Raw genomic sequence first — 115,343 nt, 5'->3', positions numbered from 1 at the left:
AAATATCAGAGGATCCAGATTGAACAGGTAAATGAATATGTTCTACTAAATTTCCACCTTTTGCAAGGACTTCGATTAAATGATCATCGAAATCTCTTGGATGACTCGTCATAAAGCGAATTCTTGCTACATCTATTTTTCGAAGATCGTCCATTAAATCACCAAAACGATATTCTAAATCATCAAAGTCTTTTCCGTAAGCATTTACGTTTTGCCCTAATAATGTTATTTCTTTATAACCTTGAGCCGCAAGATGTCTAATTTCTTGAATAATATCCTCTGGACGACGACTACGTTCTTTTCCTCGTGTGTAAGGAACGATACAATATGTACAGAATTTATCACAGCCATACATGATATTTACCCAAGCTTTAATAGATCCTTTTCGAACGCGAGGTAAGTTTTCAATAACGTCGCCTTCTTTAGACCAAACTTCAATTACCATTTCTTTTGAAAGGTATGCTTCGTTTAGAATGTTAGGGAGACGGTGAATATTATGTGTTCCAAAAATCATATCTACTTGATCATACGTTTTTAATATTTTCTTTACTACAGATTCTTCTTGGGACATACAGCCACAAACACCGATTAAAACGTCTGGATTATTTCGTTTAAGGTGTTTTAAATGGCCAAGCTCACCAAATACTTTATTTTCTGCATTTTCACGAATAGCACATGTATTTAAAAGAATGACATTTGCATCGTCTACCGTATTTGTCGGTTCATAGCCTAGCTGCATGAATATACCAGCCATAACTTCTGTGTCGTGTTCATTCATCTGACAGCCATAAGTTCGAATATAAAATTTACGATTTTGTCCCATTCCTCTAAATTCTTCCGCGATTGCAAAGTCATTATGATATGCGATTTCTTCTTTACCGCGTTTCTTTGCTTCTTTTAAGGATGGTGGAGTGTAAACTGCTTGAAAATATTTACTATAATCCTTTTCGGATTTTTTATCCGGAGAATTAGGTTCCTTCACTTGAGTACTTTGTAAACGTGATTCCTCGTTCATAAGAACTCTCCTTTCTTTCGTTCGTAACTAATAACTATACCCATCAACCTATTATACTGAATAGCAAGCCATAGCTACAAGGTATAAAGCTTAAAAGTGCTTAATTGGTCATAATATGCAATTATTAACAGTTTTAAGGATTCCTTTTTAGGATATGTTTCCAGATGTGATTTCTTGCGATTTGGAGCTGAGATCTTGTGATTTGCAGGCTCGATCTTGCGATTTGGACAAACTATGTTTCGATTCAATCGGGTTATCTTGCGATTTGGTATTCTGAGGCGGTGTTCTTGCGATTTGCAGGCTCGATCTTGCGATTTAGACATACTATGTTGCGATTCGATCGGGTTATCTTGTGATTTGCTATTCTGAGGCGGTATTCTTGCGATTCGTAGGCTCGATCTTGCGATTTGGACATACTATGTTGCATTTCGATCGGGTTATCTCGCGATTTGCTAAAAAATTGCAAGCACCAGCGTCTGGATATTTAATTGCTCGTAGAAAATTGACTTCATTTCTAAGCAAAAAAAAACTACCCATGTATTTATCGAATACGTGGGTAGTTTTGCTTTCATTACATGAAATCTTGTATCAAAGCATTAAATTCTTTTTCGCTCATTTTTAAGTCATGATCTACAAGTGGTGTTGTAGAGTATCCAGGAACCTGTGCTTGGTAAGATGGAGCATTTTCGTTTTGATATATAATACCAGTTACAAGTCCTTCGTTTTCCATTACCATTTTCATTGCTTCTTCACGATTTGTATGATCGTAGCCTTCCACATTAGAAAGCTTTGTTAGGTTTTCTTTAAACCAATCATACGTATTTACTTTATTGTATGTTACACAAGGGCTAAACACATTTATAAATGAGAACCCTTTATGATTGATTCCCGCTTCAATAATTGCCGTTAGCTCTTTAATATCCGAAGAAAATCCTTGTGCTACAAATGTTGCTCCTGATGTAAGTGCCAATTCAAGCGGTTTTACAGATGGTTCGATTGCTCCACCTGGTGTTGATTTTGTTTTAAAACCTTCCGCTGAACGTGGAGATGTTTGACCTTTTGTTAGTCCGTAGATTTGATTGTCCATGACTACGTATGTTATATCGATATTACGACGAATAGAGTGAATTGTATGACCCATACCGATGGCAAAGCCGTCACCGTCACCACCAGAAGCGATTACGTGAAGGTCTTTATTGGCCATTTTTAAGCCTTGTGCAATCGGTAGTGCTCTACCATGAATACCGTGGAAACCATATGAATGGATATATCCAGATATACGTCCAGAACAACCAATACCAGAAATTACTGCTAAATCATGAGGTTGGATGCCAACATTGGCTGCCGCTCGTTGAATAGCCGCTTGAACAGAAAAGTCACCACATCCTGGACACCAGTTTGGTTTTACATTATTACGAAAATCCTTAAATGTTACCATCTGTTAGCAACTCCTTTACTTGTTTTTCAAGCTGTAATGGTAAGAATGGTGTACCGTCATATTTCGTTGCGTTGATCACTTTATCATGACCGCCAACATTCATTTTTAAAATGCTTGCTAATTGACCAGTCGCATTGTTTTCAACAACAATTACTTTTTTTGCATTTGCAACAAGTGGTTGCATTTCTTCTGCTGGGAATGGGTGAATTAATCGAATATGTGCATGATTCACTTTCATTCCTTGTGAAATTAGTGTTTGCTGTAATTCTTCTAAAACACCTCTTGTAGAATTAAATCCAACAAATAATATATCAGCTTCTTCATAAGGTGCGTTCACGTAAACAGGTTCATTAAAGTTAATATACTTTAGTTTTCCTAGACGCTTGTCCATCTGAGCAATACGATTAGAAGCCGATTCAGATGGCTTCCCTGTTTCATCATGCTCTACCCCAGTAACATGGTGAATTGCATGCTCCGTTCCTGGTAAAACACGTGGTGAAACGCCATCCTCTGTTACTTCAAAACGCTTGAAGTAAGATTTGTCTACTGCTTCTGGAATTTCTTCATTTTGTACTAATTTACCGCGACGAATGTCAATTTTCGAATAGTCAAATGGCTCTACCGTTTGTTTACCTAGTGAAAGTTGTAAGTCAGATAAAATAATAACAGGAAGTTGTAATTCCTCTGCTATATTAAAAGCTTGAATTGTATCATAAAACGCTTCTTCTCCGGTACTTGGTGCAATTACAACTTTTGGAATTTCACCATGTGTCCCGTAAATCATTTGCATAAGATCGGATTGTTCTTGTTTTGTAGGAAGTCCTGTAGATGGGCCACCGCGTTGCGTATCGACAATGACAAGTGGTTGTTCTGTCATACCTGACAAACCAATTGCTTCCATCATTAGAGATAATCCTGGTCCTGCTGAAGCTGTAAATGCACGTACCCCACCATAGTTAGATCCAATCGCCATTGTAGCAGCTGCAATTTCATCTTCTGTTTGAATAACTGCTCCACCAAATAACGGTAGTTTCTTAATCATGTATTCCATAATCTCCGAAGCAGGAGTGATTGGATAAGCTGCCATAAATCGAACACCTGCAGCTAATGCACCCATTGCGATTGCGTCGTTACCTATCATGAACATACGGTGTTTTCCGTCTGCTGGAGCAAGCTCCCACTCACCTAGACGATCACCTAATTGTGCAGCCATTGTATCGTAGCCATGTTGGATTGCTTGCATATTCTTCTCGACAACTTCTACACCTTTTTTGCCGAAAATCTCATCTACTACCCCTTGGAATACCGCCTTATCTAAGTTTAATAAAGCGGAAGTAGCACCGATTGCTACCATGTTTTTCATAAGAGATGTACCCAGTTCTGCCGCAACTTCTGTAAATGGAACTACATACATTGGTGCAACACAGTCTTCTGGTACTTCTGGTGAAAATTTCGCATCTGCCAAGATAACACTTTTCTCAGTTAACTCTTTGTAATTGACATCTATTGTTTCTTGATCAAATGCTACTAAAATATCTAAATCATCTGAAATAGTACGTACTTGCGTTGGACGTACACAGATTTTATTATTTGTGTGGCCACCTTTAATTCGAGAAGAGAAATGACGGTATCCGTATAGGTAAAATCCGAGGCGATTCATAGCCATTGAGAAGATTTCCCCTGTACTTTCAATACCCTCTCCTTGCTGCCCTCCTACTTTCCAAGAAAGCTGTTGCAACATATAAACATCTCCTTACTATCTGGTTAAATGCTTTTTTCCTTCATTAGTTTATCATGAAGTAGCATTATTCACTATGTATTCACTGTATTTTTAAAAAAAATCAGACCTTTGACGGAAAAGCACTGTCACATTTTATTCAGAAAAGGAGTTGACCAAAAGTCACTTTTGGTCAACCCCTTTGCGACGAGCTTGCGCAGGAGAAAAGTTTTCACTACCACGAAACTAGCGAAGCAATACATTCTAAAATGTGGGCTGTCCCTATTTAATGACCAAAAGTGAAGCCGCTACTGTTGTCAGTAGCGACTTCCTATTTATTTCGACTTTTTTTCTACCAATAACTTCAAAGCAGTTCGGTCTTCACCTGCAATAATAATATCCGTAAAAGCAGGGGAGCAAGTTAAGTCTGTGCCACTAGGTGCAACAAATCCTCTTGCAATAGCAATCGCTTTTATCGCTTGATTTAATGCACCAGCACCAACTGCTTGCATTTCTGCATACCCTTGTTCTCTAATTACTGCAACCAATGCACCAGCAACTGAATTGGGGTTAGATCGAGAAGATACTTTTAAAGAATCCACTATAATTTCTCCTTTTATCGCTAGATTATGAACTTGCTTTCGTTCATAAACTAACTTATGCTTGGGAGAATTTTTTTAGACTCTTTTATCCCTTAAATGGGTAATCATCGTTTATATAAATTCGTTCTTGATGAATTGCTTTCCCAGTGAAGTTATCAACTTCAACAAAGAAACCACTTAATACAGAACGTCCACTTTTCGGTACTTCAAAGCGAGTAGGCATATTTGTTTGAAAACGATATAATACGTCTTCTTTTTTCATCCCTAACACTTCATCGTATGGGCCCGTCATTCCAACATCAGTTATATAAGCTGTTCCTCCAGGTAAGATTCGTGAATCCGCCGTTTGAACATGTGTATGAGTGCCTACTACAACGGATGCTTTCCCATCTAAATGCCATCCAAACGCAATTTTTTCACTTGTTGCTTCCGCATGAAAATCAACAAAAATAATAGGCGATAATTTTTGTGCTTCTTCTACTAGTTCTGTAGCTTTTTTAAATGGATCGTCATGAGGCGGTAAAAATGTTCTACCGTGCATATTAATGACCGAAACAGTATGTCCATTTTTTGTAATGGATGTCATACCTTTTCCTGGAGCTTCATCTGAAAAGTTAGCTGGACGAATCAAGTAATCCGTATCATCAATAAAGTCCATAATTTCCTTCTGATCCCATGTGTGGTTACCCATTGTCACAACATCCACTCCCATGTGTAACAGGGATTGAAAAATGCTCTTTGTAATACCACGGCCAGCAGCAGCATTTTCACCATTTGCAATAACAACATCTGGACTGTATTTTCTTTTTAATCTTGGTAAATAGCTTTCTAATGTATCTCTACCAATTGAACCTACGATATCACCTATAAATAAAATCTTCATTTCTTTTAACGTCCTCTCACGAAAAAAAGGCTTCTTTTCGAAGCCTCCTTGTAATACTAAAATCTAACATAATAAAACTCTACTTCGGACTAATTGAAAGTGTTTTTCAAAAGTCTGAAATCATTTTTTATTTAGCGTATTCCACAGCTCTTGTTTCTCTGATTACTGTCACTTTAATATGACCAGGGTAATCAAGTTCTTCTTCGATTCGTTTACGAATATCTCTAGCCAAACGATGAGCAGTTAAATCATCAATTTGATCAGGACGAACCATAATACGAATCTCTCTTCCTGCTTGAATGGCAAAAGATTTTTCTACTCCATCGTATGATTCTGAAATTTCTTCCAGTTTCTCTAAACGACGAATATAGTTTTCTAATGTTTCACTTCTTGCGCCAGGACGTGCAGCAGACAGTGCATCTGCAGCAGCAACTAATACTGCTATAACAGAAGTAGCTTCTGTATCTCCATGATGGGAAGCAATACTGTTAATGACTACTGGATGTTCTTTATATTTCGTTGCAAGCTCCACACCAATCTCTACATGGCTTCCTTCGACTTCATGATCGATTGCTTTCCCAATATCGTGAAGTAAACCAGCACGTCTTGCAAGCGTAACGTCTTCTCCAAGTTCCGCTGCTAAAAGACCAGCTAAGTAAGCTACTTCAGTTGAGTGCTTCAACACATTTTGCCCATAACTTGTACGATAACGTAATCGGCCAAGAATTTTCATTAGATCAGGATGTAAATTGTGAATACCAATATCAAACGTTGTTTGTTCACCAATTTCACGAATTTGTTCATCCACTTCTCTTCTAGACTTCTCTACCATTTCCTCAATACGGGCTGGATGAATTCGTCCATCTTGCACTAGTTTTTCGAGTGCTAAACGGGCAGTTTCTCTTCGTATTGGATCAAATCCAGATAGAATTACAGCTTCTGGTGTGTCATCAATAATTAAATCGATACCTGTTAAAGTTTCTAGCGTACGAATGTTTCGACCTTCCCGACCAATGATTCGACCTTTCATTTCATCGTTTGGTAAATTAACAACCGAAACTGTTGTTTCTGCTACATGATCCGCTGCAAATCGTTGTAGAGCAAGTGAAAGGATCTCACGAGATTTTTTATCCGATTCTTCTTTCGCTCTTGTTTCTGATTCCTTCGTCATCACAGCAATATCTGTAGCAAGTTCATTTTCTACTTCTTGAAGAATAATTGATTTTGCTTCTTCTCTTGTTAAAGTAGAGATTCTTTGTAGCTCGCTTTGTTGCAATGCAACTAGTTCGTCCACTTTACTTTCCTTCTGTTCGATATGCTGTTGTCTTTCGGTTAGAGCATCTTCTTTACGCTCAAGGCCAACTTCTCTCTTGTTTAGAGCATCATCTTTTCGATCAAGATTCTCTTCTCTTTGTAATAACCGATTTTCCTGTTTTTGCAGTTCCATACGGCGTTCACGGATGTCAGATTCTGCTTCAGTTCGTAATTGGTGAGTTTCATCTTTGGCTTCTAATAGTGCTTCTTTCTTCAATGCTTCAGCTTCTCGCTTTGCTTCATCTAAGATGAGTGCTGAAGATTGTTTTGCACCAGTCACTTTAGAATCGTTCACTTTTTTCAGATAATTATAACCAAAAAGAGCACCGACAATCAGGCCAAGCAAAGCGGAGATGATAATTTCATATGGCATTTGAACACCCCCTATTGCTATACTTTTAAGTTTCAGTCGGCACATATATGCTAAAAGCATTACATGTATTGCCTTTTTCATCATTTTATAAAGAAAAGAAATTATACAATTTTAATTGTATAGATGTAGAAATACTCTGTCAAGGAAACGGGATGAATATTATAAAGAAAAGGTAAGGGGGCCCCTCTATTAGTACAAATGCTTGAGGGTCAAGAAGTAGGAACAATTGTAAATGGTTGTAAATGGGTATCCTCAGATTGAGGATTATATACTCTTCTAGAAAGATAAAGCACAAAGCTTTAACTAATATCACACGTGTTGATTAACCAAAAGTACCCAGTAAATTGCTTATTAAAATGGTGATAACACACTAGACACTCTATGTATAGGTGCTTTTGGAGCGCTTGGAACTCGCATTTCTTGTAAAATTTTAATGGTGTAAATTGGATAATCAACAGCCGTGATTTCACATACTGTTTTATCTATCAAAAAAAGCCCCTCCAAAATGGAGAGGCTTTCAGATATATTATTTTTCGTCCAATAATAAGTCGAATTCTTCGTCTTCTTCCTCTTCATGAGCTTCTACTGTAACCGAGCTACCTGTCATCCCGAGTGATTCACGAATTTTAGATGCAATTTCGCTTTTAGTATTTGGATTTTCTTTTAGGAATTGCTTTGCATTTTCTCTACCTTGACCTATGCGTTCTTCATTATACGCATACCAAGAACCACTTTTTTGGATTATATCAAGGTCTGATCCAATATCGACAATTTCTCCTTCTTGAGAAATTCCTTCTCCATACATAATATCAACTTCTGCTGTTTTAAATGGAGGTGCTACTTTATTTTTTACTACTTTGATTTTCGTTTTGTTACCAACGATATCCGTCCCTTGTTTAATAGCCTCTGCACGTCTTACTTCTAAACGTACGGAACTATAAAATTTAAGTGCGCGTCCACCTGGTGTTACTTCAGGGTTACCAAACATTACCCCAACTTTTTCTCGAATTTGATTAATAAAAATAGCAATTGTATTAGATTTGTTAATAACACCTGAAAGCTTACGTAATGCTTGTGACATTAAACGTGCTTGAAGACCAATATGTGAATCTCCCATTTCTCCTTCAATTTCCGCTTTCGGTACTAGAGCTGCAACTGAGTCAATTACTAAAATTTCTACTGCACCACTACGTACTAACGCTTCTGCGATTTCAAGCGCTTGCTCCCCTGTATCTGGTTGTGATAAAAGTAATTCGTCAATATTAACCCCTAGTTTTTGAGCATAAACTGGGTCCAACGCATGCTCTGCATCAATAAAAGCGGCTTGACCGCCAGTTTTTTGGATTTCTGCAATTGCATGAAGTGCTACTGTAGTTTTACCTGAGCTTTCTGGTCCATAAATCTCAATAATACGTCCTCGTGGATATCCACCTATCCCTAGTGCTGAATCAAGTGCTAATGAACCACTGGAAGATGTAGAAATTTGACGATCGGTTTTTTCTCCTAGTCTCATAACCGAACCCTTACCAAATTGTTTCTCTATTTGTTTTAAAGCCATTTCTAAAGCCGCTTTACGATCATTGCTCAACTGCATTTCCTCCTTAAAAGATATTCTCTTTTTTAATCCTATTCTTACTATACTCGGTTTTTGAGAAATATACAAGAAAAAAGCGAACGTTTATTCGTTTATTTTTCACAACTATTTCATTTTAGTAACTAAAAACGGCTCAAAATTAGATTTTGGGCCGTTTTTTATGTTCAAAATTAAATTCTTGCATTCCCTTGTTCACGAAGTAATCGTATTAAATAGTGAATGGTAAATTTGACTGCTCTAAGTCTGTTTGTATTTCTCATACCTGAGAGGCTCAATTTATATGAAATAGGTGCCATTTCTCCGTAAGCAATACCAATCCAAACAGTACCCGCTGGTTGGCCTCCATGTCCATCTGGTCCAGCCGCTCCAGTTATTCCAATACCAATATTCGTATTAAATTTTTCTTTCACCCGAACTGCCATTTCTTCTGCACATTGACTAGAAACAACGCTAAACTCTTTAATGATCGCTTCATTAACACCTAATTGTTTTATTTTCACATCTTCTGTATAAGTAATCATTCCACCTACTAATGCTTCACCCATACCAGGTACAGCTGCAAGTTCTGATTGGAATAAACCCGCTGTCATACTTTCTGCAGCAGAAATCGTTAACTCATTTTCGATTAAGATGTCTCGTAGTTTGGAAGCAAGCGAGTCATTATTATAACCATACACAAACTTGCCAACTCTATGTAGAATCTCGGCCTGTAAAGCTTCGATCCTTTGCCAAGCATCCTTTTCTGTATTACTTTTAGCAGTAAGTCTTAAAGTAACTTCTCCGTCTGATGCTAGTGGAGCAAGCGTTGGATTTGTCTGATTGTCTAATAAATCTTGCACTTTCGTCTCTAATTCTGCTTCGCCAATTCCAAAGAAGCGAATAACATGTGACATAATTACTGTTTCATTATGTAAAAGTTTTAGTAGCAATGGTTTAGCTTCAAATTGAAACATTGGTTCCATTTCTTTTGGTGGCCCCGGAAGTAACATATAGGCATGACTTTTAGTAGCTAATAACATACCAGGTGCCATTCCATGTTTATTTTCTAAAACCGTGCACCCTTCAAGTACAAGTGCTTGCTTTTTATTATTTTCGGTCATTTCACGATTAATTCGTTTAAAGAAATCTTCAATAAAAATCATTGCATTATTATCGAATACAAGTTTTTTGTTCAAATGCTTTGAGATCGTCTCTTTTGTCAAGTCATCTTTAGTTGGCCCTAATCCACCTGTAAAAATGATTAAATCTGCTCGTTCTTCTGCAATTTTAATCGAATCTAATAAACGGTTTGGATTATCACCTACAACTGTATGAAAAAAAACATCGATACCTATTTCCGCTAATTGGGAAGAAATAAATCGTGCGTTTGTATTGGATATTTGACCCAACAACAATTCCGAACCGACAGCAATAATTTCAGCTTTCATGGAAAAACTTCCTTCCTACTTAGAATCCAGTAATACTTTACGATTTATATAGAAATAATCGAATCCAGACCATAATGTAAAGAATAAACAAACATATAACATAATCATATCAAATGGAAAGTTAAATAGTTCAAAAAATACATTTCCTAATAGTAAGGAAGAAATAGCTATAATTTGTGTCCACATTTTAATTTTACCTAATTGGTTTGCAGCTACTACTTCTCCTTCGTTTGCTAGAATTAAACGAAGTCCTGTTACAGCAAACTCACGGCTAATAATTAATATAACAACCCAAGCTGGTGCAATACCAAACTGAACTAAAATAATGAGGGCAGCAGATACTAGCAGTTTATCCGCTAATGGATCTAAAAATTTCCCCATGTTTGTAACTAGATTATATTTACGCGCGTAATACCCATCAATAAAATCTGTGATCGATGCAATGATGAAAATAATTGCTCCAACTAAATGACCTACAGGAATAGTCGCACCAAGAAAACTAACATCTCCCCAGTTAAAATCTACTAGCATAAATAACATAAATACTGGAATTAAAAAAATTCGGAACATAGAGATTTGATTTGGTATATTCATTTTCATTTGCAGTAAGCTCCTTTCATTTTCAAACAAAATAGCCATCTTATAGATGACTATTTGTTAAACTGTATTACTAGATTTTGTGGTGTTCTTTCAGATGGATATTCAACTAATTGATTATTTATATATACAGATGCATTTGGAGTAGACCCTACTCTGATACGAATTCGCTCTGCATTACTAGCATCTAATGTAAATGTTTCACCAGCTTGGATTTCTCTTGCAGGCTGCATCATTTCTACACCATTTTGATCTTGAATAGATAACCATGATTTTCCTGTAGCAACTACCTTCACTTCATAGCCTTCTGCTCCAGTTAAATCATATGTAGTATTTTCACCTTGCGTAGCTCCAACTGTAATTTGTTGCTCCATAACTGGCTCTTCAACCACTTCTTCTATTGGCTCTTCTGGCTCTTCTTCTGCCGGTGGTTTCACTTCTTCTTTCGGCGGCTTTGTTTCCATCGTTAGGCCCGTCTCTGTGTCAATTTCCTCTGGTACATCTTTCGGTCCACTCTGAAATAATGTCCATACAATAACAATAATTGCAACAACAAATAATGCTACAACTAGCATAGGGAATATTTCCATAAACCTATTGGAGGATTGTCCCCCAAGTGTCCTTCTCGTAGGTGTCGGAGGTATATTTTTAGAAACATCATCGCTTGCTGAAGAAGGAATTTCTGATTTGTATGTCTCCAACAATTCGTCTCCATTTAATCCAACCGCTTCAGCATACTGTTTAATAAAAGCGCGCACATAAAATGCACCTGGCATAGTTGCATAATTTCCTTGTTCTATACTAGATAAATATCTTTTTTGAATTTTTGTTATTTCTTGTAAATCATCAATACTAAAACCTTTTGCTACTCTCGCTTCTTTTAAGCGAGCACCAAGTTCTGTCAATTAAAACACCCACCCGTTAAAAATTAAATCCACCAAATCCGCCAAAACCACCCATTCCTTTGTCGGACAATCCGTGGTTTTTTTCCATCATTTCATAAGTAATAACCTCATCAGGATTATGTCGAAGCTCGATAATATAGTCAAAATCGTCAATAGAATACTCAGAATGCTGGATAAACATATCTGGGTGTTCCACCACCTTAATCGTTGGCATACGCATCATTTCTCTAACAAGCTGAAGATGCTTTTCATCATTTGATTTTCTCGTCACGATACCGTCTAAAATGAAAATATTACGATCACTAAATTCGTCTCCGGCTAACTGACTTCTAATTGTTTGTTTAATCATAGTAGAAGAAAGGAAAATCCATTTTTTATTAGCACAAACACTTGCTGCAACAACTGACTCTGTCTTACCTACACGAGGCATCCCTCTAATTCCAATTAACTTATGACCATCCTGTTTAAATATTTCAGCCATGAAGTCCACTAGAAGACCAAGTTCATCCCGAACAAACCGAAAAGTTTTTTTATCATCCGCATCTCGTTGAATATAGCGGCCGTGGCGAACAGCTAAACGATCTCTCAGCTTAGGTTCTCGAAATTTGGTTAAATGTATTGTATCCATAGTAGAAACAATATGTTCAAACCGTTCAATATTCTCTTTCTTTTCTGCTTTAATAAGCATTCCACGTCTACCTTCGTCAACCCCATTAATCGTGACAATATTAACTCGTAGCATTCCAAGTAAAGAAGAAATGTCTCCTAAAAGTCCTGGACGATTTATTTGAATCTCGTATTCAAAAAACCACTCACTAGCCATTTTAAATCTTTCCTCTCTATTTAGATGACGTTTCACTTCATTATAAGTTCTATCATATATGATTTCTTAGTTGAATAAAAGGAAAAAAGAAAAGAGCGCGAAAATATCTCTTTTCTTTTGGATTCAAATGTACCATCCACCATTCACACGGATTATTTGACCAGTTATATAAGTTGCTTTTTCACCTGTTAAAAATACAACTGCATTAGCTACATCTTGTGTAGAGCCAAATACTCCTGCTGGTATTTCCTCTAAAATTTGTTGACGAGCTTCTTCCTCTACATGGGCATTCATTTTTGTCTCAATAAATCCTGGAGCTACTGCATTTACCGTGATTTTTTGTGTAGCAACCTCTTTCGCATACGCTTTAACAAAGGCGTGTTGAGCGCCTTTTGCTGCTGAATAAGCTACTTCATATGAAGCACCTGTATCGCCCCAAATTGATCCAACAAAAATGATCGAGCTGTGTGTTTGTTTTCGAAGCTTTGGTGTTAATTTTCCTACTAAAAACATGGGATGTTCTACGTGTACCTGAAATAGATAGCGAATGTCTTCTAAAGTAGTTTGTTCTAAACCTTTGAATAGGCTATGTCCTTGTGCAAATACAACCGAATGAATGGTAAAAATGGAATTCGATAACGTTTCGACCGATTCCGATTTTCTCAAGTCTGCCTGTATAAGCATAAATTCTTGTGTAGGAAAAGATTCTTCTAAATCATTTACAAGTGCACTCACTCGCTCTTCATTGTTTGCGTAATGCAAATATAGGGACCATCCTGCTTCTGCAAGACTACGGCTAATAGCATGCCCTATTTCACCCGAAGCCCCCACAACTAATGCAAACTTTTTACTCATTCTTATTTTTTTCAAATGGAACAATTGTAAATACGGTATGTGCATTTTCATTTCTGAGAGTCTCAAACGCATCTTTCACTTGTTCCATTGTTAAATTTTCGAGTGCAGGTACCACATCAAATAAATTCATATCATTAAATGAGTATCGTGTAAATTGGTTCGCAATGTATTCAATGGAATTCAAAGCTCTTAAAAAATAGCCAATTTTTTTACGAGTAATTCGTTTTAAGTCTTCCACGGTAAATTCCCATTCACTCGCATGATTCAAAATAGATTGTCTAATTGTTTGCGTCAGTTCCTCCGCATTCGATGTATCCGAACCAATCATGGTGAACCCATACCCGTTTTCCATGGAATAGTCAGCGGAATACGATTCATCAACTAAACCTTTATCATAAACATCTTGATAAAAAGCAGATGTTCGTCCAAAAACTAGTTCAATTGCTACTTGCATAGCCAACTCATAATTTAGCATTTCTTCACCTGAAATGTTGACATTATTGGATTTAATACCATAAATTACTTTAGGCTTTTGCACATCCATTTGTAACTTTCGTTCTTTTATGTCAACGTCATTTTGCTCATCCGGGAAAAATCGTGTTATTTCTTGAGGAGCTTCGAATGTCTTGGAAGCCTGATCTTCTTTAATAAAAGCCATCATTTCCTTTGGATCTACTGCCCCAACCACAAATAACACCATGTTCGAAGGATGATAAAAAGTATTATAACACTCATATAAATGTTCAGCTGTAATTTTATTAATAGATTCTACTGTACCAGCAATATCAATTTTCACTGGATGCACTTTATACATATTTTCAATTGCTCCAAAGTATAAACGCCAATCGGGTTGATCATCATACATTGTGATTTCCTGGGCAATAATCCCCTTTTCCTTTTCAACCGTTTGTTCCGTAAAGTAAGGTTGTTGTACAAAGTCAAGCAAGGTTTTCGTATTCTCTAAAATATAATCGGTCGAAGAAAATAAATAAGTCGTTCTTGTAAAAGAAGTAAAAGCATTTGCAGAAGCCCCTTTTTCGCTAAACTTCTGAAAAACGTCTCCTTCTTCCTTTTCAAACATTTTGTGCTCTAAAAAATGGGCAATCCCGTCTGGAACGATTACAGTCTTATCTTTACCAAGAGGAATAAATTCACGGTCGATAGAGCCATATTTTGTCGTAAACGTTACATACGTTTTAGAGAACCCCTTTTTAGGTAATATGTACACATTTAAACCATTTGACAACTGCTCATGATATAACGTTTCTTCTAATTGCTCAAAGTAAGTTTCATTCATTGTCTGCACCATCCTTACCAGAAAGGAAATAGACGAATTCCTTCTCTATTGTAGAAGCCATTTGTTGTATTTGCTCTTTCGTTACACTTGACCATCTTGAAACCCAGTTTTCTACCGTAAATGATTCATCTATTTCTTTGTACTGATCGTAAATTTCAATCTGAGCTCTTGAAGAATCCAATGCTTCTTTTAATTGATTCTTTAACATCGATTTAGTCTGATTGATCTCTAAATCTGTTATATCTCCTGCTTGCATGGATTTTAATTGCTCATCGATTAGTTTTACGGCCTTTTCCTGTAAGTTTGAATCAATTCCTGCTAGGACAAATATTAGGCCATATAAAGAGGAATAACTACTTGATGCGTAATACGCCATACTTTCTTTTTCTCGCACATTTATAAATATCTTCGAATGAGCAAATCCACCAAGTATCCCATTTGTTAGTTGCATTATTGGGAACTCTTTCGAGAAAAAAGTAATCGGCGTACGATACGCCATGTGCAATTTCCCTTGCTTCATATCTTGTATTTCATGGAGAAAATCTTTATCATTTGTTGTTGTTGGAGCTTCTACTTCTTGTTTAAGTTGCGCTGTCCTAGCTGTAAATTGGAAATATTTCTCCATTTTATCTTTTATTTCTTGCATATTTACATCACCAACTACATAAATAGACAATTCATCTTTCTTTAAAAGCGTTTCATGCATATCAACCAACTGTTCATTCGTTACACCTTGTACTGCTGCAACTGTACCATTAGCAGTAATCGACGCAGCATGATTTGGTAGAATGTTTTCTAGTAAGCGTTGTTGGGCATATCTAGTTTTATCGTCATACATGGACTGAATGCGCTCAATCACTTGTTCTTTTTCTCTTTTCACAATAGAATCAACAAATTTCCCATCAACCATATTTGGTTTAAAAATTACGGTATGTAATAAGGAGAATACTTCCTCTACTACTTTTTCATTGGACAAATAAGCATCATTCACCGTTTCAGCATTTAATGAAAAAATATGGTGATTTCCCTTCTTAGCTGTATCAAAATACAAAACAGCTCCGTATAGGTCATCTAAGCGCTTTCGGAAAGCAGCATTTGTTGGATACTCAGCATTATTATATTGAAGGACATTTGCTAATACCGAACGAATCGCTGCTTGTTCTAAGGTTAACTGCTGTTTCCATTTAAATGATATGTTAATGGTTTTAAATTGTTCTGTCGGTCGCACGTAAAGCTTAACACCATGTGCAAGTTCAAACTGTTGAAACATGTTGTTTTCCCCCTTTTTCTTTCTAGTTTATCTCATATACCTATTCACTATACATGTTCTAATTATATCAATACAAACAAATAGGGACCAAATAAATTTGGTCCCTAAATCTAAGATAGAAAACTACCTTGCTATTTAGTTATTATACAACTAAACGGTTTCTATCTGCATTTCAATTCATCGTTTTCCTTTAATGTATGGAATACCACTAGCCTTTGGTGCATTTGCTTTTCCGATAAATCCTGCAACTGCTAATATAGTTAATACATATGGTAATATGTGTAAGAAATAGGGAGGTACTTGATCAACATATGGGATCTGTCCTCCAACAATACTTAATGCTTGAGCAAAACCAAAGAATATAGCTGCTCCAAGTGCACCAAGTGGGTGCCATTTACCAAAAATCATTGCGGCAAGCGCCATGAAACCTTGTCCATTTATAGTACTGTGACTGAACTCTCCAGAGATAGATTGAGCATATACTGCTCCACCAATACCAGCAAGAGCACCTGACAAAATAACCGCAATATAACGCATTTTCGTTACATTAACACCCATAGTATCTGCAGCCATTGGATGTTCTCCAACCGCGCGTAAACGTAAGCCAAATGGTGTTTTATAAATAACAAACCATGCAAGTACTGCAACCCCAACTGCTAAAATCGATGTAGAATAAACATCTTTAAAAAACATTGGTCCAATTATAGGTATATCACTTAACAATGGAATATCGAAACGAATAAAACGTTCTTGAATATAATCTGTTTGGCCTTTGCCGTAAATCATTTTTACTGAGAATAATGCGATGGCAACACCTAACAAGTTGATCGCTACCCCAGATATCGTTTGGTTGGCTCTAAAGGAAATAGATGCCACTGCATGCATTACTGAGAATAATCCGGATACAAGCATTGCTGCAATTAATGCAAACCAAGGTGTCAACGAACCAAAAGTATCTACAAACATCAAGTTAAAAAGAATGCCGATAAATGCACCCATTACCATTAAACCTTCCAGCCCAATGTTAACCACACCGGAACGTTCGGAGAATACTCCGCCAATTGCAGTAAAAATTAATGGAGATGCATAAAAAATAGCCGAGGGAATGATGAAATATAGAACATCTAAAAAGCTCATATTATTTCGCCTCCTTTTTTTTGTTCATTTTTTCAAGGAAATAGCGAATTACGTACCCACATGCTACAAAGAAAATAATAATCGCAACAACAATCGATACGATTTCAACAGGTATACCAGCTTCGTTGGGCATATTTAAAGCTCCGTATTTTAGCGATCCAAATAAGACTGCTCCAAATATAACCCCAAGCGGTGTATTTGCCCCTAACAGAGCCACAGCAATCCCGTCAAAACCAATTCCGGTAAAGCCACCTTTTGTAGCAGCATATTGGAAGGTACCAAGTGCCTCCATTGCTCCAGCAAGTCCAGCGAATGCACCAGAAATAACCATAGAAAGAATAATATTCTTTTGAACATTCATGCCTGCATATTGAGAAGCATGCTGATTAAACCCAACCGATTTTAGTTCATAACCCATTGTTGTTTTTTCGAGAATAAACCACATTAATAAAACCATCGCTAATGCGATAAAAATACCATTGTGTAGTCTTGAATAATCGGTAATGCTTTCAAAGAACGCTGATTTTAATGATGCTGTTTCTTTTATTGTACCTGTATTATCTCCACCATCAGACACAATTTTAATCAGCACATTCGTTGTATGAAGTGCAATATAGTTCATCATAATGGTAACAATTACTTCATGTACTTGTAATTTCGCTTTCAAAAGACCTGGAATAAAAGCCCATAGTCCCCCTGCTACAGCAGCAGCAATAATAGCTAAAGGTAGATGAATATACATTGGAAGATCAAATGTAATTCCAACATAAGCAGCTGCAAACCAACCTACTATTAGTTGTCCTTCTACCCCTATATTAAATAGTCCAGTACGGAATGCAAACGCTACGGCTAGCCCTGCTAATATATATGGCGTAATCTGGCGGATTGTTTCACCAATAGCATATGCATCTCCAAAAATACCATTCCAAAGTGCTAGATATCCTTTTACAGGATCATATCCACTTACAAGCATGACAATTGCTCCCACGAGTAAACCTAATATTACAGAAATAACAGGGACAAGTATATTTACTACTCTATTCGACATGCACAGTTTCCCCCTGTTTCTTATCATTTTCATTTTTTCTTTGTCCTGCCATTAATAATCCTAACTCTTGTTCAGATGTTTCTTTTGGCAGCAAAGTATCTACTATTTGTCCATCATAAATAACTGCAATACGATCAGATACATTCATAACTTCATCTAACTCAAAAGAAAGAAGTAATACGGCTTTTCCTTTGTCCCGTTGTTCAATTAGGCGTTGATGAATAAATTCAATCGCACCTACATCAAGTCCACGAGTTGGAAGTGCAGCAATTAGTAATTCTGGATTTCGAGTTACTTCTCGTCCAATAATTGCTTTTTGTTGATTTCCTCCTGATAAAGCTCGAGCGGGTGTATGTTCCCCTTGTGTACGAACGTCAAATTCTTTAATAATTTTCTGAGCTAATTCCGAAACTTTTCCATAATTCATAATGCCGTTTTTGGAAATAGGATCTAAGTAATAGGTTTGTAACGCAATATTATGACCAATTGGGAAGTCTAAAACTAACCCATGTTTATGTCTGTCTTGTGGAATATGCCCTACGCCAGCTTCTGTCACTTTACGAGGTTTTTTATTTGTAACATCTTGTCCATTAATTGTAATGGAACCTTTTTTAGACTTACGAAGACCTGTAATAGCTTCGATAAGTTCGCTTTGTCCATTTCCATCAATCCCAGCAATACCTAAAATTTCCCCTTTGCGCACGGTTAAATTTAAGCCTTTTACTTTCTCGATGCCACGGTAATCTGTAACAACAAGATCCTTAATTATTAGTGCATCTACTGTTGGATTTGCTTCCCCTTTAATAGTCTTAAATTCAACTTGTCTACCAACCATTAAAGAGGCAAGCTCATTCGGATTTGTTTCTGCAGTAATAACTGTTCCAATTCCTTCGCCTTTTCGAATAACTGTTACTCTATCAGAAACGTCCATAATCTCTTTTAATTTGTGGGTAATTAATATAATAGATTTACCTTCTTTAATTAAACGTTTCATAATTTGAATTAACTCATGAATCTCTTGTGGAGTTAAAGAAGCAGTTGGCTCATCAAAAATTAAAATATCTGCGCCACGGTAAAGCGTTTTCAGTATTTCTACTCGCTGTTGCATCCCGACGGAGATATCCTCTATTTTTGCATTAGGGTCCACATCTAATCCATACATTTCAGAGAGTTTTTGAATTTTTTTAGCTGCTTCTTTAATATTAATAATTCCTGCTTTTGTTAGTTCATTGCCTAATATAATATTTTCCGTTACTGTAAAATTTTCAACTAGCATAAAATGCTGATGAACCATTCCAATTCCGAGCTTATTGGCAACGTTAGGATCTGTAATTTGCACAGTTTTCCCTTTAACCTTAATCTCCCCTGCTTCCGGTTGATACAAACCAAATAATACATTCATTAGAGTGGACTTACCAGCTCCATTTTCTCCTAAAAGAGCATGAATTTCACCCTTCTTCAATTGCAGAGTGATGTTATCATTTGCTACAAACGATCCAAACTCTTTTCGAATGCCAAGCATCTCTATTACATAATCCAATGAACTCACTCCCTACTATCATACTGTTGCTAAATTAACACAGGAAAGACTTTATATAATATTTAAAATCTTTCATCTACTAATTTAAAATATCATAAAGACCGAAATAAATCGGTCTTTATGATGTCTAATACAAATTTATTCTACAGTTTCAGGAACAACAATTTCTCCAGCAGCAATTTTGTCAGAGAATTCTTTAATTTTCGCTTGAACGTCTTCTGGAATAGCTCCACGTGAGTCAGCAAGAGCAACTCCACCTTCAGCTAAACCGTAAGTTGTTGTTTTACCACCTGGGAAGTTTCCTTCCAATGCTTCGTTTGCAATGGTTTGAACTGCAGTGTCTACACGTTTTAACATAGAAGTAAGTGTTACGTTTGTATCACCAACAGCGCCTTCTTCGTATTGATCAGAGTCAACTCCGATTACCCATACGTTCGCGTTTGCATCTTTTGTTTTACGTTCTTTAGCTTCTGCAAACACACCATTACCAGTACCACCAGCTGCGTGGAAGATAACATCTACGCCTGAAGAGTACATACGGTTAGCAGTTGTTTTACCAAGAGCTGCATCGTCAAATTTACCAGTGTATTGTACATCTACTTTGATACTTGGGTCTACTGCTTTAACGCCTTCAACGAATCCCGCATGGAAGCGCTCGATAACTGGAATTTCCATCCCACCAACGAAACCAATTTGTTTTGATTCTGACATTAAGGCTGCTGCAACACCAGCTAGGAATGAACCTTCTTGCTCTTTGAACATAACAGAAGCAACATTTTCTTTTTCTACAATTCCGTCAATGATTACAAAATTAGAATCTTTACGTTGGTCAGCAATTTCACCTATTGGTTTTTCCATTAAGAAACCAACACCATAAATTACGTCGAAGTCACGACGTACTAAGTTGTTTAAGTTTGTCACATAGTCAGCGTCTCCAGTTGATTGAAGGTAATCGTATCCACCATCGCCTTTTTCAAGACCATGTTCTTTACCAAAAGCTTGGATACCTTCCCAACCTGATTGGTTGAATGATTTGTCATCAATTCCTCCAACGTCCGTTACCATTGCGATAGAGAAATCTTTCGCTTCAGAAGTACCAGCATCTTTTGAACCTGTAGATGTTTTTTCCTCGTCATTTGTACCACAAGCACCAAGAATAGTACCAGCAGCTAATACAAGTGACAAACCTAATCCAAATTTACGTTTCGTCAAAATGAAAACCTCCATTATTTTTCTTTATTAGCAGGAATTTAAATCATTTTACACCCTTTTCCGAACAACATGAAAGCTAAATTTATCCGCTCGAAAATAATTTTTCGAATACAAAACCACGCGATCATTCTCATCATAGTGAAGTTGTTTTAAAACAAGCAAAGAAGTTTCTGGTTCACAGTTCAAAGTTGGCGAAGCAATTTCATGGTATCCCACTGGATCAATGAACGCTACCGCATGTGACACTCGTATGTCTCCAGATTCCTCCAAAGCAGTAAAGATTGAACCTTCTTCTCTTATGAGAAAATCATTTGGTAAGTAGTTTTTCGGAACTTTATCGACACAATAAACAACTGGTTCACCGTTTGCAGTCCGGACGCGTTCAATTGAAATAATCGATTGTTCTTCTCTACAATGAAAGCGGTTAATGTCTTCTTCACATGGAAGCGATTGCATGGAACTCAAATAAATAGTTCCTGGCTCCATTCCAGCGGATCGAATCATAGACGAGATACTAGAAAGGTGCTCGATTCCAGATGTGAAAACGGGCTTTGTATTAACAAAGGTTCCTACTCCATGTCTTCTGACAATCACATTTTCTTCTTCCAATAATCGAAGAGCTTCTCTTAACGTTGCACGACTTACACCTAGTGACTTAGCTAACTCAAATTCTGAAGGAAGTTTTTCCTTTTCTTTGAATATACCATTTGCAATGTCTTGCTTAATACGATCAATCACTTGTAAATATAAAGGTCGCTGGTCTACTTTTATTGTCATTACAACACCACCATTTTGAAGAGATCAGACCTCCGATGTAAAACTTTCCTACTAATCAGTCATACTATACCATTAATAATGATTGAAATAAATACTTTTATTCGAATTAATTTACTCAATCTTTATACATTTGTAATGATTTTGTCATATTATTACTTAATTGTGTCATACTATTTAGCGAATAATGTCATAATATGTCTTGATCTAGATCGTGTTTTGAAATCAGTACTTGTCGAGGTTTACTCCCCTCATAAGGTCCTACAACTCCACTCATCTCTAACTGATCAATAATCCTTGCTGCTCTCGAATAGCCAATTCTGAAGCGACGTTGCAGTAAGGAAACAGATGCCGTTTGCATATCGGTTACTAATTGGACAGCATCGTCATACAGTTCATCTCGGTCTAATTGTTCCTGTGTTGCTTCTACTTCATCTGGAATCATCTCTTCTTGGTAGTTGGCTTTTTGTTGTTCTATGACAAAATCCACTATTCTTTCTACTTCGGCATCAGACAGATAAGCTCCTTGTACTCGTACTGGTTTAGAACTTCCAGCTGGTAAAAATAACATATCTCCTCGACCAAGTAACTTTTCCGCCCCCCCCATATCTAATATGGTACGTGAGTCAATAGAAGAAGATACGGCAAATGCAATTCTAGATGGAATATTCGCTTTAATAATTCCGGTAATCACATCTACACTCGGTCTTTGTGTTGCAATGATTAAATGAATACCTGCCGCACGAGCCATTTGTGCTAAACGCGTGATTGAGTCTTCCACGTCACTAGAAGCAACCATCATTAAGTCAGCTAGCTCATCTACAATAACGACAATATAAGGAAGCTTTGGATGTTTCTCCTCATTTTCTTCATTCCACTTATCAATATGTTCATTATAGCCTTCCATATTACGTGTTCCCGTATGCGAGAACAAATCATATCTACGTTCCATTTCAGAGACAATTTTCTTCAAAGCTTGCGATGCTTTTCGTGGATCCGTTACAACTGGTGCTAGTAAGTGAGGAATACCATTATAAACATTTAACTCCACCATTTTCGGATCGATCATCATCATTTTCACTTCATGCGGCTTCGCACGCATCATAATACTCGTAATGATACCGTTGATACATACACTTTTCCCACTACCTGTTGAACCTGCAACAAGTAAGTGAGGCATTTTATTCAACTGTGCAAGAACTGCCTGTCCTGTTACATCTCGTCCAAATCCAATTAATAGCTTTAAATTGGGTTTATTATTTTCATCTGATTCCAGTACTTCACGTAAACTCACTATAGCTACTTCTTTATTTGGTACTTCTATCCCTATAGCAGACTTACCTGGAATCGGTGCTTCAATTCGAATATCTCTTGCAGCTAGAGCCAAAGCTAAATCATCATGTAAGCTGACAATGCGACTTACTTTAACTCCCACATCTGGAAGAACTTCATATTTGGTCACAGCAGGACCTAAATGAACTTCTGTTACTTTAGCCTTTACTCCAAAACTAAGAAATGTTTGCTCCAGTTTTTTTGCATTCGCTTGAATTGCATTCAATTCTCCACTTTGGTCACTATGCTCTGGTGAGTCTAATAACGAAAGCCCAGGTAATTTGTAATCCTTGTTTTCCAACTCATCTGCATCCATATTAATTTCTAGCGGCTCAGCCAATTCCATAGGTTCTTCTTTTTTGGAGATTCTTTCCGTAAAAGCGGAAATAATTGGAGCGGTTACTTGTTCTACCTCTACCACTTCCAATGGATTAGAATCATGAACCGTGACTGCTTCTTCTTGTGTACTTTCTTTTCTCTTTCTTCTAGATACTCTCTCGGATTCAACTGGTTTCTTCTTCACTTTTCTGGGTCTATTTTTGAAATTTTCTCTTATTTTCGGAGATACCTCCACTAAATAAGGAACTAGCGCTTTCCCTGTCCATAAAACAAGCCCGATGAGTAACATTAACGAGCCAGCAACTTTTGCCCCACTGGAATCAAATAGAACATGAAACGATGCAAATAAAATTGCCCCAATAATTCCTCCACCGAGAGAACTCGTTCTATCTGTAATCCCACCACTCTCTACTAGGACTCTATAACTTTCTCGTAAAACAGAATTAGTCATTAACGCTTTCCCTTCAAATAATTGCTGAAAAAGAGCTAAATGACTAAATAATAATAAACTACCTAAAATAAATGCACTTCCTAATATAAAGCGATTATTCCAAGTAGGGAAAGTTTGCTTAATCATAATGATAAGAGCATAAACAACTAACATAAATGGAATGGCAATATGCCAATTACCAAATAAAAAATAGCCTATATAAGCAAATGTTTCTCCTACAAGCCCGTATTCAAAAAAAGAAATAATAGCAATTCCTATAACAAGTAGACCAATAATTTCATACATTAATGGATGTAAAGATTGCTTACTAACTTTTTTTACTGGTTTCTTTTTTTTTCTTGTTGCCAATCGTTTCACCTACTTCCTAATAGATATGCTGTGTTAAATTAGGCTGTTAATTTTTAAAAGAATATATTTTTTGACGAAAATCCGGGAGACTCCTGCGGAAAAACGGGCTGCCAAGACTCCGCACCGAGCTTATAGGAACAAATCCTAAATTAACCACATCCTGTTGCCCGGAGGTGGCTTGGCAGTTCGTCCGCGTAAAGCGAGCGGACTTTTGGCAGATAACAACATGATCATTTAACAGAGCAGATAGATAAAAAGGATTTCCTTCCACATGCGGAAAGGAAATCCTTTATTCATATTAATATTCCATAATAATCGGAATGATCATTGGACGTCTTTTTGTTTGTTGGAATAAATATGAATTTAGCGTATCGCGGATTTCTTGTTTAATGTTTGTCCATTCAAACGTTTCTTTATTCACATATTTTTCAACAATTGTTCGAACTAACTTAGCAGATTCGTCCATTAGTTCCTCTGATTCTCTTACATAAACAAATCCTCTGGAAAGAATTTCAGGACCTGATGCAATTTTCTTTTGTGCACGATTTAACGTAATAACAACAATAAAAATACCATCCTGTGAAAGGAGTTTACGATCTCGAAGAACAATATTTCCTACGTCACCTACACCAATACCATCAATTAGCACATTTCCGGCTTGTACTCTTCCACTCATTCTCACTTTACCATTTTTATATTCGACAATATCACCTTTATCAGCAATAAAAATGTCCGATTTAGTCATACCAATATCTTGAGCTAGTTTGGAGTGAGCCATTAACATACGATACTCCCCTTGAATAGGGATAAAATATTTTGGTCGTGTTAAGTTTAACATCATTTTCAAGTCTTCTTGGCTACCATGTCCTGAAACATGAACATTTTTGCTAGATGTTAAAACTTTAGCCCCAGCTTTTGCAAGTTGGTTCATAGTTTGATACATACCAACTTCCATTCCTGGAGAAGGTGTAAAAGTAATTAATACAGTATCCGTATTTTTAATTCGAATGTCTTTATGGTGTTTCCGAACCATTTTTTCTAACGCTTCTAATGGTTCTCCTTGGTTACCAGATACTATGACAACAATATTTTCATCTGGATACTTCGAAATTTCTTTAATTGGGATAATTGTGTCTTCTTGAATAGTAAAATACCCTAGATCTAATCCAATTTCAAAAATATTCTCCAAGCTTTTTCCAGCAATTGCAACTTTTTTGCCAGTTTCTGCAGCCTTGTCAAACACTTGTTGAATTCGAATAAAATTAGAAGCATATAAAGACACTAGTATACGACCTTTTGCAGCGTGGAATGTTTCTGATAATTGGTTTTCAATTACTGCTTCTGATGTCGTATATCCTGGTCTTTCCGCCTCTGTGGAATCAGATAAAAGAATGAAAACACCATCTTCTCCCAATCCAGCAATTTTAGCGATATCTGGACGATATTTTCCTCTTGCCGATTGATCAAACTTAAATTCTCCCGTATGCACAACTGCACCTTCTGAAGTATGGAATACTATCCCTAATGAATCTGGAATACTATGTGTTGTGTGGAAAAACGTCACATGAGTACTTTGGAAATTCATTCGGCTTTTATTTGTTACTTCAAAATATTTAACCGATTGTTTTGTAGGCAATGCTTTTAAGTGAGTTTTAGCTAATGCAATTGTCAACTTAGAACCATAAACTGGTGCTTGGACTTTTTGTAGTAAATACGCAATAGACCCAATGGCATCTTCATGTCCGTGAGTTAAAAATATTCCTTTTACACGATCCTTATTTTCTTCTAAATACGTAATATCTGGAATAACTATATCAATACCAAGCATTTCATTTTCAGGGAACATCAGTCCACTATCTACAACAAATATTTCTTCATCAATTTCTACTACATACATTGCTTTTCCGACTTCACCAACTCCACCGAGTGGGATAATTCGAATAAGTTCATTTTTTACTTTTACCAATTTATTTCCTCCTATTATTAACCCGACCAACATCCACTATTTTTTATTATATCGAACGTCATCGATTCGCACAAATAAAAAAAGCTGAAGATTGAATTCTTCAGCCTTTTCATGAAAACTATTTGGTTTTCAGGTACCCTGGTATTCATTCCATATAGTATCAAATTCTATTTTTTCTTCTTTTGTCATTTCTACGAGCGGAAGTCTTAACGAACCAACCTCTACTCCAATTTTCGAAAGTGCATATTTCACTACCACAGGATTTGGATGCTTAAATAATCCTTTAATGACAGGTAAAATATTTTGGTGAATTTCAGCAGCTTTTGCATGATTTCCTGCATGAAAGGCTTGAATCATTTCCTGCATATCCTTCCCAATTACGTGCGATGCAACGGAAATAATGCCTGATCCGCCAACAGCAAGTAGAGGTAAAGTTAAGGAATCATCACCACTATACACAAGTAGTTCATTTTTCGTTTCTGCCAATATTTTGGTCATTTGATCCAAGCTACCACTTGCTTCTTTAACAATTTGAATCGACGGTATCTTACTTAATGCAACAATCGATTCTGGTTCTAAATTTACAACCGAGCGACCAGGAATATTGTAGACGACAATTGGTACAGTAGTTGCTGTTGCAATTGCCTCATAGTGGGCAATCATACCACGTTGATTTGGCTTGTTGTAATATGGCGTAACAATCATTAACGCGTCTACTCCAAGCGCTTCTGCTCTTTGTGATAAATCAATGGATGCCGAAGTATTATTACTTCCTGTTCCCGCAACGATTGGAACTCTATTATTCACTTTTTTTACAACAAATTCAATAAACTTCAACTTTTCAGCTGTTGATAAAGTAGGAGATTCCCCAGTCGTTCCACATACCACAAGTGATTCAGTTCCAGTCGAAAGTAAATGCTCTATCAATCTTTCAGTTGCACTATAATCAATGGATCCGTCTTCTTGAAACGGAGTAACCATAGCTGTTGAGATATGTCCAATGTTCATCTGATTACACCTCTTATCAAATTCGCCTTGGCGCATTTGCTTCCAAACATCCGCAGAGGGCCCCGGGCCAACAGGATGTTAGTTACTCTGGCTTTGCCGCAGGACAAGCGAACTTAGCCAGAGTTCTACGGTATTCAGCAGGAGTTTGAATCTCACTGAATTGTATACAGATGTTGCAATTTTCTCCCCACTAAAAAATGAGGACTAATGCTTTTCTTTCTTCAGCTCCGCAGAAAACAGGCGCTACGCGCAAAGCTCGTTGCAAAAAATCTGTGCTGGATTAACTTAAAATGCCTTCCTCAATTAATGCTTCTGCAATTTGAATTGAGTTAAGAGCTGCTCCTTTTAATAGATTGTCAGAAACAATCCACATATGGAAGCCATTTTTGTTGGAAGGATCTTTTCTGATTCTTCCTACGAAGACATCATCTTTATCCTCTGCAAAAAATGGCATTGGGTATAGCTGTTGATCAGGAGAATCTTGCAAGGTAATACCCTTAGATGTAGCGAGTAATTGCTTTAACTCATCCACTGTTACATCATCTTTTCCTACTTCTATATATACAGATTCAGAATGGCCAGTTACAACAGGAACCCGCACGCAAGTTGCAGCAATTGCAAGTTCAGGCAGAGACATAATTTTTTTCGTTTCATTCATCATCTTGAGCTCTTCAAATGTAAATCCATCTTCCGTAAATACATCAATTTGTGGTATAACATTTCCTGCAATTGGATAATGCTTTTCGGCACTTTTAACTGGCAAGATTTCTGGATTAGGTAGTTTCTCACTAATTCTTTCACTTTGTATAGTCAACTCGTTAATAGCAGCTGCTCCAGCACCTGACACTGCCTGGTATGTGGATACAATGACCTTATTTAAACCAAATTGCTGTCTAATTGGCTCAAGTGCGCAAACCATCTGAATAGTCGAACAATTAGGGTTTGCAATAATCCCTGTTTGCTCGTGTAATGCTTGTTTATTCACTTCCGGTACAACAAGAGGTGTATCTTTATCCATTCGAAATGCACTCGTATTATCGATTACAATGGCACCTCTACCACTCGCTTCTTTTGCCAATGCTTTCGAAATGGAACCACCTGCCGAGAAAAATGCTATGTCAACCCCTTCAAAAGCCTCTGGAGTTGCTTCTTCAATTGTATACGTAAAGCCATTTATCTCCTCTTGTTTACCCGCAGATCTCTTAGAAGCTAATAACTTTAAAGTGGAATATGGAAAGCTTCTCTCTACTAATTTTTCAATGATCTTTTGGCCGACAGCTCCTGTCGCTCCTACTACTGCTACTACATACTGTTGTGACATCAAAAGCTCTCCTCTCTAATCAAAACATATTTGCGATATTATATCATAATATACATGAAAATACATCTTCTTTTATATTTATAATTCATAACTTATGAGTAAAGGTTGCAATTGTTTCGATTGAATTGCATATTCAACGGTAGGTACAATCTTAGAGAAATCAGCGATTAGCGAGTTTGGTTTTTTATGAGGATTGTCTTGACCAAAGGGGATAAAATAAATATTTTTTGTGGATAGGAGCTTCATTATATTCATACCGTTAAGTCCAAGTGCATCGTTCGTTGAAATTCCAAGTACAACTGGCTTCCCGTTACGTAATGTTGCTTTAGCAGCCATTAAAACAGGTGAATCGGTTTGAGCATTTGCTAGCTTACTAATTGAATTTCCAGTCATCGGAGCAATAACCATACAATCAAGCGGATTAGTCGGTCCAAATGGTTCCGCTTCTACTATTTTTGACACTACTTTACTTCCACTTGCATTTTCAATCTTTTCTATCCATTCTTCTCCTGTTCCAAATCGAGTAGCTGCTGTTAGAACAGAGTACGTAATGATTGGTACAACAATAGCACCAATATTAGTAAATTGTCTAATCATTGGGATAACTTCCTCATACGTACAATGAGAAGCGGTTATCCCAAGACCGATACGAAGACCGTTTAACACTATTTTTCCTCCTCTAAGAAAGCCAGTTGTGTTTGAATCAATCTGGCAATTAAATAACCTGCATCTTGCGGAAAATACATACCTGGCAAACTTGTAGAGAGAGCATAATTACCAGGAATATTTGTTTCTGAATCTAATAGACAGCCGGGATTCGAAGCAAGATCAAAGACCTGTTTAAAATATGCAACTTTTGAATTATCTAGCCATTTGGATGGTATCGTATTAATCAAATACATCGATGGATCTTTCTGCCTTTTAAGCATATTTTCTAATGTTTCAATTTGAAATCCATAGCTTTTTGCTTCGAATAATTGATGATTCGATCGAACTGAAATAATTACTTTCGCACCTAAATGATGAAGTGCAAATGCTAGTCTTTTTCCAACTCTCCCATAACCAGTAATGATAAATTGTTTATTGTAAATGGATTGTTTTTCATTTAAATAAAAATAATTAATAAATCCTTCAGCAGTAAGATTTGCATTATCCCAAATCCACTCTTCGTCTTCTAAATAGTAAAAGACATGTGTATTGCCTTGTTTTAATTCTCTCTCTATATCTTCGTGTTTTTTACCAATGAATATCACTTCACAGGACTTTGGTAAAGCAAATGGAATTTCTAATTTTAAAGTTTGGATTGGCAAGAATATAATTTGTGGCTGAAATTCATGTATTGCATTTTTTAATGCATCATTCCAAACCATCGTCGGAAATAATTTAGCATGTAATTCTCCAGAAACTGTTGTTTGAACATGATTCAAGCGGGCGTCCGTACCAATTATTGCACACTTTTTCTTCACGAATATGCACTAGATTCACTAGATGAATCTGTTTCATTAAATAAAATTCGATCTTTACCGATAAGAATTATTTCATTCCATGAAATGAATTCTTTTTTCTTATTCGCTTTGCTTGACTGGAAAAAGGAAGCTGTCTTTTGAAACACTTCAAAACCTTCTATTTTTCCCGTCTGTGGGTTAAAAAGCAACTCAGTATCTGCTAATTTACCGTACCTTGCACCATCTTTTACTTGAATAAGCTCTTTTTCTGCAAGCTCCGAAAGTAACAATCTTTCCCCTCCTTGTTCTTTTCTATTTATGTATATGCCATTTTGCAGAACAAAGTGAATTAAAAAAGCATATAAAAAAACGTCAATCAATATTGACGTTTTTAGGCATTATAACGGATATGGCTGGGTCATACGAAAAAATTTCTTTTGCTAGCTGCATTACGGAATCTAGCGTTACTTCATCGATCGTTTCGCTTACTTCATCCAATGAGCGATGCTTACCATATAACAACTCATTTTTTCCATTTCTACTCATTCGTGCATTTGAACTTTCTAAACCTAACAATAAGTTACCTTTTAGCTGTTCTTTCGCGTTTGCAATTTCTGTCTCGGTAAATCCATTATTCACAATCGCTTTAGTTGTTTCAGAAATGGATGTTTTCAATTCATCTAATTGATTACTAGAGGTACCTCCATAAATAGTAAGTACACCAGTATCTTCATAAGCGGAGTGATACGAGTAAATACTGTAAGCAAGGCCCTTATCTTCTCTAATTTCTTGGAACAGTCTAGACGACATGCTTCCACCTAAAATATTATTTAAAACAACCAGACTATAAATATTATCAGCCTTCACACTTAAACTAGGATACGCTAAACAAATATGCGCTTGCTCTGTATCTCTATAATTTTCTGTGTAAACTGGCTTAAGTGTTGGAGTTGTAATAGCTAGTGCTTTTGATTCCTTTTGGTCAAACTGTCCAAATAACGATTCAATATAATCTGAAAATCCCTCTGGAATATTACCAGCAATAGATATCACTACATTTTCAGGTGTATAGTGTTTTTCCATATACGATAAGATCGATTCTCTTGTAAAGCTGTTTAATGTCTCTTCCGTACCTAAAATAGGAGAACCTAGAGGATCATTTTCAAACATTGCTCTCCATAAGTACTCATGGACGATGTCATCCGGTGTATCTTCTACCATATTAATTTCTTCCAAAACCACTTGTCTCTCTTTGTCTATTTCACTTGGGTCAAATAAAGAATGGAAGAACATATCTGCAAGTATTTCTACTGCGTATTTTGCATGGTGATCTAGTACTTTGGCATAATAACAAGTGTTTTCCTTCGATGTAAAAGCATTAATATTTCCGCCAATGCGATCAAATTCTTCTGCTATTTGTCTTGCTGTTCTCGTAGCCGTTCCTTTAAATAACATATGCTCTATAAAATGCGTTAATCCATTTTCTTCAGGAAGCTCATATCTAGAGCCTGCTTGCACCCAGATCCCTACTGCAACTGAACGCACATGAGGAATATGCTCAGAGACTATACGAAGTCCGTTCTTACAAGTTGTTTTCTTTATCAAATTAGCACCCCTATTTATTCTATTCACCCAATTAAAAAGGTTGCCGTAGATACTTGTCTACGATCAACCTTTTTTGTTTAAAAAGTATAACTTTTCTACTTAATATATGTCTAGACATAAGCGCCTTTCCCCTTGGGGTCAAATGTGTAATCGCTGTGGAGCTGCCTCCTCGCTATTCCCCATTTGCCTGTCGAAGCAAACATAGGCGCTTACGCTTTTCTTAATTATTGTTCTTTTTGTTCTTTTTGTTCTTCGCGTTCTTTTTCCTCTTTTAATACCACTTTACGAGATAAGTTTACGCGACCTTGATTGTCAATTTCAATAACTTTTACTAAAAGTTCGTCACCAATTTTAAGCACATCTTCTACATTTTTCGTACGTTCTTCTTGAATTTCTGAAATATGCAGTAATCCGTCTTTTCCTGTGAAAATTTCTACGAAAGCACCGAACTTTTCAATTCGTTTTACTTTCCCTAGATAATATTCACCAACTTGTGCAACACGAACAATGTTTTCGATAATTTCTTTTGCACGAGCGATCATCACTTCATCTGCTGAAGCAATGTAAATTGTACCATCTTGCTCTGTATCAATTTTCACGCCAGTTTCATCAATGATTTTATTAATTTGTTTCCCGCCTGGTCCGATAACATCACGGATTTTGTCCGGATTAATTTTGATCACAACAATTTTCGGTGCATAAGCAGACAATTTCTCACGAGGTTCCGAAATTGTTGCAAGCATGCTTTCTAAAATTTGCATACGTCCAATTTTAGCTTGTTCAAGTGCTTCTTCTAAAATGGTTTTAGATAGCCCGTCAATTTTGATATCCATTTGAAGTGCTGTGATCCCTTTAGATGTACCAGCTACTTTAAAGTCCATATCTCCAAGGTGATCTTCCATTCCTTGAATATCTGTTAAAATCGTATAGTTGTCGCCTTTTTTCACAAGACCCATTGCAATACCTGCAACCGGTGCTTTAAGAGGCACACCAGCATCCATCATTGCAAGAGTTGATGCGCAAATACTTGCTTGAGAAGTAGAACCATTAGATTCTAATACTTCCGCTACTAAACGAAGTGTATATGGGAAATCATTTTCATCTGGAATAACTGCTTCAAGAGCGCGTTCCCCTAATGCACCATGTCCAATTTCACGACGACCTGGAGCACGAATTGGTCCAGTTTCCCCAACGCTGAATTGAGGGAAGTTGTAATGATGCATAAATCGTTTCGATTCTTCTAATCCAATACCATCAATAATTTGAACATCGCCAAGGGGCCCTAATGTACAAATACTTAATGCTTGTGTTTGACCTCGTGTAAATAATCCAGAACCATGTGTTCTAGGTAAAACGCCAACCTCAGAAGAAAGAGGACGAATCTCAGCTACACCACGACCATCCGGACGAATTTTATCTTCTGTGATTAAACGACGAACTTCGTCTTTAACCATAGCATCCAAAATTTCACGAACTTGTTTTAATGTTTCTTCTGTTGCTTCTTTTTCTGTATATTGCGCTAAAACTTCTGTTTTAACTTCACTAATTGCATCTTCACGAGCATGCTTTTCTTGCACTTGAATTGCTTGTACCAGTTTTGCTTCACAAAGATCTTTTACTTCTGCAAAAAGTTCTTTATCTAATTCAAAAAGAGCAATTTCTTTCTTCTCTTTTCCAATTTCAGCAACAACTTTTTCTTGGAATTCAATTAATTTAACGATTTCACTATGACCAAACATAATTGCTTCTAACACAACTTCTTCAGAAACTTCTTTTGCTCCTGCTTCTACCATGTTAATTGCATCTTTTGTTCCAGCTACAGTAAGATCTAAAATACTTTTCTCCATTTGTTCAACCGTTGGATTAATGATAAATTCATCACCAATTAAACCAACCTGAACTCCAGCAATCGGTCCATCAAAAGGAATGTCCGACACGCTAAGTGCTAAAGAAGAGCCTAACATTGCAGCCATCTCAGATGAGCAGTTTTGGTCTACAGACATAACGATGGAAATTACTTGAACCTCGTTACGGAATCCGTCTGGAAATAGTGGACGAATTGGACGGTCAATTAAACGACTAGTTAATATCGCTCTTTCAGAAGGACGTCCCTCACGTTTAATAAATCCACCTGGAATTTTACCAACAGCATATAATTTTTCTTCATAATTAACTGTTAAAGGGAAAAAGTCTAAGTTCTTTGGATTCTTCGAAGCAGTTGCTACAGATAATACACTTGTATCACCATATCTTACTAATACTGCGCCATTCGCTTGTTTTGCAAGTTGTCCAATTTCTACTTGCAATGGACGACCTGCCCATTCGTACGTAAATACTTTCTTTTCACTCATTTAATCTGGACTCCTCTCAACTTCAAAAACTCCTTTAAAAAAGGGTATATAAAGGGTATATGTATCATAAGTAGTGTATCAAAAATAACGAAACTATGCGAAAGATTTTATAAAAAAGTGCAAGTCACTCGCCAGCCTCATTCATAAATTGGCATTCAAACTCGAGCGATTAGCACTTAAAGACTAATCAATAAATGTAAAAACACTTTTACTTTTAATAGACCCAATAGAAAAAGCGGGATAAATCCCGCTTTCCTAGGTGGTATCTTATCGACGTAAACCAAGTTTTGCGATTAGCTCACGGTAACGTTGTACTTCGTTTTCACGTAAGTATTTTAATAAGTTACGGCGACGTCCAACCATTTTAAATAGACCACGACGTGAGTGATGATCTTTTTTGTGTGTACGTAAATGTTCGTTTAAAGAGTTGATCTCTTCTGTAAGAACTGCGATTTGAATATCAGCAGATCCAGTATCGCTTTCGTGAGTTCTGAACTCAGCGATTAGTTCATTTTTACGTTCTTTTGTAATTGCCATGTTGGTTTCCTCCTAATAATTCTTAATATCCCCTATTCCTGAGCAATCGTTGGAGAATCGAAAAAGCCAAGGAAAGGTTAAGTACAGTTTTGTACTTATAAAGAATATCATATTGCCAGTCGTGAAGCAACTAATTAATCTTATTAGAAAAGCTCAGGTGCTGAAGTCTACGGAAAAATTATACTATCGTATTTTTGAAATAGTCGATTGCGACTAATTTGTCTTTTCCAATTTGTGCTTTCAATTCATCAATACCATTAAATTTCTGTTCGGAGCGAATACGCTTGTACCAATGAACGATTACTTCCTCCCCATAAATGGATTGATCAAAATGAAAAATATGTACTTCAATGGAAAGCTTTTTCTCATCCGGATTATTAAAAGTTGGCTTAAAACCTACATTACAAACTCCATCATGCCACTTTTCTTGAATGTGAATCTTAACAGCATATACACCAGTTGCTGGCGTATATTGTCCTTCCTTGGGTTGAACATTTGCAGTAGGAAAATTGATTGTCCTACCTCTTTTATCCCCGTGTACAACAACACCAGATAACATAAAAGGACGACCTAATAATTCTTTTACTTTTTCCATATTCCCAACTTTTAGTTCAGCTCTTATTCTAGTAGAACTTATTTTTTCCCCAGTAAGCTCCTGTTTTCCGACAACAGAAACGGTATATTTCCCTTCAGAGAGCTGCGCCATATGTTCCAATGTCCCTTTTCCAAATGCTCCGAATGTAAAATCAAATCCTGCTGTTACGTGCTTCACATTTGCTTTCTTAATAAAAGCCTCAATAAACTGTGCAGGTGTTAATTTTGCAAAATCAGAAGTAAATCGCACGACAAATACAGCATCCACTTGTAGCTCTTTTAATAGCTCTATTTTTTGTTCCAGTGGTGTAATATAAAATACTTGCTCTTTTCTACCTCCAAGAACTAAGGATGGATGAGGATCAAATGTCATTACCGCTGTTTTCACATTTAGCTCTCTTCCTTTATCTACTGCTTCTTGGATCACTGCTTGATGTCCCGAATGTACTCCATCAAAGAAGCCTATTGCTAAAGAATATGCTTCATTTCTTTCATTTTTATATAAATGATTTGGGTAAGATAAGTGATGTACGTCCATACTATTCTCCTTTTTCAGTTGCAAACATTTTTTCTAGTTTCATCATACCACTTTTTGTCGGATGGTTAATATAAACAGCAAAGGGATTGGAATCTAGTGTATAAATGATTTTCTCATTAGTTTCCAGTAAAGGATCTCTTTCTACTACTTGACCATTAGTTATACTCTTTCTTGTTTCGTCTACTATCTCTATGGACGGCCAACTTGCAAGAGCATGTTTTAAAGGTAAGATAGTTTCTTTTAACAGGCCGTTTTCAACTGCATTTTGCACTTCAGCCAATGTTAAACATTGTTCTTTTGTAAAGTTTCCTGAAGCTGTTCGAACTAAAGAGGACATATGCGCCGGAAAACCGAGCAACTCACCAATTTGTACTGCAAGTGTACGAATATAGGTACCTTTACTACAACCAATTTCAATAGAAAAAGTAACATTTTCACCTGTAAAAACAGTGGCTTCGTCTAGTAAATCTAAGTTGTAAATTGTCACAATTCTACTTGGACGTTCTACTTCTTTTCCTTCTCTTGCATATTCATATAACTTTTTACCGTTTACTTTCACAGCTGAGTACATCGGTGGAGTTTGAGTAATCTCTCCAGTTAGTTGTTTGAGTACATCCAAGATTTGTTGTCTCGAAAAGCTTTTATTTGTATCATCTTGGTTTACAACCTCACCATCAGCATCTTCTGTCGTTGTCGAGCTTCCGATGGAGACTGTCGCAACGTATGACTTACCCTCATTCATAATATACTCGGATACTTTGGTGGCCTGCCCTAAACAGATAGGCAGTACTCCTTCCACATTTGGATCTAGCGTACCTGTATGTCCAATTCGTTTCATTTTTAATATTTTGCGTAATTTAAATATGCAGTCATGGGAAGTCATCCCTTTTTCTTTCCATAATGGAAGTATACCTTCATACATTTCATTCACCTCTATATTCATTCTATACAACAAAAAAGTCTGCTCGATTAAGTAAGCAGACTCCTTTGTTTGTTTTTATTCCTCAGACGGTTTATTAATCTGTCTTAATAAATTATCTATACGATTTCCATAAGCTGCAGATTCATCAATTTCAAATAGTAGTTCAGGCGTAATACGTAATCTAATACGTTGACTGATTTCAGAGCGAATAAACCCTTTCGCTTTTTCCAAAGCTTTTAAAGTAGACCCATTATTTCCATTAAGGACAGTAATATAAACAGTCGCTTGTTGAAGATCACCAGTTACTGCCACATCTGTTACAGTGACAAAACCTATGTTAGGATCCTTTAGTTTTCGGCCTATAATTTCGCCTAACTCTTTTTTCATTTGTTCCGCAACTCGGTTAGCGCGCATCGACATGATGGCTACACCTCATTTTCTATCATAAATGTTCTTTTCTTATATCAATGCATTCCCATTCCGGAAAAGATTCTAAATGGCCGATGGCATTTGTAAGCTCTCGTTCAGCAGCATCCTTTTGGGAAGCAACACATACGACCCCAATAGTCGTCCGCTGCCATACATCTTGGTGATCAATTTCCGAAATAGAAACATTGAACTTTTGTTTCGTGCGAGAGAGCGTTCGTTGAAGAACTGCTCTTTTTTCTTTCAATGAATGTGCAGTAGGAATCAAAAATTCACACTCTGCATATACAATCATTTTCGTTTGATTTCTTCCATAATGTAGGCTTCGATAATGTCGCCTTCTTTAACATCATTGAAGTTTTTAATCGTAATACCACATTCGTATCCTTTTGCTACTTCTTTTGCGTCATCTTTAAAACGTTTTAATGTATCTAATTCGCCTTCAAATATAACGATGGAATCACGGATAATACGAACACCACTATCTCTCGAAATCTTACCTTCTGTAACGTATGAACCAGCAATTGTTCCTACTTTTGAAACTTTAAATGTTTCACGAATTTCTGCTTGACCGATAATTTTTTCTTGGAATTCAGGATCTAGTAATCCTGTCATCGCAGATTCAATTTCTTCGATTACTTTATAAATAACTCTGTGTAGACGAATATCCACGCCTTCTTGATCAGCTGCACGTTTTGCATTTGTATCTGGGCGAACATTAAAACCAATTACGATAGCGTTTGATGCTGCTGCAAGGCTAATATCTGATTCTGTAATTGCTCCTGCTCCAGTGTGAATGATTCGAACATTTACACCTTCTACTTCAATTTTCATTAATGAAGCTGCCATTGCTTCTACAGTACCTTGTACATCTGCTTTAACAATTAAGTTTAACTCTTTCATTTCTCCTTGTTTCATTTGATCAAATAAATTGTCTAATGTAACACGAGCTTTTTCAGAGCGTTGGCTAACTTGTGCTTCTGAAGCACGAGATTCTCCAACTTGACGTGCCGTTTTTTCGTCTTCAAATACTACAAAGCGATCTCCTGCTTGTGGTACTTCATTTAATCCGGTAATTTCTACTGGAGTAGATGGGCCCGCTTCTTTTACACGACGACCAAGGTCATTTACCATTGCTCGTACGCGACCAAATGCGTGACCTACAACAATTGGATCTCCTACTTTAAGTGTACCATCTTGTACTAATAGTGTTGCAACTGATCCTCTACCTTTATCCAGTTGAGCTTCAATTACAGTCCCTAAAGCAAGACGTTTAGGATTCGCTTTTAGCTCTCCTACTTCTGATACAAGTAATACCATTTCAAGAAGATTATCAATTCCTTCACCATTTAATGCAGAAATTGGTACAAAAATTGTTTCTCCGCCCCAAGCTTCAGAAACTAATCCATGCTCAGTTAACTCTTGCATTACGCGCTCTGGATTTGCACCGGGTTTATCCATTTTATTTACTGCAACAATAATAGGAACTTCTGCAGCTTTCGCATGGTTAATCGCTTCCACTGTTTGTGGCATTACCCCATCATCTGCAGCAACTACAAGGATCGTAATATCCGTAACTTTTGCTCCACGTGCACGCATCGTTGTGAACGCAGCATGTCCTGGTGTATCTAGGAAAGTAATTTTTTTGCCATTATCTACTACTTGGTATGCCCCAATATGTTGTGTAATACCACCTGCTTCTCCAGCCGTAACTTTTGTGTTACGAATAGAGTCTAGAAGTGTTGTTTTACCATGGTCAACATGTCCCATAATTGTTACAACCGGTGGACGTTCTATTGTATTTGCGCTGTCTTCTTCTGTAGACTCGAAATGAACTTCTAAATCAGTTATATCGATTTTGATTTCTTCTTCCACTTCTACTCCGTAGTCTGCACAAATCAACTCAATTGCATCCTTGTCAAGTACTTGGTTAATTGTTGCCATTACCCCAAGTAAAAACAGTTTTTTAATAATTTCAGCTGGCTCGCGACCAAGTTTTTTCGCTAGCTCCATTACAGTTAATGACTCTGTAAATGTAATTTTCGCAGGAAGTTCTCTTTCTTTTCTTGGTACTGGAGGTTGAACAGGTGTTGTTGGGCCTTTTCTTCTCTTTTGGAATTTTTGGCCTGGTCTATTTTGCCCACCCGGTCTGTTTTGTCCGCCTGGACGATTTTGACCAGCTGGTCGATTGTTATTAGTAAAAGTTTTTTTATCTTTTGGTTGATTGTTCGTTCCTTGCGTAGTACTTTGAGTAGTGCTTTGAGCAGCTGGTCTTGATTGACCTTGGTTCGTTGGTCTTGATTGACCTTGATTCGTTGGTCTTGACTGACCTTGGTTTGTTGGTCTTGATTGACCTTGATTTGTTGGTCTTGATTGACCTTGATTCGTTGGTCTTGATTGACCTTGATTCGTTGGTCTTGATTGACCTTGGTTTGTTGGTCTTGATTGACCTTGAGTAGTTGCTTTAGGTTGTTCTGTTGTTTTTTTATAGACGCTATCCAATTTAGTTACGGCATCTCCCTCAAGTGTTGACATATGATTCGTCACTTGAATGTTTAGTTTTCCTAATTGCTCAATAACTTCTTTACTAGATTTATCTATTTGTTTCGCGTATTCATGAACTCTGATTTTAGTCATTAGCTCACCCCCGGTTATATTCGTTGAGAAGGCCGGACAGTTTTTTAGCGAAACCGTCATCCATAATGGCTATTGCCACTCTGGCCTCTTTTCCCGTCGCATGTCCGAGATCGTGCCGGTCTCCAAAGACATGCAGCTCAACGTTAAAAGATGCACTTTTATCATTAATTTTTTTTGATGTATTTTTAGAAGCATCAGTCGAAATAATTACTAATTTAGCTTTCTGGCTTCTTATTTCTTTTACGACTAATTCTTCGCCTGAAATAGTTTTCCTTGCTCGTGTAGCAAGGCCAAGTAACTGTAAAATTTGCTGCTCTATTGTCATTTTAGTTTTTCTCTTTCAATAATGACGATTAATTCATCATATATTTCACTTGGGACGGACGCTTCTAAATGATTGCCAAGTGAATTTTTCTTTTTCGCTTGGTTCACTGCTTCGATCGTTTTAGATACGTAAGCGCCACGACCAGATTTTTTGCCAGTCAGATCCACGCTCACTTCTCCTTCTTTCGAGCGAACAATACGAATCATTTCTTTTTTGGGAAACATTTCGCCAGTAGCAACACATTTACGTAATGGAATTTTCTTTTGAATAGCCATACACGCTCACCATCCTTGCTTATTCTTACTCTTCGTCTTTATAGAAGTCAAAGTCATCCATTTCATCTAAGCTTTCGACAACCACTTGAGGAGAATTTTCATTAGGGTAAATTCCTAATTCTCTTGCATCTGTCTCACTTTTAATATCAATTTTCCAACCAGTTAATTTAGCAGCAAGTCGTGCATTTTGACCTCTTTTACCAATTGCAAGCGAAAGTTGATAATCTGGAACGACAACTGTAGTAGACTTTTCTTCTTCGTTCACTTGTACATCTAACACTTTAGAAGGACTAAGTGCATTTGCAACAAAAATTACTGGATCTTCTGACCATTCTACAATGTCGATTTTTTCTCCACTTAATTCATTAACAATCGTTTGAACTCGTGCACCTTTTGCTCCAACACAAGAACCTACTGGATCTATTTCATCATTATGAGCAAATACAGAAATTTTTGAACGGTCTCCTGCTTCACGAGCAATTGATTTAATCTCAACAATTCCCTCGAAAATTTCCGGAACTTCCATTTCAAATAAACGACGAAGCAATCCAGGATGTGTTCTTGATACAAAAACTTGTGGTCCGCGTGTTGTGCGCTCTACTTTTGTAATATACACTTTTATACGGTCATGAGGACGAAACGTTTCTGTTTGGATTTGCTCATTCACAGGTAATACTGCTTCGACTTTACCTAAACCAACGTAAATATTACGTGCATCTAGACGCTCTACAATACCATTTACGATATCATCTTCACGATCCACATATTCTTCATAAATTAAACCACGCTCTGCTTCACGTACACGTTGTGTAACAACTTGTTTCGCAGTTTGAGCAGCAATACGTCCAAAATTACGTGGAGTTACTTCTTGTTCTACAACATCACCAATTACAAAATGAGGATTAATAATTTGCGCATCTTCTAATGAGATTTGTAAACGATCATCCGCAACTTCCTCTACCACATCTTTACGAGAATAAACAAGCATTGTTCCATTTGCCAAGTTAATATCTACACGAACATTTTGTGCTTGGTTAAAATTTCTTTTATATGCCGTCACTAATGCCGCTTCAATTGCATCTATTAAAACATCTCTTGAAATTCCTTTTTGCTTCTCTAGCGCAGTTAACGCATCTAATAAATCACTACTCACAGCTATCACTCCTCAATATACATTATGCAGAGAAATCGATTGCTAAACGAGCAAGCGCAATTTTCTCTTTTTCGATTTGGATTTTAATTCTTCTTGTTTTCACACGTACTTCGATTAATACGCCTTCTTCAGCTGAATAAGAAAGTAATGTTCCTTCAAATTCTTTTGCGCCTTTTACTGGCTCATACGTTTTAATGAAGACAAATTTCCCTACTGCTGCAACGAAATCAGCATCTTTTTTCAGAGGTCTTTCAGCCCCAGGAGATGAAACTTCTAAGAAGTAATTCTCTGTTATTGGGTCCACTTCATCTAATTTTTCGCTTAGTTTTTCACTAACTTGAGCACATTGCTCAATATCTATACGACCAGTTGGAGTATCAATATAGATGCGCAAGAACCAATCGCGACCTTCTTTTACGTATTCGATATCTACGAGCTCTAAGTTCAACTCTTGTAAAATCGGTACTACAAGCTCTTCAATTTTACTAGTAATATTACTCATATAAGCCTCCTACACAACAATGATTTTCTATATAACAACAGAAAAGAGCGGGAAATCCCACTCTTTCGTCACAGAACTATGAAACATTGGTAGTTTTATATTACCATACCATTGGCTTTCTTGCAAATTCCATACTAAAACAACGATAGCTGATTAGCGTCAGGAAGCCCTTCTAAACAACCCATAACATCCAAATACTCGATAATTGTTTTCGAAACTTTCCCTCTTTGTTGGAGGTCTTCCTTCGATAAAAATTCACCATCTTGTCTTGCTTTAACAATTTGTATGGCAACATTTGTTCCTAAGCCAGGGATGGCATCGAAAGGTGGAATAAGTGTATCTCCTTCAATTGTAAACTCATTTGCTTTTGATTTGTACAGATCTACTTTTTGCATTCTAATACCACGCTCTGACATTTCAAGTGCAATCTCTAAAACAGTTGCTAAGCTTTTCTCTTTATTAGACACTTCCAATCCTTTTGCATTGATTTCACCTAATTTTGCCCGCATAGTTTGTGAACCATTTATCATGGATATTAAATCAAAATCTGACGCTCGGACTGTAAAATATGCCGCATAATATAGTATTGGAAAATGTACCTTGAAATATGCAATACGAACTGCCATTAATACGTATGCAGCAGCATGCGCTTTCGGGAACATGTATTTGATTTTTTTACAAGACTCAATGTACCAATTTGCTACACCTTGAGATTTCATTTCTGCTTCAAACTCTGGAGATAATCCTTTTCCTTTACGGACAGATTCCATAATTTTAAACGCTAATGATGGCTCTAAGCCTTGATATATTAAATAAACCATAATGTCATCTCGACAACCGATAACATCTGAAAGCTGACATGTTCCGTCTTGAATCAACTCTTGAGCGTTACCAAGCCATACATCTGTCCCATGGGAAAGTCCAGAAATTTGGACAAGCTCAGAGAAAGTAGATGGTTTTGTTTCTTCTAACATTTGTCGAACAAACCGAGTACCAAACTCTGGAATACCTAACGTACCAGTTTTACAATCAATTTGCTCTTCTGTCACACCTAGTGATTCCGTTCCACTAAATATTTTCATCACTTCTGGATCGTCTGTCGGAATTGTTTTTGGATCAATTCCTGATAAGTCTTGCAGCATACGAATAACGGTCGGATCATCGTGGCCAAGTATATCGAGTTTTAATAAGTTATCGTGAATCGAGTGGAAGTCAAAATGGGTTGTTTTCCATTCCGAATCTTGAGCATCCGCAGGAAATTGAATAGGCGAGAAATCATAAATGTCCATATAGTCTGGAACTACAATGATTCCACCTGGATGTTGACCTGTTGTTCGCTTAACGCCTGTACACCCTTGAACTAAACGATCTATTTCTGCTCCACGTAACGTTAAATTATTGTCATTTGTATACCCTCGAACATATCCATAAGCCGTTTTCTCAGCAACTGTTCCGATTGTTCCAGCTCTAAACACGTAATCCTCACCAAATAGCTCCTTTGTATAGTTATGTGCGATTGGCTGATACTCTCCACTAAAGTTTAAATCTATATCCGGAACTTTATCCCCTTTAAACCCAAGGAAAGTTTCGAACGGTATATCTTGTCCTTCTTTTACATAAGGAGTATCGCATTCCACACAGTTTTTATTTGGCAAGTCAAAACCTGAACCAACAGAGCCGTCTAGGAAAAACTCCGAAAGCTGACAGTTTGGACAAACATAATGAGGCGGTAATGGGTTTACTTCTGTTATTTCCGTTAAAGTTGCAACTAATGAAGATCCTACCGACCCACGGGATCCAACTAAATATCCGTCATCCAATGATTTTTTCACTAGTTTATGTGAAATTAAGTAAATAACCGCGAATCCATGTCCAATAATCGAAGTTAATTCCTTTTCTATTCTTGCTTCTACAATTTCGGGAAGATTGTCTCCGTAAATTTCTTTCGCTTTTGAATAAGTTAACGATCGAACTTCTTCATCTGCCCCTTCAATTTTTGGAGTATATAAATCATCCTTAATTGGTTTGATGTCCTCTATCGAATCTGCGATCTTTTGTGGGTTCGTCACAACTATCTCTTTAGCTAAATCTTCGCCTAAGAAAGAAAAAGCATCTAGCATTTCATTCGTCGTTCGAAAATGCACTTTCGGTAGTTCATGTCGATTAAGTGGATTTGCTCCACCTTGTGAGTTCACTAAAATCTTTCTAAAAATCGCGTCATTTTCATGTAAGTAATGTACATTTCCAGTTGCTGCTACAGGAAGATTTAGTTTTTTCCCTAATTTAATCATTTTACGAATAATATCTTCTAGATTCCACTCATCGCGAACAAGCTCCATTTGAAGCAAATGGGAGTATACTTCTTTCGGATGAATTTCTAAATAATCATAAAACTTCGCAATTTCTTCTACTTGTTCAAGAGGCTTTTGCATAAGTCCTTCAAAAACTTCCCCTTTATCACAACCAGAACCAATAATTAAACCCGCTCGATGCTTTTGCAATACGGATCTTTTAATTCTAGGCACTCGATAAAAAGTATTTATATGTGAAAGGGATACTAATTTAAATAAGTTTTTAAGCCCTTCCTCATTTACTGCTAAAATTGTACAGTGCGATGGTCTTGCTCTTTTAAACGAATCACCTTGACCTATATGTTTATTAAAATCATCATGGAATTGAATATCTTGTTCTTCAGCTTCTTTCAATAAATGTAGCAGTAAATATCCAGTTGCTTCACAGTCAAAGATTGCTCGGTGAGCCTGTGTTAACTCAATATTAAACTTTTTAGCTAAGGAACCCAGACGATGCGTTTTTAGCTCAGGATGTAGGAATCTTGCAAGCTCTAATGTATCAATAACAGGGTGGGTAAAATGATCAATGCCACATCTACGATAACCTTCATATAAAAACCCCATATCGAAGGATGCATTATGCGCAACAATGATTCCATCCCCAATAAATTCGTAAAAATCTCTAATTACATCTTCTATTTCTGGGGCACTTCGAACCATATCATCTGTGATGCCAGTTAATTCAATCGTTGTTGCAGAAAGCGCATGATGTGGGTTTACAAATCGCTCAAATTTATCAATGATATTTCCATTTTGCATTTTCACTGCAGCAAGCTCAATAATTTTGTCATACGTTGCAGACAAACCTGTTGTCTCTACGTCAAACACAATATACGTAGCGTCTTCTAGTGAAAGATGTTGTTCATCATAAGCTATCGGTACACCGTCATGAACAAGATTTGCTTCTAGGCCATACAAAATTTTAATTCCATTCTTTTTTCCAGCAGCATATGCTTCCGGAAATGATTGAACGTTTGCATGATCCGTAATGGCAATTGCTTTATGACCCCATTTTGCAGCTTGCGATACTATTGCGGAGACAGAAGAAACTGCGTCCATTTGACTCATCGGACTATGCATATGTAATTCTACTCGTTTTTCTTTAGCTGTATCCAACCGAACTACTGGATTTATCTCACACATATCTTGTGCCATGATAATTAGGTCTCGTACAAATGTATCATTTTGTACGGAACCTCTCACTTTAAGCCACATACCCTTTTGGAGGCGTTCCATCATCTGTGCATCTTCTTTATCTCTAGAGAACATTTTCACAAGAATAGAATCTGTATAATCAGTAAGCTTCACAGTTAAAAGCGAACGTCCACTTCTAAGCTCTTTTACCTCCACGTCAAATACAAAACCTTCTATTGTCACTCTTCGTTCTTCATCTTGTATGGAGCGTATTTCAATAATTGGTTCTTCTTTCTTAAGCGGAACACCTAGTTGGAATGGCCCCTCTAACGCAGAATCTCCATTTTCTTGACGTTTTTGATCTCTCTTTTGTAAATCATCTAACGCTTTTTTGCCGAGCTCTTCTTCTTCTAATCGTCGCTGTTCTAAAAAGGCAACTTGAGCTTCCGCTAAGGCCTGTGTATCTTCTACTAAACGAAAATCGAAGGCCATCCTTGGAAAACCAAATCCTTCATACACATCGGCTAGCTGCTCTACATATTTCTTTTTAAAAGTTCGTAGTTGTAGATCTTGTCCACACGTTAATTGGACCATTTGACCATTCCACTCTGGCTGTTGTTGAAGCAAACAATCTTTTAGAGGTGGAGCCATATCACTTAACTCTTTTAGCACACTTGTCCAATATTCTTTTATTAGAGGTTCTGAGACTTCATTGCTTTGACATTGGATTTTCAGTAATACGCTTGCGATACCTGAAAATTTTTCCTGTATGCGAGTTTGCAAAATAGTAAAAACTTCGATTGGAAGAATAGCGGTTATATTAATTTGAAAATGCCATTGTCTTATTTTTTTATGAACGGTAAATCTAGTAATCGATGCATTTTCAAAATGCTTTACGAAAGAATCCTCTGTTAACTCTAGTTGTTGCAACAATAAGTGCATTCTCATTTTGCCATCTTGCATAATAGCGATTCCCTCCTTTTATAACTATTAACAGAAAAAGAAAGGAAAGTTCATAATAAAGAACTTTCCCTTCTTGAAATTTGGGTTAAAAGAAAAACCGTTGTATATCATTCCACGTCACTACAACCATCAATACCATCAGAAGCATGATTCCAACAAAATGCACCATACCTTCTTTTTGTTTATCAATCGGTTTTCCACGTAGTGCTTCGAATAAGAAGAATAATAGTCGACCACCATCAAGCGCTGGTAGTGGTAAAAGATTCATAATTCCTAAGTTAATACTTAAAATTGCCGCCCAGTGCATCAAATTAAATACACCATATTGCGCAACTTCTTCTGTTGCTTTATAAATTCCTACTGGACCAGATAAATCATCTATTGAAAAATTCCCTGTAATTAAAGTTCCTAATAAAGTAAATATCCGCACTGTCCACTCATATGTTTGCTGCGCACCAAAAACGACTGCTTGCACAGGATTTTTTTCTAATGGGCTCATATATTGAACACCAATTTGTCCAACTTTTTCTTCTCCAGACTCCACTGCATTCGGAGTCATAGAAAATTCTAGCACTTCACCATTTCGATCAACAGTAAAATTCATGCTTTCATTTGGACTTACCTTGACTTTTTCTGAAAGTTCGTCCCATGTTGTAATTGGGCTACCATTAATTCCTGTAACTAAATCTCCGTCTTTTAATCCTGCTTGTGCTGCTGGACTATTTTCCATTACAGTTGTGATTACAGGTTCATTTGTTGGCACACCTTGTAGTAATCCTAGTAATAAAAAGATGAAAAAAGCTAAGATAAAGTTAAAAAGTGGCCCAGCAAAGATAGCCAGTGATCTTTGGCCAACTGTTTTTGAACCGAATTGACGATCATAAGGTGCAATAAATGTTTCTTTTCCATTTTCAATGATAACAGCATTTCTAGCTATTTTATATCGAACCAAACGTTCTTCTTCATTGTAGCCTTCAATGAACATTTCTTTCATCAAATCAGATTTCTCAACTTCTAAAAAAAGCATATCTGCGAATTGCTTATTTTGGTTGAGTACAATTTGATCAATTTCATTGTCATTGTTTATGCGAATCCCAACTCTATATCCAGGCTGCAATTCGACAGAGTCTAAATCTTCCCCCGCCATTCGAACATATCCACCTAAGGGTAATAATCGAATGGTATAGAGTGTCTCTCCTTTAGTCATTCCAAATATTTTAGGACCAAAACCGATAGCAAACTCTCTAACCATAATGCCAGCTCTTTTAGCAAAAATAAAATGCCCTAGTTCATGAAAGAATACGATACTTCCAAATATTATTATAAACGCAATGGCCGTCTCCATTATATCCCACCTTTATCCTACAACTCGTCTTAGATTATTCCATCATTTTATCATGTTTTGAACGCTTTTTCTCGTCTGAGCATCTACATGTAATATTGTTTCTAAATCTGGACTTGAAATTACCTCATGTTCATCCATTGCACGTTCAATTAGCTCATCTATCATTAAGAAGCCAATTTTCTCTTGTAGAAATAATGCTACTGCTGCTTCATTTGCTGCATTTAATACGGTTGTCATCGTTCCACCCGCTCTTCCTGCATCAACAGCTAGCTTCAGCGCATGATATCTCTCGTAATCCATCTCTTCAAAATGTAGTTTGCCAATCTCTGCTAAATTTAAACGAGATGCATTCCCACGAGATAAACGATTTGGATAGGATAAAGCGTATTGAATTGGTACTCGCATATCAGGAGTACCTAATTGGGCGATAACACTCGTATCTTTAAATTCAATCATGGAATGAATGATACTTTCCCGATGTAGCAACACCTCGATATCATCATATGAAATATCAAACAATACGCGAGCTTCAATAACTTCTAATCCCTTATTCATCATCGTTGCAGAATCAATTGTAATTTTAGAACCCATCGACCAATTTGGATGATTTAATGCATCTTTTACCGTAACATTTTTCAACTCTTCTCGTGATCGATCTCGAAAACTTCCACCAGATGCTGTAATAATTAGTTTTGCAATTTCCGATTTCTTTTCTCCATTCATTGCTTGAAAAAGTGCAGAGTGCTCACTATCGACAGGAAGTATAGAGACATTGTTTTCTTTTGCTGCTTGCATCACTAAATGACCAGCAGTTACCAACGTTTCTTTATTTGCAATAGCAATCGTAATTCCTTTTTTTATTGCTTCTAATGTTGGGTTTAATCCTACACTTCCAAGTACTGCATTTACAAGTACATCCGCATTTGTATGTGCAGCAACTTGCACTAAACCTTCATCCCCAAAAACTACTTCTACTTTCGGAAAATCTTTTTGAAGTTGTCGAGCATCTTCCTCATGTAAAACAGATACAACTTCTACAGAAAAATCATTTAAAATCTTTCTAGTCTCTTCTAAATTTTTACCTGCAGAACATGCAACTAATTGAAATTGTGATGGATGTTCTTTTATAATATCCAACGTTTGAATTCCAATAGAACCAGTTGCTCCTAATAAGCTTATTCTTTTTGTCATGAAATAATGTCGTCTCCTTATAAGAAATGTAAAAAGTGAAGTAATGGTATGACAAAAAGAAGACTGTCAAAACGATCTAAAATCCCACCATGTCCCGGCAATAAATTACCTGAATCTTTTACATTATAATGTCTTTTTATCGCGGACTCTACTAAGTCACCTAACTGGCCAAAAATAGACGCAGCAATTGTTATCCCTATTAATACTAAATAAGAAGAAGTGAGCGGGCTAATCCATTGAATAATAAAAGCTGTAACTAGTGCCCAAACAATTCCACCTACAAATCCTTCGACTGTTTTATTTGGCGAGATTTCTGGCCAAAGCTTACGTTTACCAATTTTTCTACCTGTAAAATAAGCGCCTGAATCAGTTGTCCAAACTACTAATAATGCAAAAATCACATACGATAATCCAATATTCCTTGTTTCTATGAAATAATAGAATCCAACCCCCACGTACAAGGTACCCAAAATAACAAATGCCGCATCATCAAACGTAAAATGATTTTTTACTAATACGGTATAAATAAGTAATAGAAAAACAGCAACAAATATCCATTCCAGCTTCGTATGGCCTGTTACTTCTAATACGTCCTTCGTAATCGATGAAGGCAATAAAAGCATAAATAAAAGTAACAATGATACAATACCAGCAAATGAAAATAACTGTATTCCCTTCATTCGCAACATTTCATTTAAACCAACTGCTGCTATTATGTAAATAAGAATTGTAAATACAGGTCCTCCTAACAGCACAATTGGAAGAAAAAGCGCTAAAGCAATAGCACCTGTTATTATTCGTTGTTTCAATTAACTTCTTCCCCCTTAAGACCACCATATCTTCGATTCCTCTTTTGATAACTTTCAATCGCATCCATAAGACAAGCTTCGTCAAAATCTGGCCATAATGTATCTGTAAACCAAAATTCTGTATACGCAAGTTGCCAAAGCATAAAGTTACTTAAACGAACTTCACCACTTGTACGTATCAATAAATCCGGCTCTGTTAAATTTTTTGTCATTAAATAATTATTCAACAAGTCCTCAGAGATTGTATCTGCAGAAATTTTTCCTTCTTGGACTTCTTGCGCTATTTTTTGCACCGCTTGAACTATCTCATCTCTGCTTCCATAGTTCAGAGCAAAATTTAATATTAAACCATCATTACTCGCGGTTTGCTCCATTGCTCGTTTAACGGCTCTTTTCGTATGCTCCGGGAGCAATTCAATATTTCCCATCATTTGAACTTGAACATTTTGCTCAATTAGCTCAGGTAAATACGTTGCTAGAAATTCTTCTGGTAAGCGCATTAAAAATTCTACTTCTATTTTAGGTCTTTTCCAATTTTCAGTAGAAAAAGCATACAACGTTAATGTTTTTATACCTACTTCATTTGCAAATCGAGTTATTTTCTTTACTGTCTTCATTCCTTCATGATGACCTGCTACACGTGGCAAGGACCTTTTTTTAGCCCATCTACCATTCCCGTCCATAATAATTGCTATATGGCCCGGTAATTGTTCTTGTTGGGCTTTTTCTTTTCGATCATTTACATGTATACTTATCGTTTTTTCATTCTTACGAATAAGTCTTTTCAGCATTCTCAAACCCCCACTTTAAACCAACTCAGAACATATATATCCTATCATATCATATCAAATAAATCCTAATATAAAAAGACGTCCTACTAAAAGGACGCCTTTTCCAAACAAAAAGTTCAAAACTTATACTTCTAAAATTTCTTTTTCTTTATCTTTTGTAATTGCATCGATTTTTTCAATATTAGAGTCCGTAAGTTTTTGAATCTCTTCCGCATAGTTTCTTAATTCATCTTCTGTGATAGCACCAGATTTTTCTAACTTTTTAAGGTCATCATTACCATCACGACGAACATTGCGAATATTAACTTTAGCTTCTTCTGCTTCTTTTTTCACTTGTTTTACTAAGTCTTTACGACGCTCTTCCGTTAGAGCAGGAATAGCAATACGAATGATCGACCCATCATTAGTAGGGGTAATTCCTAAATCTGACTTCATAATCGCTTTTTCGATATCACCAAGAACCGACTTATCGTAAGGTTGGATTGTGATTAATCGAGCTTCTGGAGTTGCAATACCAGCCATTTGATTGATTGGTGTTGGAGCACCATAGTAATCAATAGAAATTTTGTCAAGCAATGATGCATTAGCACGACCAGCTCGAATTGAAGCAAGTTCTCTGCTATAAACTTGAATCGATTTGGACATCTTATCCTTGGTTTGCTCAATTACTTGTTTCGGCATTATGAATTCCTCCTAACGACTGTACCTATTGTCTCACCTAGAACAGCCTTTTTAATGTTTCCATTTTCCATTATTGAGAATACAATAAGTGAGATATCATTGTCCATACATAAAGTAGACGCTGTTGAATCCATCACTTGTAACCCTTGTTGAATAACTTCAATAAATGAAAGCTCGTCGTATTTAACTGCTGTTTTATCGGTTTTTGGATCAGCTGAATATACGCCATCTACATTATTTTTAGCCATCAAAATGACATCTGCTTCAATCTCAGCTGCTCTAAGAGCCGCTGTTGTATCTGTCGAGAAGTATGGATTTCCTGTTCCTGCCGCAAAGATAACTACTCGCTTCTTTTCTAAGTGGCGGATTGCTCTTCTACGTATGTAAGGCTCAGCCACTTGTCGCATTTCGATGGAAGTTTGAACACGCGTTTCAATTCCTGATTTTTCAAGTGAGTCTTGTAAAGCAAGAGAATTCATTACTGTAGCAAGCATTCCCATGTAGTCAGCTGTAGCACGATCCATGCCCATTTCACTGCCTACTTTTCCTCGCCAAATATTTCCTCCGCCTACAACTACTGCGACTTCAACACCAAGGTCCACTACTTCTTTCACTTGTTCTGCTACAGACTTAATTATTTCAGGAGATAATCCGAAACCTTGTTCTCCAGCTAACGCTTCGCCACTCAGTTTTAAAACAATTCTTTTGTATTGTGGGTTGCTCATAGGTATCCTCCATCTCTCTTCTTTAAAAATAGGGAACACAAATTACGTGCTCCCTAGTTTTTCTGACTATTTAACGAAGAATACGAATCGTATTCTTCCTATTTTATTAGTTACCTTTAACTTGGCTCATTACTTCTTCAGCAAAGTTATCTTCGCGTTTTTCAATACCTTCACCAACAGCGTAGCGAGTGAATGATTTTAAGTTTCCACCAGTAGATTCAACGAATACGCGAACTTTTTGATCTGGATTTTTAACGAAAGATTGGTCAAGTAAGCACACATCTTCGAAATATTTCCCAAGGCGACCTTCTACCATTTTCGCAACGATATTTTCAGGTTTACCTTCGTTTAAAGCTTGTTCCGTTAATATTTTACGCTCATGTTCTACTGCTTCAGCAGATACTTCATCACGAGAGATATAAGCAGGGTTTAATGCTGCAATATGCATTGCAACGTCTTTCGCTGCTTGAGTATCAGTAGTACCTTCAATAACTGTAAGAACACCAATGCGTCCACCCATATGTAGGTATGGACCAAATGCATCAGCATCTGTTTTTGTTTCAATTACGAAACGACGAAGTGTTATTTTTTCTCCAATTTTAGCAATTGCATTTGAAATAACGTTTTCTACTGTTAGATCGCCTTCGATTGTTGAAGCTAGTGCCACTTCTAATGAAGCCGGTTCAGTTGCTAATAAATGAGTAGCAACTTGTTGTACTAACTGTTGGAATGCTTCGTTTTTAGAAACGAAATCTGTTTCTGCATTCATTTCTAATAATACAGCTTTGTTTCCTTCAACTGAAATGTAAGTTGTACCTTCAGCTGCGATACGATCTGCTTTTTTAGCTGCAGAAGAAAGACCTTTTTCACGTAAAAAATCAATCGCTGCTTCTAAATTACCATCTGTTTGAACTAATGCTTTTTTACAATCCATCATACCTGCGCCAGTTTTTTCACGCAATTCTTTTACCATCTGAGCTGTAACTGCCATTATAAATTCCTCCTAGTACAATTAAGGTCGATTTCTCAAAAAAAGGTGATAAGTGGTTTGGCCGCTTATCACCTGTTACTTACTTCTTCTTACTCAGCAGCAACATCAGCTGTAGCTACTTCGTCTTCACCTTGTCTTGCTTCAAGTAATGCATCCGCCATTTTAGCTGTTAATAATTTAACCGCGCGAATTGCATCATCATTTGCAGGAATTACATAGTCGATTTCATCTGGATCACAGTTTGTATCAACGATTCCTACTAATGGAATGTTAAGTTTACGAGCTTCTGCAACAGCAATACGCTCTTTACGAGGGTCAACAACGAACATTACATCCGGAATAGCTTTCATATCGCGGATACCGCCTAAGAATTTAACTAGACGTTCGTGTTCTTTTTTAAGTTGAACAACTTCTTTTTTAGGAAGTACAGAGAAAGTACCGTCTTCTTCCATTTTTTCGATAGCTTTTAGACGAGATACACGTTTTTGAATAGTACCGAAGTTTGTTAAAGTACCACCTAACCAACGTTGGTTGATGTAGTAGTTACCTGAACGCTCTGCTTCGTCTTTAATAGCTTCTTGAGCTTGTTTTTTAGTTCCAACGAAAAGAACTTTCCCACCGTCTTGACCTACTTGACGCATGAAGTCATAAGCTTCTTCTAATTTTTTCACCGTTTTTTGAAGATCGATGATGTAGATTCCGTTACGCTCAACAAAAATGAATTTTTTCATTTTTGGATTCCAACGGCGAGTTTGGTGACCGAAGTGTACACCAGCCTCAAGTAATTGTTTCATAGAGATTACTGACATGTTTGTTTCCTCCTGGTTTGGTTTAGTCTTCCGCATTCATCATTTTTCATTAGCTACTCTATTGAAAGAGCACCTGCTAATTCCATCCGAACTGCGTGTGTATTCATACCGTATTGTAATATACCACACATATTTCATTCTTTCAACTATTAATCCTTAAATTTTAAGAAAAGCTCTACTTCTGTTTTACCCAATTGTAACAGCTTCGCAATTTCTTCTATACTTTTTCCTTCGGAATGGTGATAAAATACCTTTTCTTTTATGGTAACAGGAACTTTCTTCTCTGAAGCTTCAGCTGTTTTTAGATAGCTATTTGCTGCAAGTTTTTTCGAAACAAATGATTTAGGAAGCTCAAAGGATGGAGTTTCTACTATGGTTTCTTTTTTCATTTCACTAGTAGTCGCTGCTATGGATACTTCCGTATTTTTTAACTCTTGCAGCAGTCGATTGTTTTCGTCTTTCATTTCTGCAATGTAAGCGCTAAATGAATCTTCTATCTCTGCTAGCACTTGTTCTTGCTTATTTTCTATATCCTTAAATTTAGTAAACTTTGCATTTAATAACGCTATAAAATAAAAACTGATGATCTGAAGTATAAATAATACTACTAATATGGTAGATATCATAGCTGCTCCTATCCACTAAAATCCACAAAATTCCCTTTAAAAGGATGCTTTGTCTCTTTCATTTCTTGTTCTTTTTTTTCTCTTTTTTTCCGCTCTTGTTCTGCTTGCTCTCTTTCACGATCCTCAAGACTAGCTTCCTCAGCACTATTTGATTTTATAACCGTTTCTCTATTCTTTTCTAACTGTCTTTCTGAGGCTGCTTGTGCATTAGATTGATGAATGGAACTTTGTTGTTGAAGCTGATCTGCTACCTTTCCAGCATCGAACGTTTTAGGTATTGCAATTTGAAGTTCAACACCTTTCAAACTCATAGCAATGACCTCCTATAAATTATGTATTCATCATTTCATTCACTAATAGTTTACGAAGCTTAAATAAAGCCTTTGAATGGATTTGCGAAATTCTTGAAGTAGACAAACCAAGCATTTCACCAATTACTGTCAATGTTAACTCTTCTGTATAAAATAAACTTAAAACTAGTTGTTCATTCTCATTCAACATTTGAATTTGACTTGCAAGATCATGGAGTAATTCTTGTTTTACCATCTGCTGTTCAGGGGTTATTTGAGAATCATCTCTTATCACAAACGACTTGCTTTCCAATTCATCATTTTCTTGTATTTGTTCATCCATGGATAGGACGTTCGAAAAGAAGTGTTCTTGGACTGTTTGGTAAACTTCCTCTACTGGTATTTCAATAAAATTAGAAATTTCTTCAGCGGTGGCATGCCTCATTAGTTTTTGTTCTAATTCTTCTATTTTGGAATCTAGTTTTTTCGCTTTCTCACGAGAAGACCTTGGTAACCAATCTTCTTTTCTTAATCCATCTATAATTGCTCCTCTAACTCGGAATGAAGCATACGTATCGAATTTTAAGTCTCGTGAATAATCAAACTTGTTTAACGCATCAAATAAGCCCATCATTCCAAGGCTTTTAAGTTCGTCTCTTGATATATTTTTGGGGATACTTGCACCGATACGTTGTACGTGATAAGTAACAAGGGGAGTATATTTACGTAGAAGTAAATCTCCAGCTTGAGGATCTTTGCTTTCACTCCATTGCTTCCAAAGGAGCTGTTCCTCTGTCGAATTTTGTTTTGCCACAATTATCCTCCTTTCGAATATATCGCATCTATTAGTATATTGTAACAAATGGGGAGCCGAAAAACATCGACTCCCCATTTTCATTCATCCTTTAACAGACTTTTTACTATTTCAGCATATTTTTCGGATGTTATTTCTGGTTCTGCTGCAACATCTGGTGAAACTACAACCATTTCTTGCTCTATGTTAACGGGATTTTCCATAACAAAGCCAATTATTGCCCTTACTATAAATGTTAGTACAAAAAAGATAATAGCCAAGACGCTAGCGTTAAATAAAATACTCAACCCTTCCATAAATGGATACGCTGAAAAAAAGTAAATACTAAAAGCGAATAGAGCTACCCAAAAGTTTGAAAGAATTGTCCCAACCATTAAATATCTCTCACTCCTTGGTTCACCGTCCGAATGTTTAGCAGATTAGTGGCGGGGTTAAACTCAATCGTTCTCCCACTATTTCCACCTGTATCTTCTGAAACAATCGGTATGGAATATTTTTTTAAGTACTCCTTTACAGCCTCGACATTTCTTGGTCCAATACGCATCGTGTCTCTACTTGAAGAAAACTGGAACATTTGTGCACCTCCAGCAATTTTTGCACGTAATTTAAAAGGTTGAACGCCTTCTAATTTTAGTTGTTCTATCATTGCAGGAATTCCTGTATCTGCAAATTTTGCAACATTTATTGTTTCTGTTCTTCCTAGGCTAGAATCTGGCAACATGACATGAATTAACCCTGCTATTTGCGATCGTTCATCAAACAGTACGACCCCAACACATGAACCAAGTCCAGAAGTCCGAATAGTATCCGGAGCCTTTGCAATATTCATATCTGCAATTCCAACTTTCACAACTTGACCTTGTCCAATCATGCTATTGAACTCCTAGTGCATTAAATATAGCTTGAAATGACTCCGGATTTGGCAATAAGAAGAAATGTCCTTTAACACTTTCTCCGTTCGGCGCGTCCTCCTCGTTAAGTGCAGTGTCAATGACAATGACGTAATCGCTAACGTGAGAAACCTCCACTAATCCAAAGCTAATAATAGCTCCAACCATATCAACACTTAAGGCTGGTACTGTTGGATAAATTTTCAACCCCGTAAAATCAGAAAGGGCGGACAAATAAGAACCCGAAAGAATATTTCCTAATTCCTGCATGGCAGAAGCGGCTATTTCAGAAACTTGTCCAAATTGAAAATCCAAACTTTCATCATGTATTAATCGTTGAATAAATCGATTGGCTTGTTCTACAGGTAAAACAAAAAACATGCTACCTGAAACATCACCTTCTATTTGAAGATAAATTCCAGCCACAACACTTTCGGGCCCTCCAGCTAAATCCATCATATCGTCGAAAGAAACCATCTCAACTTTTGGAACTTTCATATCAATTTTTTTGTTTAGTAATGTAGACAAGGCAGTTGCTGCATGTGCCGCGCCAATATTACCAATTTCTTTTAAAACATCTAAATGCATCGAAGTAATATTTTTTTCGTACATATATTAAACACCTGACTTTATCGGATTTAATACATGATTCAAATGAAGCAATATTAACAAACGACGATCTAATTTTGCCACTCCTGCTATAAAGTCTTGTTCCAAACTGCCCACTACTTCTGGCTGAGGTTCTATTGAATTAGAAGGTATATCTAACACATCATTCGCAGAATCTACAATTACGCCAACATTCATATCCTCTAGCGAAATGATTATTATGCGAGTAGAATCGTCTAATTCACTTTCACCAAGACCAAAACGATTCTTTAAGTCTATTATTGGTGTAACTACCCCTCTTAGATTAATTACTCCTTTAACAAAAGAAGGCGTTTTAGGCACTCTTGTAATATGAATTAATTTTTCAATTCCTTGTACCTGACTTACAGGAATAACGTATTCTTTATCTGCTAGTTGAAAAACAACTACTTTTAAATTTTGCACATCAATAGCTTGTGTCATATAGTTTAGCATCCTTCCCAAGAGAATTACTCTTATATTATCAATGCATTGCAATCTACAATTAGCGCAACTTTACCATTTCCTAAAATTGTTGCTCCTGAAATAGCAAACACACTAGATAAGTATGTTCCAAGCGATTTCAACACTATTTCTTGTTGACCTATAAATGAGTCTACTACTAGCCCAGCTAATTTATCTCCTTTACGCACAAGAACTACTGAGTGGAATTCTTCTTTTGTACTTTCTCTAGGAACATCAAAAACATCTTCTAAAAATACTAATGGCACTACTTTTCCACGGAAATCAATTACTTTTTGATTGTGCGCATTTAAAATATCCGATGAACGAATAATTGCCGTTTCAATGATTGAAGAAAGTGGAACAGCATAAATTTCCTCTCCAAGTTCAACTAACATAACCGAAATGATAGAAAGTGTTAAAGGTAATTGAATAGAGAATAATGATCCTTTTCCTTCTGTTGAAGAAATATCAATGGATCCCCCAAGAGATTCAATAGTTGTTTTTACAACATCTAAACCAACGCCTCTCCCAGAAACATCTGAAATGACATCAGCAGTAGAGAACCCCGAAGATAAAATAAGTTCTGCAACTTGTTTATCACTCATGCTAGGAGCAACTTCTGCGCTAACAATTCCTTTTGCAATTGCTTTTTTTAATACTTTTGCGCGGTTTATACCAGCACCATCATCTTCGATTTCGATAAAGACATGATTTCCACTATGAAATGCACGAAGTATAACAGTACCTTCTTCTGGTTTTCCATTTGCTTTCCTAATTTCAGGGCTTTCTACTCCATGATCTAAAGAATTTCGAATAAGGTGAACAAGCGGATCCCCAATCTCATCAATTACCGTACGATCTAATTCCGTCTCTGCACCAATGACTTCAAGTTTAATCTTTTTATTTAAATCTCTTGCTAATTGTCTCACCATACGAGGGAATCGATTGAATACTGTTTCTACCTGCACCATTCGCATATTTAGAATTATATTCTGAAGATCACCGGTAATACGTGACATACGTTCAACAGTTTCATCTAGTTCACTATTATGAAGATCCTCCGAAATAGATTGCAGTCGACCTCGATCAATAACTAGTTCCTCAAATAAATTCATCAAAATATCTAAACGTTCAATATTTACACGAATTGTTTTACTACCTTGATTTTGATTCTTAGGGGATGAGGACTTTTCTCCTTCAACCGATTTTATTTCAGTTGAAGTATTCTTAACCTCGACTACTTCTGAAACATTTGGTTCCGCTTGTTTTTTGTCTATTGCTTCCTGTTGACGATTTTTTAACTGTTCAATTGTAACGGAATTCACAAGTACTTCTGTTACTTCAGACACTTTCATTAATTTCTTTTGCACATCTTCTTTTGGCTCTGTCGTAACTAAAGCAATGTAGAATATTTCATCAAAATCTTCATCTTCCAATTTCTCAACGGAAGGAGAAGATTTAATAACTTCTCCCATTTTCTCAAGTAACTCAAAAACCATATAGACACGTGCGGCTTTTAACAAGCAATCTTCACGTAATTTCACAGAAATCTCATACGTTTGATAATCTTGTTCAGATGATTGCTGAATAACAGTTAATTCATAATCATCGTATGTCAACCAGTTACCGTCAGGCGTAATTTCTACAGAAATATTTTTTTCCAAAGTAGTTGCTGCGACTGGAGCTTCTTCTCCCGTTTCAATCAAGTGTAATTTTTGAACAGTTTCTGCTACGTCTAATTTCCCTGTTCCACCTGCAGCGATATCTAAAACCATTTCTTCTAATTGATCTACTGCTATAAAAACAACGTCCAATAAGTCAGGTGTTACATGTAAACGATTGTTTCTTATTTCATCTAACACATTTTCCATTTTATGCGTTAAATTTGCTATGTCTTCGTAGCCCATTGTTGCTGACATACCTTTTAATGTATGCGCTGATCGGAAGACTTCGTTAACAATTGCAATGTTTGCTGGATTTTTTTCTAATTCTAATAAATGTTCATTACAAGCTTGTAAATGTTCCTTGCTCTCTTCTATAAACATCTCTAAATATTGATTCGTATCCATTCATTAACACCCCTTTAAGGCAAGAATTGTATGATAGCATTTGCTATATTTTCTAAGTCTGCTACTTCATCCACTAACTTTGTTTCAACCGCAGCTTTTGGCATTCCGTATACCACACAAGTGTTAGCTGATTCTGCGATTGCCATTACATTGCCATTTTTCTTTAACTTTTGAAGACCTCTAGAGCCATCAGATCCCATTCCAGTCATTATGACAGCTATTTTATCAAAATCATCATAACGACAAGCGTCTTCCAACAAAACATCTATTGCAGGTCTATGGCCCGCTCGAGGTGGCTCTTTATCATCCAGAACAATCGTATAGGTACTCCCTGTTTTTTGCATCCGCATATGAAACCCACCCGGGGCAATATAAGCATGTCCATCCCGTATGATGTCTCCATGTTCTGCTTCTTTTACTTCAATTTTAGATAATTGATTTAATCTCGCCGCTAACGATTTTGTAAATCCTGCTGGCATATGCTGTACGATTAATACAGGTGCTTTCATGTTTTTTGGAAGCTTTGGAATTACTTCCTGAAGTGCTCTAGGACCACCAGTTGATGTACCGATAATAACCATCTTTTTATTATTTTTGCTCCACTTTTGAACCTTTATAGGTACAAGAGCTTTTCTATCTTCTGCTATGGTTGATAGTGTTACAGCAGGTTTTTTCATTTTACTCATGGTTACATTGGCAGCATTTTCTACTTTTTTTACTAGTTCATCTTGAATTTTATGTAAATCTAATGAAATGGTTCCACTTGGCTTTGCAACAAAGTCTATTGCACCATATTCCATTGCTAAAAGGGTACTTTCCGTCCCTTTTAGTGTCGTACTAGAAAGCATGACAACAGCAACTGGTGTTTCGGACATAATTTGTTTTAGAGCATCTAAACCATTCATTTCAGGCATCTCTACATCCAATGTTACAACGTCAGGCTGGAGCACTTTTATTTTTTGAATTGCATCCTTACCATTTCGAGCAATTCCAGCCACTTCTATTACTTTACTATCAATAAAAAAGTCACTTATTAGTTTTCGCATAAAAGCGGAATCATCCACAATTAACAATTTCTTTTTTTGTAATAACTCCATCATTTCACGCCCTTCCTGAAAAGAGACTTTTCAAACGAGAAATGAATTTACTTTGTTTTGAAGTTGGTTCTTCTTCCAGCTTATAATCTGTGAATCTATTTACTATTTGCTTCATTTTTTTTGTTATTTCTGCATTCGGATAGAGAATGGAGAAGGGTACTTGCTCTTTTACTGATTTTCGAACAACCGGATCCTCTGGTAAAGTCCCTAATACGAAAACTTCTTTCGATAAAAATCTAGACATTGCTAATTCTAATCTAGAAGTAGTATCAATACCCTCTTCCTCCGAAAATGCTCGATTACAAAGCAGAAAGAAATTTTTATCCGGATCTTTGTAATAAATATATTTCATCATAGAGTATGCATCTGTTATAGAAGTTGGTTCTGCAGTCGAAATGACAATAATATCATCTACGGAAACCAATAAATCTAATGCCTGGCTTGTGGCACCTGCCCCCATATCAAATACAATATAGTCGTAGTGTTTTTGTAAATATTCAAAGGCTTGTATTAACCTGCTAAACATTTCTTCTGTCCATTCCATGACACCTGACAGGCCAGATCCTCCAGAGATATATTGAAGGTTATTTGGCCCTTCGAACAATACCTCTTCAATCGATTTTTCCCCTACGAGATAATCTTTCAAGTTGGCGGGAGTAGTTTTACCTAGTAAAATATGAATATTCCCCATACCTATATCCATATCAATTAGAACAACTTTTTTTCCAATTCCACTTAAAGTAGTAGTAAAGTTAGTAGAAAAATTACTTTTACCAACTCCACCTTTTCCGCTTACAACCGCAATAGAGCGACCTAACTTGTTTTGGCTTTGGAGCATTCGCATTCTTAATTCTTCAGCTTGGTCTCTCATAACGAATCCCCTTCAAAAGTAAATTGAGCAATTCATTTAGATTAGATTCAACGATATCTTCCGGGACTTCTTGACCATCCGTATAGTAAGCAAGTCCTTTCTTATATTTAACCATTAAATTAATAACGGAGCCAATAGAATTTGTTTCATCAATCTTTGTAAAGATAAATTTTTCAATAGGAAACTCATTAAATTGTTCGATAATTACTTCCATATCTTTTTGCTTAGAGGTAGAAGAAAGCACTAGATATGTCTCCGTATTTCCTTTTAAATCAATAAGTTTTTGTAAATCTTCTACAAACTTTACTTCTTTATAATTTCGTCCTGCAGTATCAATAAACACAATATCCAGTGCTTCAAACTTTTTCATTGCCTCTTGTAAATCTTTCTCGTTATACACAATTTCAATTGGAGCTTGTAGCAACCCAGCATATGTTTTCAGTTGCTCAATTGCTGCAATTCGGTATGTATCCGTAGTGATAAATCCTACTTTTTTCTTCTTCTCTAAAACTGCGCGAGCAGCCATTTTCGCTATGGTCGTCGTTTTTCCTACGCCTGTAGGGCCCAACACATTTATGTATTTCCTAGTATATGAAATACCGCCAAAAGGTAACTTATCCAACTGTGAGGATAAGCATTTTTTTATATATGTCATTTGCTCCTCTATACTCAAAGGTTCTTTGCAACTCTTGACATGCACAAAAAGCTCATCACTAACTGTTGTGATAAGCTCTTCTGCTAATTCTTGCTCATGTAAATAATTGATTATAATTTTCATTTCCTCTGGATACATATTACTTGAATGAGGACGTTGGATGGATTTTACCATTTGCTTTAAATCTTCTAATTCTTTCTTAATTTCCACAGAGGCATTTACTGATTGTTCTTTTGAAATAACAGGACTCTCTGTTTGTTTAATTGGGTTATCAAATGTATCCGTTCCAGCTAGTACTTCAATAGACTTCTTTTTAAACAAGCCTAAAAAACCTTTAGAATAAACAACTTTTGAATTTAAGATGACAGCTTCTTCGCCTAATTCTTGTCGTATTAACTTCATTGCTTCAGGCATAGTACTAGCCGTATATTTTTTCATCTTCACTCTACATTCACCACCCCAACGCTTTGTACCTCAATAGAAGATTCTAACTCATTATATGAAAGAATCGGAATTTGAGGGAAATATCTTTCCGTCATCTGCCTTAAATACATTCGAACTGCTGGTGAGCATAAAATAATTGGAGATTGCTCCATTAACGAAGCACGTTCAATTTCTCTCGCCATAGATTCTAAGATTGCTTGTGAATCATTCGGATCAATAGATAAGTAGTTTCCATGCTCCGTTTGTTGAATGCTATCCGCAATTAGTTTTTCTACTTTACCAGAGACCGTTAATACTTTTAATACATGATTATTTCCAGCGTACTGTGAAGTTATTTGTTTCGCTAATGATTGTCTCGTATACTCTGTCAATATATCGACATCTGAAGTCATTTTTGAATAGTCGGCAAGTGTTTCAAATATTATTGGTAAATTACGTATAGAAACATGCTCTTTAAGTAAATTACTTAATACTTTTTGAATTTCACCAACTGTTAATGGAGTTGGGGTCAACTCGTCCACAAGGATTGGATATGTTTCTCTAATATGATCAATCAATTGTTTTGTCTCTTGTCGTCCTAACAACTCATGTGCATTGTTCCGAATAATCTCGGTCATATGTGTCGAAACAACACTAGGGGGATCTACTACTGTATACCCCAGTATCTCGGCTTCTTCTTTTACTGATTCTGTAATCCATTTTGCTGGTAGTCCGAATGAAGGCTCGATGGTGTCAATTCCTTCAATGGAATCGTCATCTCCAGGACTCATCGCTAAATAATGATCCAGTAATAATTCGCCTCTGGCCATTTCATTTCCTTTAATTTTAAGACGATATTCGTTTGGTTGAAGCTGAATGTTATCACGTATACGAACAACAGGGATAACAATACCGAGTTCTAATGCAAGTTGTCTTCGAATCATGACAACTCGATCAAGTAAGTCTCCACCTTGTGCCGCGTCTACTAAAGGAATAAGCCCATATCCAAATTCAAATTCGATAGGGTCCACATTTAATAGGTTAATAACATTTTCAGGGCTTTTCATATTATCAGTAGTAACTTCCTCTTCAAATTCTTCTAACTCTACTGGGTCTTCTTTTCTCGCCTTACTCATCATATAAGCCCCAACGATAAGTACAATGGATATAGGGAATGTTAATAGTGGTCCAATAGGAGTAACCACTCCGAGAAGAGCAATGGATGCAGCTGCAACGTAAAGCAGTTTAGGCTGATTAAATAATTGATCCGTAATGTCTCCGCCAAGATTCCCTTTAGAAGCGGCTCTTGTAACAACAATCCCAGTTGCTGTAGAGATTAATAATGCTGGAATTTGAGATACAAGACCGTCTCCTACAGTTAATGTAGAAAAAAGAACCGCTGCTTCCTGAAAAGGAAGCCCAAATTGTACAACACCAATGATAATACCAAATAAAAGGTTAATAATAACAATTATTATTCCAGCAATGGCATCACCTTTTACGAATTTTGTTGCACCATCCATCGCCCCATAAAAGTCTGCTTCTCCACTAACTTTTTCTCTCCGTTCTCTTGCTTCTTTTTCAGAAATCATTCCTGCATTTAAATCTGCATCTATACTCATTTGTTTACCTGGCATCGCATCCAGTGTAAAACGCGCCGCTACTTCAGATACACGCTCTGCCCCTTTAGTAATAACGATGAATTGAATAATTACTAAAATAGCAAACACTACCAAACCAACTAACATATTTCCACCAGTAACAAAGGTACCAAAAGTTTCGACTACTTTACCAGCATCTCCTTCAGATAAAATAGCTCTCGTTGTAGAGACATTCAGTGCAAGTCTAAATAAAGTTACAAGTAATAAAAGAGTTGGAAAGACTGAAAACTGTAAAGCCTCTTGCATATTCATAGCGGTCATTAAAATCAATAACGCTATTGTAATATTAACGATAATCAGAAAACTCAATAACCAGTGTGGAAGAGGTATTACTAGCATAGCCACAATTGAAATTACAGCTGCTAATACGGATATATCACGGACTTGCATATACTTCCACCTCAATCTTTACCTTTAAATTTTTTGTTTAATTCGATATACATAAGCAAGTACTTCTGCAACTGCTTTAAAAAATTCATCCGGAATTCTTTGACCAATTTCTACCTGGTCATACATTGCTCGAGCAAGCTGTCGATTCTCTACCATAACTACATCATTTTCTTTTGCAATTAACTTGATCTTCTGTGCAACAAAATCAGCACCCTTTGCTACAACTGTTGGAGCATCCATCGATTCATCGTCGTATTTTAAAGCTATCGCAAAATGGGTCGGGTTTGTAATAACTACATCTGCGGTAGGAATCTCTTGCATCATTCGACGCATTGCCATCTCTCTTTGTCGTTGTCTTATACGCGACTTAATTATTGGATCACCGTCAGAATTTTTATGTTCATCTTTAATGTCTTGCTTGGACATTTTCAGATTTTTTTCATAGTCAAAACGCTGATAAAAGAAATCTAGAATCGATATAAATAGCAAAACACAGGATGCAGCTATTCCCATCATGCCTGTTAGCCATCCAACGGTTGAAAGTGTATCCCATGCTGTTTTAAAAGATAAAGAAAGTACTTGTTCGAGATTCATCCATAATATAAACGTTGTGACTGACCCAATAAACGAAATCTTTAAAATGGATTTCAACAGTTCAACTATTGCTTTAAGTGAAAAAATTCGTTTTAATCCTTTGATTGGATCAATTTTCTTTAGGTCAAACTTTAATGGTTCTGTTGTAAACAATAAGCCAAACTGAAAGAAGTTAGCTGCTATTGCAGCTAACACAGCTACAAGCATTATAGGTAATAAAATGACTGCCATTTCCATCAGTGAATCCTTATATATTTCGATAGCAGTCTCAATGGTTAATGTTTCAATTAACATATATTTTGTAAATGTGACACTAAAAAACGAAAATATTTCTGTTCGTAAAAACCCAGAAAAGAAAAATAAGAATAAAAAAACAGAAAGTAACACAATTGCACTTGTCACATCTTGGCTTTTTAATACTTGTCCTTTTTTGCGCGAATCCTCTCTTTTTTTAGGAGTTGCTTTTTCCGTTTTTTCTCCAGCGAAAAACTGTAAGTCCAATCGGAGCATTAACATATTAGCCACCACCTAAAATTATCATTAAATCACGCATACTAATTACCATAATTTCAAACATTTTTTGAACAACTGCCATTAATACACCCATCATAACAAGTAGTACTAAAAAGCTGACAGCTATCTTAATTGGAAAACCGATGACGAAAATATTTAGTTGTGGTACAGTTCTCGCCGTTATTCCTAGCGCAATATCAACGAGAAAGAGCGTAGCAACAACTGGTATGGACATTTGAAACGCAACTGCAAATACGCCTGCAAATGTCTTCATAATAAACTCGACAAAGTCTTCTTGTCCAAATGGAGGCCAGGATAAATCCATTGGTATAAATTGATAGCTATAAAAAATTCCATCCAACAATAAATGATGACCATTTAAGGCTAGTAACAAAAGAAGTGCTAATGTATTTAGAAATTGTCCAATTAATGGACTTTGTGCTCCTGTTTGTGGATCAATCACATTGGCAATTGCAAAACCCATCTGAAAGTCTATAAATCCTCCGGCAATTTGGATGGCAGACATAATAATGTAAGCAAGCAATCCAATAAATAATCCGATAATGACTTCTTTGATTATTAATAATATGTAATCCCCATTCACCTCAAATGCTTCTACATCGAGTGTATAGTACATCATCCATGAAAGGACGACAGCAAATGCAATACGGTGAGAGGCTGGAATCGTTCGATGCGAAAATAGCGGCAACGTAACGAAAAATGCAGAAACCCTTGCTATGATAAGTAATAAGACAGTTAAATTAGGTAAAATTTCATCCATCGAATTAACCAATGTATCTTATTAAATTCTCAAAGATATCAGTAGCATAAGATGTTACTTGAGATAACATCCACGGTCCAAAAAAAACAATGGCTACTAGAACCGCAACTATTTTTGGCACAAAAGCAAGCGTTTGTTCTTGGATTTGTGTGGTAGCTTGAAAAATACTTACGGCAAGACCGGTAATTAAAGCAACTAAAAGAAGAGGACCTGATGCAAGAAGAATGACCCAAATTGCTCTTTCTGCAATGGAAATTACCATTTCATTACTCAATACAATCAGCTCCTAAAAACTTTGTAAGATGGATTTCATCACTAAGTACCATCCATCTACTAATACAAATAATAAAATTTTAAATGGTAATGATATCATTACGGGTGGTAACATCATCATCCCCATCGACATTAGTACACTGGCTACAATCATATCGATTACTAAAAATGGAATGAATATCATAAACCCAATTTGAAATGCCGTTTTGATTTCACTAAGGGCAAAAGCAGGGACCATGACTGTTAAAGGAATATCTTCAATTGTTTCGGGCCTCTCTGCTTCTGCATAACTTAAAAATAGCTCTAAATCCTTTTGCCTTGTATGCTTACTCATAAACTCTTTAAAAGGCCCACTAGCATTTTCATATGCTTGTTCTAAAGTAATCTCTTCATTAAATAACGGGGTTAAAGCATCTTCATTTACTTCTTGGAATGTTGGTGCCATGATGAAAAACGTTAAAAATAATGCTAGTCCCACAATTACTTGGTTCGGCGGCATTTGCTGTGTAGCAAGTGCCGTTCGAACAAAGGAAAGAATAATGACGATTCTTGCAAAAGATGTCATTAATATTAAAATACTAGGTGCTAAAGATAAAACCGTCAGCAAGAGCATTAACTTAATAGACGTGGCGACATTGGACGGATCACTGTCCGAGAAGAATTGGACAAAATCATTCATTTTTTTCGCGCTCCTTTGTCTTCCAATCCTCTAATACTTCACTTCGGTCTTTCTTAATTTCTTGTAGTCTCTTTTGAAACGTTTCGTTAAATGAAGGACCTTTTTTTTCATTACTCTTCGCTTTAGAAGAGACATTTTCTTTTAATCGATTGTAAAGTTCCGTGATATACGGAACGGTTTTACTGTTACCTAGCTTATCTTCGTATATTTTTGTCAGTTTTTCTATTTCCTCTGGATCTGTTATTTCCTTTAATAAAGTAATATCTTCTCCAATACCGACCAAATACAGAGTATTACCCACTTGCATTAATTGTATGGATTTACCTTGTCCAACTCCAGCTCCGCCTAGGTTTTGAATAAGCTGATTATGTTGGAAAGATCTATTTCTACTATTAACAAATCGCAATAACCCATAAAGTAAAAATATAACAAATAGTAAAGCGAAAACCATTTTAATATAGTCCCAGGCGTTTAACGACACTCCACTTTTGTCAGGAGATGTTTTTATTTCTTTTTCTGTATCTGTATCTATTACAGGCTCACGTTCATTATCTTTTTCGGTCTTTGTTCTCTTTAAATATTCTTCAGTAGTTTCATTTGGATCTACTGAGGCTTTTGCATCCATCTGAAACGGTAGAAATAAAAGAATAGAAACGATACAAATAACGAGGGTATTTTTCCTCAACATTCTATTACCCGATTGCTTTGGAAATTGCTTCAATTACTCGGTCAGCTTGGAAAGGTTTCACGATAAAATCTTTTGCTCCCGCTTGAATAGCATCAATAACCATTGCTTGTTGACCCATCGCTGAACACATAATAATGGTCGCATCTGGATGTTTAGATTTAATTTCTTTTAGTGCAGCAATTCCGTCCATTTCAGGCATTGTAATATCCATTGTTACAAGGTCCGGTTTTAACTCTGCATATTTTTCAACTGCTTGTAAACCGTCTGCAGCTTCCCCTACTACTTCAAAACCATTTTTCGTTAAAATATCTTTAATCATCATTCTCATGAATGCTGCATCATCAACTATTAAAATTCTCTTCGACATATTATGTTTCCTCCATTGCTATCTTAAATTATGAATTCGTTCTGCCTGGCTTAAAATATCTGTTATTCGAACACCGAAGTTCTCATCAATAACCACAACTTCACCTTTTGCAATATGTCTGTTATTTACGAGAATATCAACTGGCTCTCCAGCTAATTTATCAAGTTCAATAATAGAACCACTCGTTAATTCTAAAACTTCTTTTACAGTTCTTTTTGTACGACCTAATTCTACTGTTACTTGAAGCGGAATATCAAGAAGTAAATTTAGATTTCTAGATTCATTTTGTGATAGACTAGGTGCTTCAAAACTAGCAAACTGTGCTTGTTGTACTTCTACTTGTGGTGCTACCTGACGCGGTTGACTAAACTGCATTTGTGATTGCGTAACTTGTTCCTGCAATTGTTGCGTATGTGCTACTGGAGTTTGAACGGGAGCAGGAGTAGATTGCACCCTTTCTTCCATTATCGTCGCAGCAACTTCTTGTTCTTCCTCTTCACCCATTAGTGATTTTACGAGTTTCAAACCAAAATCCAATGGCAGCAACTGCATAATATTCGAGTCTATTAATTCACCAACTCTTAGTCGGAATGAAATTTTAATAAGTAATTCTTCGTTCGGAATAGCATCTGTACCTTCATCTGCTGATAAATTCATTAGATCAATAGTAGGGGGAGATATATCCACTTTTTTATTAAATACAGTGGACATGGACGTCGCTGCAGAACCCATCATCTGATTCATTGCTTCTTGCACTGCACTTAACTGAATTTCGCTAAGATCTGGATTGGGATTCGTTCCATCTCCACCAAGCATTAAATCTGCAATAATTGCAGCATCCGACTGTTTAATGACAAGCAAATTCATACCTATTAGGCCAGCAGTATACTGAACTTGTATAGCAACATATGGATGTGGAAATTCCTCTTTTAACTTACTACGATTAATCATACCAATATTAGGAGTTGTAATATCGACTTTCTGACCTAAAAGAGAAGATAGAGCAGTTGCAGAGCTTCCGAATGAAATATTTCCTATTTCCCCAAGTGTATCCTGGGCAAAAGCATCTAAATAATCCTCCACATTAATCTCTTCTACTAAATTACTCTTATTTTTTTCCTCTTCTATAGAAGTTCCTCTTAGGAGGGCCTCAATTTCTTCTTGGGAGAGCATATCATCACTCATCATCATCTTCTCCTCCTTTCAAAGTTTCAATGACTTGAACAGCCATTCGTTTTTTTAGTTTCCCTGGTTGGGCTTTAAATTTAGGGATGCTTCCTACTTTAATTGTTAGCGAGTCATCTATTTTCGTATTTAACTGAATAACATCTCCTAATTGTAAATACAATAAATCTTCTATAGAAATATCGGTTGAACCAAGTTCCGCTACTACTGGAATTTCTGCTGATTTTACTCGTCTTTCCAATACTTGCAATTGTTCCGGTGATACTTCTTTTTTATTTGTTTGCATCCAATAACGTACCGATAAGTTCGGTACAATTGGCTCCAAAACAACATGAGGGATACAAATATTAATCATTCCACTCGTTTCACCAATAATTGTATTAAATGAAATTACAACAACCGTTTCATTTGGGGAGATCATTTGTAAAAATTGCGGATTAACTTCCAGCTCCGTTAAAATTGGATCAATATCCGCAATATTAACCCAAGCTTCTCGAAGATTATCAAACGAGCGTTCAAATAAATTCATCATTATCTTTGTTTCTATTTCTGTTAAATTACTTACCTTTGCAGGGGGTTGTCCTTTACCACCCATTAATAAATCTAACATAGAATAAGCAATGTTTGGGTTAATTTCCATCAAAATATTCCCCTCTAATGGAGGAACTTCAAACACATTGATTAGAGTCATATGTGGTACCGAACGAATAAATTCTTCAAAAGGTATTTGATCCACTGAAACTACTGAAATTTGTACGTACGTTCTTAATTGGGCAGAAAAAAATGTTGTTAATAAACGAGCAAAGTTTTCATGAATCCGCGTAAGACTACGAATTTGGTCCTTCGAGAACCGAAGAGCACGTTTAAAGTCGTACACTCTAACTTTTCTGGACTCCTGTTCACCTTTCATGTCATCTGCGGTCATTTCACCTGTGGAAAGCGCACTTAACAACGCATCTATTTCTGATTGAGATAAAATATCTCCTGCCAATCTGCCCACCTCCATTCAAAAGAATTACTTTACTGAATAATCGAAGAAGTTATATATACTTGTTGAACTTCACCATCATCCATTAACTCATTGATTTTTGTTTTTAACGATGATTCAAACATTACTTTTCCTTGCTTTCCTTCTAAATCCTCAGGAGTCATTTCAGAAAGCTCCGTTATGATAATATTTTTCACTTGAAAATCACGTTTCGTTAGTTCCTCTGCTGCTTCTGGGCTATCCGTTTGCACTTTCATAGCAATGCGAATAAATTTATTCCCTGCAAGATTCGTAGTTATTTCTCCTATATCAATTGAAGATTCTACAATTTCGTCAATTGTGGGTTCTGTACTCTCTTCCCCTTTATTTAACTGAAAAACAATGAGCAATGCGATAACACCTAGTAAAGTGATGGAAACTAAAATAATTAGCATAATAGTTAATAATTTATTTTTATTCTGCATCTTGATCACCTCTTATATGGGGATTCGATAATATATGTATTTCATTGTAAAATTGAGAGATTTTTAATGCCACTTCTTCTCTTGATTCCAACGCAACATATTTATGACCGTTTGTGAGTGTTATCGTTGTATCTGGAAAAGATTCAACCGTCTCTATGTATAGAGCATTTAACAAAAACTCTTTACCATTTAATCGTGTTAATTTAATCATTTTAAAGGGCCGGGCACTATAGGAACGGCCCAACCCTCCCTTACTATTATATTTAAATTAGTAAATTATCGTTTTAGATTTACAAGCTCTTCTAAAATTTGGTCAGATGTTGTAATAATACGAGTGTTTGCCTGGAATCCACGTTGCGCTACAATCATATCTGTAAATTCTTCCGATAGATCGACGTTAGACATTTCTAGGAAGCCAGAGTTGACTGACCCCATACCTTGTTCAGTACCAACCGAATAAAATGGCGTACCTGAGTTTGGAGATTCTTGATAATAGTTTGAACCAGCTTTTTGAAGCCCCGCAGCATTCGCAAACTTAGCCATTACTAACTGACCTGCATAACGTAACTCACCAGTTGAATCAACAAATGTCACTGTACCATTTTGAGATATAGACATACTTTGAGCATTAGTTGGTATTCTGATCGGGGATTCAATCTCAGACCCCGATGCAGATGGTAAAACTCCATCAGGTGTCGTCGTTAATGAAACAACATCTTGCGCTAGTTCATAATCTGTATCAGCACTTGTTAAATCTTGTGCAGCTGGATCCGAGAATCCATAAACATATTTACCATCTGAATTCACCAAATAACCATTTGAATCCATATAAAAATTTCCTGCGCGAGTATATGATGGATTAGAAAATGCAGTTGGTGGATTTGCATCTCCGTCCGCAACAATAAAGAACCCATCTCCAGAAACCGCTAAATCTAATGTATTATTTGTTGTTTGTAAAGATCCACCTGAATGAATCGTATCAATAGAAGATAATTGGGCACCTAATCCAATTTGTTTTGCGTTAACTCCTCCTCGTGTTTGAGAGGCTGCAGATGCACCCGCAGTTGTTTGTGAAATCAAATCTTTAAATACGGTACGACCTTTTTTAAAGCCATATGTATTTACGTTTGCAATGTTATTACCAATAACATCTAGTTTTGTTTGGAAATTTTTTAAGCCTGAAATACCTGAGTACATTGAGCGAATCATTTATTTTTTCTCCCTTCAATTTGCGTGCAAGCGTCTATCAGTCAGCTGCACATAGCATCCTTTTCAGGTCCTGCTATTTATTAGTTAGTTCAGCACAATAGTGCCGTCAATATTAGTGAATAATTGATTTTTTGCTTCCCTGCGATCCATTGCAGTAATCACTGTTGCATTTTTTGCACTAACGATTAATGCTGCTTGATCCATCAATACTAATGAGTCATTCACACCTTTTGAGCGTGCTTCCATTACTTTATCACTCACTAACTGCCATTCTGCATCTGATATGTGAATATTTCTTTCGATCAAACGTTGATTAGCATGCTTACTTACTTTCAATTCCGTTTTTACAGTCGCTTCCTGCAGATGCTGTAAAAATGATTGTCTTGATGTTGAAACATGTTTTGATGTGAGTGGTTGACGGATTGTTGGTTGCAGCGGGACGCGATTTAGTTGAATTTTGTCCATTGCCACACTCCGTTCGAAATTAACTAATTGATATCATTTGATCTGCTGTTATAGATGTGCCATCACTCAAGTTGAACACAATAACTCCATCTTTCTTTGTGACGGACTCGACTTTTGCAGTTACTGCTGTATCAGTTCCTGTATCAGTCCCTGTATCACTTCCATCTCCCTCTTCAGGATCAGGATCAGGTTCCGTTACTGGTTTGGATGGAATGTAAGTAACCGTTTTACCAATCATCATGCTCGCTTCAACTAGACTATTTGAGCCACTACTATCTCCTGAGATTACTTCTGAAATATTACCAGGAGTAATTTTTTTGCCGTCTGCTAAAGTGAATTCCACCCCACCATCGATAAATTTTACAGAAACAATTGTACCTGTACCTTCATTAATGATAGGTTTTTTGTTTTCATCTACTTCTCCTGTTACTTCATGCCACTTCACTTGCTTACCGACAAATTGATTGTACTGAATCAGCTGAGTTTGTTGTTGACCAAGAGCGAATTGTTCAAAAGCTTTTGTCATATTTGTCATTTGTTCTAATGATGAAAACTGTGCCATTTGAGCAATGAACTCATTATCCTTCATTGGATTTGTAGGATCTTGATTTTGAAGCTGAGTCATTAATATTTTCAAAAAATCATCTTTACCAAGCGTACTGTTCCCTGTTTTACGTTCAGCTGATTTTTTATTATTTAAGTACATACCTGATGTTATTGGTTTCATTTCGGTCTTTTCAGCCATTTATTAAACCTCCATTTCCTGTAAAAAATCTTGGAAAGTAGACTGTTCATCTGATTCGTCATTACTCTCTTGTTGATTTTCCTGCTGTTGTTGCTGTTGTTGCTTTAAAGAATCTTGGAAAGACTGGTTTCTATCTTGTCTAGATGGATCTTGTAACGCTTGTGTAATTTCTAGCTTATCCACTTGAATGTTTTGATTTGCCAAACCTTGTCTTAACTGATTAGAGTGTGAATCTAGTAATTCTTTTCCTAAAGCAGTTGACGCTAGCATTTTAGTAGAAATCATACCGTCTTTTTGTATCAATTCAATTCGAATTGTTCCTAGCTGTTCAGGATAAAGCTTGATGACTAGTCTATTAGCTCCTCCGGCTTGTCCAAATTGAACACGATTCATGACTTTTTGTAATTCTTTCATGAATTCTTCAGATTGAGCAGGTTTCTCAGCAGGTAACGTAATAGACACAGTTTCCACTTTTGTTTGTACAAGTGTTGTTGTTTGTCCTTGTATGTTGGTTAATTCTTTCGTTTCAACTACTGTATTATTTGCAATTGGGTTAGAAACTTGAGTTATCAAATGTTTAACTAATAGTTGCTGGGTAACCGGCTTTAGTGTTTGCATTACAACAGGATTTTGCCCTTCATTCGCTAGATTCTCTTTTAAATTATCCATTAATTGTTTTAGATCAAATAATGTAGAATCTTGCTTTAGTGTTAAATCCGATTTGTTTCCAATGAGTTGTGCAATTTTAAGTAATTCAACCGCTTGTTTTGCTTCTACTGGTGTAGCTGTTCCTTGGCCATTCAGGGAAAGTACAATTGCATCTGAAAGCTTACTTGCTTGTTCATTTATGCCTGCTAGTAAGTCCCATACATTCGATTCCATAAGTTCAGCTGTTGGGTCTGTTTCTTCTCCAAGAAGTTTGCTAAGTAGCTCTTTTAATTCTTTCGGATTAACCGTCAATTCTTTAGAGCCTAATAAACTTTCTACTTCTTCTAATGAATTAGCGTCTAGAATAGATAATAAGTCTTGCACTAGATTCTGTAGTGATTCGTCTAAACCTGAGGTAGCCGGTTGTTGTACTTGCTGATTTGATAATATTTGACCAAATACATTTCCAAACGCTTGTGAGTTTCCACTAATCGATGTCTGCTGGGCTTTTGGCTGCACTGCAATATTATTTCCCATATTAACTACTGCTGCGATATTCACTATTTCACCTCCTTTCAAATACCTTGAATTATTGCTTAGTCATTAACTCTGTATACTTAGCTGCGTCTTCAGGAGTCATTTTTTCATATATCTTAGCAACTGTATCTGGCTTCAAACTTGTCAATATACGTAGTGCTTCTGCATCGCTCATATTTGTAATGACAGGAGCTGCTGTTTTTGCTGACATTTTCTCAAAAGTAGAAACAATTTCTGCATAATCTCTTTTCGTACTTTCTCGTTGATTTTGTAATGCTTCTATTTCATCTAGCAAGCGTTGTTGTTCCACTAAAAGTGCTTCATTGGATTGCGAAGAATTGTCAATTTCTGTTTGGAGTTTGTCTATTTGCACCTCTTTTTGTTGAATATCTGCTTGCAGTGATACTACTTTCTCTTCTAATCGATTCGTTTTCACATCTTCTGTTAATACTTGCTCTTGTCCTTGATTTGTAAGCTCTTTTGCTTTTTCAAAAACATTTATCTTAGCTATTAATGCATAAATTAATAGGAGAGCTAAAGCAAATAAAAAAGGAATGATAAACCAATAAAATAACATTTTCATTTTACTAATACTATTTGACTCATTATTTACCGCTTGCATGCTTTTAGTTGATTTGTTCCGTTTAGCCATGCTATTACTCACCTAATCTCTTTGTTTTGAAACTTTAAGGATGATATTTCATCTAATTGTATTGTTTCAAGTCTTTGTTGTTCTTGCTGAAAAAGTTTATAGTCTTTTTCTTTTATCTTTTCAAACTTACGAACTTCTAGCGTTTTTTCTAATAGTTTTTCTTCAAACCATTTCATTTTAGAACGAGCTTGCATTACTTCTTTTTGTAACGTATCAATTCTTTTTTGTAACCCAACTATATAGTTGGAGTAATGATGGATATGATTAATGGATAAGCCATTAGTTAATTGGTTATTTTGCGCATCCATTGTTTCTTCTTTCTTCTTAAGAAGATCATATAATTCAGTAGCTACTTTTTCAAAAACCATTACACTTTCTTTGTAGGCTAGCTCTGTCTCTGACTTTTCTTGTTCTCGAACAGTTAAAACTTTATCAAATTTATAATGATAAGACACCATAGTTAGACACCACCATTAGATAAAGCAACTAATTCGCTCACACTTGAGTCTAGCGATACTTTGTCCAAATAACCTTGTTTCAAAAAGGAGGTAATTAAAGGCTCATATTGTATCGCTTCATCAATTTCTCTTGAAGTACCACGTTTATACGCTCCAATATTAATCAGATCCTCCGATTTATTGTACGTAAAATACAATTCACGTAAACGTTCTGCAGCTTTCACATGATTTTCATCGGATATGTGATTCATTAAACGACTAATACTTTTAAGCACGTTAATGGCTGGATATTGTCCTTTATTTGCTAACGATCGATCTAAAACGATATGCCCATCTAGGATACCTCGAACGGTATCGGCAATTGGTTCATTCATATCGTCCCCATCTACTAATACTGTATAAAATGCAGTAATGGTACCTTGTTCGTTCGTACCAGTGCGCTCGAGTAATTTCGGTAATATAGAGAATACAGAAGGCGTGTATCCTCTTGTAGCAGGTGGTTCACCTACCGCAAGACCTATTTCTCTTTGTGCCATTGCAACACGGGTAACAGAATCCATCATAAGCATGACATTAAGACCTTTGTCTCGAAAATATTCAGCAATAGCAGTAGCAGTAAATGCACCTTTAATACGCATTAATGCTGGCTGATCAGATGTAGCTGCAATTACAATGGATTTCTCTAAACCTTCTTTTCCTAAATCTCGTTCGATAAATTCACGTACTTCTCTTCCTCGCTCTCCAATGAGGGCAATAACATTTAAATCCGCATTTGTATTTCTAGCAATCATGCCTAACAATGTACTTTTACCGACCCCAGACCCCGCAAAAATACCAACTCTCTGCCCTTTTCCAACTGTTAGCATGCCATCAATAGCTTTTACACCAACTTCTATCCGCTCATGGATAGGTGGTCTTGTAAGCGGATTGGGAGGATCTTGTTCTGTCCCTACTGTCTTTAATCCTTTTGGTAATACGGTTCCATCAATTGGATTCCCCATAGAATCGAGCACTTTCCCTATTAACTCAGGACCTACTTTTACTTCCAGCGGACTATTCGTACCTTCAACTAAACAACCAGTAGAAATTTCACGGATATTTGTGTAGGGCATTAAAACAACTATTTCTTCTTTGAAACCAACTACTTCAGCTAGAATGACCGAATGTCCATTTTTTGCAGAGTTAATATGTATTTTACATACATCACCTATGGAACTTTCAGGACCTTGAGATTCAATCATTAATCCAACAACGCGATTCACACGTCCATATTTTTTAAATGTAGGCACATTCGATATTTGTTGAATTAAATCTTTTGCTTTCATCATTTTCACTCCATACTGTCTAGAATATCAACTAACTTTCGTCGTAACTCTTGTAGTTGTTCATCAATACTCACGACAATTCTTCCGTGATTTGTTTCGATATAACCATCTGTTTCTTTCATTTCTTCATCAACAAAAATCATAAATGGTACATCTATTGGAAAGATGGAAGCAAGCTCTTCACGGTTACTTGATACAAGCGTGAAGTATGTAGCAGAAACATAGAGTTTAATTTCTTTCATTTCTCTTGCTTCCTTAAGTCCCCTTTTTACAATAGATAGAAATAATTCATCATTTTCTTCTAGCTTTGCACCTAAAATTCGCTCCGCACTGCGAATGGCAAGTTCCAATATGACATGCTCTTGATACTGTAAATATTGTGCAGCATTATCATGAGCTACCGTCATTGTTTCATTTGCCGTAATTAAAGATTGCTGCATGTCAGCAAGTGCTTTCATTCTTCCTTCTTCTAACCCTTGTACGAAACCTTCATCATACGCCGCTTGCTGAAATGCTAACTTTTGCTCATCCCATGCAATCTTTTCACTTTCGATCAATTGCTTCGTTTCTTCTATTTCAATTGCTAATGCTTGTTTTTTGTTTAATATTTCCTGGTTAACTTCTTGAACCATTTTTTCTCTTTCCTTAGAAATAATTTCTAGGGAAAGAGGTTGATCTACATTTTCTTGTTTATGAAGGTTTATAATTTGAATAGGTTTTGATTTTTCAATCCCCTCATTCATTTGTACGTTTCGGAAAATTCTAGACAATAATGTCATCTCCTCCACCACGGGCAATAATTATTTCACCAGCATCTTCAAGTCTTCTAATAACGGAAACGATACGCGTTTGCGCCTCTTCTACATCACGTAAACGAACAGGTCCCATGATTTCCATCTCTTCCTTAAATGTTTCTGCCATACGTGTGGACATATTTCGGAAAATAATATCTTTCACTTCTTCACTAGATACTTTCATGGAAAGAATTAAATCTTCATTTTCACAGTCACGAATAACTCGTTGAATGGAGCGATTATCAAGCGTAACAATATCCTCAAATACAAACATTCTTTTCTTAATTTCTTCTGCAAGTTCTGGATCTTGAATTTCTAAAGCGTCCAAAATCGTTTTCTCTGTTGTACGGTCTACTCCATTTAACACTTCGACTACCGCATCAATTCCACCCGTTTCTGTGTAATCTTGGGTAACAGTAGATGACAGCTTACGTTCTAATACGGATTCGATTTCACTAATTACTTCGGGTGATGTAGAATCCATTGTTGCAATACGCTTTGCAATATCTGCTTGTACTTCTTGAGGCAAGGAGGAAAGAATAATCCCAGCCTGTTGAGCTTCTAGGTAAGATAATATAAGTGCAATTGTTTGTGGATGCTCATTTTGAATAAAATTAAATAATTGTGTTGGCTCTGCCCGTCTAGCAAAGTCAAAAGGTCTAACCTGAAGTGAAGATGTTAAACGATTAATAATGGCTTGCGCATGATCTGTCCCCAGTGCTTTTTCAAGGACTGTTCTCGCATACCCTATACCACCTTGAGAAATATAATCCTGCGCCAGTGCAATATTATGAAACTCCTCAATAATATCCTCTTTTATTTCAGGCTCTACTTTTTTCACACTAGAAATTTCTAATGTTAAACGCTCGATTTCTTCTTCATTTAAATGTTTATAAATGGAAGCTGACACTTCAGGTCCGAGAGAAATCAATAAGAGCGCGGCTTTTTGTTTACCAGTTAGTTCTTTTTCTTTCTTATTCATAGCCAGCCGTCCCTCCATTAATCCTCAGCTATCCAAGTACGTAACAATTTAGCGAAATCTTCTGGCTTGTCTTTAGCCATTTTTTCTAGTTGTTTTCGTCTTAAGCTAGCTTCTGTTTCTTTTTCATCATTAATATCATCGATTTTAAGTTCTTCTCTTTGTTCTTCGAGAATGACTAACTCTTCTTCCTCACTTCTTCTAGAACGGACGACGAAAACGAGGAGAAGTATAATTGCTGCTACTAAAATTCCACCTACTACATATACCCACCACGGAATAGCAGCAGTTGGTTCTGCAGCGAATGTAGATTTGCCGTTAAAGGGTTGGACAGATACAACGATTTTTTCTTGTAATTGCTGTTCCGTTAATTCGCCTACTTCGCCTTTATCGATGGAAGTTCGAATAATAGTTGCTAGGATTTGTTCAATATCCGCCTCTACTCCGTCAGGCATTGAAGTAATATCCTCTGGATTTGGAGGTTCTACCATAACTTGAATCCCAATATCTCTAATCTTATATGGACTTTCGACAATTTCTTTGCGAATTCGATTTACTTCATTATTAATTGTATCTTCCATTCTTTCATAGTCACCATTTGCAGTAGAACCTTCTACATAGTTAGTAAAATTATCTGTCGCATCTTCTGCTTGAGGTGTACCTCCCGCAATTGGGTTATTTCCTGTGAAAGTTTCAGAAATACGTTGTGCACTAATTTGTATACCAGCCATATTTTCTTTATCTACTGGTTCAACTAAATTTTCTTCTCGGTTTTCTTGTTTAAAGTCGATATCTGTCGTAACAGAAACAACCACTTTATCTTGACCCATCAACGTACTCAACATTGTTTGTACTTGTCTTTGCAGATCACGTTCAATAGTCTTTTTCACGGTCATTTGATCCGTAACATTTGTTCCACCAGCACCTGAGTTAGCTTGTTTTAAATCAAAATACTCAGAGTATTGGTTGGTAATTACAATATTATCTGTAGATAAATTTGGAATTGATTTAGAAACTAAATTATATAAGGACAAAATTTGCGTTTCGGTAAATTGATATCCAGGTTCTGTATTTAATACAATAGAAGCACTTGCTGATTCATTGCTTTGTGATAAGAAGACGCCTTCTTGTGGTAATGTAATCATTACTTTGGCATCTTTTACCCCTTCCACACTTTTAATCAAATTAGCTACTTCTGTTTGCATAGTAGCGAGCTTCAAAACGTTAAATTCATTATCTGTCATACCAAATCCAGCATTTTGCGAGAAAAAGCTATAGTCAATCATTCCAGATTGCGGAAAACCTTCTGCTGCTAATTGCACTAACAACGCATCTACTTGGTCTGCAGGAACTAAAATAGATGTTCCTCCAGGAGCGATTTCATTTGGAACTCCTTGCGCATCCAAATTTTCTTTAATACGCCCTATTTCAGAAGGCGATACTTCTGAATACAGTGGAACAAATTCTGTTCTTGTCATGAAGGTCGTAAGTACAGCTGCTATTACAATAACTGCTGCAACACTCCCAATCAATGTCCCTTTTTGCATTTTCGTACGACTCTTCCAAAATGTTGTTATGTCACTTGTGATTTTTTTTATTCGATCATTCATTATTATCCTCCGGCTATGGTGAATATTTTTGCTCGATATGTAGCGATAACCGAGGGTTTAAACTGGCATACGCATGATTTCTTGATAAGCTTCAATCACTTTGTTACGAATTTCTAATGTCGCATTTAATGTAATACTTGCTTTTTGTGAAGCAATCATTACTTCATGTAATTCAATATCTTCTCCACGTATTAATTTCTCTGTTGCAACATCAGAAGCTTTCTGGCTTTCATTGACGGAGTCAATTGCGCTTTTCAAAAAATCACCAAAATTTTCTTGGGCTTCAGCTGAACTCATTTTAGGAGTTGAAGAAACGGGATTTATTTGAGAAGGATTAAATAAAGAAATCGATTCTATTGCCATGAAAAGTTAGACCTTCTTTCTTATTTTCCAATTTCTAATGCTTTTGACAGCATTGCTTTATTCGCATTAAAAACTGTTACATTTGCTTCATACGAGCGTGTAGCTGATATTAGGTTGACCATCTCTCTTAGCGGATCCACATTCGGCATTTCTACATACCCATCCTCATTTGCGTCTATATGAGTTGGATCATAGACCAGTTTGAAAGGAGTTTCTGTATCCTCTTTTACTTGAGTTACTTTTACACCATTTCCTACATTGCCTTTACCGCCTGAACCCCTTGCCACATTTAGGAAATTAGAAAATTTTCCTTCTAATGGTTGTAACGTAACTGTTTTCCTTCTGTAAGCCTGCCACTCTCCGTCGACAAGTTTCGCTCGTGTAGTGTCAACATTCGCCATATTAGAGGATATAACATCCATACGTAGTCGTTGTGTTGTTAATGCAGAAGCAGTAGTGTTCATTCCGTGGAATATCGACATAATTAGCTTCCTCCTCTAATAACTGTTTGTAGCGTGTTTAACTTTCCACTCACTCGATCGACTAGCGCATTATAGTAGAGCTGGTTCGTCGCTAGATTTGCTTGTTCTTTATCCATATCCACGCCATTCCCATTGGAACTATACCGAAAATTTGAATTATAAACATTTGAATTGCTAGCGTGCATTTCAAAATCAAAATGTTTTTCTTCTGTTCGGTATGCAGATACTGCTGTTTTTTTTGCTTCTGTGAAATACTCATTAAAGCTAACGCTTCTTGCTTTGTAGTTTGGCGTGTCGATATTTGCTATATTTTGCGCAATTGTTTTTTGCTTTGTAGCAGAAAAATCCAATCCTTGTTCTAAACTGGTAATTGTTCCTCCAAAAATACTCAACTCTTACACCTCTTTTTAATTTCACATGGTATATTTGTGATAATTATCTGTGAAAACCATAATAATCTAATTGTAATCAAAATGTAACATAGTGTCCATTCACTTTTTTCTAATTTAATAGTACTTTTTTCCTTTTTTTTCGATAAAAAATGCTTTTTTGTGTATTTTGCAATTAATTTGTAATTTTCTGTCGATTGAATCCATTCAAATAAACTTCAATTTTATTTTGGAAAAAGCACCTTATAAAATTTCTCCAAATAAAAAACCCCTTCCACAATTATGTAGAAGGGGTTCCAGACTGTAGACAAATTCAATTTTGGGTGTATAGGGTTGTATACTAAATTCGGCAAGGACCACCACTTCGCTTTCCGTGGGCTTGGCTTCAGCCTCCTCGTCACTGCGTTCCTGCGGGGTCTTCAGCTCAAGCTGTTCCCACAGGAGTCTTCGTGGTGGTACCAGCTTATAAACAATTCATTATGATAGATATCCACTATTTTTACTTTTAATTAGATAAAGCAACCACTTAAGGAATATTTACTATTATTATTCATAAAAATGCTTTCGTCGTCAAACTGAAACCTCTTCCACAGTTATGTAGAAGAGGTTTCAGTTTGGTATTATTTCATTTTAAGTTGAGCAAGTTCTGCAAGGAACTTATCATTAAGAACTTTGATATAAGTTCCTTTCATTCCAAGAGATCTAGATTCAATTACACCAGCGCTCTCAAGTTTACGAAGTGCATTTACGATAACTGAACGAGTGATACCTACACGGTCAGCGATTTTAGATGCAACAAGTAATCCTTCATTTCCATCTAATTCTTCAAAGATATGCTCAATTGCTTCCAATTCACTATATGATAATGAGTTAATAGCCATTTGAACAACCGCTTTACTTCTAGCTTCTTCTTCGATTTCTTCTGATTTCTCACGTAAGATTTCCATACCTACAACAGTTGCACCATATTCCGCAAGGATTAAATCGTCATCGTGAAACTCTTGTTTTAAACGTCCTAGAATTAATGTTCCTAGACGCTCTCCACCACCAATGATAGGTACGATAGTTGTTAAACCATCTTTAAACAAATCGCGGTTTTCAACAGGGAATACTGAATGTTGACTAAACACGTCTAGGTTAGAAGAAGTTTCATTCACACTGAATAAGTTTTTAGTATAATCTTCTGGAAATTGGCGCTGTTCCATCATTTTAATCATGCGATCATTTTCGATTTGTTGATGTACTTCATGCCCAAGTAACTTCCCTTTTCTACTTACGATGAAAGCATTACATTCAATCACGTCGCTTAATGTAGCTGCCATTTCTTTAAAGTTAACTGGTTTTCCAGCCGATGCTTGTAACATCGAGTTAATTTTTCTTGTTTTGTCTAATAAATTCATGAATGAATCCTCCATTTGATTACCTATTTATTTTTAATATTCTAAAGGTTTTTATTATTTTTAGATATAGCTGACACCTTATATTACAGGATAAATTGCGATATATCACGGTTTTTCACAATATTGTCAAGTTTTTGGTCAATATAGGAAGGAGTTATGTGAATATGTGCTGGTGATATATCCGATGCCTCATATGAAAGTTCTTCTAATATCTTCTCCAAAATTGTATGAAGTCTTCTTGCTCCTATATTATCCGTTTCCTGATTTACTTGATATGCGATGTCACCAATTCGTTCAATGGCCTCATCTGAAAACGTTATTGTCACTTCTTCCGTTTGAAGTAATGCTTCATATTGTTTTATCAAGGAATGATGAGGTTCTTTCAAAATGCGAACAAAGTCGTCTTTCGAAAGCTTCTCTAATTCTACACGGATTGGAAAACGTCCTTGTAGTTCAGGAATTAAATCAGATGGCTTCGACATATGAAAGGCTCCAGCTGCAATAAATAAAATATAATCCGTTTTGACAGCTCCGTATTTTGTATTGATCGTAGATCCTTCGACGATCGGTAAAATATCTCGTTGAACCCCTTCTCTAGAAACATCTACGGAAGAGCTACCTCCACCTTTACTCGCAATTTTATCCATCTCATCAATAAATATAATCCCAGTCTGCTCCGTTTTTTCAATAGCTATTTGAGATAATTCGTCATTATCTATTAATTTGCTCGCTTCTTCATGAATTAATACTTTACGTGCATCTTTTACTTTCATTTTTCTTTTTTTCTTTTTCTTTGGCATTAAATTAGAAAGTGCATCTTGCATGTTCATCCCCATGCTTTCCATGCCTCCGCCTTGCAATGCGTCGAAAATGGAAGGTGCTTGTTCTGTTACTTCCACTGTTACAATTTCATTTTCTAGCTTGCCATCTCTTAAATCTTCGGCAATTTGAGAGCGTTTTAAACGTACTTCTGTATCATCTGTATCCGTACTATCATCTTCCGTCTTTCCACCACCAAATAGTGCTTCAAACGGGTTTTGATTTGCATTCTTTTTCTTTAGAGAAGGAACTAATAATTTTACAATAGCATCATTTGCTAATCGAATGGCTTGATCTTTTACTTCTTCCATTTTTTCTTCTCTAACAATTCGGATAGCGGCTTCCACTAAATCCCTTACCATTGATTCCACATCTCTACCGACGTAACCGACTTCTGTAAATTTAGTTGCTTCCACTTTTACAAAAGGAGCTTTTGTAAGCTTTGCAATTCTCCTAGCAATCTCCGTTTTCCCTACTCCGGTTGGACCGATCATTAAAATATTTTTAGGGATTATTTCATTTTTCATTTCTTCATCGAGTAATTGTCTTCTATAACGATTCCGAAGTGCTACAGCTACTGCTTTTTTGGCAGCTTCTTGCCCGATAATATATCTATTTAGATGCTCTGTAATTTGTTTTGGGGTTAAGTTATTTTCTTTCATTCACCTAAAACCTCCACAATAATTTGATGATTCGTGAATACACAAATGTCTGCAGCTGTCGTTAAAGAAGCAACTGCAATTTCTTTTGCAGTCATTTTATCTCCAGCATACTGTTTCAACGCTCTTCCAGCAGCGAGCGCATAGTTACCACCAGAACCAATTGCAAGAATCCCATCATCCGGCTCAATTACTTCTCCCGTTCCTGAAACGAGTAAAAGGTTACTTTTATCCATTACTAAAAGCATCGCCTCTAGTTGGCGTAACATTTTATCTCCACGCCATTGTTTAGCAAGTTCTACTGCAGCTCGTTGAAGGTTTCCATTATACTCTAATAGCTTTACTTCGAACATTTCAAATAATGTAAACGCATCAGCTACAGAACCGGCAAAACCAGCAATTACCTGACCATTAAATAATCTTCTCACTTTTTTCGCCGTATGCTTCATTACGACTTGATTCCCTAATGTTACTTGACCATCGCCTGCCATAGCATAGCTTCCTTTATGACTAACAGCAAATATCGTCGTTGCATGTATTCCAGCCAATTTTCATTACCTCCAATACTTATGCCCTTGGATGAGCATTCATATACGTTTTTCTTAAATGTTCTTTCGTTACATGTGTATACACTTGGGTAGAAGATAAGTGAGCATGACCTAGTAATTCTTGTACGCTTCTTAAGTCTGCTCCATTATTTAATAAATGAGTGGCAAATGTATGTCGTAGCATATGTGGATAAATCGTTGTATGTAACGACGCTTTTTTCATCATTTCATTCAAAATATACCTAACTCCATCAGTAGTTAAGTGCTCGCCTCTACTGTTAACAAATAAAAAAGAATGTGATGTTTTTTTCATCAATTTCGGTCTACTATTTAAAACATACTGTTCAACAGCAGATAGTGCATAATCACCTACGGGAATATAACGCTCTTTTCTTCCCTTCCCCATTACGCGAACTACACCATAACTACTATCAATATGACGCAACTCAATGGAAGTAAGTTCACTTACACGAATACCAGTAGCATATAATAATTCAAGTATCGCCAAATTACGAATGGATAAAGGGTCAGTCCCCTTATTTTCCTCAAATAACTTTTCCATCTCTTCTTCATAAAAAAAATGAGGCAATTTCTCTTCTTTTTTAGGATGATACAATGATTGAAAAGCATCATCTCGAATATTATATTCCCTATTCAAAAATTTATAAAAAGATCGAATGGAAGAAATTTTTCTAGATATAGAGGTTCTCGCTAATTTTTTGTCATATAAATTTGTTACGTACAGTCTTGCATGAACGTACTCCACATCATTTAAGTGTTGTACTCCTTCTGCTTCTAAGTAAATTAAAAACTGCTTAATATCATTTTCATATTCATGAACTGTTAGATTAGAATAGTTTTTTTCTAGTTGTATGTAGGCAATAAAAGAATGAAGTTCGTCTAACCCAATCATGTTAACAACTCCGATACATTTCCATTGTAAAAGCCTCTAAAAGTATACAACTTTTTAGAGGCTTAAAGCAATTATATTGACTTATTTTTCATAAAATTTTGAATTGTTGTAAGCGCTCTATTTGCTAATTTTTCTACTTTTACCTTTTTGTCTCGAACTTTCGGTTGTAGTTCAGGGAATAAGCCAAAGTTAATATTCATAGGTTGGAAGTTCCTTGGGTCTGCTTCTGTAATATATCTAGCCATACTGCCTAGAGCTGTCTCACTTGGCAATACTACTAATTCTTCCCCTTTTACTAATTTAGCAGCGTTAATTCCTGCTAAAAGGCCACTTCCAGCTGACTCTACATAACCTTCTACACCTGTCATTTGACCAGCAAAAAAGATATTTGGGTTTGCTTTCAATTGATAAGTCGGTTGTAAAACATGTGGCGAATTTATGAACGTATTACGATGCATCACACCATAACGAACTATTTCCACATTTTCAAGACCAGGAATTAACTGCAGTACTTCTTTTTGTGGCCCCCATTTTAAATGAGTTTGGAATCCTACAATATTATAAAGTGTGCCAGCAGCATCGTCTTGTCTTAACTGAACAACGGCAAATGGACGTTTCCCTGTTTTAGGATCTTCCAAACCTACTGGTTTCATCGGACCGAATAATAAAGTTTTTCGTCCGCGCTCTGCCATTACTTCTACTGGCATACATCCTTCAAAATATATCTCTTTCTCAAATTCTTTTAATGGAACTACTTCTGCCGAAACAAGCGCATCATAAAAACGATCAAACTCTTCTTCTGTCATTGGACAGTTTAAATAAGCAGCTTCGCCTTTATCGTAACGAGATTTCAAATATACTTTATCCATATCAATACTGTCTTTTTCAACAATTGGAGCAGCAGCATCGTAGAAGTATAAATAGTCTTGCCCAGTTATTTCTTTTACTTTTTCAGCAAGTGCCGGAGAAGTTAATGGACCAGTTGCAATAACAGTAATGCCTTCTGGGATTTCCGTTACTTCTTCGTTCACAATTTCAATCAGTGGATGATTACGAATTGTATCTGTTACCCTTCCTGCAAAATCATGTCGATCTACAGCAAGTGCTCCACCTGCTGGCACACTGCTATTATCAGCAGATTGAATAATAAGTGAATCTAACATACGCATTTCTTCTTTAATAACGCCTACAGCATTAGTTAAGTTGTTAGCTCTTAGTGAATTGGAGCAAACCAATTCAGCAAATTTGTCCGTATGATGCGCTGGAGTTTGTTTAACAGGTCGCATTTCATAAAGACGTACTTTTATACCTCTTTTTGCTATTTGCCACGCTGCCTCACTTCCTGCTAATCCTGCACCAATCACGTTTACTATTTCAGTCATGTCGTATCCTTCTTTCTAACTTTGCGGATCTTCTTTATAATCACACGCAACACATTGTATTTGTATACCTTTTTTCAATTTCTTCTCTACTAACATTTCATTACATTTCGGACATGGTCGACTTATTGGCTTGTCCCAAGATACAAATTCACATGTTGGATATTGGTTACAACCATAAAACAAGCGCTTTGTTTTACTTTTACGTTCCACTATCTGTCCTTCATTACATGCAGGGCAAGTTACACCAATCTCCTTAACGATTGCCTTTGTATTACGACATTCTGGGAAATTACTACAAGCCATAAATTTACCGTATCGTCCTAATTTATAAACCATTGGGGAGCCACAGTTTTCGCAGTCCTCTCCTGTAGGTTCATCTTTAATAACGATTTTTTCCATGGCAGCATCTGCATGTTTCACATGTTTCTCAAAGTCTTGGTAGAATCCATCAATTACTTGTACCCATTTTACTTGGCCTTCTTCTACACTATCTAAATCCCGTTCCATTTGAGCCGTAAACTCAATATCAAGTACATTTGGGAAAAATTCAAGTACGAGTTGATGAACAATTGTTCCCAGCTCCGTAGGAACAAAGCGTTTTGTTTCTAACGCAACATATCCTCTTTTTTGAATTGTATCCAGTGTAGGAGCATACGTAGAAGGTCTACCTATCCCTAATTCTTCCAGCGTTTTAACAAGTCTCGCTTCTGAATATCTTGGAGGTGGTTGTGTAAAATGCTGTTTTGGTTCAATAGATAAAGCACTTACTTTGTCCCCTAAATCTAACGCGGGTAAAAGCTTATCTTTATCATCTTTTTGATCATCCGAGCCTTCCACATACACTTTCATAAATCCAGGGAATTTTACTTGCGAACCGTTTGCACGAAAAACAGCTTCTCCGTTTTTCAAATCAACAGCTACTGTATCAAGAGTGGCAGGAGCCATTTGACTAGCAATGAATCGTTCCCAAATTAATTTGTATAAGCGGAATAAATCACGAGAAAGAATACTCTTTAATTGATCTGGAGTTCTTAGTACACTAGTAGGTCTAACAGCTTCATGAGCATCTTGTGATTTTTTCGACTGTTTTTCTGCTTTCTTTGTGGAAATAAACTCAGAACCATACTCATTTTTTATAAAATCTTGAGCGTCTGCTTTTGCAGTGTCTGAAATTCTCGTAGAATCTGTTCGCATATACGTAATTAAACCAACAGTTCCTTCTTTTTTCCCAAGATCGATTCCTTCATATAATTGTTGTGCAAGCATCATTGTTTTTCTTGCTCTAAAGTTTAGCTTGCGGGCAGCTTCTTGTTGTAGTGAGGAAGTAGTAAAGGAAGGAGCAGGATTTCTCTTTCGCTCTTTTTTCACTACATTTGTCACTTCAAATTTTTTGCCTTTCATCACTTTTAATACAGCTTTTACTTCATCTTCATTGGAAAGCTTTACTTTTTCTTGTTCATTTCCAAAGTAAAGCGCATCAAATGCTTTTTTATCTTTTTCAAATTGGCCTTCAATTGACCAGTATTCTTCTGGGATAAATGCATTTATCTCGTTTTCACGATCAATAATTAAGCGTAATGCTACGGACTGTACACGACCAGCAGAAAGCCCTTTTTTAACTTTCTTCCATAGAATTGGACTAATATTATAACCAACTAGTCGATCTAAGATTCTTCTCGCTTGTTGAGCGTCTACTAGATCCATATTAATTGGTCTAGGATGTTTAAAGGATTCAAGTATTGCATCTTTTGTAATTTCATTAAATACTACGCGACAATCAGATTCAATATCTACATGTAACGAATTTGCTAAATGCCATGCAATCGCTTCCCCTTCTCTGTCGGGGTCAGCTGCGAGATAAACTTTCTTCGCTTTTTTTGCTGCATTCTTCAAATCTTGTAAAACTGGACCTTTACCTCGTATCGTAATATATTTTGGTTCATAGTCATTTTCAACGTCGACACCCATTTGACTTCTAGGTAAATCGCGCACATGACCGATTGATGCTTTTACTTTATATTTTTTTCCAAGATATCGCTCAATCGTTTTTGCCTTCGCTGGCGATTCCACAATCACTAAATAATCCGACATAGATGTGCCTCCTTATAGAAGGTAACTCGCTTTATTCTTCAAAACAAATACCTGTTGCAAAATGTATAACAGTTTTCTAAGAAATGCAAGACTTTTCATTTTACTAATTGCTAATTTGTTCATTTATTTTTAATTCTTCCAGTATTTGATGACCATTCCAAACTGGCTTCGCCCCTTCTAATATAAGGAAATGTGGCCCTGCTGAGAGTGGAGAATGAATAGAACCAGGAATCGCAAAAATTTCTTTCCCATTTTCAAGTGCATGCTCCATTGTTGAAACTGTACCACTTTTTTCTTTCGCCTCTGTAATAACTACACCTTGAGACAATCCACTAATAATTCGATTTCGCATTGGAAAATTCCACTTTTTTGGCGTAATGTAGGGAGGATATTCTGTTACTAACAACTGATTTTTCGACATTTTATATGCTAATTCTGTATTATTTTTCGGATAAATATGAAAGAAACCTGTGCCTAAAACCGCTATAGTTTTTCCGCCCAGTTTCATCGTTATTTTATGAGCAAGGGTGTCTGCACCTTTAGCCAGCCCACTTACAATGATATAGTCCTTTTCAATTAACGGAGGCAATATTTTTTCAATACTTTGTTCCGAGTAACTCGTAGCTTCTCTAGATCCTATTATAGCAAGCTTTTTGTCGTTTGTTAGTAAATTTATATCACCTTTCGCATATAACACAGCAGGCGGATCATATAGGTTTAATAAACTTTTTGGATAGTTGGGATTGGTATAGATGATTGGGGTTATATCATGTTTTTTATACATTTGTAAAAGTGGGATTTCTACAAATTTTTGATACATTTCCTGTAAATTTACCGCGCGATTTGGAGTAATGTTACATATTTTAGCAAGTAGATTTGACTGCATTTTTTCTAAGTGAGTTAGATGGGGGTTAGACTCAATTAGAGATTGAATTTTGTTTAGAGGAACAGGAAAAACATAATGCAGAGCTAAAAATCGATTGAGATATTGTTCATCGTTCATTTCTTCCCTCCTATTCTGAAAAATTTAAGTGCTCTGTTTGCCTCGAAGCGCAAGATGCTGAAGTCTAGACAATAAAAAAAGTACGGCAACACCATTTGATGTGCCGTACTCTTATATTAATGTGTTTTACAAGCGTCGTAAAGACCTGCTTCTTTAATTGCTTCTATTAAAGTTTCACCGATTACTGATGGAGTTGCTGCAACTTTCATTCCAGCTGCTTCCATTGCTTTAATTTTCCCTTCAGCAGTACCTTGACCACCAGAGATAATTGCACCAGCGTGACCCATACGTTTTCCTTCTGGAGCCGTTTGACCACCGATGAACCCTACTACAGGTTTTGTCATGTTAGCTTTAATCCATGCAGCTGCTTCTTCTTCTGCAGTACCACCGATTTCACCAATCATCACAACTGCATATGTTTCTTCATCTTCATTGAATGCAGTTAATGCATCAATAAAGTTTGTCCCATTTACTGGATCTCCACCAATACCAACAGCTGTTGTTTGACCAATTCCAGCTTGAGTTAATTGATGAACAGCTTCATACGTTAAAGTACCAGAACGTGAAACTACACCTACATGGCCTTTTGTATGAATGTATCCAGGCATAATACCAATCTTACATTCGTCTGCTGTAATTACACCAGGACAGTTTGGTCCTACTAAACGAGTTTTCTTTCCTTCCATGTAACGTTTAACGTTAACCATGTCTAGTACTGGAATATGCTCAGTAATACAGATAGTCATATCTAATTCAGCATCTACTGCTTCCAAAATTGCATCAGCAGCAAATGGAGCTGGTACATAAATTACAGAAACGTTAGCGCCAGTAGCTTTAACAGCATCATCAACTGTGTTGAAAACTGGAACGCCTTCTACTTCCGTACCACCTTTACCAGGAGTTACCCCAGCAACGATTTTAGTTCCGTATTCAAGCATTTGTTTTGTATGGAAAAGAGCAGTTGAGCCCGTAATTCCTTGAACGATTACTTTCGTATCTTTATTAATATATACGCCCATTTTATGTCCCTGCCTTTCTTATCCTACAAGATTAACGATTTTTTGAGCACCGTCTGCCATTGAGTCAGCAGCAATAATATTTAAGCCAGATTCATTTAATAATTTTTTACCTAAATCAACATTAGTACCTTCCAAACGAACTACTAGTGGTACAGAAAGTCCAACTTCTTTTGCAGCAATAATAACACCTTCTGCAATTACGTCACACTTCATAATTCCACCAAAGATATTTACGAAAATACCTTTTACGTTAGTATCTGAAAGAATGATTTTGAATGCTTCTGTAACTTTTTCAGCTGTAGCACCGCCCCCAACGTCAAGGAAGTTTGCGGGTGAACCGCCGTAGTAGCTAATTGTATCCATTGTTGCCATAGCAAGTCCGGCACCATTAACCATACAACCGATATTTCCATCTAAAGAAATATAGCTTAAGTCATATTTAGAAGCTTCGATCTCTTTTGCATCTTCTTCATCATAGTCGCGCATTTCTAGAATGTCTTTATGACGATATAATGCATTCGCATCGAAGTTGAATTTTGCATCTAGTGCTAAAACGTTGTCATCATTCGTTACTACTAACGGATTGATTTCCACGATAGAAGCATCTTTTTCTTTATAAACTTGATATAAGCCAAGCATAAATTTCGCTGCTTTATTAACAAGTTTTGCTGGGAAGTTCATTTTAAACGCCATACGACGTGCTTGGAATCCAGTTAAACCAACAACCGGATCGATTTCCTCATAGAAAAGTTTTTCGGGAGTATTTGCTGCTACTTCCTCGATGTCCATTCCGCCCTCTTCAGAGCCCATTAATGTTACACGAGAAGTTGCACGATCTAATACAAGACCTACATAATATTCCTTCTTGATATCGCTACCTTCTTCGATAAGTAAGCGTTTAATTTCTTTACCTTCAGGACCAGTTTGGTGAGTTACTAGTACTTTACCTAATAGTTCCTTCGCGTACTCACGTACCTCATCTAAATTTTTTGCGATTTTTACTCCGCCAGCTTTACCACGACCACCTGCGTGGATTTGTGCTTTAACAACAATAACGCTTGAGCCTAACTCTTTTGCCGCTTTTACTGCCTCTTCAGGTGAGAAAGCAACAATCCCATTAGAAACTGCTACGCCATATTGTCTGAGGAGTTGTTTCCCTTGATATTCATGGATATTCATCTTGCATCCTCCAATCAAACTTGTGTCAAGTAATTTACTACCTCTCTCATTGTAATAAAGGTGTCACAACTTGTCTACAAAAGACTAACATTTGCTCTAAACATGGAATATTCGGAATTTGTGTCGAAGAAAAGGATTATAAATTTTTTTTCGTTTTTTCTTTATCCACCTTATAAATAAATGCAAAAACCTCCGCCACTGCTTGATATAGCTCTTCTGGTATGGATTGATTAATATCTAATTGACCGAGAAGTTCTACCAAGCTCGCATCCTCTTGAATTGGTACATCATGCTCTTTGGCTTTGGCCAAGATGTTTTCTGCTATTTTCCCTTTTCCTTTTGCTACAATGGTCGGCGCATCTAAACGCCCTGGTTTATACGTTAACGCAACCGCTTCTTTACGAGTATGTTTACCATCTGTCATATCCGTATATCGACTCCTTGTGCGTCAGGTGGGAGCGTTTTTAGTTTTAATGAAGAAGATAGATGATTCTCCTCGAACGTTTTTACAAATACACCTGACAACTTATAGCCCACAGATGAAAGACCTTCTTTTAACGATTCTTTGAAAATTTTAGCTATTTCCTCCAGTCTTGGATCATGGTTGAACAAGGAAATAGACACAACTCTATTTTGTACTTGCATATCTACAACGGTTTCTTTTAATGCATCTAATTGCAAATAAAACATTATTCTCGCAAAATCTGAATCTATTTTACCATCCTCCTTCATTCTTCCATTCCATTCCAAGGTAGCATCCATTTTCTTCCCTAGAAATTCCAATGGCACTTGCATAAGAAGTTGATGTTGTGGACCATTTTCACTTGACAATATTTGCAAGCCATTCATTCTCCCTAATAGTAGTTCAGCACCATCTCTGAGGGGAGCAGAAATAGAATGATTTTGAAGCAGTTCAACTAATTGCGGCTTTAATTGTAAAGCTATTTGTCTTATTTCTTCACTATTGCTTCCTAGCTTGGCTTCATAACTAAATCCAAGAGATTTTAATACTTCCTTCATCGCATGCTCAAAAGCTTTTCCATCCAACTGGGTCATCACAGCCTGTTCCGCCTGTAGAACGTGTTGAGAAACAGTTTTATTTGTAGTATTTTTACTCATTGAAGTCATTTGTTGTAATGTTTGAGCAACCATGTCCATCGTTGGCCCTTTACCAAGCAAAGAGACTAAATGCTCTTTAGGAGTCAAACCATTTGCATCTTTTGAAAAAATAGCAAGTTGACTTTGTTCAGCAAATACTTTTAGTAAGGCATTATTAATATTATTCAGTTGTAATGGCTGGACCTCTTTTAGTTGTGACAAAACTTGGTCCTTTTGGCCAGTAGAAAGTAAGGGCTGCGTACTTATCCAATTCCGAAGTAACTCAACCGCAGCTCCCTTTTCACCAGGAGTTGAATGGATAAGCTGAGTTATTAATTCTCCTGCTGAATTAGGTAAAGATGGCTGTCCACTAGGAGGAGTTGGATTTGTTAGCGACGATTGGACAGGTAAAATGAATGACTCTTTTAGCATCTGTAAAGCAGGTAATCTAGTGGATATTGGTGCTTGTTGGTTTTGAATAGTTTCTACTTGTTTCCCAAGTAAAGAACCCGCTACTGGTAAACTAAATGGCTCCGCTACTTTTTGTAAACTTTGGAGTAAATTATTTTTGATAACAGGAGAAATGATTGCCTCTTGTTGTAGTATTTGTTTAAAATTTTCTATAAATGTTTGTAATCCATTTGTAGATTTCCCGCTCATTATAGTTTCAAAAAGTTGCGGTGTTAATGGCAGTTTTAGTTCTATCAATTTTTGAATGGCTTCTAATGCCGATTTCATCGTTACATTAGGAGGTATTTGTTTTATTAATTGTTCCGCTTGCACTAGAAGTTCCTTAGAGATTGGTAATTGTTCTTTTAGGAAAAACTGAATGACTGTTTGCATTTCTGATGATTTATTTAAATTCATCACTTGCATTAGTTGTTGTGCTTGTTGCGCAAATGAGTTTCCTTTGGCCAATGGACCCGAGACTACTTTTAGTTGCACTTCTGGTGCAGATTTTGTTACTTGAAAAAAGTGTGCATCTCCAGCTTTTAAGGGAGTTTCTAGTTTAGCAATTATTTTTTGATTACCAATTTGTACTTCTGCCGTTTGGTTTGGAAATAGTTTTTTTACCGTACCATGTATTACTTGTCCCTCTTTCATCGGCGCATGATTGTTTGTTGGAATTGCTTGAGATAGCTGAGTTTGGATGGACGAAAAAGAAGTAGAAGTCATTTTTTCACCTCATTATTTTATCAAATTCGCCTCGGCTTATTTTGCCCAGATTTTTATCGAGTAAGTTCGATAAAAATCTGTGGCATTCGCCGGAGGCACTGACTTCATTCAGTTGGGGTTAGACCCTCGACTCAATGAAATCATGGATTTAATCGGTTCAAATGTTTTGCGATGATGTTCAGTCGGCCCATGTTTTAGTATCATTTCAACATGTTGTTTCGTGCCATACCCTGCATGCTTGTTGAATAAATAAGCAGGAAATTCTTCATGTAATTGATCCATATAGTGATCACGTGCTGTCTTAGCAAGTATAGATGCAGCAGCAATTGCTAAACTTTTCGCATCCCCTTTTATAATGGAATGCGTATCCATGTCAATAGGTAAAGCCATCGCATCCACTAACACGACAGAAGGTTGTTCTGTTAAACTTAACACCGCTTCCGTCATCGATTGCTTAGTAGCTTCGTAAATATTGAGTTCATCAATTTTTTCCACTGATTGAAAATGGATGAAATAACTTATAGCATTGCTTTTAATTCTTACAGCAAGTTCATTTCGTTTCGCTTTTGAAAGTTGCTTCGAGTCATTTAAACCAACTAATTCCTCTGCATTACTTTTCAAAATAACCGCCGCGGTCACTACTGGTCCTGCTAAAGGTCCCCTCCCTGCTTCGTCTACACCAGCTACTAAATCATGTTCGCTAGTACAAAAACTTTGATCGAACAAGATCTTCTCTTTATGCGCTTGTTTTTCAAGCATTTTGAGATGTTGTTTTTTCTTCCAGCTAGTGAATAACTTATTTGCCCCTACTCGACTATCCTTTTCTAACTCTTTTAACCATGACTCTGTTCCGCTTGCATACGCTAGTTTTTCTTTAATTTCTTTTAAACTTAACATTTCTATCACTTCATCTTTCTATTACTTAATATATGTATCGGCAACAATGTAAAAAAATCGAGAAAACCCTCTCTACCATAAGGTAAAAAGGGTATATTTTCATATTAGGCTCTGTTAAACTACATTGTTGTTATTTGATAGAATCCGCTTACTTTCCGTGCGGATTCTACCGCAAATTATATGCTAAAAAAACAACAGTATAATATAACAGAGCCTTATATTAATTTTCATCTACAAAATCGAAAGTTAATTTACCGAGATGTAAATTGCGGACATCTCGAACGATTAATTCTGCAACTTGATCGTAATCAATTTCTCCGCCACTTCCGTAGCATCTTCTTAGCTTACCGATATGATCGAACGTTTCAACTAAGTCTTCACTAACTTCTGTTAAGTTGTATCGTTCTTCCATCCGCCTCGGATAATGTTCTTGTAAGAATCGAAGTCCATATACTGCTAAATCTTCCATATTGATAACGGCATCTTTTATAGCACCCGTTAAAGCAAGTTTATAGCCAACTTGTTGATCCTCAAACTTTGGCCAAAGAATACCAGGAGTATCCAGTAATTCGATTTCCTTTTCGACTTTTATCCATTGCTGTCTTTTCGTTACACCAGGTGTATTTCCTGTTTTTGCTATGTTTTTCTTTGCAAAACGATTAATAAGTGTGGATTTCCCTACATTAGGAATTCCTACAATCATCGCACGAATTGCTCGAGGTTTTATCCCTCTCTCTTTCATTCGATCCCATTTAGGCTTTAAAAGCTCTTTAGAGGCTTTAAATACCGTTTGTAGCCCTTTTCCCTCTAAAGAGTTTATCGCTACTGTAGGATGTCCTTTTGATTCAAAATAAGCTATCCATTTTTTTGTTTGCACTTCATCGGCCATATCCACTTTGTTAAGAATAAGTAATCGCGTTTTTTGATGAACTACATCATCAATCATTGGATTTCTAGAGGACAGAGGTAAACGTGCATCTATTAACTCAAAAATGATATCAACTAACTTTAAATTTTCGGTTACTTCTCTTCTTGCTTTGGCCATATGACCTGGAAACCATTGAATTGTCATATCGCACCTCCTTCTTCAAGCGCCAACCGCTCGAGATTAAATGTTCATTATCTCTGGTGGCTGAGGAGCTGCCTCCTCGGATATTACTATTAACTTTTCTTATTTAACCAAACCAATTTCATTGAGTGGCCAAAAAACAAAATTCGTATTTCCAATTACTTCGTCAATTGCAACAAGTCCAATATGTCGGCTATCTTTACTATATCTACGATTGTCTCCCATAACAAAAATGTATCCTTCAGGGATTTTATCCACTTGAGCTATTTCTTCTAAAGTGAAGTCGTCGGTAAGTGTCCCTTCGCTGATTTCACTCTTATACTGTTCCAAGTATGGTTCTGGTAACTCTTTTCCATTGATAAGTAATTGATCATTTTTAAATTCTACATGATCGCCAGGTAGTCCAATTACACGTTTAATATAGTTTTTTTGCTCTGGCGCATGAAATACTACTATATCGTAACGATCTGGTTCACCAACCATATATCCAATCTTATTGACAACCATACGATCCCCATTTTTTAAAGTCGGCATCATCGATTCTCCATCTACTACGATAGGTGTAAATAAAAAGAACCGAATTATTGCTGCTAGTCCAAAAGCTATTAATAGTGCCTTTGACCATTCCCATAATTCATTCTTTTCCTTTTTTACTTGTTCCATCTACTTGGCCCCCTTAACTACTTCTCTTTATTGTACAAGGAAAATCGTATTCAGGCAAAAAGAATCCAATTAATATTGCAATTATTTTTGACAAAATCTTCTTAACTTTACTTCCAGTTAAAACAATTTGAAGTTACTTTTTCAAATTATATCCTTCCAACAGGATGAAAGTCCTTCTCATCAGTTTGAAAAGAAAAAATGTTGTAGCAAAAGTGGCATCACCTTCACTACAACATTTACTTTTACTATTAGCGACGCTCTTTAATACGAGCAGCTTTACCACGTAGGTCACGTAAGTAGTACAATTTAGCACGACGAACTTTACCACGACGGATAACTTCTAAGTTTGCAATTTTTGGTGTGTGTACAGGGAATGTACGTTCAACACCAACACCTGATGAAATTTTACGAACTGTGAAAGTTTCGCTAATTCCGCCACCACGACGTTTAATTACAACACCTTCGTACATTTGGATACGTTCACGAGTTCCCTCTACTACCTTAACGTGTACACGAACTGTGTCACCTGGACGGAAAGTAGGAAGATCTGTACGTAATTGTTCTTTAGTAATTGCTGAAATAATGTTTTGCATCATTTTCTCTCCCTTATATAGAATGCTCTTACACACATTAGCTGTTGCAGCGGAACACCCAAAATCAGTACTTCACATAGAAGCACATAGTACAATATATCACACCTAATTCTTCTATGCAATTAAAAATTAACGATATTATTACTATTAGTTGAAGATAAACTCTAAATTCAAATGCATCACCTCAGACTGTCTTGAAAACGCTTGTCAGTCGAGGCGCGCCAGCACGAGGCGGAAGCGAATAGAACTTAAGTTCATGAGCTTACAACGAAGTGCAAGCAACGAAGAATGAAAGCGTTTGTCAACAGTCTGATTTCTTTATTGTACGAAGCATTTGTTGCTCTTTCTCCGTTAACTCCATTTGTTCTAATAGCTCCGGTCTTCTTTCAAACGTTCGTTTTAACGACTGCTCTCGTCTCCATTTATCAATGGCCGCGTGATTGCCTGACAATAAAACATCCGGCACTTTGTAGCCACGAAATTCTACCGGACGCGTATAGTGAGGATGTTCTAGAAGCCCCGTTGAAAAAGAATCCTTTTCATGTGATTCCGCATTACCCAAAACATTGGGTAGTAACCTTACGACGCTATCTACAACAGTCATTGCAGCTAGTTCTCCGCCTGTAAGAACAAAATCACCTATAGATATCTCATCTGTAATTAAATGCTCGCGAATACGTTCATCATAGCCCTCATAATGCCCACAAATGAAGATGAGTTCCTCTTCTTGCGCAAGTTCCTCTGCTTTTTGCTGCGTAAAGCGCTCTCCTTGAGGACAAAGTAGAATAATGCGTCTTCTTTGTTCTGAATTAGTAGTAAGTGATTCAACCGCATTAAAAAGTGGCTCTGGCTTTAATACCATTCCTGCACCACCACCATATGGGTAATCGTCTACCTGGTGATGCTTGTTTCCTGAGAAATCACGGAAATTCACTACATTAATCGCAACTTCATTCTTCTCCTGAGCTTTTTTCAAAATGGACGAATTAAAAACGCCTGTAAACATTTCTGGAAAAAGCGAAAGAATATGAATGTTCATCATGACAACAAACCATCTAATACATCAATAGTAATTTTTTTATTATCAATATCAACTGATTTTACTACATCCTCAATATACGGAATGTAGTGTGCTTTGCCCTTTTCAGGTTGCACTGTCCATACATCGTTTGCACCAGTTTGAAGAATTTCTGTAACCTTACCAATTGTTTCGCCTTCTAACGATTCAACTGTACAGCCAATAATCTCATGATAATAGAATTCGTTTTCTTCTAAATCTGTAAGATATTTTTCGGATACTTTTAATACCGCATTTCGAAGAGGTTCTACATCTTTTAGCAAAGAAAAACCTTCAAATGTTAATAAATCGAAGTTTTTATGCTTTCGATGACTTGCTACTTTAACGATAATCGGTTTGGATCCATCTGCTTTATAAAGTCCTAGCTCATTACCTACCTCATAGCGCTCGTCTGCAAAGTCTGTAGTAGAAATAACACGAACTTCCCCCCAAATACCGTGGGTGTTCACTATTTTTCCAACGTTAAACCATTCCATCATATTTACCTCCTATCAAAAAAGGAAGAACAAAGTGTTCTCCCTTTTTGTACATTAATCTAAAATGTCGACATATGTTTTTTTCTTCTGGTGACTGCCTGCTGCTGAGTAAACAATAGTACGAATTGCTTTCGCCACTCGCCCTTGTTTGCCAATAACCTTCCCCATATCTTCAGGATGAACAGAAAGTTTATAAACTATACGGTTTACACTCTCTTCTTTTTCAATCTGAACTTTTTCTGGATAATCAACTAATGGTTTAACAATTGCTCTGATCAGCTGCTCCACATTGTCCCCTCCGATTATTTGCCGAGTTTTGCGTTATGGAATTTCTCCATAATTCCTTGTTCTGAGAACAAGTTACGTACTGTATCAGATGGTTTTGCACCGTCTTGAAGCCATTTTAACGCTAATTCTTCGTTAATTTTAACTTCAGCTGGTTTAGTAAGTGGGTTGTAAGTACCTACTGTTTCAATTTGACGACCATCACGTGGTGAGCGAGAGTCTGCTACTACAATACGATAGAAAGGAGATTTTTTTGCTCCCATACGTTTTAAACGAATTTTAACTGCCATTTTTTATTGCACCTCCGAATAGTTTCACACAAGATAGTATATTATCAAGCTTTTATTTGTTTGTAAAGTGTTTTTTCTTAACACCCTATATTTTTCTGGAAAATTTATTTGAAAAGCGAGTCTAAACCGGGCATTTTCATCTTTTTCTTCCCTTTTTGTTGCATGTTTGTCATTTGCTTCATCATTTTTTTCATGTCTTCAAATTGCTTCAATAATCTGTTAACGTCTTGTATCGTAGTACCAGATCCTTTTGCAATTCTTTTTTTCCTTGGACCATTAATGATTTCAGGTGTTGTTTTTTCTTGCGTGGTCATGGAGTAAATAATCGCTTCTACACGATCCATTTGCTTTTCATCGACTTTTGCATTTTCCAACCCTTTAATTTTACCCGCTCCTGGAAGCATTTTTAAAATTTCATCGAGTGGTCCCATTTTCTTCATTTGGCCAATTTGATCTAAGAAATCGTCAAATGTAAAAGATTGTGTACGGAATTTTTCTTCTAATTCTTTTGCTTTCTCTTCATCGACATTTGCTTGCGCTTTTTCGATAAGGGACATCATATCGCCCATACCTAAAATACGTGAAGCCATTCGCTCTGGATGGAATGTTTCTAAAGCATCCATTTTTTCACCCATACCTACAAATTTAATAGGCTTTTGCGTTACAGAACGGATGGATAGTGCTGCTCCGCCTCGAGTATCCCCATCAAGCTTTGTCAGGACAACTCCTGTAATTCCAATTGATTCGTTAAAATTATTCGCCACATTGACCGCATCTTGCCCTGTCATTGCGTCCACAACTAAAAATACTTCATCCGGTTCTTTAATTGCACGAATATCTTTTAACTCTTGCATCAGGGTTTCATCAATATGGAGTCGACCCGCAGTATCGACGATTACAACGTCATAATGCTCCTCTTTTGCATGATCCATCGCCTGTTTCACAATTTCAACAGGTGAAACATCTGTCCCTAACGCAAATACTGGTAACGAAAGTTGTTTTCCGATCGTTTCTAGCTGCTTTATTGCTGCAGGACGGTAAATATCGGCCGCAACTAATAAAGGCTTCTTATTGTACTTTTTACGAAGTACATTTGCGAGCTTCCCAGTAGTTGTTGTTTTACCTGCACCTTGTAAGCCAACCATCATAATGACAGTTGGTGGTCTGGAAGAAAAAGAAATTTGACTTTGCTCTCCACCCATTAACACCGTCAGTTCATCTTTAACAATCTTAATGACATGTTGACCTGGTGTTAAGCTTTTCATGACTTCTTGCCCAACAGCCCGTTCGGATACATTTTTAACAAATTCTTTTACTACTTTTAAGTTTACGTCCGCTTCAAGAAGCGCATAGCGGACGTCTCGCATCATTTCTTTTACGTCTGCTTCAGAAATCTTTCCTTTTCCTTTGATTTTCTGAAGTGTTCCCTGGAGTCGCTCAGCTAATCCTTCAAACGCCATGCATGCCCGCCCCCTAATCCCATTCTTTTAATTGATTAATGAGTTGAATCAGTGTTTTTTCAGATGATTGATCCTTTACTAATAGCAGTAGCTGTTCAATCGTTTCTTGTCGTTTTTCGAACTTTGTTAAAAGGTTTAGTTTATCTTCATACTCCTCTAACATTGCTTCTGTTCGACGTATATTATCGTAAACCGCTTGCCTCGAAATGCTGTATTCCTCTGCAATTTCGCCAAGTGATAAATCATCTAAATAGTAAAGCTGCATATAGCTTCTTTGTTTATCTGTTAATAATGCTTGGTAAAAATCGAAGAGAAAATTCATACGAGTTGTTTTTTCAATCATTCCCATCTCTCCTTACCAATTCAATTGTCATCCTCTAGTTTAGTAACTGAGGATGCATCTGTCAAGTAAAATTACTTGTCTGTTTCGTTTTCACTTTCTAGTTCTAGACCTTCTGCAAATAGACCATAGACATATTTTTCTGCGTCAAATGGTTGCAGATCATCCATTTGTTCCCCTAAGCCCACAAATTTCACAGGGATATGAAGCTTGTTTCGAATAGCTAACACGATACCGCCTTTAGCAGTCCCATCTAGCTTCGTTAAAACAATTCCTGTAACATTTGTTACTTCTTTAAAAGTTTGAGCTTGCACAAGCGCATTTTGACCAGTAGTAGCATCAAGCGCTAGTAAAACTTCGTGAGGAGCATTTGGAATTTCTCTTGAAATAACACGATGAATTTTTTCTAACTCATTCATTAAGTTCACTTTATTTTGAAGTCGCCCTGCAGTGTCACATATTAGCACGTCCGCATTACGCGTTTTTGCAGCTCTAATCGCGTCATACATAACTGCAGCAGGATCAGATCCTTCTGCTTGCTTAATCACTTCCACGCCTACTCTATCGCCCCATACTTGAAGCTGATCAATAGCACCAGCACGGAACGTATCTCCTGCAGCAAGTATTACTTTCTTACCTTCCCCTTTTAAACGATGAGCAAGTTTCCCAATAGTCGTTGTTTTCCCTACTCCATTTACTCCAACAAATAAAATAACAGATAACCCTTCGTTTTCCAGTTGAAGCTCGGTCGAATTGTCATCACCTGCTTCATAAATCTCTACAAGCTTTTCGGAAATAACAGATTGAATACCCGCTGTGTCTTTAATATTTTTCCGTTGCACTTCAAAGCGCAAGGATTCCATTAACTCCACAACCGTTTCAAAACCAACATCCGCTTGTAGTAAGATTTCTTCCAGTTCTTCGAAAAAGTCTTCATCCACTTTACGATATCTAGCAACAAGATCGTTTACTTTGGATGTAAATTGATTTCTTGTTTTTGCTAAACCTTCTTTAAATTTATTCGTAATTGAAACCGTTTCTTGGACTTCTTCTGTTGTTCCTAACATTTTTTCTTTAAACTTTTTAAAAAAACTCATATATAGACTCCTTTATTTCGAGTTGTATAACAAGATTTAGATGGCTTATGTCACTAACTGCTCTTCTAGTCTTACAGAAACTAATTTAGAAATACCGGATTCCTGCATGGTAATACCATACAAGACATCCGCACCTTCCATTGTCCCTTTACGATGCGTAATAACAATAAACTGGGTATCATGACTGAACTTTTTCAAATAATTGCTATAACGAGTAACATTTGCTTCATCCAGTGCAGCTTCTACTTCATCTAAGATACAAAACGGAACTGGTCGCGTATGAAGAATTGAAAACAGTAAAGCAATAGCAGTAAGTGCACGCTCTCCACCAGATAATAGGGACAGATTTTGCAACTTCTTCCCTGGAGGTTGCGCAAGAATATCGATACCTGTATCCAGTAAGGAAGTTGGATCCGTTAATATAAGATCAGCCTGACCACCACCAAATAATTCTCGGAAAACGGATTTAAAATGTCTCTGAATTTCGTTAAAAGTAGTTTCAAAACGAATCGACATCTCTTCGTCCATTTCTCTAATTACTTCATGCAATGTTTCTTGTGCAGAGAGCAAATCTTCTCGTTGTTCCGTTAAAAATGAATGGCGTTCACTTACTTGTTGATATTCTTGAATAGAGCCTAAATTAATAGGACCTAGTTCTTCAATAGAACGTCTCAGAAGCTTCACTTTTTTACGGGCTAGTTCTTCTTCCATTTCAAATGGGAAGTCGCGCTCTGCTTCCTCTAATGTCATTTCATAGGTGTCTTCTAAATGATTTTGCAACGTGTTCATCTCTACTTCTAGTTTACTTAACTTGATTTCGAGGGCACGTTCTTCATTCGTTTGTAAACTAAGCTGCTGTTGGATTTGCTTCAGAATATTTTCAGCATCATTTACTTTTTGTGCAAGTTCCAACCGATTCGTTTTACCAATTTGGATTTGCTCCATTAAATGGTCTTTTATCGTTTTATGCTTTGCAATAAGATTAGTTAGCTCTTCTGCAGAAGGACCACCTTGATCATCATTTTCATACCAACCGATTTCTTTTTGTAAAGTATCTACTTTTTGCGAGCTCGTTTGAATGGAAAGAACAAGCTGAGCTTTTTCTTTTTCCTGCTGCGTCACTTGTTCATTGACAACTGCAATAGATGATAGCAACTCACCAAGTTCATTTTGGAACTTGTCTTTCTCTTCAATAGATTGTTGCTTTAATAACTGTAGCTGATCGATTGTCTGCTGAATAGACGCTAGTGATTTTTTTATCTCTGCACTTCTAGTAGCGGTTTGATCTTTTTTAAGAACTAAGTTTTCGTGCAAATGATTCTTTTCCATTTTTACTTCATCATATTCCAGTAATTGATTGGTAAGTCGAGAAATAATGGCTGCGCACTCTCTCGTTTCCGAAAGTAGTTTATGCTCTTCTTCACGGAAAGCTTCTCCAGCAAGACGCGTTTCTTCAAGTACTATTTTCAATTGCTGTACTTCTTGCTTTTTAGAGGAAACAGAACTCTCCGCTTGTAAGACGGACTTTTCTAATTCTAATAACTTGTCATTTAGCTGCTCCAGCTCCACTTTTCGCGTGAATAAAGAAGACTGTTGTTTAACTGAACCACCCGTTAAAGAACCACCTGCATTCACAACATCCCCATCTAAAGTAACAAAACGGTATTTATATTGTAGTCGAGATGCCATTTCATTTGCACCTTTTAAATCTTTTGCAATAATAATATTTCCGAGAAGGTTTTCTACAATAATTTGATACCCATCACTATAGTTAACCAATTTATCTGCTGTATTTACAAAAGAAGGATGTTGATTAATACTCGCCAATGTATGCTCGTTTAATTTTCGAGATTTCATTACTTGCAGAGGAAGAAATGTCGCTCTACCTACTCTTTTCTTTTTTAACCATTCAATTGCCTGTCGTGCATCTTGACTAGTGTCTGTAATTATATGCTGAGACTGTTGACCAATGGCTGTATCAATTGCATTCATATACGAATGTGGAATTTGTATTAACTCTGCTACGGCACCATGGATACCTTGCAATTCTTTTTTATCCCTAGCAATTAAAACTTCTTTAACTCCTTGGAAAAATCCAGAAAACTCAGACTCTAGCTCTTCTAAAGAGTCTTTTCTAGCTTGCATTTGATGCTTCATTTGATACGCTTTTTGAAGCATGGTTTGCTGTTCTTCAAAGGAATTTTCCAGACGTTCCGATGCTTGTCGTTTTGTCTTATAATCTAGTAATTTTTGCTCTAATTCTTTTTGACAAACAGCTAATAGCTGATTTAATTGCTCTTTACGGCTCGAAAGCTTTTCTAATTCTTCTTTTAACTCTCGGTAATCTTCGATCATTTTCTCAGAAGAAACCAATTCAACATGAAGTTGCTGCTCCATATGCTTCATTTCGTTTTTCATGGTAGCTTCTTCATTCAATAAATCAATATAAGTGCTTTTTAAATCTTCTATTTCTTCTTCCACTTCAGAAGCTGATTTACTTAGTACCTTATCAATTTGAAGTTTCTTGGAACGAAGTTCTTTCAGAAGAATTTGTTTTTCTGAGTTGGAGACGTTGTTTTCTTCCAGCTGCGATTCAAGCATTTGAAGCTTTTCTAGCTCTTCTTCTAACGCTCTTCTTAACTGGGAAATTTGTTGACTTGCATTTTGTTTCTTTTCCGCAAGTAAAAGTTTTCTACCTTCTAAACGCTCTAATTCAGAACTAGCCTCGACTAGCCCAGTCTGTTCAGCATCTAACTTTTCATCTGTTGCAGATATCACTTTTCTATCGGTTTGAATACTTGTTTCCGATTCATTAATTTGCAACAAAAGCTTTTGTTTTGATTCTTCCAAAACTTGTAGTTTTGTATGTAAATCCGAACTTTCTTGTACGAATAATCGTAGGTCATGAGCAATTACAGCAACTTCAATGTCTTTCAGCTCTTCGGACATTTTTAAATAATCAGATGCTAAGGAAGACTGAATTTGTAAAGGCTCCAGACGTCCATCTAATTCATGCAGAATATCTAGTACGCGATTTAAATTATCATCTGTTTCAATAAGTTTAAATTCCGCTTTCTTTTTTCGTTGTTTATATTTGAGCACTCCTGCAGTTTCTTCAAAAATAGTCCTTCTATCTTCTGGTCGACTATTTAAAATTTCATCTACTCGACCTTGTGAAATGATGGAAAAGGCTTCTTTGCCGAGTCCAGAATCTAGAAATAAATCCGTGATATCCTTCAATCTACACGTTTGTTTATTTAATAGGTATTCACTATCTCCCGACCTGAAAACTCTTCTTGTCACACTAATTTCTGCAAAATCAAGTGCTACTCGATTATCTGAGTTATCGAGTATTAAGGTAACTTCTGCAAAATTTAAGGCTTTTCGTGAATCACTACCAGCAAAAATAACATCTTCCATTTTTGCTCCACGAAGTGATTTAGCAGATTGCTCTCCTAAAACCCATCTGATCGCATCTGTTACATTACTTTTACCACTACCATTTGGGCCTACTACCGCGGTAACTCCAGGAACAAAATCTATTCCAATTCGGTCCGCAAATGATTTAAATCCAATAATTTCTAATCTCTTAAGGAACAATGATTATTCCTCCCGTTCTTGATCCTTTATTGCGAGTATCGCAAGTCTAGCAGCTTGTTGTTCTGCTTCTTTTTTGGAACGACCATTGCCGACTCCAAGTTCCTTTGTGTTTAAAATAACGCGAGATATGAAGGTGCGGTTATGTGCCGGCCCTTTCTCCTCAACGATTTCATAGCTTAGCATTCCATTATTTTGTTGCTGAATAACTTCTTGTAATTGACTTTTATAATCCATCACATGCGAAAAAGCACCGATTTCGATTTTAGGGAACACAATCTTTTCTAAAAATGAAACGACTACATTCAATCCCTGATCTAAATATAATGCACCGATAAATGCTTCAAAAACATCTGCTAATAGCGCTGGTCTTTCGCGACCTCCAGTTAGCTCTTCCCCTTTTCCTAGCAATACAAATTTGCCAAAGTTAAGTTCATTAGCAAATAGAACTAGAGAAGGCTCACAAACGATAGCTGCTCGAAGCTTTGTTAGCTCCCCTTCACTCATCAGCGTATATTGCTTAAATAAATATTGAGATACCGATAACTCTAAAACGGCGTCTCCAAGGAACTCCAGGCGTTCGTTATCAGTGTAAAACTTCCGTCGATGCTCATTCACATAAGATGAATGGGTAAAGGCTTGATACAATAATGTTGGATTATTAAATTGAATTTGGAAATGCTGTTGAAAATGTTCAAACTGCTCCTTCACACTTTCAGAAAAAACTGCTTTTTTAGTGTGACTACTTTTACGATTTACTTTCATGAATAATCTGCCTTTCTTGCTTATCATCTATCCGTTTAAGTTTACCTGTTTATATACTATTGTGCAAAAAGAAATAGAGACGCTCTACCTATTCAATACGAATAAGTAGAACGTCTCTGTTGCTATTGATATGGTAAAGGATTTCACCTAGCAAGCTCGAGGCTTGCGTGAAGTCGCATTAATGCGATGTTCTTAGGCTAATTCCCTTGACTATCCGAGCAAAATACGCCAAGGCGTATTTGATATTAGCCTTGTTTGCTTTCAATATAGCTAACTGCACTACCTACAGTAGAAATGTTTTCAGCATCTTCATCTGAAATTTCCATATCGAACTCATCTTCAAGTTCCATTACTAGTTCTACTACATCAAGAGAGTCAGCACCTAAATCATCACGGAAAGATGCTTCTAATTTTACTTCGCTTTCATCTACACCTAGACGATCGACGATTACTTTAGTTACGCGTTCTAAAACTGTTGACACATTTGTCACCTCCCCTCAATGATTATACAAAAAACTTCCACTTAATGAAAGAGTTATTCAAATTTTGAAGGCAATACTTCAGAGTGAATGAAAGCATTTCTCAACAATCTGAAGATTACATGTACATGCCACCATTTACATGTAAAGTTTGTCCAGTAATATAATTCGCATCATCCGAAGCTAAAAATGCAACTGCTTTTGCAATATCTTCTGGATTCCCAAACTTAGCAAGTGGAATTTGACTTAACATTTGATTTTTCACTTCTTCAGGAAGTGCGTCCGTCATATCCGTCGTAATAAAACCAGGTGCAACAGAGTTTACCGTAATATTGCGGCTCGCTAACTCGAGTGCAGTGGATTTCGTTAACCCAATTACCCCTGCTTTCGCTGCAACATAGTTTGCTTGTCCTGGATTTCCAGATACCCCAACGATGGAAGTGATATTAATAATACGACCTTGTCTCTGTTTCATCATTTGTCGAGTCACAGCTTTCGTGCATAGGAAAACACCTTTTAAGTTTGTGTTAAGTACATCGTCCCATTCTTGTTCTTTCATGCGCATTAGAAGATTATCTCTCGTAATACCTGCATTGTTTACTAAAATATCAATTGTACCAAAAGTTTCTAGTGTAGTACTAATTAATTTTTGGACATCTTCTGCTTGATCTACATTTGCTTGAACTGCAAATGCCTCCCCACCAAAAGATTTAATTTCTTCTACTACCGCTTCTGCTTTTTCTTGACTTCCACTATAGTTAACGGCAACTTTTGCGCCTTCTTTTGCAAGATAAAGTGCTATGTCTTTTCCAATACCACGAGAAGCACCTGTTACAATTGCTGATTTTCCATCTAATTTACCCATTTTTAATCTCTCCTAATTCAGTAATTACTTGTTGCAATGATTCATCGTCATACACGCAATAAGTAGTAACAGAGCGATCGATTTTTTTCACTAATCCACTCAGAACTTTACCTGGTCCGCATTCAATAAATACAGTTACGCCAAGCTCGATCATTTTCTGCACAGATTCTTCCCAACGAACTGGTGAATACAGTTGCTCCACCAATAAGTTCTTCATCTTTGAAGCTTCTGTTACTGGAAGTGCCGTTACATTTGAAATAACCGGTGTTGTTGTATTTTGCAACGAAATAGCTGAAATAGCTGCATCTAGTTTTTGTGCAGCAGGTCGCATTAATTCAGAATGGAATGGCCCACTTACTACTAATGGTATCGCTCTTTTCGCTCCCGCTTCTTTCGCTTTTGCAGAAGCAGCCTCCACTCCAGCAACAGTTCCTGAAATTACGATTTGCCCCGGACAATTCAAGTTAGCCACTTGAACAACTTGACCATTAGTAGATACTTCATTGGTCACTTCAGTTAACGCTTCTTTATCTAATCCTAAAATTGCAGCCATAGCACCTTCACCTGCAGGAACTGCTTCGTTCATATACAATCCTCTTTTATGAACTAATAAAACAGCATCTTCGAAACTTATCACATTCGATGCCACAAGTGCCGAATACTCCCCTAAGCTATGACCAGCAGTATAATCCGGAGAAATACCAGCTTCCAATAACTTCTGAGCAACCATTGTACTTGTCGTAAGTAAAGCAGGCTGCGCGTGATACGTTTTTGTCAGTTCTTCCGCCGGTCCCTCTAACATAATGTTCGAGAGAGAAAACCCTAAAACTTCATCTGCTTGCTCATAATATTTTTTACTTTCACGATCAGCTTCGATAAATTGTTGACCCATCCCAACCGATTGTGAACCTTGTCCTGGAAAAATAAATGCAATTTTAGTCATTTGGTAATTCCTTTCTTAAAGTACTTTGAATAATGCCACATACATCATGTTCTACCATAGTTCTCGCTTGTCGAATAGCATGGAAAATAGCATTTGCATTAGAAGAACCATGCGCTTTAATAACCGGGGATTTTAATCCAAACAAACCCGCTCCACCGTATTCTGAGTAGTCAAGTTTGCTTTTTAATCCACGCAATTGATCTTTGACAAGAAGAGCCGACAATTTTGTTTTGGTAGAAGTATTGAAAGCCTCTTTCAGCAACGTAAAAATCCCCGATGCAGTTCCTTCAATCGTTTTCAACACCATATTACCTGTGAAACCATCCGTCACTACAACATCTGCTACACCGTTCAATAAATCCCTAGACTCCACATTACCTACAAAATTAATTGGAGCTTCTTTTAATAAAGCAAATGCTGCTTTCGTAAGCTCATTTCCTTTTTTATCTTCTGTACCAATATTTAATAGACCAATACGCGGGTTATTGATGCCGCGAACTTTTTCCGCATAAACGCTACCCATAACAGCAAATTGCTCCAGATGTTCTGGTTTTGCATCTGAATTTGCTCCTAAATCAAGCATGACAAATCCTTTACCATCTAATGTCGGTAGAGTTGGAGCAAGAGCTGGACGTTCCACTTGATCAATGCGACCAACAACAAATAATCCTGCTGCCATTAAAGCGCCTGTATTTCCGGCTGAAACACACGCATCCGCTTCTCCATTTTTCACCGATTCCGCCATTTTCACCATCGAAGAATTTTTCTTTTTACGTACAGCACGCACTGGTTCATCTGTTCCTTCTATAACCTCATCCGTATGTATCACTTGTAATCGATCATGTGCAGTAACAAGAGGTGCTAACTTTTGTTCGTCACCATACAATTGTATTTCTATATCATCAAAAGCTTGTAAAGCTTCATACACACCTTTTACGATTTCGTGTGGAGCGTTGTCTCCACCCATTGCATCTATTGAAATTTTCATTTTATACTCACCTTTTTTTAAGACATTGTTACTCGATACATATTAAATTCCCCGACAAAAACGGTCTCATTATCTACTTTGCTAGTCACTTCAATCAATGTGCTGTTCTTTTCTGTGTCACTCGCTAATACTACCGCTTTTGCAATGACTCTATCTCCTGCTTTTACTGGCTTTACAAACGTAATTTTTGATTTTCTTGTGAGTGCTAGTTCATCATTAATAACAGCAACAGCTAAAGAGTTTGCTTGCGCAAATAAATGATGCCCCCTCGCAATGCCATTCCTTGCAAATACATGATCCGGTGTAATATCCAATAAAGAAATTGCTTGCTTATCTAAATCAATATCAATAATTTCTCCGATTACTTCTTCAATCGTAAGCGACTTTACTTCTTCCTCGTAATTATGCGCTGCAACTGATTTTATACGTTCCCGTAATTCAGGAATGGATAGTTCCATTCGATCAAGACGAATAGTCTGCACACTCACATTAAATGTGGAAGCCAAATTATCATCCGTAATAAACGGGTTCTTATCTAATGTTTCCATAAGCAGTTTTTGTCTATCTTTTTTTGTATATTTCATCCAATCACCACCATCTTAGCACTTGGTACTAATATCAGTATATAAATATTAAAAAAAGAATGCAAGAATTGATTCAAAATCAATCTCACATTCCGTTAATCAATTCTTTCTCCGTCCAACGCTTTGGAGTTTATTAAAATTGTCCGCAATCCTTCCATTTCCTCCGACTTCCAAAATTCATCGGAGTTCAAAAGCCTTTCCGCATCTGCTTTTGCGGTATTCAATGCACGATAATCATGCACAAGATCTGCCATTTTGAATTCTGGTAATCCACTCTGTTTTCTCCCAAAAAAGTCACCAGGGCCTCGAAGTTCTAAATCTTTTTCCGCAAGAACAAATCCGTCATTCGTTTCCGTCATCGAGATCATTCGTTCTTTACCTTCCTCCGATTTAGGGTCTGCGAGCAATACGCAATATGATTGATGTTCACCACGACCAACTCGGCCTCTTAGCTGGTGAAGCTGCGCTAGGCCAAAACGTTCTGCATCGAAAATAATCATAAACGTCGCATTCGGGACATTTACGCCTACCTCTACAACCGTAGTCGAAACAAGCAAATGAACTTTACCATCCGAAAAATCACGCATCACTTCATCTTTTTCATCTGGATGAAGTCGTCCGTGCATTAAACCAACAGAATAGTCATTCCCAAGCTCCGCTGACATCATATTGTACACATCCACAGCATTTTGTACATCTAGTTTTTCCGACTCTTCAATTAGCGGACAAATAATATATGCTTGTCGCCCATTTGCTAATTCTTTTTTTAAGCGGACTACTAGCTTGTGCAGCTGATCATGCTTCATCCAATGTGTATCGATTTTTTTACGTCCCGCTGGCATTTCATCGATAATCGATACATCCATTTCACCGAAGGCAGTAATCGCTAGAGTACGAGGAATCGGAGTAGCCGTCATAAATAAAACGTCAGGATTTTCACCTTTTTCCTTCAATACTCTCCGTTGCTCAACCCCAAATCGATGCTGTTCATCTGTAATAACTAAGCCAAGGCGATTAAACTTTACATCCGGTTGAATTAAAGCGTGCGTACCAATTAGTAAATCGATGTTTCCAGCTTCTAAGTTTTCTAATACAATTCGACGAGCTTTCGCCTTTGTAGAACCTGTCAGTAGGGCAATCTTAACCCCGATCGGAGAAAGCCATTCGTCTAACGAGCTTGCATGCTGCTCCGCTAAAATCTCTGTCGGCGCCATAAGAGCGCCTTGATATCCAGCGGTAATGACCGAAAACAAACAAATAGCTGCTACAACTGTTTTCCCAGAACCTACATCTCCTTGCAAAAGTCTATTCATTCGATGTGGTTCCTTCAAATCTCGACAAATTTCATTGACAACTCGTTTTTGAGCATTCGTTAGTTCATATGGTAATGATTCAATTAACTTTTTCACCATATCATTGTTGTAAGCAACGCTATTCCCAACATTTTGTTCTTTGCGTACTTTTTTAATTGCTTGCATTTTCAACTGAAAAGTAAGCAGCTCTTCATACACAAAACGTCGTCGAGCATTCTTGGAATGATCGGCATCTTGCGGAAAGTGTATACCCTCTAATGCCTCCGAAATATTCGGTAGACGATAAGGCACTCTAATCGATTCTGGTAAAGAATCTACTAGGTACCCCTGTATTTCATCTAAGGCTTGTCGCATAAATTTCCTGAAAATCTTTTGACTTATGGAACCTTTTAAAGAATAAACTGGCTCAAAATCTTGTTGATCTGTTTTAGGACCGGCAGAAAAAGTACTAACATTAATAACCTGTCTACCTCTGTCCCATTTACCTGTTACCGTAACAACAGAACCCGGTATAATCTTCGTTTTTAAATAGGCTTGATTGAAAAATACCGCTTTAATAAGATGCTGTCCTGCTAATAAACGAACTTGCAGCCTCGATTTATTTTTCCCTAAAAAAAGAAGAGAAGGCTCACTCTCGACCCTTCCTTCTACTGTTACTCGCTCATTGTGGGCGGTTTCTGCTAAATTTTTTAATCGAAAATCTTCATGTCGATAAGGAAATGTCATGACTAAATCTTCTAATGTGACAATCCCTAATTCATGTAATGCGTTAGCTGTACCACTTCCCACTCCTTTTAAGGAAGTGACTAACTCATCCTTTTTAATTTCCACTGCCTACCACTGCTCCACCGAAAATTTTAGCCTCTAACCATTTACCAGTTGGAGTTGCAGCGAGTCCGCCTTGAGCTGTTTCTTTTAGGGAAGTTGGCATTGTTTGGCCAATTTTATACATTGCATCGATTACTTCATCACATGGAATGCGACTCGTTACACCTGCAAGGGCCATATCTGCAGCTACTAGAGAATTAGAAGCTCCCATTGCATTTCGTTTCACACAAGGTACCTCTACAAGTCCAGCTACAGGGTCACAAACTAAACCAAGCATATTCTTAAGTGTTATCGCAAAAGCCTCCGAACTTTGTGCAGGATTTCCTCCAGCCATTTCGACAATCGCTGCTGCAGCCATCCCAGCGGCTGAACCAACCTCTGCCTGACATCCACCAGCAGCTCCAGAAATAGATGCGTTATTCGCTACAACAAAGCCAAATGCTCCGGCAGTAAACAAATAGCGAATCATTTGTTCTCTAGTTGGATTTAATTTATTTTTCACCGCAAATAACGTTCCAGGTACAACGCCAGCTGAACCCGCAGTAGGTGTAGCACAAATAGTACCCATAGCAGCATTCACTTCATTCGTCGCAACCGCTTTACTTACTGCATCTAGCATTAATTCGCCTGAAAGTGATTTCCCTTTTTTCATATAGGCTTGCAGAAGAACTGCGTCTCCTCCCGTTAATCCAGAGGTAGAACGGACACCATTTAACCCTCTTTCCACCGCTTCTTCCATGACCGTCAAATTACGATCCATCTGACTCATAATTTCTTCTCGCGAACGTCCGGTTATCATGATTTCTTGCTCAATCATAATTTCAGAAATAAGCTTTTTCTCTTCATTCGCTCTTTCTACTAGCTCACGAACATTGTGAAATAAAACCTCCACGATATCCCTCCTTAATCTGCAATTCTTGTAACTTGAGTAATATTTGGCAATTTAGTAAGCTCTACTAAAATAGATTCGTTTATATTTTGATCCACTTCGATAACCATTAACGCCATGTTCCCTTTCTCTTTTCGAGAAACCTCCATATGACCAATATTAATATCATACTTCGCTAAACAATTGGAAACACTAGCAATACATCCAGAACGATCTTCATGTACAACCAAAATAGCTGCTAAGTTACCAGACAGTCGAAGGGGGAATCCATTTAATTCTGTAATTTCCGTTTTTCCTCCACCTATCGATATTCCAACCATCGACATCTCTTGCTGGCCATCACCAATAACAATACGCGCCGTATTTGGATGGTCCGTATGTGCTGTTTCTGGAATAAATTCAAATGAAAGTCCTACTTTTTCCGCGTCTTCAAAAGCAGTTTTAATACGCTCATCAAATGTATCGTAATCTAGTAATCCACCGATTATCGCTATATCTGTCCCATGCCCTTTATACGTTTCCGCAAAAGATCCATACAAATATATTTTAGCCCAAGTAGGTTGCTTTCCGAATAAATCTCGTGCAACTCGACCGATGCGTGCTGCTCCAGCAGTATGGGAAGAGGATGGTCCAATCATAACGGGTCCAATTATGTCAAAAACAGATTTGAATTTCAATTAACAGACCTCCAATTTAATGTTTAATAAATCTATTTTACACTTAATAGTTATATTAAACAAAGTTGTAGTAAATCAAAAACCACGTGGATTAATCCTCCACGCGGTTTTGTATTATTCAACAGATA

The 115,343-nt window shown here is 36.7% G+C and carries 116 protein-coding genes (2 of these 116 cut by a window edge); all 116 read right to left on the bottom strand.

Annotated elements, in window-relative coordinates; translation table 11 throughout:
- Positions 1 to 1,015, bottom strand: partial view of a tRNA (N6-isopentenyl adenosine(37)-C2)-methylthiotransferase MiaB gene (gene miaB / locus MHH81_RS06560; protein WP_340919291.1) — the 5' portion only. It extends 533 nt beyond the left edge of the window; only the first 1,015 of its 1,548 coding nucleotides appear in the window; it begins with the start codon at positions 1,013 to 1,015; the stop codon falls past the left edge of the window.
- A gap of 571 nt (positions 1,016 to 1,586) precedes the next feature.
- On the bottom strand, positions 1,587 to 2,453 hold the full coding sequence (locus tag MHH81_RS06555) for a 2-oxoacid:ferredoxin oxidoreductase subunit beta (RefSeq protein WP_340919289.1): 867 nt from the start codon (positions 2,451 to 2,453) through the stop codon (positions 1,587 to 1,589).
- A complete protein-coding gene (locus MHH81_RS06550) occupies positions 2,440 to 4,194 on the bottom strand; it encodes a 2-oxoacid:acceptor oxidoreductase subunit alpha (RefSeq protein ID WP_340919288.1) in 1,755 nt (584 codons plus the stop codon). The genes MHH81_RS06555 and MHH81_RS06550 overlap by 14 nt, the downstream gene beginning before the upstream one ends.
- A gap of 311 nt (positions 4,195 to 4,505) precedes the next feature.
- Positions 4,506 to 4,772 (bottom strand): stage V sporulation protein S, encoded by a 267-nt coding sequence (locus tag MHH81_RS06545; RefSeq protein WP_340919285.1) that lies wholly within the window; start codon positions 4,770 to 4,772, stop codon positions 4,506 to 4,508.
- A gap of 85 nt (positions 4,773 to 4,857) precedes the next feature.
- Positions 4,858 to 5,655, bottom strand: a complete 798-nt coding sequence (locus tag MHH81_RS06540; RefSeq protein WP_340919282.1) for a TIGR00282 family metallophosphoesterase — start codon at positions 5,653 to 5,655, stop codon at positions 4,858 to 4,860.
- Between the two features lie 127 nt (positions 5,656 to 5,782).
- Positions 5,783 to 7,342 (bottom strand): ribonuclease Y, encoded by a 1,560-nt coding sequence (gene rny, locus MHH81_RS06535; protein WP_340919279.1) that lies wholly within the window; start codon positions 7,340 to 7,342, stop codon positions 5,783 to 5,785.
- A 351-nt stretch (positions 7,343 to 7,693) separates the two neighbouring features.
- Positions 7,694 to 7,831, bottom strand: a complete 138-nt coding sequence (locus MHH81_RS06530) for a hypothetical protein (protein WP_340919277.1) — start codon at positions 7,829 to 7,831, stop codon at positions 7,694 to 7,696.
- Between the two features lie 37 nt (positions 7,832 to 7,868).
- The gene (recA, locus tag MHH81_RS06525) at positions 7,869 to 8,930 is read right to left on the bottom strand and encodes a recombinase RecA (RefSeq protein WP_340919275.1); all 1,062 of its coding nucleotides are present in this window, start codon (positions 8,928 to 8,930) and stop codon (positions 7,869 to 7,871) included.
- A 176-nt stretch (positions 8,931 to 9,106) separates the two neighbouring features.
- Positions 9,107 to 10,363 (bottom strand): competence/damage-inducible protein A, encoded by a 1,257-nt coding sequence (locus tag MHH81_RS06520; protein ID WP_340919273.1) that lies wholly within the window; start codon positions 10,361 to 10,363, stop codon positions 9,107 to 9,109.
- A gap of 15 nt (positions 10,364 to 10,378) precedes the next feature.
- Positions 10,379 to 10,957 carry a CDP-diacylglycerol--glycerol-3-phosphate 3-phosphatidyltransferase gene (gene pgsA, locus MHH81_RS06515; protein WP_340925146.1) on the bottom strand — a complete coding sequence of 193 codons (579 nt, stop codon included), beginning with the start codon at positions 10,955 to 10,957 and terminating at the stop codon, positions 10,379 to 10,381.
- Between the two features lie 56 nt (positions 10,958 to 11,013).
- Positions 11,014 to 11,865 carry a helix-turn-helix domain-containing protein gene (locus MHH81_RS06510; RefSeq protein WP_340919271.1) on the bottom strand — a complete coding sequence of 284 codons (852 nt, stop codon included), beginning with the start codon at positions 11,863 to 11,865 and terminating at the stop codon, positions 11,014 to 11,016.
- Positions 11,866 to 11,881: 16 nt separating this feature from the next.
- Positions 11,882 to 12,688, bottom strand: a complete 807-nt coding sequence (locus MHH81_RS06505; protein WP_340919269.1) for a DUF3388 domain-containing protein — start codon at positions 12,686 to 12,688, stop codon at positions 11,882 to 11,884.
- Between the two features lie 123 nt (positions 12,689 to 12,811).
- Complete coding sequence (gene ymfI / locus MHH81_RS06500; RefSeq protein WP_340919267.1) at positions 12,812 to 13,543, bottom strand: elongation factor P 5-aminopentanone reductase; 732 nt, start codon at positions 13,541 to 13,543, stop codon at positions 12,812 to 12,814.
- On the bottom strand, positions 13,536 to 14,840 hold the full coding sequence (gene yfmH, locus MHH81_RS06495; RefSeq protein WP_340919264.1) for an EF-P 5-aminopentanol modification-associated protein YfmH: 1,305 nt from the start codon (positions 14,838 to 14,840) through the stop codon (positions 13,536 to 13,538). The genes ymfI and yfmH overlap by 8 nt, the downstream gene beginning before the upstream one ends.
- Complete coding sequence (gene yfmF / locus MHH81_RS06490) at positions 14,833 to 16,110, bottom strand: EF-P 5-aminopentanol modification-associated protein YfmF (RefSeq protein WP_340919261.1); 1,278 nt, start codon at positions 16,108 to 16,110, stop codon at positions 14,833 to 14,835. The genes yfmH and yfmF overlap by 8 nt, the downstream gene beginning before the upstream one ends.
- A 177-nt stretch (positions 16,111 to 16,287) precedes the next feature.
- A complete protein-coding gene (locus tag MHH81_RS06485; RefSeq protein ID WP_340919258.1) occupies positions 16,288 to 17,247 on the bottom strand; it encodes an ABC transporter permease in 960 nt (319 codons plus the stop codon).
- A gap of 1 nt (position 17,248) precedes the next feature.
- Entirely contained in the window at positions 17,249 to 18,295 is a 1,047-nt protein-coding gene (locus tag MHH81_RS06480) for an ABC transporter permease (protein ID WP_340919257.1), read from the bottom strand.
- Complete coding sequence (locus MHH81_RS06475) at positions 18,285 to 19,835, bottom strand: ABC transporter ATP-binding protein (RefSeq protein ID WP_340919254.1); 1,551 nt, start codon at positions 19,833 to 19,835, stop codon at positions 18,285 to 18,287. The genes MHH81_RS06480 and MHH81_RS06475 overlap by 11 nt, the downstream gene beginning before the upstream one ends.
- A 138-nt stretch (positions 19,836 to 19,973) precedes the next feature.
- A complete protein-coding gene (locus MHH81_RS06470; RefSeq protein WP_340919252.1) occupies positions 19,974 to 21,047 on the bottom strand; it encodes a BMP family lipoprotein in 1,074 nt (357 codons plus the stop codon).
- 48 nt (positions 21,048 to 21,095) lie between these two features.
- Positions 21,096 to 21,824 carry a GntR family transcriptional regulator gene (locus MHH81_RS06465; RefSeq protein ID WP_340919249.1) on the bottom strand — a complete coding sequence of 243 codons (729 nt, stop codon included), beginning with the start codon at positions 21,822 to 21,824 and terminating at the stop codon, positions 21,096 to 21,098.
- A gap of 187 nt (positions 21,825 to 22,011) precedes the next feature.
- Positions 22,012 to 24,291: a DNA translocase FtsK gene (locus MHH81_RS06460; RefSeq protein WP_445678073.1), complete on the bottom strand. Its 2,280-nt coding sequence runs from the start codon at positions 24,289 to 24,291 to the stop codon at positions 22,012 to 22,014.
- A 298-nt stretch (positions 24,292 to 24,589) separates the two neighbouring features.
- On the bottom strand, positions 24,590 to 26,257 hold the full coding sequence (locus MHH81_RS06455) for a ribonuclease J (RefSeq protein WP_340919247.1): 1,668 nt from the start codon (positions 26,255 to 26,257) through the stop codon (positions 24,590 to 24,592).
- A gap of 129 nt (positions 26,258 to 26,386) precedes the next feature.
- Entirely contained in the window at positions 26,387 to 27,265 is an 879-nt protein-coding gene (dapA, locus tag MHH81_RS06450; protein WP_340919244.1) for a 4-hydroxy-tetrahydrodipicolinate synthase, read from the bottom strand.
- Between the two features lie 280 nt (positions 27,266 to 27,545).
- Positions 27,546 to 28,586 carry an aspartate-semialdehyde dehydrogenase gene (locus tag MHH81_RS06445; RefSeq protein ID WP_340919243.1) on the bottom strand — a complete coding sequence of 347 codons (1,041 nt, stop codon included), beginning with the start codon at positions 28,584 to 28,586 and terminating at the stop codon, positions 27,546 to 27,548.
- A gap of 78 nt (positions 28,587 to 28,664) precedes the next feature.
- Positions 28,665 to 29,252, bottom strand: coding sequence for a dipicolinate synthase subunit B (locus MHH81_RS06440; protein ID WP_340919241.1), 588 nt, complete (start codon positions 29,250 to 29,252; stop codon positions 28,665 to 28,667).
- Positions 29,252 to 30,013 carry an NAD(P)-dependent oxidoreductase gene (locus MHH81_RS06435; protein ID WP_340919239.1) on the bottom strand — a complete coding sequence of 254 codons (762 nt, stop codon included), beginning with the start codon at positions 30,011 to 30,013 and terminating at the stop codon, positions 29,252 to 29,254. Before MHH81_RS06435 ends, MHH81_RS06440 begins: the two co-directional genes overlap by 1 nt.
- Positions 30,014 to 30,048: 35 nt before the next feature.
- Complete coding sequence (locus MHH81_RS06430) at positions 30,049 to 30,321, bottom strand: YlmC/YmxH family sporulation protein (RefSeq protein ID WP_340919233.1); 273 nt, start codon at positions 30,319 to 30,321, stop codon at positions 30,049 to 30,051.
- Positions 30,322 to 30,403: 82 nt separating this feature from the next.
- Positions 30,404 to 31,636 (bottom strand): M16 family metallopeptidase, encoded by a 1,233-nt coding sequence (locus MHH81_RS06425; protein WP_340919230.1) that lies wholly within the window; start codon positions 31,634 to 31,636, stop codon positions 30,404 to 30,406.
- A 224-nt stretch (positions 31,637 to 31,860) separates the two neighbouring features.
- Positions 31,861 to 33,987: a polyribonucleotide nucleotidyltransferase gene (gene pnp, locus MHH81_RS06420; RefSeq protein ID WP_340919227.1), complete on the bottom strand. Its 2,127-nt coding sequence runs from the start codon at positions 33,985 to 33,987 to the stop codon at positions 31,861 to 31,863.
- Positions 33,988 to 34,254: 267 nt separating this feature from the next.
- Positions 34,255 to 34,524 carry a 30S ribosomal protein S15 gene (rpsO, locus tag MHH81_RS06415; protein WP_093263058.1) on the bottom strand — a complete coding sequence of 90 codons (270 nt, stop codon included), beginning with the start codon at positions 34,522 to 34,524 and terminating at the stop codon, positions 34,255 to 34,257.
- Positions 34,525 to 34,702: 178 nt separating this feature from the next.
- Positions 34,703 to 35,656 (bottom strand): riboflavin biosynthesis protein RibF, encoded by a 954-nt coding sequence (gene ribF / locus MHH81_RS06410; RefSeq protein ID WP_340919224.1) that lies wholly within the window; start codon positions 35,654 to 35,656, stop codon positions 34,703 to 34,705.
- 1 nt (position 35,657) lies between these two features.
- Entirely contained in the window at positions 35,658 to 36,578 is a 921-nt protein-coding gene (gene truB, locus MHH81_RS06405; RefSeq protein ID WP_340919221.1) for a tRNA pseudouridine(55) synthase TruB, read from the bottom strand.
- Between the two features lie 75 nt (positions 36,579 to 36,653).
- A complete protein-coding gene (gene rbfA, locus MHH81_RS06400) occupies positions 36,654 to 36,998 on the bottom strand; it encodes a 30S ribosome-binding factor RbfA (RefSeq protein ID WP_340919220.1) in 345 nt (114 codons plus the stop codon).
- Positions 36,999 to 37,020: 22 nt separating this feature from the next.
- The gene (locus tag MHH81_RS06395; RefSeq protein ID WP_340919216.1) at positions 37,021 to 37,299 is read right to left on the bottom strand and encodes a DUF503 domain-containing protein; all 279 of its coding nucleotides are present in this window, start codon (positions 37,297 to 37,299) and stop codon (positions 37,021 to 37,023) included.
- Positions 37,296 to 39,641, bottom strand: coding sequence for a translation initiation factor IF-2 (infB, locus tag MHH81_RS06390; protein ID WP_340919213.1), 2,346 nt, complete (start codon positions 39,639 to 39,641; stop codon positions 37,296 to 37,298). Before infB ends, MHH81_RS06395 begins: the two co-directional genes overlap by 4 nt.
- A 4-nt stretch (positions 39,642 to 39,645) precedes the next feature.
- Complete coding sequence (locus tag MHH81_RS06385) at positions 39,646 to 39,966, bottom strand: YlxQ family RNA-binding protein (RefSeq protein ID WP_340919210.1); 321 nt, start codon at positions 39,964 to 39,966, stop codon at positions 39,646 to 39,648.
- Positions 39,963 to 40,241: an RNase P modulator RnpM gene (rnpM, locus tag MHH81_RS06380; RefSeq protein ID WP_340919208.1), complete on the bottom strand. Its 279-nt coding sequence runs from the start codon at positions 40,239 to 40,241 to the stop codon at positions 39,963 to 39,965. Before rnpM ends, MHH81_RS06385 begins: the two co-directional genes overlap by 4 nt.
- A 25-nt stretch (positions 40,242 to 40,266) precedes the next feature.
- Positions 40,267 to 41,394 (bottom strand): transcription termination factor NusA, encoded by a 1,128-nt coding sequence (gene nusA / locus MHH81_RS06375; RefSeq protein WP_340919206.1) that lies wholly within the window; start codon positions 41,392 to 41,394, stop codon positions 40,267 to 40,269.
- A gap of 22 nt (positions 41,395 to 41,416) precedes the next feature.
- Positions 41,417 to 41,896 (bottom strand): ribosome maturation factor RimP, encoded by a 480-nt coding sequence (rimP, locus tag MHH81_RS06370; protein WP_340919204.1) that lies wholly within the window; start codon positions 41,894 to 41,896, stop codon positions 41,417 to 41,419.
- Positions 41,897 to 42,030: 134 nt separating this feature from the next.
- Positions 42,031 to 46,344 carry a PolC-type DNA polymerase III gene (locus MHH81_RS06365; RefSeq protein ID WP_445678072.1) on the bottom strand — a complete coding sequence of 1,438 codons (4,314 nt, stop codon included), beginning with the start codon at positions 46,342 to 46,344 and terminating at the stop codon, positions 42,031 to 42,033.
- An 85-nt stretch (positions 46,345 to 46,429) separates the two neighbouring features.
- On the bottom strand, positions 46,430 to 47,689 hold the full coding sequence (rseP, locus tag MHH81_RS06360) for an RIP metalloprotease RseP (protein ID WP_340919203.1): 1,260 nt from the start codon (positions 47,687 to 47,689) through the stop codon (positions 46,430 to 46,432).
- A gap of 42 nt (positions 47,690 to 47,731) precedes the next feature.
- Positions 47,732 to 48,880 (bottom strand): 1-deoxy-D-xylulose-5-phosphate reductoisomerase, encoded by a 1,149-nt coding sequence (locus tag MHH81_RS06355; RefSeq protein WP_340919200.1) that lies wholly within the window; start codon positions 48,878 to 48,880, stop codon positions 47,732 to 47,734.
- A 17-nt stretch (positions 48,881 to 48,897) separates the two neighbouring features.
- Entirely contained in the window at positions 48,898 to 49,689 is a 792-nt protein-coding gene (locus MHH81_RS06350; protein WP_340919197.1) for a phosphatidate cytidylyltransferase, read from the bottom strand.
- Positions 49,686 to 50,480: an isoprenyl transferase gene (locus MHH81_RS06345; protein ID WP_340919195.1), complete on the bottom strand. Its 795-nt coding sequence runs from the start codon at positions 50,478 to 50,480 to the stop codon at positions 49,686 to 49,688. The genes MHH81_RS06350 and MHH81_RS06345 overlap by 4 nt, the downstream gene beginning before the upstream one ends.
- 123 nt (positions 50,481 to 50,603) lie before the next feature.
- Positions 50,604 to 51,161, bottom strand: a complete 558-nt coding sequence (frr, locus tag MHH81_RS06340) for a ribosome recycling factor (protein WP_340919192.1) — start codon at positions 51,159 to 51,161, stop codon at positions 50,604 to 50,606.
- Positions 51,161 to 51,886 (bottom strand): UMP kinase, encoded by a 726-nt coding sequence (gene pyrH / locus MHH81_RS06335; RefSeq protein ID WP_340919190.1) that lies wholly within the window; start codon positions 51,884 to 51,886, stop codon positions 51,161 to 51,163. The genes frr and pyrH overlap by 1 nt, the downstream gene beginning before the upstream one ends.
- Before the next feature lie 106 nt (positions 51,887 to 51,992).
- A complete protein-coding gene (tsf, locus tag MHH81_RS06330; protein ID WP_340919188.1) occupies positions 51,993 to 52,877 on the bottom strand; it encodes a translation elongation factor Ts in 885 nt (294 codons plus the stop codon).
- Positions 52,878 to 52,966: 89 nt separating this feature from the next.
- The gene (rpsB, locus tag MHH81_RS06325; RefSeq protein ID WP_340919186.1) at positions 52,967 to 53,686 is read right to left on the bottom strand and encodes a 30S ribosomal protein S2; all 720 of its coding nucleotides are present in this window, start codon (positions 53,684 to 53,686) and stop codon (positions 52,967 to 52,969) included.
- Positions 53,687 to 53,835: 149 nt separating this feature from the next.
- Entirely contained in the window at positions 53,836 to 54,312 is a 477-nt protein-coding gene (locus MHH81_RS06320; protein ID WP_340919184.1) for a DUF6115 domain-containing protein, read from the bottom strand.
- 8 nt (positions 54,313 to 54,320) lie between these two features.
- On the bottom strand, positions 54,321 to 54,623 hold the full coding sequence (locus MHH81_RS06315) for an RNA polymerase subunit sigma (RefSeq protein WP_340919181.1): 303 nt from the start codon (positions 54,621 to 54,623) through the stop codon (positions 54,321 to 54,323).
- Positions 54,624 to 54,642: 19 nt separating this feature from the next.
- Positions 54,643 to 55,416 (bottom strand): FliA/WhiG family RNA polymerase sigma factor, encoded by a 774-nt coding sequence (locus MHH81_RS06310; protein WP_340919179.1) that lies wholly within the window; start codon positions 55,414 to 55,416, stop codon positions 54,643 to 54,645.
- Between the two features lie 80 nt (positions 55,417 to 55,496).
- Entirely contained in the window at positions 55,497 to 55,790 is a 294-nt protein-coding gene (locus MHH81_RS06305; protein ID WP_340919177.1) for a hypothetical protein, read from the bottom strand.
- The gene (locus tag MHH81_RS06300; protein WP_340919173.1) at positions 55,790 to 56,287 is read right to left on the bottom strand and encodes a chemotaxis protein CheD; all 498 of its coding nucleotides are present in this window, start codon (positions 56,285 to 56,287) and stop codon (positions 55,790 to 55,792) included. Before MHH81_RS06300 ends, MHH81_RS06305 begins: the two co-directional genes overlap by 1 nt.
- Position 56,288: 1 nt before the next feature.
- Positions 56,289 to 56,918 carry a chemotaxis protein CheC gene (locus MHH81_RS06295; RefSeq protein WP_340919171.1) on the bottom strand — a complete coding sequence of 210 codons (630 nt, stop codon included), beginning with the start codon at positions 56,916 to 56,918 and terminating at the stop codon, positions 56,289 to 56,291.
- A 3-nt stretch (positions 56,919 to 56,921) separates the two neighbouring features.
- On the bottom strand, positions 56,922 to 57,377 hold the full coding sequence (locus MHH81_RS06290) for a chemotaxis protein CheW (protein ID WP_340919169.1): 456 nt from the start codon (positions 57,375 to 57,377) through the stop codon (positions 56,922 to 56,924).
- Positions 57,378 to 57,409: 32 nt separating this feature from the next.
- Positions 57,410 to 59,467, bottom strand: a complete 2,058-nt coding sequence (locus MHH81_RS06285; RefSeq protein WP_340919168.1) for a chemotaxis protein CheA — start codon at positions 59,465 to 59,467, stop codon at positions 57,410 to 57,412.
- A 14-nt stretch (positions 59,468 to 59,481) separates the two neighbouring features.
- Positions 59,482 to 60,564 (bottom strand): protein-glutamate methylesterase/protein-glutamine glutaminase, encoded by a 1,083-nt coding sequence (locus MHH81_RS06280; RefSeq protein ID WP_340925142.1) that lies wholly within the window; start codon positions 60,562 to 60,564, stop codon positions 59,482 to 59,484.
- A gap of 4 nt (positions 60,565 to 60,568) precedes the next feature.
- Positions 60,569 to 61,435 (bottom strand): MinD/ParA family protein, encoded by an 867-nt coding sequence (locus tag MHH81_RS06275; RefSeq protein WP_340919165.1) that lies wholly within the window; start codon positions 61,433 to 61,435, stop codon positions 60,569 to 60,571.
- The gene (flhF, locus tag MHH81_RS06270; protein WP_340919162.1) at positions 61,419 to 62,534 is read right to left on the bottom strand and encodes a flagellar biosynthesis protein FlhF; all 1,116 of its coding nucleotides are present in this window, start codon (positions 62,532 to 62,534) and stop codon (positions 61,419 to 61,421) included. Before flhF ends, MHH81_RS06275 begins: the two co-directional genes overlap by 17 nt.
- A complete protein-coding gene (flhA, locus tag MHH81_RS06265; protein WP_340919160.1) occupies positions 62,531 to 64,564 on the bottom strand; it encodes a flagellar biosynthesis protein FlhA in 2,034 nt (677 codons plus the stop codon). Before flhA ends, flhF begins: the two co-directional genes overlap by 4 nt.
- A 24-nt stretch (positions 64,565 to 64,588) precedes the next feature.
- Positions 64,589 to 65,674, bottom strand: a complete 1,086-nt coding sequence (flhB, locus tag MHH81_RS06260; RefSeq protein WP_340919157.1) for a flagellar biosynthesis protein FlhB — start codon at positions 65,672 to 65,674, stop codon at positions 64,589 to 64,591.
- Between the two features lies 1 nt (position 65,675).
- Positions 65,676 to 66,452 (bottom strand): flagellar biosynthetic protein FliR, encoded by a 777-nt coding sequence (gene fliR / locus MHH81_RS06255; RefSeq protein WP_340919155.1) that lies wholly within the window; start codon positions 66,450 to 66,452, stop codon positions 65,676 to 65,678.
- 4 nt (positions 66,453 to 66,456) lie between these two features.
- On the bottom strand, positions 66,457 to 66,726 hold the full coding sequence (gene fliQ / locus MHH81_RS06250) for a flagellar biosynthesis protein FliQ (protein ID WP_340919152.1): 270 nt from the start codon (positions 66,724 to 66,726) through the stop codon (positions 66,457 to 66,459).
- 12 nt (positions 66,727 to 66,738) lie between these two features.
- Complete coding sequence (gene fliP / locus MHH81_RS06245; protein WP_340919150.1) at positions 66,739 to 67,404, bottom strand: flagellar type III secretion system pore protein FliP; 666 nt, start codon at positions 67,402 to 67,404, stop codon at positions 66,739 to 66,741.
- On the bottom strand, positions 67,397 to 68,092 hold the full coding sequence (locus tag MHH81_RS06240) for a flagellar biosynthetic protein FliO (RefSeq protein ID WP_340919148.1): 696 nt from the start codon (positions 68,090 to 68,092) through the stop codon (positions 67,397 to 67,399). Before MHH81_RS06240 ends, fliP begins: the two co-directional genes overlap by 8 nt.
- 4 nt (positions 68,093 to 68,096) lie before the next feature.
- Positions 68,097 to 68,459, bottom strand: coding sequence for a response regulator (locus MHH81_RS06235; RefSeq protein ID WP_340919145.1), 363 nt, complete (start codon positions 68,457 to 68,459; stop codon positions 68,097 to 68,099).
- 18 nt (positions 68,460 to 68,477) lie between these two features.
- Entirely contained in the window at positions 68,478 to 69,644 is a 1,167-nt protein-coding gene (fliY, locus tag MHH81_RS06230) for a flagellar motor switch phosphatase FliY (RefSeq protein WP_340925141.1), read from the bottom strand.
- Positions 69,637 to 70,635: a flagellar motor switch protein FliM gene (gene fliM / locus MHH81_RS06225; protein WP_340919143.1), complete on the bottom strand. Its 999-nt coding sequence runs from the start codon at positions 70,633 to 70,635 to the stop codon at positions 69,637 to 69,639. The genes fliY and fliM overlap by 8 nt, the downstream gene beginning before the upstream one ends.
- A 29-nt stretch (positions 70,636 to 70,664) precedes the next feature.
- Positions 70,665 to 71,096, bottom strand: a complete 432-nt coding sequence (fliL, locus tag MHH81_RS06220; RefSeq protein ID WP_340919141.1) for a flagellar basal body-associated protein FliL — start codon at positions 71,094 to 71,096, stop codon at positions 70,665 to 70,667.
- On the bottom strand, positions 71,086 to 71,307 hold the full coding sequence (locus tag MHH81_RS06215) for a flagellar FlbD family protein (RefSeq protein ID WP_340919138.1): 222 nt from the start codon (positions 71,305 to 71,307) through the stop codon (positions 71,086 to 71,088). Before MHH81_RS06215 ends, fliL begins: the two co-directional genes overlap by 11 nt.
- 65 nt (positions 71,308 to 71,372) lie before the next feature.
- The gene (gene flgG / locus MHH81_RS06210; RefSeq protein ID WP_340919136.1) at positions 71,373 to 72,305 is read right to left on the bottom strand and encodes a flagellar basal body rod protein FlgG; all 933 of its coding nucleotides are present in this window, start codon (positions 72,303 to 72,305) and stop codon (positions 71,373 to 71,375) included.
- An 84-nt stretch (positions 72,306 to 72,389) separates the two neighbouring features.
- Positions 72,390 to 72,770: a TIGR02530 family flagellar biosynthesis protein gene (locus MHH81_RS06205; RefSeq protein WP_340919133.1), complete on the bottom strand. Its 381-nt coding sequence runs from the start codon at positions 72,768 to 72,770 to the stop codon at positions 72,390 to 72,392.
- Between the two features lie 19 nt (positions 72,771 to 72,789).
- Positions 72,790 to 73,515, bottom strand: a complete 726-nt coding sequence (gene flgD, locus MHH81_RS06200; RefSeq protein WP_340919131.1) for a flagellar hook assembly protein FlgD — start codon at positions 73,513 to 73,515, stop codon at positions 72,790 to 72,792.
- 3 nt (positions 73,516 to 73,518) lie between these two features.
- Complete coding sequence (locus tag MHH81_RS06195; RefSeq protein ID WP_340919129.1) at positions 73,519 to 74,724, bottom strand: flagellar hook-length control protein FliK; 1,206 nt, start codon at positions 74,722 to 74,724, stop codon at positions 73,519 to 73,521.
- A gap of 28 nt (positions 74,725 to 74,752) precedes the next feature.
- A complete protein-coding gene (locus tag MHH81_RS06190) occupies positions 74,753 to 75,352 on the bottom strand; it encodes a MotE family protein (protein ID WP_340919127.1) in 600 nt (199 codons plus the stop codon).
- A gap of 8 nt (positions 75,353 to 75,360) precedes the next feature.
- Positions 75,361 to 75,810 (bottom strand): flagellar export protein FliJ, encoded by a 450-nt coding sequence (gene fliJ, locus MHH81_RS06185; protein ID WP_340919125.1) that lies wholly within the window; start codon positions 75,808 to 75,810, stop codon positions 75,361 to 75,363.
- 2 nt (positions 75,811 to 75,812) lie between these two features.
- Positions 75,813 to 77,135 carry a flagellar protein export ATPase FliI gene (fliI, locus tag MHH81_RS06180; RefSeq protein ID WP_340925140.1) on the bottom strand — a complete coding sequence of 441 codons (1,323 nt, stop codon included), beginning with the start codon at positions 77,133 to 77,135 and terminating at the stop codon, positions 75,813 to 75,815.
- Between the two features lie 5 nt (positions 77,136 to 77,140).
- Positions 77,141 to 77,914: a FliH/SctL family protein gene (locus MHH81_RS06175; protein ID WP_340919123.1), complete on the bottom strand. Its 774-nt coding sequence runs from the start codon at positions 77,912 to 77,914 to the stop codon at positions 77,141 to 77,143.
- Complete coding sequence (gene fliG, locus MHH81_RS06170; RefSeq protein WP_340919121.1) at positions 77,898 to 78,911, bottom strand: flagellar motor switch protein FliG; 1,014 nt, start codon at positions 78,909 to 78,911, stop codon at positions 77,898 to 77,900. The genes MHH81_RS06175 and fliG overlap by 17 nt, the downstream gene beginning before the upstream one ends.
- A gap of 17 nt (positions 78,912 to 78,928) precedes the next feature.
- Positions 78,929 to 80,518: a flagellar basal-body MS-ring/collar protein FliF gene (gene fliF / locus MHH81_RS06165; RefSeq protein WP_340919119.1), complete on the bottom strand. Its 1,590-nt coding sequence runs from the start codon at positions 80,516 to 80,518 to the stop codon at positions 78,929 to 78,931.
- Positions 80,519 to 80,575: 57 nt separating this feature from the next.
- Positions 80,576 to 80,881 carry a flagellar hook-basal body complex protein FliE gene (gene fliE, locus MHH81_RS06160; protein ID WP_340919118.1) on the bottom strand — a complete coding sequence of 102 codons (306 nt, stop codon included), beginning with the start codon at positions 80,879 to 80,881 and terminating at the stop codon, positions 80,576 to 80,578.
- A 20-nt stretch (positions 80,882 to 80,901) separates the two neighbouring features.
- A complete protein-coding gene (gene flgC, locus MHH81_RS06155) occupies positions 80,902 to 81,363 on the bottom strand; it encodes a flagellar basal body rod protein FlgC (protein WP_340919115.1) in 462 nt (153 codons plus the stop codon).
- Between the two features lie 2 nt (positions 81,364 to 81,365).
- A complete protein-coding gene (flgB, locus tag MHH81_RS06150) occupies positions 81,366 to 81,755 on the bottom strand; it encodes a flagellar basal body rod protein FlgB (protein WP_340919112.1) in 390 nt (129 codons plus the stop codon).
- Positions 81,756 to 82,372: 617 nt separating this feature from the next.
- Complete coding sequence (gene codY, locus MHH81_RS06145) at positions 82,373 to 83,152, bottom strand: GTP-sensing pleiotropic transcriptional regulator CodY (protein WP_340919109.1); 780 nt, start codon at positions 83,150 to 83,152, stop codon at positions 82,373 to 82,375.
- 83 nt (positions 83,153 to 83,235) lie between these two features.
- Complete coding sequence (gene hslU, locus MHH81_RS06140) at positions 83,236 to 84,633, bottom strand: ATP-dependent protease ATPase subunit HslU (RefSeq protein ID WP_340919106.1); 1,398 nt, start codon at positions 84,631 to 84,633, stop codon at positions 83,236 to 83,238.
- Positions 84,630 to 85,178 carry an ATP-dependent protease subunit HslV gene (hslV, locus tag MHH81_RS06135; RefSeq protein ID WP_340919103.1) on the bottom strand — a complete coding sequence of 183 codons (549 nt, stop codon included), beginning with the start codon at positions 85,176 to 85,178 and terminating at the stop codon, positions 84,630 to 84,632. The genes hslU and hslV overlap by 4 nt, the downstream gene beginning before the upstream one ends.
- Before the next feature lie 19 nt (positions 85,179 to 85,197).
- On the bottom strand, positions 85,198 to 86,091 hold the full coding sequence (xerC, locus tag MHH81_RS06130; RefSeq protein ID WP_340919101.1) for a tyrosine recombinase XerC: 894 nt from the start codon (positions 86,089 to 86,091) through the stop codon (positions 85,198 to 85,200).
- Positions 86,092 to 86,162: 71 nt separating this feature from the next.
- Positions 86,163 to 87,473, bottom strand: coding sequence for an FADH(2)-oxidizing methylenetetrahydrofolate--tRNA-(uracil(54)-C(5))-methyltransferase TrmFO (gene trmFO / locus MHH81_RS06125; protein WP_340919098.1), 1,311 nt, complete (start codon positions 87,471 to 87,473; stop codon positions 86,163 to 86,165).
- A gap of 15 nt (positions 87,474 to 87,488) precedes the next feature.
- Complete coding sequence (gene topA / locus MHH81_RS06120) at positions 87,489 to 89,564, bottom strand: type I DNA topoisomerase (RefSeq protein WP_340919096.1); 2,076 nt, start codon at positions 89,562 to 89,564, stop codon at positions 87,489 to 87,491.
- A 103-nt stretch (positions 89,565 to 89,667) separates the two neighbouring features.
- Positions 89,668 to 90,567, bottom strand: a complete 900-nt coding sequence (gene dprA, locus MHH81_RS06115) for a DNA-processing protein DprA (RefSeq protein ID WP_340919093.1) — start codon at positions 90,565 to 90,567, stop codon at positions 89,668 to 89,670.
- Between the two features lie 116 nt (positions 90,568 to 90,683).
- A complete protein-coding gene (sucD, locus tag MHH81_RS06110; protein ID WP_340919091.1) occupies positions 90,684 to 91,586 on the bottom strand; it encodes a succinate--CoA ligase subunit alpha in 903 nt (300 codons plus the stop codon).
- Between the two features lie 18 nt (positions 91,587 to 91,604).
- Positions 91,605 to 92,765, bottom strand: a complete 1,161-nt coding sequence (gene sucC / locus MHH81_RS06105; protein WP_340919089.1) for an ADP-forming succinate--CoA ligase subunit beta — start codon at positions 92,763 to 92,765, stop codon at positions 91,605 to 91,607.
- 136 nt (positions 92,766 to 92,901) lie between these two features.
- Positions 92,902 to 93,189 (bottom strand): EscU/YscU/HrcU family type III secretion system export apparatus switch protein, encoded by a 288-nt coding sequence (locus MHH81_RS06100; RefSeq protein WP_340919087.1) that lies wholly within the window; start codon positions 93,187 to 93,189, stop codon positions 92,902 to 92,904.
- Positions 93,186 to 95,039 carry a hypothetical protein gene (locus MHH81_RS06095; RefSeq protein ID WP_340919085.1) on the bottom strand — a complete coding sequence of 618 codons (1,854 nt, stop codon included), beginning with the start codon at positions 95,037 to 95,039 and terminating at the stop codon, positions 93,186 to 93,188. Before MHH81_RS06095 ends, MHH81_RS06100 begins: the two co-directional genes overlap by 4 nt.
- Positions 95,040 to 95,147: 108 nt before the next feature.
- Entirely contained in the window at positions 95,148 to 95,936 is a 789-nt protein-coding gene (locus MHH81_RS06090; RefSeq protein WP_340919084.1) for a ribonuclease HII, read from the bottom strand.
- A gap of 220 nt (positions 95,937 to 96,156) precedes the next feature.
- A complete protein-coding gene (gene ylqF / locus MHH81_RS06085) occupies positions 96,157 to 97,008 on the bottom strand; it encodes a ribosome biogenesis GTPase YlqF (RefSeq protein ID WP_340919082.1) in 852 nt (283 codons plus the stop codon).
- Between the two features lie 99 nt (positions 97,009 to 97,107).
- Positions 97,108 to 97,668 (bottom strand): signal peptidase I, encoded by a 561-nt coding sequence (gene lepB / locus MHH81_RS06080; RefSeq protein WP_340919080.1) that lies wholly within the window; start codon positions 97,666 to 97,668, stop codon positions 97,108 to 97,110.
- Between the two features lie 248 nt (positions 97,669 to 97,916).
- Positions 97,917 to 98,261, bottom strand: a complete 345-nt coding sequence (gene rplS / locus MHH81_RS06075) for a 50S ribosomal protein L19 (protein ID WP_340925139.1) — start codon at positions 98,259 to 98,261, stop codon at positions 97,917 to 97,919.
- A 301-nt stretch (positions 98,262 to 98,562) separates the two neighbouring features.
- Complete coding sequence (trmD, locus tag MHH81_RS06070; RefSeq protein ID WP_340925136.1) at positions 98,563 to 99,300, bottom strand: tRNA (guanosine(37)-N1)-methyltransferase TrmD; 738 nt, start codon at positions 99,298 to 99,300, stop codon at positions 98,563 to 98,565.
- The gene (gene rimM, locus MHH81_RS06065) at positions 99,300 to 99,815 is read right to left on the bottom strand and encodes a ribosome maturation factor RimM (protein WP_340925133.1); all 516 of its coding nucleotides are present in this window, start codon (positions 99,813 to 99,815) and stop codon (positions 99,300 to 99,302) included. The genes trmD and rimM overlap by 1 nt, the downstream gene beginning before the upstream one ends.
- 54 nt (positions 99,816 to 99,869) lie before the next feature.
- Complete coding sequence (locus MHH81_RS06060; protein ID WP_340919077.1) at positions 99,870 to 100,103, bottom strand: KH domain-containing protein; 234 nt, start codon at positions 100,101 to 100,103, stop codon at positions 99,870 to 99,872.
- Positions 100,104 to 100,117: 14 nt separating this feature from the next.
- Entirely contained in the window at positions 100,118 to 100,390 is a 273-nt protein-coding gene (gene rpsP / locus MHH81_RS06055; RefSeq protein ID WP_053590001.1) for a 30S ribosomal protein S16, read from the bottom strand.
- Between the two features lie 104 nt (positions 100,391 to 100,494).
- Positions 100,495 to 101,850 (bottom strand): signal recognition particle protein, encoded by a 1,356-nt coding sequence (gene ffh / locus MHH81_RS06050; protein ID WP_340919075.1) that lies wholly within the window; start codon positions 101,848 to 101,850, stop codon positions 100,495 to 100,497.
- A gap of 13 nt (positions 101,851 to 101,863) precedes the next feature.
- Positions 101,864 to 102,193, bottom strand: a complete 330-nt coding sequence (locus MHH81_RS06045) for a putative DNA-binding protein (RefSeq protein ID WP_340919073.1) — start codon at positions 102,191 to 102,193, stop codon at positions 101,864 to 101,866.
- Positions 102,194 to 102,264: 71 nt separating this feature from the next.
- Entirely contained in the window at positions 102,265 to 103,287 is a 1,023-nt protein-coding gene (ftsY, locus tag MHH81_RS06040; RefSeq protein WP_340919070.1) for a signal recognition particle-docking protein FtsY, read from the bottom strand.
- Positions 103,288 to 103,332: 45 nt separating this feature from the next.
- The gene (gene smc / locus MHH81_RS06035) at positions 103,333 to 106,887 is read right to left on the bottom strand and encodes a chromosome segregation protein SMC (protein WP_340919068.1); all 3,555 of its coding nucleotides are present in this window, start codon (positions 106,885 to 106,887) and stop codon (positions 103,333 to 103,335) included.
- Between the two features lie 3 nt (positions 106,888 to 106,890).
- Complete coding sequence (rnc, locus tag MHH81_RS06030) at positions 106,891 to 107,649, bottom strand: ribonuclease III (RefSeq protein WP_340919066.1); 759 nt, start codon at positions 107,647 to 107,649, stop codon at positions 106,891 to 106,893.
- Positions 107,650 to 107,894: 245 nt separating this feature from the next.
- Positions 107,895 to 108,131: an acyl carrier protein gene (gene acpP / locus MHH81_RS06025; RefSeq protein WP_093263354.1), complete on the bottom strand. Its 237-nt coding sequence runs from the start codon at positions 108,129 to 108,131 to the stop codon at positions 107,895 to 107,897.
- Positions 108,132 to 108,246: 115 nt separating this feature from the next.
- Complete coding sequence (gene fabG / locus MHH81_RS06020; protein WP_340919064.1) at positions 108,247 to 108,993, bottom strand: 3-oxoacyl-[acyl-carrier-protein] reductase; 747 nt, start codon at positions 108,991 to 108,993, stop codon at positions 108,247 to 108,249.
- Positions 108,986 to 109,936 (bottom strand): ACP S-malonyltransferase, encoded by a 951-nt coding sequence (gene fabD / locus MHH81_RS06015; protein ID WP_340919062.1) that lies wholly within the window; start codon positions 109,934 to 109,936, stop codon positions 108,986 to 108,988. The genes fabG and fabD overlap by 8 nt, the downstream gene beginning before the upstream one ends.
- A complete protein-coding gene (gene plsX, locus MHH81_RS06010; RefSeq protein WP_340919060.1) occupies positions 109,929 to 110,924 on the bottom strand; it encodes a phosphate acyltransferase PlsX in 996 nt (331 codons plus the stop codon). The genes fabD and plsX overlap by 8 nt, the downstream gene beginning before the upstream one ends.
- A 17-nt stretch (positions 110,925 to 110,941) precedes the next feature.
- Positions 110,942 to 111,508: a transcription factor FapR gene (gene fapR / locus MHH81_RS06005; protein ID WP_340919058.1), complete on the bottom strand. Its 567-nt coding sequence runs from the start codon at positions 111,506 to 111,508 to the stop codon at positions 110,942 to 110,944.
- Between the two features lie 95 nt (positions 111,509 to 111,603).
- Positions 111,604 to 113,652: an ATP-dependent DNA helicase RecG gene (gene recG, locus MHH81_RS06000; RefSeq protein WP_445678071.1), complete on the bottom strand. Its 2,049-nt coding sequence runs from the start codon at positions 113,650 to 113,652 to the stop codon at positions 111,604 to 111,606.
- Positions 113,642 to 114,541: an L-serine ammonia-lyase, iron-sulfur-dependent, subunit alpha gene (gene sdaAA, locus MHH81_RS05995; RefSeq protein ID WP_340919056.1), complete on the bottom strand. Its 900-nt coding sequence runs from the start codon at positions 114,539 to 114,541 to the stop codon at positions 113,642 to 113,644. Before sdaAA ends, recG begins: the two co-directional genes overlap by 11 nt.
- 11 nt (positions 114,542 to 114,552) lie before the next feature.
- Positions 114,553 to 115,215 (bottom strand): L-serine ammonia-lyase, iron-sulfur-dependent subunit beta, encoded by a 663-nt coding sequence (gene sdaAB / locus MHH81_RS05990; protein WP_340919054.1) that lies wholly within the window; start codon positions 115,213 to 115,215, stop codon positions 114,553 to 114,555.
- Positions 115,216 to 115,329: 114 nt separating this feature from the next.
- On the bottom strand, positions 115,330 to 115,343 hold the end of the coding sequence (locus tag MHH81_RS05985) for a DAK2 domain-containing protein (protein ID WP_340919052.1). The gene runs 1,642 nt beyond the window's last position; only the last 14 of its 1,656 coding nucleotides appear in the window; its start codon lies off the right edge, out of view — the gene reads right to left on this strand; it ends in the stop codon at positions 115,330 to 115,332.

The organism is Psychrobacillus sp. FSL H8-0484, assembly GCF_038005325.1.
Taxonomy (GTDB): domain Bacteria; phylum Bacillota; class Bacilli; order Bacillales_A; family Planococcaceae; genus Psychrobacillus.
The sequence above is the reverse complement of the archived record's forward strand: the minus strand, read 5'-3'. Positions and strand labels throughout refer to the sequence as shown.

Bases quoted from the DNA above. Each gene is read 5' to 3' on its own strand.
- fapR (WP_340919058.1), bottom strand. From the start codon at position 111,508: ATGAAATATACAAAAAAAGATAGACAAAAACTGCTTATGGAAACATTA.
- rnc (WP_340919066.1), bottom strand. From the start codon at position 107,649: ATGAAAGTAAATCGTAAAAGTAGTCACACTAAAAAAGCAGTTTTTTCT.
- MHH81_RS06095 (WP_340919085.1), bottom strand. From the start codon at position 95,039: ATGACTTCTACTTCTTTTTCGTCCATCCAAACTCAGCTATCTCAAGCA.
- topA (WP_340919096.1), bottom strand. From the start codon at position 89,564: ATGTCGGATTATTTAGTGATTGTGGAATCGCCAGCGAAGGCAAAAACG.
- MHH81_RS06395 (WP_340919216.1), bottom strand. From the start codon at position 37,299: ATGATTGTATATGCAGAGTGTGAATTTTTGATTCCTACTGCACATTCA.
- MHH81_RS06045 (WP_340919073.1), bottom strand. From the start codon at position 102,193: ATGATTGAAAAAACAACTCGTATGAATTTTCTCTTCGATTTTTACCAA.
- MHH81_RS06465 (WP_340919249.1), bottom strand. From the start codon at position 21,824: ATGACAATAAAAGTAGACCAGCGACCTTTATATTTACAAGTGATTGAT.
- plsX (WP_340919060.1), bottom strand. From the start codon at position 110,924: ATGAAAATTTCAATAGATGCAATGGGTGGAGACAACGCTCCACACGAA.
- MHH81_RS06205 (WP_340919133.1), bottom strand. From the start codon at position 72,770: ATGGACAAAATTCAACTAAATCGCGTCCCGCTGCAACCAACAATCCGT.
- yfmH (WP_340919264.1), bottom strand. From the start codon at position 14,840: ATGAATGAAACTTACTTTGAGCAATTAGAAGAAACGTTATATCATGAG.
- fliG (WP_340919121.1), bottom strand. From the start codon at position 78,911: ATGAATAAGAAAGAAAAAGAACTAACTGGTAAACAAAAAGCCGCGCTC.
- ribF (WP_340919224.1), bottom strand. From the start codon at position 35,656: ATGGACGTACATCACTTATCTTACCCAAATCATTTATATAAAAATGAA.
- fliI (WP_340925140.1), bottom strand. From the start codon at position 77,135: ATGAAAGCAAAAGATTTAATTCAACAAATATCGAATGTGCCTACATTT.
- sucC (WP_340919089.1), bottom strand. From the start codon at position 92,765: ATGAATATCCATGAATATCAAGGGAAACAACTCCTCAGACAATATGGC.
- flgG (WP_340919136.1), bottom strand. From the start codon at position 72,305: ATGATTCGCTCAATGTACTCAGGTATTTCAGGCTTAAAAAATTTCCAA.
- fliP (WP_340919150.1), bottom strand. From the start codon at position 67,404: ATGAATGATTTTGTCCAATTCTTCTCGGACAGTGATCCGTCCAATGTC.
- MHH81_RS06240 (WP_340919148.1), bottom strand. From the start codon at position 68,092: ATGTTGAGGAAAAATACCCTCGTTATTTGTATCGTTTCTATTCTTTTA.
- rpsO (WP_093263058.1), bottom strand. From the start codon at position 34,524: ATGGCAATTACAAAAGAACGTAAAAATGAACTAATCGCTGAGTTCAGA.
- infB (WP_340919213.1), bottom strand. From the start codon at position 39,641: ATGACTAAAATCAGAGTTCATGAATACGCGAAACAAATAGATAAATCT.
- fliE (WP_340919118.1), bottom strand. From the start codon at position 80,881: ATGGCAATAGAATCGATTTCTTTATTTAATCCTTCTCAAATAAATCCC.
- MHH81_RS06345 (WP_340919195.1), bottom strand. From the start codon at position 50,480: ATGCTGAAAAGACTTATTCGTAAGAATGAAAAAACGATAAGTATACAT.
- rpsB (WP_340919186.1), bottom strand. From the start codon at position 53,686: ATGTCAGTAATCTCTATGAAACAATTACTTGAGGCTGGTGTACACTTC.
- MHH81_RS06315 (WP_340919181.1), bottom strand. From the start codon at position 54,623: ATGAGTTTGAAAGGTGTTGAACTTCAAATTGCAATACCTAAAACGTTC.
- MHH81_RS06355 (WP_340919200.1), bottom strand. From the start codon at position 48,880: ATGACAAAAAGAATAAGCTTATTAGGAGCAACTGGTTCTATTGGAATT.
- rny (WP_340919279.1), bottom strand. From the start codon at position 7,342: ATGCCATATGAAATTATCATCTCCGCTTTGCTTGGCCTGATTGTCGGT.
- trmD (WP_340925136.1), bottom strand. From the start codon at position 99,300: ATGAACATTCATATTCTTTCGCTTTTTCCAGAAATGTTTACAGGCGTT.
- ftsY (WP_340919070.1), bottom strand. From the start codon at position 103,287: ATGAGTTTTTTTAAAAAGTTTAAAGAAAAAATGTTAGGAACAACAGAA.
- rimP (WP_340919204.1), bottom strand. From the start codon at position 41,896: ATGAGTAATATTACTAGTAAAATTGAAGAGCTTGTAGTACCGATTTTA.
- MHH81_RS06385 (WP_340919210.1), bottom strand. From the start codon at position 39,966: ATGACAATAGAGCAGCAAATTTTACAGTTACTTGGCCTTGCTACACGA.
- flhB (WP_340919157.1), bottom strand. From the start codon at position 65,674: ATGTTAATGCTCCGATTGGACTTACAGTTTTTCGCTGGAGAAAAAACG.
- fliR (WP_340919155.1), bottom strand. From the start codon at position 66,452: ATGGATGAAATTTTACCTAATTTAACTGTCTTATTACTTATCATAGCA.
- dprA (WP_340919093.1), bottom strand. From the start codon at position 90,567: ATGAACGATGAACAATATCTCAATCGATTTTTAGCTCTGCATTATGTT.
- MHH81_RS06190 (WP_340919127.1), bottom strand. From the start codon at position 75,352: ATGGCTAAACGGAACAAATCAACTAAAAGCATGCAAGCGGTAAATAAT.
- flhA (WP_340919160.1), bottom strand. From the start codon at position 64,564: ATGCAAGTCCGTGATATATCCGTATTAGCAGCTGTAATTTCAATTGTG.
- rseP (WP_340919203.1), bottom strand. From the start codon at position 47,689: ATGGAGACGGCCATTGCGTTTATAATAATATTTGGAAGTATCGTATTC.
- ymfI (WP_340919267.1), bottom strand. From the start codon at position 13,543: ATGAGTAAAAAGTTTGCATTAGTTGTGGGGGCTTCGGGTGAAATAGGG.
- MHH81_RS06295 (WP_340919171.1), bottom strand. From the start codon at position 56,918: ATGTACGAAAAAAATATTACTTCGATGCATTTAGATGTTTTAAAAGAA.
- MHH81_RS06175 (WP_340919123.1), bottom strand. From the start codon at position 77,914: ATGACATTATTGTCTAGAATTTTCCGAAACGTACAAATGAATGAGGGG.
- sucD (WP_340919091.1), bottom strand. From the start codon at position 91,586: ATGGGCGTATATATTAATAAAGATACGAAAGTAATCGTTCAAGGAATT.
- lepB (WP_340919080.1), bottom strand. From the start codon at position 97,668: ATGGAACAAGTAAAAAAGGAAAAGAATGAATTATGGGAATGGTCAAAG.
- MHH81_RS06320 (WP_340919184.1), bottom strand. From the start codon at position 54,312: ATGATATCTACCATATTAGTAGTATTATTTATACTTCAGATCATCAGT.
- rimM (WP_340925133.1), bottom strand. From the start codon at position 99,815: ATGGAATGGTTTAACGTTGGAAAAATAGTGAACACCCACGGTATTTGG.
- MHH81_RS06555 (WP_340919289.1), bottom strand. From the start codon at position 2,453: ATGGTAACATTTAAGGATTTTCGTAATAATGTAAAACCAAACTGGTGT.
- MHH81_RS06290 (WP_340919169.1), bottom strand. From the start codon at position 57,377: ATGACACAAGCTATTGATGTGCAAAATTTAAAAGTAGTTGTTTTTCAA.
- MHH81_RS06485 (WP_340919258.1), bottom strand. From the start codon at position 17,247: ATGAGCTTTTTAGATGTTCTATATTTCATCATTCCCTCGGCTATTTTT.
- MHH81_RS06215 (WP_340919138.1), bottom strand. From the start codon at position 71,307: ATGATTAAATTAACACGATTAAATGGTAAAGAGTTTTTGTTAAATGCT.
- MHH81_RS06090 (WP_340919084.1), bottom strand. From the start codon at position 95,936: ATGTTAAGTTTAAAAGAAATTAAAGAAAAACTAGCGTATGCAAGCGGA.
- MHH81_RS06285 (WP_340919168.1), bottom strand. From the start codon at position 59,467: ATGGATACGAATCAATATTTAGAGATGTTTATAGAAGAGAGCAAGGAA.
- tsf (WP_340919188.1), bottom strand. From the start codon at position 52,877: ATGGCAGTTACAGCTCAGATGGTAAAAGAATTGCGTGAAAAAACTGGC.
- pgsA (WP_340925146.1), bottom strand. From the start codon at position 10,957: ATGAATATACCAAATCAAATCTCTATGTTCCGAATTTTTTTAATTCCA.
- truB (WP_340919221.1), bottom strand. From the start codon at position 36,578: ATGTATGAAGGTATACTTCCATTATGGAAAGAAAAAGGGATGACTTCC.
- ffh (WP_340919075.1), bottom strand. From the start codon at position 101,850: ATGGCGTTTGAAGGATTAGCTGAGCGACTCCAGGGAACACTTCAGAAA.
- trmFO (WP_340919098.1), bottom strand. From the start codon at position 87,473: ATGACTGAAATAGTAAACGTGATTGGTGCAGGATTAGCAGGAAGTGAG.
- rplS (WP_340925139.1), bottom strand. From the start codon at position 98,261: ATGCAAAACATTATTTCAGCAATTACTAAAGAACAATTACGTACAGAT.
- MHH81_RS06100 (WP_340919087.1), bottom strand. From the start codon at position 93,189: ATGACAGATGGTAAACATACTCGTAAAGAAGCGGTTGCGTTAACGTAT.
- fabD (WP_340919062.1), bottom strand. From the start codon at position 109,936: ATGACTAAAATTGCATTTATTTTTCCAGGACAAGGTTCACAATCGGTT.
- MHH81_RS06520 (WP_340919273.1), bottom strand. From the start codon at position 10,363: ATGAAAGCTGAAATTATTGCTGTCGGTTCGGAATTGTTGTTGGGTCAA.
- MHH81_RS06550 (WP_340919288.1), bottom strand. From the start codon at position 4,194: ATGTTGCAACAGCTTTCTTGGAAAGTAGGAGGGCAGCAAGGAGAGGGT.
- rbfA (WP_340919220.1), bottom strand. From the start codon at position 36,998: ATGTCGATGCGCGCTAACCGAGTTGCGGAACAAATGAAAAAAGAGTTA.
- MHH81_RS06235 (WP_340919145.1), bottom strand. From the start codon at position 68,459: ATGTCGAAGAGAATTTTAATAGTTGATGATGCAGCATTCATGAGAATG.
- fliF (WP_340919119.1), bottom strand. From the start codon at position 80,518: ATGAATGATCGAATAAAAAAAATCACAAGTGACATAACAACATTTTGG.
- MHH81_RS06305 (WP_340919177.1), bottom strand. From the start codon at position 55,790: ATGGTTGGGACAATTCTTTCAAACTTTTGGGTAGCTCTATTCGCTTTT.
- MHH81_RS06445 (WP_340919243.1), bottom strand. From the start codon at position 28,586: ATGTCACAACAGTATGTAGTAGCAGTAGTAGGAGCGACAGGAGCTGTC.
- hslU (WP_340919106.1), bottom strand. From the start codon at position 84,633: ATGAAAGAAAATAACTTAACCCCAAAACAAATTACAGAGCATCTAAAT.
- dapA (WP_340919244.1), bottom strand. From the start codon at position 27,265: ATGAACATTGGACATATCTCAACAGCTATGGTTACTCCGTTTCAAGAA.
- ylqF (WP_340919082.1), bottom strand. From the start codon at position 97,008: ATGACAATTCAATGGTTTCCAGGTCATATGGCCAAAGCAAGAAGAGAA.
- MHH81_RS06540 (WP_340919282.1), bottom strand. From the start codon at position 5,655: ATGAAGATTTTATTTATAGGTGATATCGTAGGTTCAATTGGTAGAGAT.
- flgC (WP_340919115.1), bottom strand. From the start codon at position 81,363: ATGTCGATATTCCACGGAATGAACACTACTGCTTCTGCATTAACAACA.
- fabG (WP_340919064.1), bottom strand. From the start codon at position 108,993: ATGGGTAAATTAGATGGAAAATCAGCAATTGTAACAGGTGCTTCTCGT.
- fliY (WP_340925141.1), bottom strand. From the start codon at position 69,644: ATGAGTGATGATATGCTCTCCCAAGAAGAAATTGAGGCCCTCCTAAGA.
- yfmF (WP_340919261.1), bottom strand. From the start codon at position 16,110: ATGTTTCAACAGTTTGAACTTGCACATGGTGTTAAGCTTTACGTGCGA.
- pyrH (WP_340919190.1), bottom strand. From the start codon at position 51,886: ATGAGCAACCCACAATACAAAAGAATTGTTTTAAAACTGAGTGGCGAA.
- pnp (WP_340919227.1), bottom strand. From the start codon at position 33,987: ATGAGTGAAAAGAAAGTATTTACGTACGAATGGGCAGGTCGTCCATTG.
- MHH81_RS06505 (WP_340919269.1), bottom strand. From the start codon at position 12,688: ATGGCTAGTGAGTGGTTTTTTGAATACGAGATTCAAATAAATCGTCCA.
- flgD (WP_340919131.1), bottom strand. From the start codon at position 73,515: ATGGCTGAAAAGACCGAAATGAAACCAATAACATCAGGTATGTACTTA.
- MHH81_RS06275 (WP_340919165.1), bottom strand. From the start codon at position 61,435: ATGAGAGACCAAGCTGAAGAATTAAGAATGCGAATGCTCCAAAGCCAA.
- codY (WP_340919109.1), bottom strand. From the start codon at position 83,152: ATGAATTTATTAGACAAAACAAGAAAAATTAACTCGATGTTACAAGCA.
- rnpM (WP_340919208.1), bottom strand. From the start codon at position 40,241: ATGGCTATTCAAAAGAAAATTCCATTACGTAAATGTGTTGCTACTGGC.
- MHH81_RS06280 (WP_340925142.1), bottom strand. From the start codon at position 60,564: ATGGAGTTATTACAAAAAAAGAAATTGTTAATTGTGGATGATTCCGCT.
- MHH81_RS06480 (WP_340919257.1), bottom strand. From the start codon at position 18,295: ATGTCGAATAGAGTAGTAAATATACTTGTCCCTGTTATTTCTGTAATA.
- fliL (WP_340919141.1), bottom strand. From the start codon at position 71,096: ATGCAGAATAAAAATAAATTATTAACTATTATGCTAATTATTTTAGTT.
- MHH81_RS06300 (WP_340919173.1), bottom strand. From the start codon at position 56,287: ATGATTGGACAAGGTCAAGTTGTGAAAGTTGGAATTGCAGATATGAAT.
- rpsP (WP_053590001.1), bottom strand. From the start codon at position 100,390: ATGGCAGTTAAAATTCGTTTAAAACGTATGGGAGCAAAAAAATCTCCT.
- xerC (WP_340919101.1), bottom strand. From the start codon at position 86,091: ATGATTGGGTTAGACGAACTTCATTCTTTTATTGCCTACATACAACTA.
- frr (WP_340919192.1), bottom strand. From the start codon at position 51,161: ATGCCGAAACAAGTAATTGAGCAAACCAAGGATAAGATGTCCAAATCG.
- fliJ (WP_340919125.1), bottom strand. From the start codon at position 75,810: ATGGTGTCTTATCATTATAAATTTGATAAAGTTTTAACTGTTCGAGAA.
- MHH81_RS06365 (WP_445678072.1), bottom strand. From the start codon at position 46,344: ATGCAAGATGGCAAAATGAGAATGCACTTATTGTTGCAACAACTAGAG.